General features: G+C 70.8%; 105 protein-coding genes, 9 pseudogenes and 1 riboswitch (2 of these 115 only partly in view). Of the genes and pseudogenes, 55 read left to right on the top strand and 59 right to left on the bottom strand.

Going from position 1 to position 112,013, the window contains the following annotated elements; all coding sequences use genetic code 11:
* Positions 1 to 433: the 3' portion of a hypothetical protein gene (locus tag OHB00_RS32100; RefSeq protein WP_406439885.1), read on the top strand. It extends 218 nt beyond the left edge of the window; only the last 433 of its 651 coding nucleotides appear in the window; its start codon lies beyond the left edge, outside the window; its stop codon occupies positions 431 to 433.
* A 53-nt stretch (positions 434 to 486) separates the two neighbouring features.
* Here OHB00_RS32100 and OHB00_RS32095 read toward each other — a convergent pair whose 3' ends face one another.
* Both OHB00_RS32095 and OHB00_RS32090 read right to left on the bottom strand, forming a co-directional pair.
* Positions 487 to 1,602: an adenylate/guanylate cyclase domain-containing protein gene (locus OHB00_RS32095; RefSeq protein WP_406439883.1), complete on the bottom strand. Its 1,116-nt coding sequence runs from the start codon at positions 1,600 to 1,602 to the stop codon at positions 487 to 489.
* A 214-nt stretch (positions 1,603 to 1,816) separates the two neighbouring features.
* Positions 1,817 to 2,692, bottom strand: a complete 876-nt coding sequence (locus OHB00_RS32090) for a biotin--[acetyl-CoA-carboxylase] ligase (protein WP_406439881.1) — start codon at positions 2,690 to 2,692, stop codon at positions 1,817 to 1,819.
* A gap of 110 nt (positions 2,693 to 2,802) precedes the next feature.
* Between OHB00_RS32090 and OHB00_RS32085 the strand changes: the two genes are divergently transcribed.
* The 4 genes from OHB00_RS32085 to OHB00_RS32070 all read left to right on the top strand — a co-directional run bounded on the left by OHB00_RS32085 (position 2,803) and on the right by OHB00_RS32070 (position 5,533).
* Positions 2,803 to 4,398 (top strand): acyl-CoA carboxylase subunit beta, encoded by a 1,596-nt coding sequence (locus OHB00_RS32085; protein WP_406439879.1) that lies wholly within the window; start codon positions 2,803 to 2,805, stop codon positions 4,396 to 4,398.
* Between the two features lie 9 nt (positions 4,399 to 4,407).
* Positions 4,408 to 4,617: an acyl-CoA carboxylase epsilon subunit gene (locus OHB00_RS32080; protein ID WP_406439877.1), complete on the top strand. Its 210-nt coding sequence runs from the start codon at positions 4,408 to 4,410 to the stop codon at positions 4,615 to 4,617.
* 137 nt (positions 4,618 to 4,754) lie between these two features.
* The gene (mmpB, locus tag OHB00_RS32075) at positions 4,755 to 4,883 is read left to right on the top strand and encodes a morphogenic membrane protein MmpB (RefSeq protein WP_362595034.1); all 129 of its coding nucleotides are present in this window, start codon (positions 4,755 to 4,757) and stop codon (positions 4,881 to 4,883) included.
* Between the two features lie 47 nt (positions 4,884 to 4,930).
* Positions 4,931 to 5,533 (top strand): Maf family protein, encoded by a 603-nt coding sequence (locus OHB00_RS32070; RefSeq protein ID WP_406439875.1) that lies wholly within the window; start codon positions 4,931 to 4,933, stop codon positions 5,531 to 5,533.
* Here the strand turns inward: OHB00_RS32070 and OHB00_RS32065 are convergent.
* Positions 5,505 to 6,050 (bottom strand): hypothetical protein, encoded by a 546-nt coding sequence (locus OHB00_RS32065; protein ID WP_406439873.1) that lies wholly within the window; start codon positions 6,048 to 6,050, stop codon positions 5,505 to 5,507. The two genes, OHB00_RS32070 and OHB00_RS32065, sit on opposite strands and share 29 nt — an antisense overlap.
* A 375-nt stretch (positions 6,051 to 6,425) precedes the next feature.
* Between OHB00_RS32065 and OHB00_RS32060 the strand changes: the two genes are divergently transcribed.
* The gene (locus tag OHB00_RS32060; protein WP_406439871.1) at positions 6,426 to 8,198 is read left to right on the top strand and encodes an acetyl/propionyl/methylcrotonyl-CoA carboxylase subunit alpha; all 1,773 of its coding nucleotides are present in this window, start codon (positions 6,426 to 6,428) and stop codon (positions 8,196 to 8,198) included.
* Positions 8,199 to 8,272: 74 nt separating this feature from the next.
* Positions 8,273 to 8,869 (top strand): annotated as a pseudogene (locus OHB00_RS32055) (TetR/AcrR family transcriptional regulator).
* Between the two features lie 97 nt (positions 8,870 to 8,966).
* On the opposite strand, the gene OHB00_RS32050 reads toward OHB00_RS32055, so the two are convergent.
* Entirely contained in the window at positions 8,967 to 9,935 is a 969-nt protein-coding gene (locus OHB00_RS32050) for a DeoR/GlpR family DNA-binding transcription regulator (protein ID WP_406439869.1), read from the bottom strand.
* Between the two features lie 166 nt (positions 9,936 to 10,101).
* Positions 10,102 to 11,550, bottom strand: a complete 1,449-nt coding sequence (locus OHB00_RS32045) for an NAD(P)H-quinone dehydrogenase (RefSeq protein ID WP_406439867.1) — start codon at positions 11,548 to 11,550, stop codon at positions 10,102 to 10,104.
* Positions 11,551 to 11,646: 96 nt separating this feature from the next.
* Between OHB00_RS32045 and OHB00_RS32040 the strand changes: the two genes are divergently transcribed.
* From OHB00_RS32040 to OHB00_RS32015, 6 genes are all read left to right on the top strand, one after another.
* Entirely contained in the window at positions 11,647 to 12,087 is a 441-nt protein-coding gene (locus OHB00_RS32040; protein WP_406439865.1) for a gamma-glutamylcyclotransferase, read from the top strand.
* A 49-nt stretch (positions 12,088 to 12,136) separates the two neighbouring features.
* Positions 12,137 to 12,415, top strand: coding sequence for a hypothetical protein (locus OHB00_RS32035; protein ID WP_406439863.1), 279 nt, complete (start codon positions 12,137 to 12,139; stop codon positions 12,413 to 12,415).
* 148 nt (positions 12,416 to 12,563) lie between these two features.
* A complete protein-coding gene (locus OHB00_RS32030) occupies positions 12,564 to 13,388 on the top strand; it encodes a purine-nucleoside phosphorylase (RefSeq protein WP_406439862.1) in 825 nt (274 codons plus the stop codon).
* A 318-nt stretch (positions 13,389 to 13,706) separates the two neighbouring features.
* Positions 13,707 to 15,338 (top strand): phospho-sugar mutase, encoded by a 1,632-nt coding sequence (locus tag OHB00_RS32025; RefSeq protein WP_406439860.1) that lies wholly within the window; start codon positions 13,707 to 13,709, stop codon positions 15,336 to 15,338.
* Between the two features lie 142 nt (positions 15,339 to 15,480).
* Complete coding sequence (locus tag OHB00_RS32020) at positions 15,481 to 16,668, top strand: hypothetical protein (RefSeq protein ID WP_406439859.1); 1,188 nt, start codon at positions 15,481 to 15,483, stop codon at positions 16,666 to 16,668.
* Between the two features lie 236 nt (positions 16,669 to 16,904).
* The gene (locus tag OHB00_RS32015; RefSeq protein WP_406439857.1) at positions 16,905 to 17,669 is read left to right on the top strand and encodes an SDR family NAD(P)-dependent oxidoreductase; all 765 of its coding nucleotides are present in this window, start codon (positions 16,905 to 16,907) and stop codon (positions 17,667 to 17,669) included.
* A 20-nt stretch (positions 17,670 to 17,689) separates the two neighbouring features.
* On the opposite strand, the gene OHB00_RS32010 is transcribed toward OHB00_RS32015, so the two are convergent.
* From OHB00_RS32010 to OHB00_RS31995, 4 genes and pseudogenes are all read right to left on the bottom strand, one after another.
* On the bottom strand, positions 17,690 to 18,313 hold the full coding sequence (locus tag OHB00_RS32010) for a TetR/AcrR family transcriptional regulator (RefSeq protein ID WP_406439855.1): 624 nt from the start codon (positions 18,311 to 18,313) through the stop codon (positions 17,690 to 17,692).
* A gap of 45 nt (positions 18,314 to 18,358) precedes the next feature.
* The gene (locus tag OHB00_RS32005) at positions 18,359 to 18,538 is read right to left on the bottom strand and encodes an AzlD domain-containing protein (RefSeq protein ID WP_406439854.1); all 180 of its coding nucleotides are present in this window, start codon (positions 18,536 to 18,538) and stop codon (positions 18,359 to 18,361) included.
* A 103-nt stretch (positions 18,539 to 18,641) separates the two neighbouring features.
* Positions 18,642 to 18,755: pseudogene (locus OHB00_RS32000) on the bottom strand (hypothetical protein); the annotation flags it as partial.
* A gap of 242 nt (positions 18,756 to 18,997) precedes the next feature.
* Entirely contained in the window at positions 18,998 to 19,678 is a 681-nt protein-coding gene (locus OHB00_RS31995; protein ID WP_406439852.1) for a PH domain-containing protein, read from the bottom strand.
* 217 nt (positions 19,679 to 19,895) lie between these two features.
* Here OHB00_RS31995 and deoC point away from each other — a divergent pair, with 217 nt between their 5' ends.
* From deoC to OHB00_RS31980, 3 genes are read left to right on the top strand one after another with little or no spacing between them, the layout of a single operon-like run.
* Complete coding sequence (gene deoC, locus OHB00_RS31990) at positions 19,896 to 20,849, top strand: deoxyribose-phosphate aldolase (RefSeq protein ID WP_406446082.1); 954 nt, start codon at positions 19,896 to 19,898, stop codon at positions 20,847 to 20,849.
* 6 nt (positions 20,850 to 20,855) lie between these two features.
* Positions 20,856 to 22,307 carry an aldehyde dehydrogenase family protein gene (locus tag OHB00_RS31985; RefSeq protein WP_406439850.1) on the top strand — a complete coding sequence of 484 codons (1,452 nt, stop codon included), beginning with the start codon at positions 20,856 to 20,858 and terminating at the stop codon, positions 22,305 to 22,307.
* 2 nt (positions 22,308 to 22,309) lie between these two features.
* Positions 22,310 to 23,203 carry an aldehyde dehydrogenase family protein gene (locus tag OHB00_RS31980; RefSeq protein ID WP_406439848.1) on the top strand — a complete coding sequence of 298 codons (894 nt, stop codon included), beginning with the start codon at positions 22,310 to 22,312 and terminating at the stop codon, positions 23,201 to 23,203.
* Between the two features lie 99 nt (positions 23,204 to 23,302).
* Here OHB00_RS31980 and OHB00_RS31975 read toward each other — a convergent pair whose 3' ends face one another.
* Positions 23,303 to 23,698: a hypothetical protein gene (locus tag OHB00_RS31975; protein WP_406439847.1), complete on the bottom strand. Its 396-nt coding sequence runs from the start codon at positions 23,696 to 23,698 to the stop codon at positions 23,303 to 23,305.
* Between the two features lie 127 nt (positions 23,699 to 23,825).
* On the opposite strand from OHB00_RS31975, the gene OHB00_RS31970 reads away from it, so the two are divergent.
* Positions 23,826 to 24,467 carry a uridine kinase gene (locus OHB00_RS31970; protein WP_406439845.1) on the top strand — a complete coding sequence of 214 codons (642 nt, stop codon included), beginning with the start codon at positions 23,826 to 23,828 and terminating at the stop codon, positions 24,465 to 24,467.
* Positions 24,468 to 24,694: 227 nt separating this feature from the next.
* Here the strand turns inward: OHB00_RS31970 and OHB00_RS31965 are convergent, their stop codons facing one another.
* On the bottom strand, positions 24,695 to 25,456 hold the full coding sequence (locus OHB00_RS31965; protein ID WP_406439844.1) for a SigE family RNA polymerase sigma factor: 762 nt from the start codon (positions 25,454 to 25,456) through the stop codon (positions 24,695 to 24,697).
* Positions 25,457 to 25,710: 254 nt separating this feature from the next.
* Between OHB00_RS31965 and afsQ1 the strand changes: the two genes are divergently transcribed.
* From afsQ1 to OHB00_RS31940, 5 genes are all read left to right on the top strand, one after another.
* Entirely contained in the window at positions 25,711 to 26,388 is a 678-nt protein-coding gene (gene afsQ1 / locus OHB00_RS31960; RefSeq protein ID WP_177232965.1) for a two-component system response regulator AfsQ1, read from the top strand.
* Entirely contained in the window at positions 26,385 to 27,950 is a 1,566-nt protein-coding gene (locus tag OHB00_RS31955) for an ATP-binding protein (RefSeq protein ID WP_406439842.1), read from the top strand. The genes afsQ1 and OHB00_RS31955 overlap by 4 nt, the downstream gene beginning before the upstream one ends.
* Positions 27,950 to 28,552 carry a hypothetical protein gene (locus OHB00_RS31950; protein ID WP_406439840.1) on the top strand — a complete coding sequence of 201 codons (603 nt, stop codon included), beginning with the start codon at positions 27,950 to 27,952 and terminating at the stop codon, positions 28,550 to 28,552. The genes OHB00_RS31955 and OHB00_RS31950 overlap by 1 nt, the downstream gene beginning before the upstream one ends.
* Positions 28,553 to 28,730: 178 nt before the next feature.
* On the top strand, positions 28,731 to 29,282 hold the full coding sequence (locus OHB00_RS31945; RefSeq protein ID WP_406439839.1) for a VanZ family protein: 552 nt from the start codon (positions 28,731 to 28,733) through the stop codon (positions 29,280 to 29,282).
* A gap of 95 nt (positions 29,283 to 29,377) precedes the next feature.
* Positions 29,378 to 29,578 carry a PspC domain-containing protein gene (locus tag OHB00_RS31940; RefSeq protein ID WP_093499458.1) on the top strand — a complete coding sequence of 67 codons (201 nt, stop codon included), beginning with the start codon at positions 29,378 to 29,380 and terminating at the stop codon, positions 29,576 to 29,578.
* Positions 29,579 to 29,660: 82 nt separating this feature from the next.
* Here the strand turns inward: OHB00_RS31940 and OHB00_RS31935 are convergent, their stop codons facing one another.
* Positions 29,661 to 30,014 carry an ATP-binding protein gene (locus OHB00_RS31935; RefSeq protein ID WP_406439837.1) on the bottom strand — a complete coding sequence of 118 codons (354 nt, stop codon included), beginning with the start codon at positions 30,012 to 30,014 and terminating at the stop codon, positions 29,661 to 29,663.
* A 152-nt stretch (positions 30,015 to 30,166) separates the two neighbouring features.
* Positions 30,167 to 31,324 carry an adenosine deaminase gene (locus OHB00_RS31930; protein ID WP_406439835.1) on the bottom strand — a complete coding sequence of 386 codons (1,158 nt, stop codon included), beginning with the start codon at positions 31,322 to 31,324 and terminating at the stop codon, positions 30,167 to 30,169.
* 123 nt (positions 31,325 to 31,447) lie between these two features.
* Here OHB00_RS31930 and OHB00_RS31925 point away from each other — a divergent pair, with 123 nt between their 5' ends.
* Entirely contained in the window at positions 31,448 to 32,209 is a 762-nt protein-coding gene (locus OHB00_RS31925; RefSeq protein ID WP_406439833.1) for an alpha/beta hydrolase, read from the top strand.
* Between the two features lie 111 nt (positions 32,210 to 32,320).
* Here the strand turns inward: OHB00_RS31925 and OHB00_RS31920 are convergent, their stop codons facing one another.
* Complete coding sequence (locus OHB00_RS31920) at positions 32,321 to 33,274, bottom strand: LysR family transcriptional regulator (RefSeq protein ID WP_406439831.1); 954 nt, start codon at positions 33,272 to 33,274, stop codon at positions 32,321 to 32,323.
* A 63-nt stretch (positions 33,275 to 33,337) separates the two neighbouring features.
* Between OHB00_RS31920 and OHB00_RS31915 the strand changes: the two genes are divergently transcribed.
* Positions 33,338 to 34,606 (top strand): MFS transporter, encoded by a 1,269-nt coding sequence (locus tag OHB00_RS31915; RefSeq protein WP_406439829.1) that lies wholly within the window; start codon positions 33,338 to 33,340, stop codon positions 34,604 to 34,606.
* Between the two features lie 204 nt (positions 34,607 to 34,810).
* Entirely contained in the window at positions 34,811 to 35,824 is a 1,014-nt protein-coding gene (locus tag OHB00_RS31910; RefSeq protein WP_406439827.1) for a sigma-70 family RNA polymerase sigma factor, read from the top strand.
* Here the strand turns inward: OHB00_RS31910 and OHB00_RS31905 are convergent.
* On the bottom strand, positions 35,708 to 36,094 hold the full coding sequence (locus OHB00_RS31905) for an STAS domain-containing protein (protein ID WP_406439825.1): 387 nt from the start codon (positions 36,092 to 36,094) through the stop codon (positions 35,708 to 35,710). The two genes, OHB00_RS31910 and OHB00_RS31905, sit on opposite strands and share 117 nt — an antisense overlap.
* Positions 36,095 to 36,255: 161 nt before the next feature.
* On the opposite strand from OHB00_RS31905, the pseudogene OHB00_RS31900 reads away from it, so the two are divergent.
* Positions 36,256 to 36,771 (top strand): annotated as a pseudogene (locus OHB00_RS31900) (AEC family transporter); the annotation flags it as partial.
* 47 nt (positions 36,772 to 36,818) lie between these two features.
* Here OHB00_RS31900 and OHB00_RS31895 read toward each other — a convergent pair.
* The 9 genes and pseudogenes from OHB00_RS31895 to OHB00_RS31855 all read right to left on the bottom strand — a co-directional run.
* Positions 36,819 to 36,920, bottom strand: a pseudogene (locus OHB00_RS31895) (hypothetical protein); the annotation flags it as partial.
* A 783-nt stretch (positions 36,921 to 37,703) separates the two neighbouring features.
* Positions 37,704 to 38,981: a thymidine phosphorylase gene (locus OHB00_RS31890; RefSeq protein WP_406446080.1), complete on the bottom strand. Its 1,278-nt coding sequence runs from the start codon at positions 38,979 to 38,981 to the stop codon at positions 37,704 to 37,706.
* 80 nt (positions 38,982 to 39,061) lie between these two features.
* Positions 39,062 to 39,466, bottom strand: a complete 405-nt coding sequence (locus OHB00_RS31885) for a cytidine deaminase (RefSeq protein WP_406439823.1) — start codon at positions 39,464 to 39,466, stop codon at positions 39,062 to 39,064.
* Complete coding sequence (locus OHB00_RS31880; RefSeq protein WP_406439821.1) at positions 39,463 to 40,725, bottom strand: ABC transporter permease; 1,263 nt, start codon at positions 40,723 to 40,725, stop codon at positions 39,463 to 39,465. The genes OHB00_RS31885 and OHB00_RS31880 overlap by 4 nt, the downstream gene beginning before the upstream one ends.
* Positions 40,725 to 41,846: an ABC transporter permease gene (locus tag OHB00_RS31875; RefSeq protein ID WP_406439819.1), complete on the bottom strand. Its 1,122-nt coding sequence runs from the start codon at positions 41,844 to 41,846 to the stop codon at positions 40,725 to 40,727. The genes OHB00_RS31880 and OHB00_RS31875 overlap by 1 nt, the downstream gene beginning before the upstream one ends.
* A complete protein-coding gene (locus tag OHB00_RS31870) occupies positions 41,843 to 43,555 on the bottom strand; it encodes an ABC transporter ATP-binding protein (RefSeq protein ID WP_406446079.1) in 1,713 nt (570 codons plus the stop codon). The genes OHB00_RS31875 and OHB00_RS31870 overlap by 4 nt, the downstream gene beginning before the upstream one ends.
* A 443-nt stretch (positions 43,556 to 43,998) precedes the next feature.
* Positions 43,999 to 45,045, bottom strand: a complete 1,047-nt coding sequence (locus OHB00_RS31865; protein ID WP_406439817.1) for a BMP family protein — start codon at positions 45,043 to 45,045, stop codon at positions 43,999 to 44,001.
* A 193-nt stretch (positions 45,046 to 45,238) separates the two neighbouring features.
* Positions 45,239 to 46,270: a BMP family protein gene (locus tag OHB00_RS31860; RefSeq protein WP_406439815.1), complete on the bottom strand. Its 1,032-nt coding sequence runs from the start codon at positions 46,268 to 46,270 to the stop codon at positions 45,239 to 45,241.
* Between the two features lie 326 nt (positions 46,271 to 46,596).
* Positions 46,597 to 47,814, bottom strand: coding sequence for a M20 family metallopeptidase (locus OHB00_RS31855; protein ID WP_406439813.1), 1,218 nt, complete (start codon positions 47,812 to 47,814; stop codon positions 46,597 to 46,599).
* Positions 47,815 to 48,074: 260 nt separating this feature from the next.
* Between OHB00_RS31855 and OHB00_RS31850 the strand changes: the two genes are divergently transcribed.
* Positions 48,075 to 48,731, top strand: a complete 657-nt coding sequence (locus OHB00_RS31850; RefSeq protein WP_406439811.1) for a class I SAM-dependent DNA methyltransferase — start codon at positions 48,075 to 48,077, stop codon at positions 48,729 to 48,731.
* A 22-nt stretch (positions 48,732 to 48,753) separates the two neighbouring features.
* Here the strand turns inward: OHB00_RS31850 and OHB00_RS31845 are convergent, their stop codons facing one another.
* The 3 genes and pseudogenes from OHB00_RS31845 to OHB00_RS31835 form a co-directional block, all read right to left on the bottom strand.
* Entirely contained in the window at positions 48,754 to 49,842 is a 1,089-nt protein-coding gene (locus tag OHB00_RS31845; RefSeq protein ID WP_406439809.1) for a glutamate--cysteine ligase, read from the bottom strand.
* A 302-nt stretch (positions 49,843 to 50,144) separates the two neighbouring features.
* Positions 50,145 to 50,634: pseudogene (locus tag OHB00_RS31840) on the bottom strand (hypothetical protein).
* Positions 50,634 to 51,041, bottom strand: coding sequence for an ATP-binding protein (locus tag OHB00_RS31835; protein WP_406439808.1), 408 nt, complete (start codon positions 51,039 to 51,041; stop codon positions 50,634 to 50,636). The pseudogene OHB00_RS31840 and the gene OHB00_RS31835 overlap by 1 nt, the downstream one beginning before the upstream one ends.
* A 193-nt stretch (positions 51,042 to 51,234) precedes the next feature.
* Between OHB00_RS31835 and OHB00_RS31830 the strand changes: the two genes are divergently transcribed.
* The 3 genes from OHB00_RS31830 to OHB00_RS31820 all read left to right on the top strand — a co-directional run bounded on the left by OHB00_RS31830 (position 51,235) and on the right by OHB00_RS31820 (position 52,757).
* Positions 51,235 to 52,077 (top strand): helix-turn-helix domain-containing protein, encoded by an 843-nt coding sequence (locus OHB00_RS31830; protein WP_406446077.1) that lies wholly within the window; start codon positions 51,235 to 51,237, stop codon positions 52,075 to 52,077.
* Positions 52,077 to 52,274 carry a DUF397 domain-containing protein gene (locus OHB00_RS31825; protein ID WP_406439806.1) on the top strand — a complete coding sequence of 66 codons (198 nt, stop codon included), beginning with the start codon at positions 52,077 to 52,079 and terminating at the stop codon, positions 52,272 to 52,274. The genes OHB00_RS31830 and OHB00_RS31825 overlap by 1 nt, the downstream gene beginning before the upstream one ends.
* Before the next feature lie 105 nt (positions 52,275 to 52,379).
* Entirely contained in the window at positions 52,380 to 52,757 is a 378-nt protein-coding gene (locus tag OHB00_RS31820) for a hypothetical protein (protein WP_406439804.1), read from the top strand.
* A 26-nt stretch (positions 52,758 to 52,783) separates the two neighbouring features.
* On the opposite strand, the gene OHB00_RS31815 is transcribed toward OHB00_RS31820, so the two are convergent.
* Entirely contained in the window at positions 52,784 to 53,272 is a 489-nt protein-coding gene (locus OHB00_RS31815) for a MarR family winged helix-turn-helix transcriptional regulator (protein ID WP_406439802.1), read from the bottom strand.
* A gap of 88 nt (positions 53,273 to 53,360) precedes the next feature.
* Here OHB00_RS31815 and OHB00_RS31810 point away from each other — a divergent pair, with 88 nt between their 5' ends.
* Positions 53,361 to 53,948 carry an NADPH-dependent FMN reductase gene (locus tag OHB00_RS31810; protein WP_406439801.1) on the top strand — a complete coding sequence of 196 codons (588 nt, stop codon included), beginning with the start codon at positions 53,361 to 53,363 and terminating at the stop codon, positions 53,946 to 53,948.
* 56 nt (positions 53,949 to 54,004) lie between these two features.
* On the opposite strand, the gene OHB00_RS31805 is transcribed toward OHB00_RS31810, so the two are convergent.
* Genes OHB00_RS31805 through OHB00_RS31790 form a run of 4 tightly spaced genes read right to left on the bottom strand, consistent with a single transcriptional unit; the run spans position 54,005 to position 58,784 of the window.
* Positions 54,005 to 55,165: a hypothetical protein gene (locus tag OHB00_RS31805; RefSeq protein ID WP_406439800.1), complete on the bottom strand. Its 1,161-nt coding sequence runs from the start codon at positions 55,163 to 55,165 to the stop codon at positions 54,005 to 54,007.
* Positions 55,166 to 55,200: 35 nt separating this feature from the next.
* The gene (locus OHB00_RS31800) at positions 55,201 to 56,136 is read right to left on the bottom strand and encodes an N-acetylneuraminate synthase family protein (protein WP_406439798.1); all 936 of its coding nucleotides are present in this window, start codon (positions 56,134 to 56,136) and stop codon (positions 55,201 to 55,203) included.
* A gap of 15 nt (positions 56,137 to 56,151) precedes the next feature.
* The gene (locus OHB00_RS31795) at positions 56,152 to 57,414 is read right to left on the bottom strand and encodes a cytidylyltransferase domain-containing protein (RefSeq protein WP_406439796.1); all 1,263 of its coding nucleotides are present in this window, start codon (positions 57,412 to 57,414) and stop codon (positions 56,152 to 56,154) included.
* A 47-nt stretch (positions 57,415 to 57,461) separates the two neighbouring features.
* On the bottom strand, positions 57,462 to 58,784 hold the full coding sequence (locus OHB00_RS31790; protein ID WP_406439794.1) for a DUF6716 putative glycosyltransferase: 1,323 nt from the start codon (positions 58,782 to 58,784) through the stop codon (positions 57,462 to 57,464).
* Between the two features lie 198 nt (positions 58,785 to 58,982).
* Between OHB00_RS31790 and OHB00_RS31785 the strand changes: the two genes are divergently transcribed.
* Together OHB00_RS31785 and OHB00_RS31780 are read left to right on the top strand one after the other, a co-directional pair.
* On the top strand, positions 58,983 to 59,960 hold the full coding sequence (locus OHB00_RS31785; protein WP_406446075.1) for a glycosyltransferase family 2 protein: 978 nt from the start codon (positions 58,983 to 58,985) through the stop codon (positions 59,958 to 59,960).
* Positions 59,957 to 61,291: a polysialyltransferase family glycosyltransferase gene (locus OHB00_RS31780; protein ID WP_406439792.1), complete on the top strand. Its 1,335-nt coding sequence runs from the start codon at positions 59,957 to 59,959 to the stop codon at positions 61,289 to 61,291. Before OHB00_RS31785 ends, OHB00_RS31780 begins: the two co-directional genes overlap by 4 nt.
* A gap of 151 nt (positions 61,292 to 61,442) precedes the next feature.
* Here the strand turns inward: OHB00_RS31780 and OHB00_RS31775 are convergent, their stop codons facing one another.
* Together OHB00_RS31775 and OHB00_RS31770 are read right to left on the bottom strand one after the other, a co-directional pair.
* Positions 61,443 to 63,761, bottom strand: a complete 2,319-nt coding sequence (locus tag OHB00_RS31775) for a glycosyltransferase (protein WP_406439790.1) — start codon at positions 63,759 to 63,761, stop codon at positions 61,443 to 61,445.
* Complete coding sequence (locus OHB00_RS31770) at positions 63,758 to 65,218, bottom strand: glycosyltransferase family 29 protein (RefSeq protein ID WP_406439788.1); 1,461 nt, start codon at positions 65,216 to 65,218, stop codon at positions 63,758 to 63,760. Before OHB00_RS31770 ends, OHB00_RS31775 begins: the two co-directional genes overlap by 4 nt.
* A 262-nt stretch (positions 65,219 to 65,480) precedes the next feature.
* Between OHB00_RS31770 and OHB00_RS31765 the strand changes: the two genes are divergently transcribed.
* Together OHB00_RS31765 and OHB00_RS31760 are read left to right on the top strand one after the other, a co-directional pair.
* Complete coding sequence (locus tag OHB00_RS31765) at positions 65,481 to 66,593, top strand: acyltransferase family protein (RefSeq protein ID WP_406439786.1); 1,113 nt, start codon at positions 65,481 to 65,483, stop codon at positions 66,591 to 66,593.
* A 171-nt stretch (positions 66,594 to 66,764) separates the two neighbouring features.
* A complete protein-coding gene (locus OHB00_RS31760) occupies positions 66,765 to 67,673 on the top strand; it encodes a class I SAM-dependent methyltransferase (protein ID WP_406439784.1) in 909 nt (302 codons plus the stop codon).
* A gap of 114 nt (positions 67,674 to 67,787) precedes the next feature.
* Here the strand turns inward: OHB00_RS31760 and OHB00_RS31755 are convergent.
* Positions 67,788 to 68,153 (bottom strand): annotated as a pseudogene (locus OHB00_RS31755) (TetR/AcrR family transcriptional regulator C-terminal domain-containing protein); the annotation flags it as partial.
* A 36-nt stretch (positions 68,154 to 68,189) separates the two neighbouring features.
* Between OHB00_RS31755 and OHB00_RS31750 the strand changes: the two are divergent.
* Positions 68,190 to 68,636: a hypothetical protein gene (locus OHB00_RS31750; protein ID WP_406439782.1), complete on the top strand. Its 447-nt coding sequence runs from the start codon at positions 68,190 to 68,192 to the stop codon at positions 68,634 to 68,636.
* Here the strand turns inward: OHB00_RS31750 and leuE are convergent.
* Positions 68,611 to 69,267, bottom strand: coding sequence for a leucine efflux protein LeuE (gene leuE, locus OHB00_RS31745; RefSeq protein WP_406439781.1), 657 nt, complete (start codon positions 69,265 to 69,267; stop codon positions 68,611 to 68,613). The two genes, OHB00_RS31750 and leuE, sit on opposite strands and share 26 nt — an antisense overlap.
* Positions 69,268 to 69,315: 48 nt before the next feature.
* Positions 69,316 to 70,896, bottom strand: a complete 1,581-nt coding sequence (locus OHB00_RS31740) for a methylmalonyl-CoA mutase (RefSeq protein WP_406439780.1) — start codon at positions 70,894 to 70,896, stop codon at positions 69,316 to 69,318.
* 121 nt (positions 70,897 to 71,017) lie between these two features.
* On the opposite strand from OHB00_RS31740, the gene OHB00_RS31735 reads away from it, so the two are divergent.
* The gene (locus OHB00_RS31735; protein ID WP_406439778.1) at positions 71,018 to 71,845 is read left to right on the top strand and encodes a L,D-transpeptidase family protein; all 828 of its coding nucleotides are present in this window, start codon (positions 71,018 to 71,020) and stop codon (positions 71,843 to 71,845) included.
* Between the two features lie 214 nt (positions 71,846 to 72,059).
* Here OHB00_RS31735 and OHB00_RS31730 read toward each other — a convergent pair whose 3' ends face one another.
* From OHB00_RS31730 to OHB00_RS31720, 3 genes are all read right to left on the bottom strand, one after another.
* Complete coding sequence (locus tag OHB00_RS31730) at positions 72,060 to 73,121, bottom strand: hypothetical protein (protein ID WP_406439776.1); 1,062 nt, start codon at positions 73,119 to 73,121, stop codon at positions 72,060 to 72,062.
* On the bottom strand, positions 73,121 to 73,783 hold the full coding sequence (locus OHB00_RS31725; protein WP_406439774.1) for an RNA polymerase sigma factor: 663 nt from the start codon (positions 73,781 to 73,783) through the stop codon (positions 73,121 to 73,123). Before OHB00_RS31725 ends, OHB00_RS31730 begins: the two co-directional genes overlap by 1 nt.
* A 1,399-nt stretch (positions 73,784 to 75,182) precedes the next feature.
* Complete coding sequence (locus OHB00_RS31720; protein WP_406439772.1) at positions 75,183 to 76,688, bottom strand: ATP-binding protein; 1,506 nt, start codon at positions 76,686 to 76,688, stop codon at positions 75,183 to 75,185.
* 692 nt (positions 76,689 to 77,380) lie between these two features.
* Between OHB00_RS31720 and OHB00_RS31715 the strand changes: the two are divergent.
* Positions 77,381 to 77,614, top strand: a pseudogene (locus tag OHB00_RS31715) (N-acetylmuramoyl-L-alanine amidase); the annotation flags it as partial.
* A 7-nt stretch (positions 77,615 to 77,621) separates the two neighbouring features.
* On the opposite strand, the gene OHB00_RS31710 reads toward OHB00_RS31715, so the two are convergent.
* From OHB00_RS31710 to OHB00_RS31695, 4 genes are all read right to left on the bottom strand, one after another.
* On the bottom strand, positions 77,622 to 79,094 hold the full coding sequence (locus OHB00_RS31710; RefSeq protein WP_406439770.1) for an MFS transporter: 1,473 nt from the start codon (positions 79,092 to 79,094) through the stop codon (positions 77,622 to 77,624).
* Between the two features lie 73 nt (positions 79,095 to 79,167).
* Positions 79,168 to 79,566 carry a hypothetical protein gene (locus OHB00_RS31705; RefSeq protein WP_406446073.1) on the bottom strand — a complete coding sequence of 133 codons (399 nt, stop codon included), beginning with the start codon at positions 79,564 to 79,566 and terminating at the stop codon, positions 79,168 to 79,170.
* Positions 79,567 to 79,706: 140 nt separating this feature from the next.
* A complete protein-coding gene (locus tag OHB00_RS31700; protein ID WP_406439769.1) occupies positions 79,707 to 80,264 on the bottom strand; it encodes a hypothetical protein in 558 nt (185 codons plus the stop codon).
* A 430-nt stretch (positions 80,265 to 80,694) separates the two neighbouring features.
* Positions 80,695 to 82,362 (bottom strand): beta-N-acetylhexosaminidase, encoded by a 1,668-nt coding sequence (locus OHB00_RS31695; RefSeq protein WP_406439767.1) that lies wholly within the window; start codon positions 82,360 to 82,362, stop codon positions 80,695 to 80,697.
* A gap of 155 nt (positions 82,363 to 82,517) precedes the next feature.
* Between OHB00_RS31695 and OHB00_RS31690 the strand changes: the two genes are divergently transcribed.
* The 5 genes from OHB00_RS31690 (at position 82,518) to OHB00_RS31670 (ending at position 86,680) form a co-directional block, all read left to right on the top strand.
* Entirely contained in the window at positions 82,518 to 83,099 is a 582-nt protein-coding gene (locus OHB00_RS31690; RefSeq protein ID WP_406439765.1) for a 2-oxo-4-hydroxy-4-carboxy-5-ureidoimidazoline decarboxylase, read from the top strand.
* Positions 83,100 to 83,258: 159 nt separating this feature from the next.
* Positions 83,259 to 83,639 carry a succinate dehydrogenase, cytochrome b556 subunit gene (gene sdhC / locus OHB00_RS31685; RefSeq protein WP_043406142.1) on the top strand — a complete coding sequence of 127 codons (381 nt, stop codon included), beginning with the start codon at positions 83,259 to 83,261 and terminating at the stop codon, positions 83,637 to 83,639.
* Positions 83,640 to 83,644: 5 nt separating this feature from the next.
* Complete coding sequence (locus OHB00_RS31680; protein WP_384561478.1) at positions 83,645 to 84,127, top strand: succinate dehydrogenase hydrophobic membrane anchor subunit; 483 nt, start codon at positions 83,645 to 83,647, stop codon at positions 84,125 to 84,127.
* Positions 84,128 to 84,146: 19 nt separating this feature from the next.
* Positions 84,147 to 85,901 carry a succinate dehydrogenase flavoprotein subunit gene (gene sdhA, locus OHB00_RS31675; protein ID WP_406439762.1) on the top strand — a complete coding sequence of 585 codons (1,755 nt, stop codon included), beginning with the start codon at positions 84,147 to 84,149 and terminating at the stop codon, positions 85,899 to 85,901.
* Positions 85,901 to 86,680, top strand: a complete 780-nt coding sequence (locus tag OHB00_RS31670) for a succinate dehydrogenase iron-sulfur subunit (protein ID WP_406439760.1) — start codon at positions 85,901 to 85,903, stop codon at positions 86,678 to 86,680. The genes sdhA and OHB00_RS31670 overlap by 1 nt, the downstream gene beginning before the upstream one ends.
* 85 nt (positions 86,681 to 86,765) lie before the next feature.
* Here OHB00_RS31670 and OHB00_RS31665 read toward each other — a convergent pair whose 3' ends face one another.
* Positions 86,766 to 87,206 carry a hypothetical protein gene (locus OHB00_RS31665; RefSeq protein WP_406439759.1) on the bottom strand — a complete coding sequence of 147 codons (441 nt, stop codon included), beginning with the start codon at positions 87,204 to 87,206 and terminating at the stop codon, positions 86,766 to 86,768.
* 131 nt (positions 87,207 to 87,337) lie between these two features.
* Here OHB00_RS31665 and OHB00_RS31660 point away from each other — a divergent pair, with 131 nt between their 5' ends.
* The 4 genes from OHB00_RS31660 (at position 87,338) to OHB00_RS31645 (ending at position 89,497) form a co-directional block, all read left to right on the top strand.
* Positions 87,338 to 87,748 (top strand): VOC family protein, encoded by a 411-nt coding sequence (locus tag OHB00_RS31660; protein WP_406439757.1) that lies wholly within the window; start codon positions 87,338 to 87,340, stop codon positions 87,746 to 87,748.
* A 94-nt stretch (positions 87,749 to 87,842) separates the two neighbouring features.
* Positions 87,843 to 88,250 carry a hypothetical protein gene (locus OHB00_RS31655; RefSeq protein ID WP_406439755.1) on the top strand — a complete coding sequence of 136 codons (408 nt, stop codon included), beginning with the start codon at positions 87,843 to 87,845 and terminating at the stop codon, positions 88,248 to 88,250.
* A gap of 5 nt (positions 88,251 to 88,255) precedes the next feature.
* Positions 88,256 to 88,741: a thiol-disulfide oxidoreductase DCC family protein gene (locus tag OHB00_RS31650; RefSeq protein WP_406439753.1), complete on the top strand. Its 486-nt coding sequence runs from the start codon at positions 88,256 to 88,258 to the stop codon at positions 88,739 to 88,741.
* A 9-nt stretch (positions 88,742 to 88,750) separates the two neighbouring features.
* Entirely contained in the window at positions 88,751 to 89,497 is a 747-nt protein-coding gene (locus OHB00_RS31645; protein WP_406439751.1) for a TetR family transcriptional regulator, read from the top strand.
* Here the strand turns inward: OHB00_RS31645 and OHB00_RS31640 are convergent.
* Complete coding sequence (locus OHB00_RS31640; RefSeq protein ID WP_406446071.1) at positions 89,490 to 91,901, bottom strand: MMPL family transporter; 2,412 nt, start codon at positions 91,899 to 91,901, stop codon at positions 89,490 to 89,492. The two genes, OHB00_RS31645 and OHB00_RS31640, sit on opposite strands and share 8 nt — an antisense overlap.
* 175 nt (positions 91,902 to 92,076) lie before the next feature.
* Between OHB00_RS31640 and OHB00_RS31635 the strand changes: the two genes are divergently transcribed.
* Both OHB00_RS31635 and OHB00_RS31630 read left to right on the top strand, forming a co-directional pair.
* Positions 92,077 to 92,766 carry a response regulator transcription factor gene (locus tag OHB00_RS31635; protein ID WP_406439749.1) on the top strand — a complete coding sequence of 230 codons (690 nt, stop codon included), beginning with the start codon at positions 92,077 to 92,079 and terminating at the stop codon, positions 92,764 to 92,766.
* On the top strand, positions 92,763 to 94,196 hold the full coding sequence (locus tag OHB00_RS31630) for a sensor histidine kinase (RefSeq protein WP_406439747.1): 1,434 nt from the start codon (positions 92,763 to 92,765) through the stop codon (positions 94,194 to 94,196). Before OHB00_RS31635 ends, OHB00_RS31630 begins: the two co-directional genes overlap by 4 nt.
* Positions 94,197 to 94,303: 107 nt before the next feature.
* Here OHB00_RS31630 and OHB00_RS31625 read toward each other — a convergent pair whose 3' ends face one another.
* The 4 genes and pseudogenes from OHB00_RS31625 to OHB00_RS31610 form a co-directional block, all read right to left on the bottom strand.
* Positions 94,304 to 94,705 (bottom strand): ATP-binding protein, encoded by a 402-nt coding sequence (locus OHB00_RS31625; RefSeq protein WP_406439745.1) that lies wholly within the window; start codon positions 94,703 to 94,705, stop codon positions 94,304 to 94,306.
* Positions 94,706 to 94,734: 29 nt separating this feature from the next.
* The gene (locus tag OHB00_RS31620; protein ID WP_406439743.1) at positions 94,735 to 96,288 is read right to left on the bottom strand and encodes an ABC transporter substrate-binding protein; all 1,554 of its coding nucleotides are present in this window, start codon (positions 96,286 to 96,288) and stop codon (positions 94,735 to 94,737) included.
* A 222-nt stretch (positions 96,289 to 96,510) separates the two neighbouring features.
* Positions 96,511 to 96,652, bottom strand: a pseudogene (locus tag OHB00_RS31615) (metallophosphoesterase); the annotation flags it as partial.
* A gap of 136 nt (positions 96,653 to 96,788) precedes the next feature.
* Positions 96,789 to 97,028 (bottom strand): SCO4848 family membrane protein, encoded by a 240-nt coding sequence (locus OHB00_RS31610; RefSeq protein WP_406439741.1) that lies wholly within the window; start codon positions 97,026 to 97,028, stop codon positions 96,789 to 96,791.
* 148 nt (positions 97,029 to 97,176) lie between these two features.
* On the opposite strand from OHB00_RS31610, the gene OHB00_RS31605 reads away from it, so the two are divergent.
* The gene (locus tag OHB00_RS31605; RefSeq protein WP_406439740.1) at positions 97,177 to 98,439 is read left to right on the top strand and encodes a D-alanyl-D-alanine carboxypeptidase family protein; all 1,263 of its coding nucleotides are present in this window, start codon (positions 97,177 to 97,179) and stop codon (positions 98,437 to 98,439) included.
* Here OHB00_RS31605 and OHB00_RS31600 read toward each other — a convergent pair.
* The 4 genes from OHB00_RS31600 to OHB00_RS31585 are packed head-to-tail and all read right to left on the bottom strand — an operon-like array spanning position 98,387 to position 101,214.
* Positions 98,387 to 99,292 (bottom strand): YihY/virulence factor BrkB family protein, encoded by a 906-nt coding sequence (locus OHB00_RS31600; protein WP_406439738.1) that lies wholly within the window; start codon positions 99,290 to 99,292, stop codon positions 98,387 to 98,389. The genes OHB00_RS31605 and OHB00_RS31600 overlap by 53 nt on opposite strands.
* Positions 99,280 to 99,705 (bottom strand): GtrA family protein, encoded by a 426-nt coding sequence (locus OHB00_RS31595; RefSeq protein ID WP_406439736.1) that lies wholly within the window; start codon positions 99,703 to 99,705, stop codon positions 99,280 to 99,282. Before OHB00_RS31595 ends, OHB00_RS31600 begins: the two co-directional genes overlap by 13 nt.
* Positions 99,702 to 100,721 (bottom strand): decaprenyl-phosphate phosphoribosyltransferase, encoded by a 1,020-nt coding sequence (locus tag OHB00_RS31590; protein ID WP_406439735.1) that lies wholly within the window; start codon positions 100,719 to 100,721, stop codon positions 99,702 to 99,704. Before OHB00_RS31590 ends, OHB00_RS31595 begins: the two co-directional genes overlap by 4 nt.
* On the bottom strand, positions 100,714 to 101,214 hold the full coding sequence (locus tag OHB00_RS31585; RefSeq protein WP_189265782.1) for a phosphatase PAP2 family protein: 501 nt from the start codon (positions 101,212 to 101,214) through the stop codon (positions 100,714 to 100,716). The genes OHB00_RS31590 and OHB00_RS31585 overlap by 8 nt, the downstream gene beginning before the upstream one ends.
* Positions 101,215 to 101,364: 150 nt before the next feature.
* On the opposite strand from OHB00_RS31585, the gene OHB00_RS31580 reads away from it, so the two are divergent.
* Entirely contained in the window at positions 101,365 to 102,756 is a 1,392-nt protein-coding gene (locus OHB00_RS31580) for an FAD-binding protein (RefSeq protein WP_406439732.1), read from the top strand.
* A 23-nt stretch (positions 102,757 to 102,779) separates the two neighbouring features.
* A complete protein-coding gene (locus tag OHB00_RS31575) occupies positions 102,780 to 103,535 on the top strand; it encodes a decaprenylphospho-beta-D-erythro-pentofuranosid-2-ulose 2-reductase (protein ID WP_406439730.1) in 756 nt (251 codons plus the stop codon).
* Positions 103,536 to 103,617: 82 nt separating this feature from the next.
* Here OHB00_RS31575 and OHB00_RS31570 read toward each other — a convergent pair whose 3' ends face one another.
* The 3 genes from OHB00_RS31570 to OHB00_RS31560 all read right to left on the bottom strand — a co-directional run bounded on the left by OHB00_RS31570 (position 103,618) and on the right by OHB00_RS31560 (position 106,963).
* On the bottom strand, positions 103,618 to 104,196 hold the full coding sequence (locus OHB00_RS31570; protein WP_406439728.1) for a 2'-5' RNA ligase family protein: 579 nt from the start codon (positions 104,194 to 104,196) through the stop codon (positions 103,618 to 103,620).
* Between the two features lie 130 nt (positions 104,197 to 104,326).
* Complete coding sequence (trpS, locus tag OHB00_RS31565; protein WP_406439726.1) at positions 104,327 to 105,340, bottom strand: tryptophan--tRNA ligase; 1,014 nt, start codon at positions 105,338 to 105,340, stop codon at positions 104,327 to 104,329.
* A gap of 168 nt (positions 105,341 to 105,508) precedes the next feature.
* On the bottom strand, positions 105,509 to 106,963 hold the full coding sequence (locus OHB00_RS31560) for a glycine hydroxymethyltransferase (RefSeq protein WP_406439724.1): 1,455 nt from the start codon (positions 106,961 to 106,963) through the stop codon (positions 105,509 to 105,511).
* Positions 106,964 to 106,995: 32 nt separating this feature from the next.
* Positions 106,996 to 107,086: riboswitch (ZMP/ZTP riboswitch) on the bottom strand.
* A gap of 104 nt (positions 107,087 to 107,190) precedes the next feature.
* Here OHB00_RS31560 and rocD point away from each other — a divergent pair.
* Entirely contained in the window at positions 107,191 to 108,396 is a 1,206-nt protein-coding gene (rocD, locus tag OHB00_RS31555) for an ornithine--oxo-acid transaminase (protein ID WP_406439722.1), read from the top strand.
* Between the two features lie 93 nt (positions 108,397 to 108,489).
* Here the strand turns inward: rocD and OHB00_RS31550 are convergent, their stop codons facing one another.
* Together OHB00_RS31550 and OHB00_RS31545 are read right to left on the bottom strand one after the other, a co-directional pair.
* Positions 108,490 to 109,680 (bottom strand): glutathionylspermidine synthase family protein, encoded by a 1,191-nt coding sequence (locus OHB00_RS31550; protein WP_406439720.1) that lies wholly within the window; start codon positions 109,678 to 109,680, stop codon positions 108,490 to 108,492.
* A gap of 7 nt (positions 109,681 to 109,687) precedes the next feature.
* The gene (locus tag OHB00_RS31545) at positions 109,688 to 110,032 is read right to left on the bottom strand and encodes a hypothetical protein (RefSeq protein WP_406439719.1); all 345 of its coding nucleotides are present in this window, start codon (positions 110,030 to 110,032) and stop codon (positions 109,688 to 109,690) included.
* A gap of 292 nt (positions 110,033 to 110,324) precedes the next feature.
* Between OHB00_RS31545 and OHB00_RS31540 the strand changes: the two are divergent.
* Together OHB00_RS31540 and OHB00_RS31535 are read left to right on the top strand one after the other, a co-directional pair.
* A pseudogene (locus OHB00_RS31540) lies at positions 110,325 to 111,263 on the top strand (hydrolase); the annotation flags it as partial.
* 142 nt (positions 111,264 to 111,405) lie between these two features.
* On the top strand, positions 111,406 to 112,013 hold the 5' portion of the coding sequence (locus tag OHB00_RS31535; RefSeq protein WP_406446069.1) for a DMT family transporter. It continues 220 nt past the right edge of the window; the window shows 608 of its 828 coding nt (coding positions 1-608); it begins with the start codon at positions 111,406 to 111,408; its stop codon lies off the right edge, out of view.

The raw sequence follows: 112,013 nt of genomic DNA, 5'->3' as shown, positions 1-112,013 counted from the left end.
GGTGAGCGTCGATCCGGGCGCCGGCGGACCCGGCGCAGCCGAGGCCGAACCACGGCTGGATCCCGGCACCGGCACGGACCGGTCGACTCCCGCCGCCGCCACGGTCGCGGCCACCGTCATCCCCCCGGTGAGCCCCTCGCCGGCCCCGGTGACGGGCGGGGTGAGCACGACCCCGACGACGGCCTCCACCGTCGTACCCCGGCCGGCCACGGCTTCGGGCCCGGCCACCGCACGAGCCACCCCGGACACGACCACCATCCCCGAGTCCCCCGACACACCGCCCACCTCGGCCACCCCACGGCCGACCTCGCCACCACCCCGGACCACACCCGCGCCCGACCCCACACCACAGCCCTCCACCACCGGCCGCCCCGGCCTCTGCCTCCCGATCGTCGGCCTGTGCGTCGACACGCTCGGGACACCCGGGGGCTGAGCCGGATCCGCAGGGACGAGAGGACATGGACGCGTACCGGGAAAGGCACGGACCTACGAGGACGAAACCGACCCGTCCCGGCGGGTGAGCAGCCAGGGCTCGACCACGCCCAGGCCACGCACCGGGCGCTGCCACATCGGCTGAAGCGCGAAGCGGTACGTCGGGGGCTCCTCGCCCTCCTTCTCGGCGGTCGCCGCCTCCTCCGCGGCGGCCGCCTCCGAGGCCGGTGCCTCGCCCACCCGGATCAGCTCCTCCGCGAACGCGCTGTCGACGAGCACGGCGTCGCGCGGGGCTATCGAGGTGAGGCGGGAGGCGAGGTTCACGGTCGTACCGAAGACATCGCCCATTCGGGTGGTGACGGTGCCGAAGGCCATGCCGACGCGCAGCTCCGGCATCGTCTCGTCGTTGGCCATGGTCTCGACCAGGCGCAGCGCGATGTCGGCGGCGATACCGGCGTCGTCGGCGGCGTACAGGACCTCGTCGCCGAGGGTCTTGATGAGCCGGCCGCCACGGGCCGCCACCAGGTCGGCGGCGGTGGTCTCGAAGGCCTCGACCAGCTCGCCGAGTTCCTCCTCCTCCATGCGCCGGGTCAGCCGGGTGAACCCCACGAGGTCCGCGAAGCCGACGGCGAGGCGGCGGTCGACCATCTCCTCGTCGTCGGTGGCCTGCACGACCCGGCCGGCCGAGGCGGCGAGCTGGCGGCGCCAGACGTAGACGAGGAACTCCTCCAGCTCGGGCAGGAGCAGTTCGACGATCGGATACGTGACCTCGGTGCGCGTCATGCCCGGCTCGGGCGGCTCGGTCAGGCCCTCCAGGAAGGAATCCATCTGCCACTCCGCCAGACGGGCGGTGGTCTGCCCCGTCGACCGCGCCACCTGCACGGCCATGGCCTCGCTGAGCAGCCCCGCCTCGACGAGGCCGGCGAGCCGGCGCAGAGCCAGCACGTCGGCCTCGGTCAGCGCCTTCGCCTGTCCGATGTCGGCGAAGCCCATGGCACGCCAGAACCGCGACGCCAGCTCCATGGAGACGCCGGCGCTGCGGGCCGCCTGGAACGGGGTGTAGCGGCGCTCGGCCCCGAGGATCAGGCCTTCCAGACGCAGCGCGAGGGGGTCCTCGCCGGAGTCGGCGGCGTCCGCGCCCGCGCCGGAGCCCGTGTCGTCGACGGTCACGCCTGCTGCCCTTCCGATCTACCGCGGTCGCATACCGACCGGCCTCAACTCTACGGCAGCTGTGCGGTAGCTCACTTCGTGAGGTAAGCCGACATCGGGGGGTGAGGGGTCGAGTTCCGGGCGCGGGTGGGTGGGTTGCTCGCGCAGTTCCCCGCGCCCCTGACGGGGCGCTACAGCCGGCGCTCCTCCCCGGCCGCGGGCAGTCGTGCCACCCTCACGCCGGGCGCAGATGCACGATGTCCCCCGCCCCCACCGGCTCCTGTACCCCCTCCTTCGTGGCGATCACCAGCCTCCCGTCACCGTCGACCGCCACCGCCTCGCCGACCAGCGACCGGTCCCCGGGCAGCTCCGCCCGCACCGACCGCCCCAGCGTCGCGCACCCCGCCGCGTACGCCTCCTGGAGCCCGCTCGCGGCCGGATCGCCGCCCGCCGCACGCCAGCGCCCGTACCAGTCCTCCAGGGACCGCAGAACCGCCCTCAGCAGCGTCTCCCGGTCCGTGCTGACCGCCCCGGCCAGCGCCAGCGACCCGGCCTGCGGCACCGGCAGCTCCGCCGCGCGGAGGGTGACGTTGATGCCGACGCCGACCACCACCCCGTCCTCGCCGGCCCGCTCCGCGAGAATGCCGCCGGCCTTGCGCTCCTCCTCACCGACAGTGACGAGGAGGTCGTTCGGCCACTTGAGCGCGGTGTCGACGCCCGCCGCCCGGGCCAGCCCCGTCGCCACCGCCACCCCCGTCAGCAGCGGCAGCCAGCCCCAGCGGGCCACCGGCACCTCGGCCGGCTTCAGCAGCACCGAGAAGAACAGCCCCGAGCGCGCCGGCGCCGTCCACTGCCGGTCCAGCCGGCCCCGGCCCGCCGTCTGCTCCTCGGCGACCAGCACCGCACCCTCGTCGGCATCCCCCGCGACGGCCCGCGCCGCGAGGTCGGAATTGGTGGAGCCGGTGCGGTCCACGACCTCGATGTCGGCGTACAGGCCCCCATGGCCGCCGTCCCGTACCAGGGCCCTGCGCAGCCCCGCCCCGTTCAGCGGTGGACGGTCCAGGTCGGACCAACGATTGTTGTTCGCATCTGCTGCGTCTCGCGGCGTCATGCAAGCCACCCTAGGTGTGTCGTACGCCGCACTGCCGTTTGGTAGGCGCCCCACTACGCTACGGATGAGTAACCGTCCCCCCTTTTGAGCAGGCAGGGAGCCGCATCCCGATGTCCGAGCCGGAAGAGATCGACATTCACACGACCGCGGGGAAGCTCGCGGATCTCCAGCGCCGTGTCCACGAAGCGACACACGCCGGTTCGGAGCGCGCCGTCGAAAAGCAGCACGCCAAGGGCAAGCTGACGGCCCGTGAGCGGATCGAGCTGCTCCTCGACGAAGGCTCCTTCATCGAGCTGGACGAGTTCGCCCGGCACCGGTCCACCAACTTCGGCCTGGAGAAGAACCGCCCCTACGGGGACGGCGTCGTCACGGGGTACGGAACCGTCGACGGCCGGCCCGTCGCCGTCTTCTCACAGGACTTCACCGTCTTCGGCGGCGCCCTCGGCGAGGTCTACGGCCAGAAGATCGTGAAGGTCATGGACTTCGCCCTGAAGACCGGCTGCCCGGTCATCGGCATCAACGACTCCGGCGGGGCCAGGATCCAGGAGGGCGTCGCCTCCCTCGGCGCGTACGGCGAGATCTTCCGCCGCAACACGCACGCGAGCGGCGTCATCCCGCAGATCTCGCTCGTCGTCGGTCCCTGCGCCGGCGGCGCCGTGTACTCCCCGGCCATCACCGACTTCACGGTCATGGTCGACCAGACGTCCCACATGTTCATCACCGGTCCGGACGTCATCAAGACGGTCACCGGCGAGGACGTCGGCTTCGAGGAGCTGGGCGGCGCCCGGACCCACAACTCCGTCTCCGGCGTGGCCCACCACATGGCCGGCGACGAGAAGGACGCCATCGAGTACGTCAAGCAGCTGCTGTCGTACCTGCCGTCCAACAACCTCTCCGAGCCGCCGGTCTTCGCCGAGGAGGCCGACCTCACGGTCACCGACGAGGACCGCGAGCTGGACACCCTGGTCCCGGACAGCGCGAACCAGCCGTACGACATCCACACGGTGATCGAACACGTCCTCGACGACGGGGAGTTCTTCGAGACCCAGGCCCTGTTCGCGCCGAACATCGTCACCGGCTTCGGCCGCGTGGAGGGCCAGCCGGTCGGCATCGTCGCCAACCAGCCCATGCAGTTCGCCGGCTGCCTGGACATCAAGGCGAGCGAGAAGGCCTCCCGCTTCGTGCGCACCTGCGACGCCTTCAACGTCCCGGTCATCACCTTCGTCGACGTCCCCGGCTTCCTGCCCGGCGTCGGCCAGGAGCACGACGGCATCATCCGCCGCGGTGCCAAGCTGATCTACGCCTACGCCGAGGCCACCGTCCCGCTCATCACCGTCATCACCCGCAAGGCCTTCGGCGGTGCCTACGACGTCATGGGCTCCAAGCACCTGGGCGCCGACCTCAACCTCGCCTGGCCCACGGCCCAGATCGCCGTCATGGGCGCCCAGGGCGCCGTCAACATCCTGCACCGCCGCACCATCGCCGAGGCGGAGGCGAACGGGGAGGACCTGGAGGCGGTGCGCGCCCGCCTGATCCAGGAGTACGAGGACACCCTCCTCAACCCCTACACGGCGGCCGAACGCGGCTACATCGACGCCGTCATCATGCCGTCGGACACCCGCCGCCACGTCGTACGGGGCCTGCGTCAGCTCCGTACCAAGCGCGAGACCCTGCCCCCGAAGAAGCACGGCAACATCCCCCTGTAAGGAGCCGCTGTGACGATCAAGGTCATACGGGGCAACCCGACCCCGGAGGAGCTGGCCGCCGCCCTGGCGGTGGTAAGGGCCCGCGCGGCCGCCCTGGCAGCCGCCCCGCCCGGCCCCGCGACACCGGGAAGCGCCTGGTCCGACCCGAGCCGCATCGCCCAACGCCGCATCCCGGCACCGAGCCCGACCGCGTGGAGCCGCACCTACTGGCCGAGCTGAGTCCACCCACCTTCTTGGGGCGCGGGGCCGCATCCATATGCGGCTCCGCCGCATGGGCGCACGTAAGTGGAACCCCGGCACCCAATCTGAGTACCCCTACTCAGGCGCCGCCCCCGGCCAAGCCCCACGCTGGTGACATGCTGTGGTCGGACCCCGAAGACGAGCCGCCGAAGGACCTGCAGGACATGCAGAACACCCTCCGGCGGCTCGGCGTCTTCCTGGCCCTGGTCATGATCGTGCTGATGATCGTGCTCGGCGTGAGGTGACGCCCTCCCGTCGGCCGCCCTGTCGGCCCCGCCGATAGTCTGCCCCCATGCGCAGACTCGTCCTCGCCTCCCAGTCCCCCGCCCGGCTGAACCTCCTGCGCCAGGCGGGTCTCGCTCCCGAGGTGATCGTCAGCGGCGTCGACGAGGACGCCGTCACCGCCCCCACCCCGGCCGACCTGGCCCTCGCCCTCGCGGAGGCGAAGGCGTCCGTCGTGGCCGCCCGCCCCGACGTCCAGGGCGCCATCGTCATCGGCTGTGACTCCGTGCTGGACCTCGACGGCCAGGCCCTCGGCAAGCCGGCGGACGCCGAGGAGGCCACCGCCCGCTGGAAGTCGATGCGCGGCCGGGCCGGCACCCTGCAGACCGGGCACTGCGTGTGGGACACGGCGAGCAAGCGCTGGGTGTCGGCGACCGCGTCCACGGTCGTCCGGTTCGGCGAGCCCACCGACCAGGAGATCGCCGCGTACGTCGCCTCGGGCGAACCCCTCTACGTCGCGGGAGCCTTCACCCTGGACGGCCGCAGCGGGCCGTTCATCGAGGGCATCGACGGCGACCACGGCAACGTGATCGGCATCAGCCTGCCCCTGGTCCGCCGGCTGCTGGCGGAGCTCGGCGTCGGCATCACGGAGTTGTGGGCGCCGGCGGAGTGAGCGGTCCCGCGGGCGGCGCGTCGTTCTTCGCCTGCTCCGGTTCCGGCCCCGGCTCCGGGGCGCTCGCGGGACCGGAACCGCCCTCGTCCCCGCCGTCGGCCTCCGCCCCGGCACCACCGGCCCCCTCCACCCGGTCGTACGTCATCAGCAGCAGTACGACGAGCGCGAGGACGACCACCATGAACAGGAACGCCGCCCACCCGATCAGTCCCCACGCCACGGCGCCCAGAAGGGCGTGGACGACCGCGACGCTGATCAGCAGTACGCGGCCGAGGCCGGCGGGCGGCCGGTTGCGTACGGCGACCAGCAGGGCCACCAGGCCGCACAGCGCGAAGTAGAGACCGAAGACCACCGCGCCGGCCTTCGCGGACATCGACATCCGGTCCGGGTCGAGACCGGCCAGGGACATGTCCTGACGGTCGACGACCACTCCCATGAACCAGTTGAGCGCGGCGATGCCGAATGCCTCGGCGAAGAGTACGACCGCCACGATCCACGCCACCGGTCTGCGCACCACCGGTCCCCACCCACTTTCGATCACGGCCCGGACCGAGCCGGTGTTACTTGAAGTCCGTTCAAGACATCGCGAACGCTACTAACGGGTAAACCCGGGGACAAGGGTCCGGTCGCCGGCAAAGAATCGTTGGGCCATTCGTAGGGACTCAACAAAGAAACGGAGTGGGGCGCGGCACGCTCTCACAGAGACCTTGACCACATGGCGGGGCTAGGGTTTCCCGAAGGAGTCCTGCGTACCGAGGTGCGACAAGGGATTTCCCGGGTCGGGTGAGCCTCGCATCACGCTCCGTGTGGGCAAGGTCACCATTGGGGACGGGTCGAAGTGCCGTGTCGGCAGTCCCTAAACTCGGCTTGTTTCAAGGAGGGAGCCTCAATCGTGCGCAAGGTGCTCATCGCCAACCGTGGCGAAATCGCTGTCCGCGTGGCCCGGGCCTGCCGGGACGCCGGGATCGCGAGCGTGGCCGTCTACGCGGACCCGGACCGGGACGCTCTGCATGTCCGCGCCGCGGATGAGGCGTTCGCCCTGGGCGGTGACACCCCGGCCACCAGCTACCTGGACATCGCGAAGGTCCTGAACGCGGCGCGCGAAGCCGGTGCGGACGCCGTCCACCCGGGCTACGGCTTCCTCTCCGAGAACGCGGAGTTCGCGCAGGCGGTCCTGGATGCCGGCCTGACCTGGATCGGCCCCCCGCCGCAGGCCATCCGCGACCTGGGCGACAAGGTGGCGGCCCGGCACATCGCCCAGCGCGCCGGCGCCCCCCTGGTGGCCGGCACCCCGGACCCGGTCTCGGGCGCCGACGAGGTGGTGGCCTTCGCCGAGGAGCACGGCCTGCCGATCGCCATCAAGGCGGCCTTCGGCGGCGGCGGGCGCGGCCTGAAGGTCGCCCGCACCCTCGAAGAGGTCCCCGAGCTGTACGACTCCGCCGTCCGTGAGGCGGTGGCCGCCTTCGGCCGCGGCGAGTGCTTCGTGGAGCGCTACCTGGACCGTCCGCGGCACGTGGAGACCCAGTGCCTGGCCGACACCCACGGCAACGTGGTGGTCGTCTCCACCCGTGACTGCTCGCTCCAGCGCCGCCACCAGAAGCTCGTCGAGGAGGCCCCCGCGCCGTTCCTCTCCGACGCCCAGGTCGCCCAGCTGTACCGCGCCTCCAAGGCGATCCTCAAGGAGGCCGGCTACGTCGGCGCGGGGACCTGCGAGTTCCTGGTCGGCCAGGACGGCACGATCTCCTTCCTTGAGGTCAACACCCGCCTCCAGGTCGAGCACCCGGTGACCGAGGAGGTCGCCGGCATCGACCTGGTCCGCGAGATGTTCCGGATCGCCGACGGCGAGGCGCTCGGCTACGACGACCCCGAGCTGCGCGGCCATTCCTTCGAGTTCCGCATCAACGGCGAGGACCCGGGCCGCAACTTCCTGCCCGCCCCCGGCACGGTCACCCGTTTCGACGCGCCCTCCGGCCCCGGTGTCCGCCTGGACGCGGGCGTCGAGGCCGGCAGCGTCATCGGCCCCGCCTGGGACTCCCTGCTCGCCAAGCTGATCGTCACCGGCCGCACCCGCGCGGAGGCCCTGCAGCGGGCCGCCCGCGCCCTGGACGAGTTCCAGGTCGAGGGCATGGCCACGGCCATCCCCTTCCACCGCGTCGTCGTCCGTGACCCGGCCTTCGCCCCCGAGCTGACCGGCTCGGAGGACCCCTTCACGGTCCACACCCGCTGGATCGAGACCGAGTTCGTCAACGAGATCAAGCCCTTCGCCGCCCCCGCGGATGCCGAGGCCGACGAGGACACCGGCCGCGAGACCGTCGTCGTCGAGGTCGGCGGCAAGCGCCTGGAGGTCTCGCTGCCCGCCTCCCTGGGCATGACCCTGGCCCGCACCGGCCTCGCCGCAGGAGCCAAGCCGAAGCGCCGCGCCGCCAAGAAGTCCGGCCCGGTCGCCTCCGGTGACACCCTCGCCTCGCCCATGCAGGGCACGATCGTCAAGGTCGCGGTCGAGGAGGGCCAGGAGGTCAAGGAGGGTGACCTGATCGTCGTACTCGAAGCGATGAAGATGGAGCAGCCCCTCAACGCCCACAAGACCGGCACCATCAAGGGCCTCGCCGCCGAGGTCGGCGCGTCCCTCACGTCCGGTGCCGTGATCTGCGAGATCAAGGACTGACCCCACCCCGCACCGCACCGCCCGGCGAACGTCACCCGACGGCTCGCCGGGCGCCCGACTTTCCGGAACGGCCCATGCGCGCCGACGCCCGCCGCAACCACGAGCGGCTGCTCGCCTAGGCCCGCACCGTCTTCGCCGTGCACGGCACGGACGCCTCACTGGAGGACGTGGCCCGCCGGGCGGGCGTGGGCATCGGCACCCTCTACCGCCACTTCCCCGACCGGCACGCCCTGATGAGCGCGGTCTTCGAGGACGCGGTGAACGAACTCCTGGCCGGTGCCCGCGAGTTGCAGACCGCCCCCGACCCGTGCCAGGCCCTGCTGACCTGGCTCCACGAGGTGGTCACCCACGCGGCGACGTACCGGGGCCTGTCGAGGGCCCTGATGCCGGCCTCACCGGCATCCGCCCTCTCCCGCTGCGGCACCCCGACGCGGGAGGCGGGCAGCGCCCTCCTGACACGCGCTCAGGACGCGGGCGCGGTCAGAGCGGACGTACGCATCGGCGACCTCCTCCAACTCACCCACGCCATCGCCCTGGCAGCGGAGGAGTCACCGGGAGACCCGGAGTCGGCGGACAGACTGCTGACCCCGACGTTGATGGGACTCAAGCCCCAGCACCCCTGTAAGGGGCGCGAGGCTTTGTTCATATGCGGCTCCGCCGCGTGGGCGTGACCAGCCACGACGGCGCTGCACCCGCGCAACACCCCAACCCGCTACGGAGGCCAGGCACCCGCCCATCCCCATGCGCCACTACGGCGCCTGGGCACGCTCACCGCCGCCGCATATCGGCGACCCGCCCCCGCTCAGCCCCCGTCGGCGGCTCTCCCTGGAGCATCGACGCCGACCGCAAGCCCGAAGCCCCCGGCCCCTGACTCCGCCGCGGCCCCGGCAGGGCGACGTCCCGACGCTGTTGATGCTGCTGCCGCGCCGGGACCTGATCACCCCCCGGGTTTCCCGACGCCCCGGCCACGGCGATCTGCACCCCCTGATCGGCAAGGGCCTGCAGCTCGGTGACCGCACGGTCGTCGTGGCCCGGCGGCTCGTCCGTGACCAGCCGGGTGATGAGGTCGGTCGGCACGGTCTGGAACATGGTGTCCGTGCCGAGCTTGGTGTGGTCGGCGAGGATCACGACCTCCGCGGCGGCCTGCACCAGCGCCCGGTCGACGGAGGCCGACAGCATGTTGGACGTGGACAGCCCCCGCTCGGCCGTCAGGCCGCTCCCGGACAGGAAGGCCTTGGACACGCGCAGCCCCTGGAGGGACTGCTCCGCACCGGAGCCGACGAGCGCGTAGTTGGAGCCCCGCAGGGTACCGCCGGTCATCACCACCTCGACCCGGTTGGCATGGGCCAACGCCTGTGCCACCAGCAGTGAGTTGGTGACGACGGTCAGGCCGGGCACTCTCGCCAGCCGGCGCGCGAGCTCCTGCGTGGTGGTACCCGCCCCGACGACGATGGCCTCGCCTTCTTCGACGAGACCCGCGGCGAGATCGGCGATGGCCGTCTTCTCGGCGGTCGCGAGATGAGATTTCTGCGGAAAGCCGGACTCCCGCGTGAACCCGCCCGGCAGTACCGCACCGCCATGCCGGCGGTCGAGGAGTCCTTCTGCCTCCAGTGCGCGCACGTCCCGCCGTACGGTCACTTCTGAGGTCTGGACGACGCGGGCGAGCTCACGGAGCGACACGGCCCCGTTCGCTCGCACCATTTCGAGGATCAATTGGCGACGTTCTGCAGCGAACACGAAACTGACAGTAACCCCAACGACCGTCTGCTTTCAGCAGTTTGCGCCGAATAGCAGAAGTTGTTCGCACAGCAGGGTCAGGAGTGGTATAGGGCCTACCCCGCCCGACTATGCCGCACGCATGACCGACAACTCCCCGTGACCAGCGGGGAGTCGGTTCCGGCCGTCAGAGTTCGCTGCCGGTCTTCCGGGTGTGCAGCTGCCGCGCCACCTCCGCGATCGACCCCGAAAGGGAGGGATACACGGTGAACGCGTTCGCGATCTGTTCGACCGTCAGATTGTTGTCGACGGCGATCGAGATCGGATGGATCAGCTCCGAGGCCCGCGGTGAGACCACCACACCGCCCACCACGATCCCCGTCCCCGGCCGGCAGAACATCTTCACGAAGCCGTCCCGGATGCCCTGCATCTTCGCGCGCGGGTTGCGCAGCAGCGGCAGCTTCACCACCCGGGCGTCGATCTTCCCGGCATCCACGTCCGCCTGCGTGTACCCCACCGTCGCGATCTCCGGATCGGTGAAGACGTTCGACGACACGGTCTTCAGGTTCAGCGGAGCCACCGCGTCGCCCAGGAAGTGGTACATCGCGATCCGCCCCTGCATGGCGGCCACCGACGCCAGCGCGAACACACCCGTCACGTCACCGGCGGCGTACACCCCCGGAGCCGTCGTCCGCGACACCTTGTCGGTCCAGATGTGCCCGGAGTCGCGCAGCTTCACGCCGGCCTCCTCCAGCCCCAGACCGGCACTGTTCGGAATCGCACCGACGGCCATCAGGCAGTGCGAACCGCTGATGACACGCCCGTCGGCGAGCGTCACCTCCACCCGGTCCCCCACCCGCTTGGCCGCGGCCGCCCGCGACCGGGCCATGACGTTCATGCCACGGCGCCGGAAGACGTCCTCCAGCACGGCGGCCGCGTCCGGGTCCTCGCCCGGCAGCACGCGGTCCCTGGACGAGACCAGCGTGACCCTCGACCCCAGCGCCTGGTAGGCACCCGCGAACTCGGCGCCGGTCACACCCGACCCGACCACGATGAGTTCATCGGGCAGCTCGGTGAGGTCGTAGACCTGGGTCCAGTTCAGGATGCGCTCGCCGTCCGGCTGCGCATCGGGCACCTCACGAGGATGACCGCCGGTCGCGATCAGCACCGCGTCCGCGACGAGCGTCTCCTCACTCCCGTCCGCCGCCGTGACGACGACCTTCCGCGACCCGTCCAGAGCCTGCATGCCCTCCAGCCGCCCGCGCCCCCGCATGACCCGCGCACCCGCGCGCGTCACCGAGGCCGTGATGTCGTGCGACTGGGCGAGCGCCAGCCGCTTCACACGCCGGTTGACCTTGCCCAGATCGACCCCCACCACCCGGGCGGCCTGCTCCAGGGGCGGGGTGTCGTCGGCGACGATGATCCCCAGCTCCTCGTACGACGAGTCGAAGGTCGTCATGACCTCGGCCGTAGCGATAAGAGTCTTCGACGGCACGCAGTCGGTCAGTACCGACGCTCCGCCCAGACCGTCGCAGTCGACGACGGTCACCTCCGCGCCGAGCTGCGCGCCCACCAGCGCCGCTTCATAGCCGCCGGGTCCGCCACCGATGATCACGATCCGAGTCACGTACTCCATTGTCCCGCACGCCTCAAGGTGCCACTGCCCGGGGCCGCCACCCGGCGCCGCCTGGGACAGGAGTGGCACACGGGACGGCTGCCGTACCCTCTCTCCATGTCGTCGCTCTACGCCGCCTACGCCGGCAATCTCGACGCACGGCTGATGTCCCGCCGCGCCCCGCACTCCCCCCTGCGCGCCACCGGCTGGCTGAACGGATGGCGGCTGACGTTCGGCGGCGAGCAGATGGGCTGGGAGGGCGCCCTTGCGACGATCGTCGAGGACCCCCTGTCCCAGGTCTTCGTCGGTCTCTACGACATCGCCCCGATGGACGAGGAGGCCATGGACCGCTGGGAGGGTGTCGGCATGGGCATCTACCGCCGCGCCCGGGTCCGCGTGCACACCCTGGAGGGCGAGGAGTCCGCCTGGCTCTACGTCCTCGACGGCTACGAGGGCGGCCTGCCCTCGGCGCGCTACCTGGGCGAGATCGCCGACGCGGCGGAATCCGCAGGCGCCCCACACGATTACGTGATGGAACTGCGCAAGCGGCCCTGCTGAGACCCCGCGTCCCTACACTTGGGGGACCGACGCACCAACGGGAGAGCGGATGTCCCCCACCACGTACGACGTCTACTACACCGTGCAGGCCGCAGCCGCCCGCGACCGGCTGGAGGACCGTCAGCGCATCGCGTTCGACAAGGGCATCGCCCTCCTCGCCCGCGACCCGTTCCTCTCCGTGTCCCGCCCCATAAGCTCCACGGGGGACGACCGCACCATCCGTCTCACCCAGAACGTCCTCGTGGAGTACACGGTGAGCCGCGGCCGCCTGCTGATCTTCATCGTCGAGGTCTTCAACGACAAGGACGTCCTCGTCATGGACGAGTGACCGCACCCCGGAATCGTCACAGACCCCGCACAGCCCGCGCAAAAGTTGCCTGCGTCACACCGCTCATCGGAAACGACAAGACAACGATCGCAATCCCATGAGCTCCGTCATCTACGCGCGTAGGCCCAGACCGGCTACTCTCATCCGCGTGAACGCATCTCTTCTTCCGGACGACATCCAGGGCGACCCCCACGCCGCCGCCGACGCGGCCGCCGCTCGCCTGCGCGAACTCACGGGCGCCGACACCCACGACGTCGCCCTCGTGATGGGCTCCGGCTGGGCGCCGGCCGTCGACGCCCTGGGCGCTCCCGACGCCGAGTTCCAGGTCACCGAGGTGCCCGGCTTCCCGCCGCCGGCCGTGGAAGGGCACGGCGGCAAGATCCGCTCGTACGCCTTCGGTGACAAGCGCGCGCTGGTCTTCCTGGGCCGCACGCACTACTACGAGGGCCGAGGCGTCGCCGCCGTCGCCCACGGCGTGCGCACCGCCGTGGCGGCCGGCTGCAAGACGATCATCCTCACCAATGGCTGCGGCGGCCTGCGCGAGGGCATGCGTCCCGGTCAGCCGGTCCTCATCAGCGACCACATCAACCTGACGGCGACCTCCCCGATCATCGGCGCGAACTTCGTCGACCTCACCGACCTCTACTCCCCCCGCCTGCGCGCCCTGTGCAAGGAGGTCGACCCCAGCCTCGAAGAGGGCGTCTACGCGCAGTTCCCCGGCCCGCACTACGAGACCCCGGCCGAGATCCGCATGGCCCGCGTGATCGGCGCGGACCTGGTGGGCATGTCGACGGTCCTCGAAGCGATCGCTGCGCGCGAGGCGGGCGCCGAGGTCCTGGGCATCTCCCTGGTGACGAACCTCGCCGCGGGCATGACCGGCGAGCCGCTGAACCACGAGGAGGTCCTCCAGGCGGGCCGTGACTCCGCCGCGCGGATGGGCGAGCTGCTGGCGCAGGTACTGGGCAGGCTCTGAAGACGCCGTCCGGGTCGCCACATACGGTCCGGCGGAGCCCGCGGGTCCGTCGTGGCGAGCCGGGCAGTTCCCCGCGCCGAAAAGCGGACCGAGGGGGCTCTGAAGCCGCCCACGGCGGGAAGGGGACGGGGCGGGGAGTCTCCGCCCGCGGCGGCCGGCGTCGGTCGCCCTGGGCGGTATGAGAGACGGCCCCGCCGGTCCAAGGACGGAGACTCCCCCGCCCCGGCCCCGGCCCACCCCCACCCGTAGGCGCTACGCGCACCCCCACCGAAGCCGCGGATGCGCCGCAGGCACACCACGAGAGGTTGGACGACGACCGTGCACGACGATCTCATCGCCCGGGCCCGAGCCTGGCAGACCGAGGACCCCGACCCGGAGACCCGCGACGAGCTGGCCAAGCTGATCGACGCCGGTGACACCGAGGAACTCGAAGCCCGCTTCAGCGGCACCCTCCAGTTCGGCACCGCGGGTCTGCGCGGCGAGCTCGGTGCCGGCCCCATGCGCATGAACCGCTCCGTCGTCATCCGCGCCGCCGCCGGCCTCGCCGCGTACCTGAAGAGCCACGGCCACGGCGCCGGCACCGTCGTCATCGGCTACGACGCCCGCCACAAGTCCGCCGACTTCGCCCACGACACCGCTGCCGTCATGACCGGCGCCGGCCTGCACGCCGTCGTACTCCCCCGCCCCCTCCCCACCCCCGTCCTGGCGTTCGCCATACGGCACCTGGGCGCGGTCGCCGGCGTGGAGGTCACCGCCAGCCACAACCCGCCCCGCGACAACGGCTACAAGGTGTACCTCGGCGACGGCTCCCAGATCGTCCCGCCCGCCGACGCGGAGATCGCCGCCGAGATCCACGCCATCACGACGCTCCACGACGTCCCCCGCCCCGACACCGGCTGGGAGACCCTCGACGACACGGTCGTGGAGGCCTACCTGGCCCGTACGGACGCCGTCCTGTCCCCCACCTCCCCCCGCACCGCCCGCACGGTCTACACGGCCATGCACGGCGTCGGCAAGGACACCCTCCTCGCCGCCTTCGCCCGGGCCGGCTTCCCCACCCCCGCCCTCGTCACCGAGCAGGCCGAGCCGGACCCCGACTTCCCGACCGTCGCCTTCCCCAACCCGGAAGAGCCAGGCGCGATGGACCTCGCCTTCGCGAAGGCCCGCGAGACCGACCCCGACCTGATCATCGCCAACGACCCCGACGCCGACCGCTGCGCCGCGGCCGTCAAGGACAACGGCGCATGGCGCATGCTCCGCGGCGACGAGGTCGGCTCCCTCCTCGCCGCCCACCTGGTCCGCCGCGGCGCCACCGGCGTCTTCGCCGAGTCGATCGTCTCCTCCTCCCTCCTCGGCCGCATCGCCGAGAAGGCGAACCTGCCCTACGAGGAGACCCTCACCGGCTTCAAGTGGATCGCCCGCGTGGACGGCCTGCGCTACGGCTACGAGGAGGCCCTCGGCTACTGCGTCGACCCCGACGGCGTCCGTGACAAGGACGGCATCACCGCGGCCCTCCTCATCACCGAGTTGGCCTCGGTCCTCAAGGAGGAGGGCCGCACCCTCCCCGACCTTCTCGACGACCTCGCCGTGGAGCACGGCCTGCACGCCACCGAACAGCTCTCGGTCCGCGTCCAGGATCTCTCCGTCATCGCACAGGCCATGCGGAAGCTCCGCGAGCACCCCCCGACCGAACTCGCGGGCCTCCCCGTCACCAAGGCCGAGGACCTCACCCGGGGCACGGACACCCTGCCCCCCACCGACGGCCTCCGCTACACCCTCACCGGCGCCCGCGTCATCGTCCGCCCCAGCGGCACCGAGCCCAAGCTGAAGTGCTACCTGGAGGTGGTGGTCCCGGTGTCCGACCGCACCGCCCTCCCCACGGCCCGCGCCAGGGCCGCACAGACCCTGGCCGCGATCAAGCACGACCTCTCCGCGGCGGCCGGCATCTGACGCGCGTAGGGGTGCCTCTCCGCCAGGGGCACCCCTACGGGTGATTTCGCGACGGCGACCGACCCACCCACCGCACCCCGCCCCGGCTCCCGGGGAACGGTGATCCGGTACCGCCCGCCGCAGCCGTCGTACTGGAGCCGCCGTGTCCTCGACCGCCCCCGACACCGTCCCCAGCGGGCACATCCCGGGCACCCGACGACCCCACCTCCCCACGGCGGCCGCCGGCCCCGGGCACGCCCTGCGCCGGGCGGCCCCCGCACTCGCCGCGTATCTCGCGGTTCGGCTCACCGGCCTGGTGTTCCTCGCCGTGTGGGCGCACCGACGCCACCACGGGGTGTGGCCGATGCTGGCGACGCAGTGGGACTCCCGCTGGTACCTCGGCATCGCGGACCACGGCTACGCACACGCCCTGGGCACCGCGTACGACCACAACAACCTGGCGTTCTTCCCGCTCTACCCGCTCCTGGTGAAAGCCGTCGCGGTGCTGACCCCGGGCACCCGGGCCAGCACCGGCCTGGCCCTCGCGTGGCTCGCCTCGCTCTTCGCGGCCTGGGGCGTGTTCGCGGTGGGCGACCGCCTGGCAGGTCGCCGGACCGGCGTCCTGCTCACCGTGCTGTGGGCGGCGTACCCGGTGGGCCTGGTCCAGTGGATGGGCTACACGGAGTCCCTGTTCACGGCGTTCGCCGCGTGGACGCTGTACGCGGTCCTGACCGAGCGCTGGCTGTACGCGGCGGCCGGCTCCGTCCTGGCCGGGCTCACCCGGCCGACCGGCATCGCGCTGGCCGCCGCCGTGACGGTCACCGCGCTGCTCTCCCTCCGCACCCGTTTCTCGGCCCGTGCCCTGACGGCGGCGCTGCTGGCCCCGCTCGGCTGGTGCGCGTACGTCGGCTGGGTCGGCCTCAGACTGGGCCGCTGGGACGGCTACTTCGCCGTACAGCGGATGTGGCACAACGAACTGGACGGCGGCGCGGAGACCCTGCGCTGGCTGCGGCACCTGTTCGGGCAGGTCTCGCGGCCCGAGCTGTTCCTGGTCGTGGTGAGCCTGACCATGCTGGTCTCCGTCGTCCTGTTCGGACTCGCGGTGGCGGACCGGCAGCCGGTGCCGCTGCTGGTGTTCAGCGCGGTCCTGCTGCTGATCGTGATGGCCAGCGGCGGCGTCTACTTCCCGCGCGCCCGCTTCCTCCTGCCCGGCTTCCCCCTGCTGCTGCCACTGGCCGGCCATCTCGCCCGCGCCTCGGCCCGCCTGCGGGTACTGGCCCTGACGGCGGCCGTCGCGGGGTCGGCGTACTGCGGCGCGTACATGCTGCTGGTGTGGCCGAGCGCGCCCTGAGGGACTCGGTCCCGCACCAGGCAAGCAAGCCACGGACCAACGCTGACAGCCGGGCGGACGGCAAGGCGTGGCCCCCGGCCCGACCACGGCGGGGAATCGGCCGTCGGGGCAACCCGAGCCCCCGAGCCCGGACACGTCCGGCCCGGCAGGACCGGCAGTTCTGGACTTGCTGGTCCATTTTTGTGAGCGCACAGTGGGCCGCACCTGATGGGGACCTAGTGGACAGAGGGTTGATCATGAGCATGCGACTGGCAGGAAAGACCGCGCTGGTGACCGGGGCGACCAGCAACATCGGGCGGGCGATCGCGGAGGCGTTCGCTGCCGAGGGGGCGCATGTCGTCGTCTCGGGGCGGAGCGCCGGGCGCGGGGCGGAGGTGGTCGAGGGGATCCGGGCTCAGGGCGGCCAGGCCGACTTCGTGCGGGCCGACCTGGACGGCAGTGCCGCCGCCTCCCGGGCGCTGGCCGAGGAGGCGACACGAGTGCTGGGCGGCCGTATCGACGTACTCGTCAACAACGCGGGAATCTACCCGGCCGACAGCACCGCCGGCACCGACGAGAAGACCTTCGACGAGGTGTACGCGGTCAACGTCAAGGCGCCGTTCTTCCTGACGGGGGCCGTCGCGCCCGCCATGGCCGCGGCCGGCGGCGGCGCGATCATCAACCTGAGTTCATGGGTCGCCCGCCTGGGTATTTCCGTCGCCGCGCTGTACAGCTCCACGAAGGGTGCCATGGAGACCCTGACGCGCGCCTGGTCTGCGGAGTTCGGACCCCGGGGGGTGCGGGTGAACGCGATCTCCCCGGGTGCGGTGCTTCCGTCGGACGCCGAGGTGGCCGACATCGGTGGAACCATGATGAAGGGGACGCCGGCGGGCGGGATGGGCACGCCGGACGCGATCGCGAACGCGGCGGTGTACCTGGCCGCCGACGAGTCGTCGTTCGTGCACGGGATCGTGCTGGACGTGGACGGCGGCCGTACCGGCGTCGCGGTCGTCGCGGCCTGACGAGCCCTACGGCCCGGCGGTCAGCGCGGCGCGCCGGCCCCGGCCGGCGTCAGGTCGCGCCGCAGGTCCGCGATTCCCTGGTCGAGGGCGGCGCGCAGATGGGCGGACGAGCCCGTCGACAGCAGGATGGAGACGCCGCCCTGGATCGCCGCCAGCAGGGCGGCGGCCCGCGCGTCGACATCGAACTCGGCGGACGGGCTCCCGGCCGCCCGCAGCGCCCGGATGCCGGCGGCCAGACTCTCCTGCCAGCGACCCATCAGTTCGGCCACGATCGCTCGCGCACCCGGGGTCGAACGCCCGACCTGGAGGAACAGCGACCCGAGCGGACAGGTGTCCCCCAGGATCTCGTAGCGGGCCACCACCACGTCCCGCCACCGCTCCCAGTTCTCCCAGGAGTCCAGGCACCCCAGATACGGCTGCTGGTCCACCAGCACCTGCTCCGCCTCGAACCGCGCGACAGCCAGCAGCAACTCGTCCTTCCCGTCCGGGAAGTAGTGGAACACCTGGCTCTTGCTGACACCGGCCCGCGCCATGACGTCGTCGAGGGTCACCGTGCCGACGCCCTGCTCCCGCAGCACCTCGGCGGCCCCCTCGACGATCCGGCGCCTGGTGGCCTTCCCCTTGGCCGTCAGCTCCTTGCGCATTGCCCGACCTCCGCACAGTGGACCGTACAGTCCACTGTACGGAGCTCAGCCGGCGAACAGCGTGCTGGCCAGCGCCACGCTGACGACGGTGCCGCCGACGATGCTCAGCAGGGCGTTGCGGCGCCACAGGTGCAGTGCGACGGTGACCGCGAGCGCGGCCAGGGGCGCGACCGCGCGGGACTGGGTCAGCGGCAGGTCGCGCAGGCAGTAGACGAACAGGATCACCACCTGCCCGGGCAGGACCAGCCGTGCGGCCAGGGCGCTGAGCAGGGCGAGGAGCGGGGTGGCGGCGCAGGCATGGCGCCGGGGTGAGGCCGACCCGCTTGGCCGGCTCGACGTTGGTCAGACGGCCGTCCTGGCGCAGGTGAAACAAAATGTCCGATCGATGGCGTCCAGCGGCAAACTCACCGGCCTCCCCGGCATCCTGCGCGTCGAGTCCCACCTCACCATGAAGAAGATCAAGACCGAGGACTGAACAGCACCACCCCCGAAGGCCCGTCGACCTCACAACACGCGGCACCACCAACCCCCCAGGGCCACGGCGCCCCCAGGACACGCCCCCCACACAGGGCCACGGTGACCTCACAACACGCGGCACCACCAACCCCCAGGGGCGCGGGGAACTGCGCGAACGCCCCCGCCGGGCCGCACCCGGCCGACAACCCGCACCCCCTACGGCGGCCCCTAACCCACCGCCAACAGAATCGCCAGCAACACCGCCCCCGCCACCGCCGGCGCAGCCACCTCGTACGCCCACCGCACGGTGATCTCACCCTGCGCCGACTCCGCCGGCCCCCTGCTCTCCAGCATGTCCCGCAGGTCGTCCATGACCTTGTCGGTCTCCGCACGGGCGGCCCCGGCCGCGTGGTCGGACTCCCCCAGCCCCCCGGAGCTCCCGAACCCGCCGAACCCGCCGAGCCCATACCCGGCGGCACCCGCCCCCGGCCCGGTCCGCCCGCGCCGCGCGTCCGACTCCGTCTTCGCCTGCCGGCGCGCCGCCTTCTTACGGCTCCGCAGGGACACGGGGATCGCCCACAGCTGGTACTTCGCACCGGACTTGACGATCACCTCGTTCGAGTAACCGGAGCGCAGCGCCGCGATCTCCCCCCACGGCAGCGTGATCACCCGGAACGGGTTCCGTACGCGCAGCCGGTCCTCGCCCGCGAACACCGCGGGGCGCAGGGTGAAGGCGGCGACCAGCGGCACGATGAGGATGAGCGCGGCGAGGGCCAGCCAGGGGGTACGGCCGTTCCCCCGGATCAGCGCGTCGATGCCGAGCCAGCCGACGATGACGAGAAGCAGTACGCCGCCGATCAGCGCCTGGGGCGAGCGGTAGATGCGGTCCTTGACGAGGGGCGTGGTCATGCGCCGATTCTGCCTCAGCCGTGCGCCCGATCGCCGTCGGGGCGGCATCGCCGTACGCGGGTGCGCGCGGTCTGCGGCTGGTCGCGCCCACACGGCGGCAGCCGCATGTCGACACCGCCCCGCGCCCCTTTGGGTGGGACAGCTCCCCCGACGCAAGAAGAACCGTTCCCTCGGGGTGTACAGCCGCTACGCGCGTAGATATGCTCGGCTGGTGACCATGCCCACCACCGCACCCCACGCACTTGCTGACGTCACCGCGTCCGACAGCACGCTGCGCCGCTTCCTCCACGGGCTGCCCGGCGTCGACGCGGTCGGCCTGGAGGCGCGTGCCGCCTCCCTCGGCACCCGTTCCATCAAGACCACCGCGAAGGCGTACGCCATCGACCTCGCCATCTCGATGGTCGACCTGACGACGCTGGAAGGCGCGGACACCCCGGGCAAGGTCCGGGCGCTCGGCGCCAAGGCGGTCCATCCGGATCCGACGGACCGGACGACCCCCGCCACGGCCGCCGTCTGCGTCTACCCCGACATGGTGGCCGCCGCCAAGGAGGCCGTCGCCGGCTCGTCCGTCAAGGTCGCCTCGGTCGCCACCGCCTTCCCGGCCGGCCGCGCCGCGCTCGACGTCAAGCTCGCCGACGTACGCGACGCCGTGAGCGCCGGCGCCGACGAGATCGACATGGTCATCGACCGCGGCGCCTTCCTCGCGGGGAACTACCTGAAGGTGTACGACGAGATCACCGCCGTACGCGAAGCCTGCGGAACCTCGGCCCGGCTCAAGGTCATCTTCGAGACCGGCGAGCTGTCGACGTACGACAACATCCGCCGGGCGTCCTGGCTGGGCATGCTCGCGGGCGCCGACTTCATCAAGACGTCGACCGGCAAGGTCGCCGTCAACGCCACCCCGGCGAACACCCTCCTCATGCTGGAGGCCGTGCGCGACTTCCGTGCGCAGACCGGTGTCCAGGTCGGGGTCAAGCCCGCCGGCGGGATCCGGACCAGCAAGGACGCGATCAAGTTCCTCGTCCTCGTCAACGAGACCGTGGGAGAGGACTGGCTGGACAACCACTGGTTCCGCTTCGGCGCCTCCTCGCTCCTGAACGACCTGCTGATGCAGCGTCAGAAGCTGGCCACCGGCCGCTACTCCGGCCCCGACTACGTGACGGTGGACTGATCGATCATGACTTTTGAGTACGCACCGGCGCCCGAGTCCCGCTCCGTCGTCGACATCGCCCCCTCCTACGGCCTCTTCATCGACGGCGAGTTCACGGACGCGGCGGACGGCAAGGTCTTCAAGACGGTCAGCCCGTCGACCGAGGAGGTCCTCTCCGAGGTCGCCCGCGCCGGCACCGAGGACGTCGACCGGGCCGTGTGGGCCGCCCGGAAGGCCTTCGAGAAGTGGTCCGCGCTGCCGGGCTCCGAGCGCGCCAAGTACCTGTTCCGCATCGCCCGGATCATCCAGGAGCGCAGCCGTGAGCTGGCCGTCCTGGAGACGCTGGACAACGGAAAGCCGATCAAGGAGACCCGCGACGCCGACCTGCCCCTGGTCGCCGCGCACTTCTTCTACTACGCGGGCTGGGCCGACAAGCTCGACCACGCCGGGTACGGCACGGACCCGCGCCCCCTCGGCGTCGCCGGCCAGGTCATCCCGTGGAACTTCCCGCTGCTGATGCTGGCCTGGAAGATCGCCCCGGCGCTCGCCACCGGCAACACGGTGGTCCTGAAGCCCGCCGAGACGACCCCGCTGTCCGCCCTCTTCTTCGCGGACATCTGCCGCCAGGCGGGCCTGCCCAAGGGCGTCGTCAACATCCTCCCCGGCTACGGCGACGCGGGCGCCGCGCTCGTCGCCCACCCCGACGTGAACAAGGTCGCCTTCACCGGCTCCACCGCCGTCGGCAAGGAGATCGCGCGCACGGTCGCGGGCACCCGCAAGAAGCTCACCCTCGAACTGGGCGGCAAGGGCGCCAACATCGTCTTCGACGACGCTCCCATCGACCAGGCCGTCGAAGGCATCGTCACCGGGATCTTCTTCAACCAGGGCCAGGTCTGCTGCGCGGGCTCCCGCCTCCTCGTCCAGGAGTCGATCCACGACGAGCTGCTCGACTCCCTCAAGCGCCGCCTGTCCACCCTCCGCCTCGGCGACCCGCTGGACAAGAACACGGACATCGGTGCGATCAACTCCGCGGAGCAGCTGGCCCGCATCACCACCCTCGCCGACCAGGGCGAGGCGGAGGGCGCCGAGCGCTGGTCCCCGGCCTGCGAACTCCCGTCCGCCGGCTACTGGTTCGCCCCGACGCTCTTCACGAACGTCACGCAGGCGCACACCATCGCCCGGGACGAGATCTTCGGCCCCGTCCTGTCGGTCCTGACCTTCCGCACCCCCGAGGAGGCGGTCGCCAAGGCCAACAACACCCAGTACGGCCTCTCGGCGGGCATCTGGACCGAGAAGGGCTCCAGGATCCTGGCCGTCGCGAACAAGCTGCGCGCCGGCGTCGTCTGGTCCAACACGTTCAACAAGTTCGACCCGACCTCGCCGTTCGGCGGGTACAAGGAGTCGGGCTTCGGCCGCGAGGGCGGCCGCCACGGCCTGGAGGCATACCTCGCCCCGTCGAGCCCGGAGGGCTTGCGATGAAAATGAATGCAGTTGACCGCCTGTCCGTCTTCAAGACCTACAAGCTGTACGTCGGCGGGAAGTTCCCGCGTTCCGAGAGCGGCCGGGTGTACGAGGTGACCGACGCAAAGGGCAAGTGGCTGGCGAACGCGCCGCAGTCGAGCCGCAAGGACGCCAGGGACGCGGTGGTCGCCGCGCGCAAGGCGTTCGGCGGCTGGGCCGGGGCCACCGCCTACAACCGGGGCCAGGTCCTCTACCGCGTCGCGGAGATGCTGGAGGGCCGCCGGGACCAGTTCGTGCGCGAGGTCGCCGACGCGGAGGGCCTGGGCAAGTCCAAGGCGGCATCGGTCGTGGACGCGACGATCGACCGCTGGGTCTGGTACGCGGGCTGGACCGACAAGATCGCCCAGGTGGTCGGCGGCGGCAACCCGGTCGCGGGCCCGTTCTTCAACCTGTCCTCCCCCGAACCGACGGGAGTCGTGGCCGTCCTGGCCCCGCAGGAGTCGTCGTTCCTGGGCCTGGTGTCGGTCGTCGCCCCGGTGATCGCCACCGGCAACACGGCCGTCGTGGTGGCCAGTGAGAAGGCCCCGCTCCCGGCCCTCGCCCTCGCCGAGGTGCTCGCCACCTCCGACGTGCCGGGCGGAGTCGTCAACGTCCTCTCCGGCCGTACGGCGGAGATCGCGGCGCCCCTCGCCGCCCACCAGGACGTCAACGCGATCGACCTCGCGGGCGCGGACGAGGTGCTGGCGAAGGAGCTGGAGATCGCGGCGGCCGACAACCTCAAGCGCGTCCTGCGTCCACAGCCTGTGGACGACTGGACGGCGACGCCGGGCATCGACCGCATGACGGCGTTCCTGGAGACGAAGACGGTCTGGCACCCGACGGGGTCGCTGGGGGCGTCGGGGTCTTCCTACTGAGGTTCACCCAAGTGGCAAGGGGCGCGGGGCCGTATCGACATGCGGCCCCGCCGCGCGGGCGCGACCAGCCGCACCGGACCCGCAGTTCCCCACCGCTCCTCAGCCCTTCAGGATCTGCCCCACCACCGGAATCGCCCCGACCGACGGCGCCTGCGCCACCGGTCCCGTCAGCATCTTGGACGTCAGCGGCTTGAAGTCGGCCAGCTGCGTCCCGACGCCGTTGTCCAGCGGGTCGACGCCCGTGCCCGCGAGCGGGTTGGGCTTCAGGCCCGCCACCGGGCCGGTGACGTACGGCAGTACGCCGCCCAGTGCCCGCACGCCCCCCTGCGGGTCGATGTGGCCGAGTGAGGTGGGGCGGGTCCGCACCACGTCCACCGCGGGCCGGGTGTCCGCGGCGGCCGTCGCGGCGCCCGCGCCGAGCGCCACACCTGCCGTGGCGAGGGCGGCCAGGGCACGCCGGGCGGTCGGGGTCGGGGAGGACGCGTGTCGGGACATCGCTGGTGCCACCTTCTGCTGCTCAGGGTGATCGGGTCGGCACACAGGGTAGTTGAGGTGTGACTCACGCTCCAAAGCCGACCCGCGGGGTCGGCAGGAGGCTCCCCATACGTCAAACTGGTGTTCCGTGAGCATTCATCCTCCGTCCCCCGCCCGCGTCGTGCTGCTGTGCGGCCCCTCGGGCTCGGGCAAGTCACTGGTCGCCGCCCGTTCCGGGCTCCCCGTCCTGCGCCTCGACGACTTCTACAAGGAGTGCGACGACCCGACTCTGCCGTTGGTGGCGGGGAGTTCGGACATCGACTGGGACCATCCGGAGTCCTGGGACGCGGAGGTCGCGGTCGAGGCGATCGGCCGGCTGTGCGCCACCGGGTCGGCGCCCGTTCCGGTGTATGACATAGCGCTGAGCGCCCGCACCGGCGCCGAGACGCTCGACATCGGCCGCACCCCGCTCTTCATCGCCGAGGGCATCTTCGCCGCCGAGATCGTGGAGCGCTGCCGTGAACTGGGGCTCCTGGCCGACGCCCTGTGTCTCAGCCGGGGCCCGGTGAAGACGTTCCGGCGCCGGTTCCTGCGCGATCTCAAGGAGGGCCGCAAGTCGGTGCCGTTCCTGCTGCGGCGCGGCTGGCGGCTGATGCGGGCGGAGCGCACCATCGTGGCCCGCCAGGTGTCACTGGGCGCCCACCCGTGCGACCGGGACGAGGCGCTGGGCCGGATGGCGGCGGCCGCGGTGGGCCGGCAGACCCGCGACCGGACACAGGCACCTGCGTAAAGCAGAGAAAAGCGGGACTGGATGGACCCCCCGGCCCTCCAGTCCCGCTCCCCCGTCGCTCCGCCGAACACCCCCGTGTCCCCCGTGGCGGAGCTCCCCCGTGCTTTCCCCCCGGGTCCCCCCGGACCCGTTCTCCCCCGTGCTCCCGTGGGTCCCCCCGGACCCTCCCCCAGGCCCCCGGTACCCCCGGTTCTCCCCCGTCAGGATCCCCCCGGATCCCCTTACCTTCAGGCGACGAGCTCCCCGAAGGCGTTCTCCTCGTCACGGCCGAAGCTGAGGACCTCGTCCTCGCGCAGCCGGCGGAGCGACCGCCAGATGCTGGACTTCACCGTGCCGACACTGATGTCGAGGATCTCCGCGATCTCCGGGTCCGTGCGGCCCTCGTAGTAGCGCAGGACCAGCATGGTGCGCTGGAGTTCGGGGAGCCGGGACAGCGCCTGCCACAGGACGGCGCGCAGCTCGGTGCCGCTCATCGCGTCCGTGTCGCCGGGCGTCTCCGGCAGTTCCTCGGTCGGGTACTCGTTGAGCTTGCGGCGCCGCCAGGCGCTGATGTGCAGGTTGGTCATGGTGCGTCGGAGGTAGCCGCCGACCGCCGCCTTGTCGCTGATCCGGTCCCACGCCCGGTACGTCGAGAACAGGGCGCTCTGCAGCAGGTCCTCGGCCTCGTAGCGGTCACCGGTCAGGTGGTAGGCGGTCGCGTACAGGGAGGCGCGGCGCTCCTGGACGTAGGCGGTGAACTCCGCCTCGGTCAGCGAGCGGCGCTCCCCCGAGTCCTCCCTGTAGGCGGATCCCCCGACCGTGCCCATAGCGGCTGCCGCCGTGGGCTCCCCCGTGAGACCGTCAACCACCGTCATGTAGGCGGTGTGCTGACGCCCGGTGCCGCGAGCGCACCCCCGCCCGCTCACGGCACCGGACTTCTCGGAACCCCGGTTCACGTCGTGCAGACGCGTGATCACTGCGCTGGTGCTGTGGCTGATCAGCGTGTTCATCTCGCGCCCCCCGTCGTGGACTTCCGGTAGTTCGGCCTGCTCGGGCCGCTCGCCGCGTTCCGCCGGCCTGCCCGTGCCGAAAAGACTGCCGGGCCACCTTCACGGCCGTATCCGCCGACTGTCACAGACCTGTCACAGGGGTCCGGCACAGAGCGTCCACAGACCATGCACAGGCGGTGGCGCTACAGAGGTTTACGGGGTGCTGCGCGCCGCACAGGTCGTACGACAGGGCCCGCATGGGCCAGAATGAGCCCGTGCCTTCCCTGTTGCTGATCGAGGACGACGACGCCATCCGTACGGCCCTGGAGCTCTCTCTGACGCGCCAGGGGCACCGGGTGGCCACCGCTGCGACCGGTGAGGACGGTCTGAAGCTGTTGCGCGAGCAGCGGCCCGATCTGATCGTCCTCGATGTGATGCTGCCCGGCATCGACGGGTTCGAGGTGTGCCGGCGCATCCGGCGCACGGACCAGTTGCCGATCATTCTGCTGACCGCGCGCAGCGACGACATCGACGTGGTGGTCGGGCTGGAGTCCGGGGCCGACGACTACGTCGTCAAGCCGGTCCAGGGGCGGGTGCTCGACGCCCGGATCCGGGCCGTGCTGCGGCGCGGGGAGCGGGAGTCCACCGACTCGGCGACCTTCGGCAACGTCGTCATCGACCGAAGTGCGATGACCGTGACGAAGAACGGCGAGGACCTCCAGCTCACCCCGACCGAGCTGCGGCTGCTCCTGGAGCTGAGCCGGCGGCCGGGGCAGGCGCTGTCCCGGCAGCAACTGCTGCGGCTGGTCTGGGAGCACGACTACCTCGGTGACTCCCGGCTCGTCGACGCCTGTGTGCAGCGGCTGCGCGCCAAGGTGGAGGACGTGCCCTCGTCCCCGACCCTGATCCGTACCGTGCGTGGTGTCGGCTACCGCCTGGACGCCCCTCAGTGACCGACCGGCAAGAGGGTTTCCGCGGCTGGGCCGCGGGTCGCAAGGGAGCCGTCTCCCGGCTTCGCTTCACCAGTCTGCGGCTGCGGCTCGTCGTCGTCTTCGGGCTCGTCGCGCTGACCGCCGCCGTGTCCGCGTCCGGCATCGCGTACTGGCTCAACCGCGAGGCCGTCCTCACCCGTACCCAGGACGCGGTGCTGCGCGACTTCCAGCAGGAGATGCAGAACCGGGCCGGCGCGCTGCCGGTGCATCCGACGCAGGACGAACTGCAGCGCACCGCCGGGCAGATGGCCAACAGCAGCCAGCGGTTCAGCGTGCTGCTGGTCGGCGAGGACACCGGCGGCAAGACGGTGTACGGCAGTTCGGACGGGCTCAGCGCGTTCGCGCTGGACGACGTGCCGACGTCGCTGCGGAAGGCCGTCGACAAGCAGCAGAAGGTGACCGGCTCCAACAAGTCGGCGTACCACCTGTACTGGCAGCGGGTCGTCGACCACGGCACGCCGTATCTGGTCGCCGGGACGCGGCTGATCGGCGGCGGCCCGACCGGCTACATGATGAAGTCGCTGGGGCCGGAGGCCAAGGACCTCAACTCGCTGGCGTGGTCGCTGGGGATCGCCACGGGGCTCGCTCTCATCGGTTCGGCGCTGCTGGCGCAGGCCGCCGCCACGACCGTGCTGAAGCCGGTGCACCGGCTGGGGGTCGCCGCGCGGCGGCTCGGCGAGGGCAAGCTGGACACCCGGCTGCGGGTCTCGGGGACGGACGAACTCGCCGATCTTTCCCGGACGTTCAACGACGCGGCCGAGGCGCTGGAGAAGCGGGTCGACGACATGGCCGCGCGGGACGACGCGTCGCGGCGGTTCGTCGCGGACATGAGCCATGAGCTGCGCACCCCGCTCACCGCGATCACCGCCGTGACGGAGATCCTGGAGGAGGAGCTGGAGGCGGAGTCGGGGTCGGTGGACCCGATGATCGAGCCGGCCGTCCGGCTGGTCGTCAGCGAGACGCGCCGCCTCAACGACCTCGTCGAGAACCTGATGGAGGTCACCCGCTTCGACGCCGGCACGGCCCGGCTCGTCCTCGACGACGTCGACATCGCCGACCAGATCACCGCCTGCATCGACGCCCGTGCCTGGCTGGACGCGGTGGACCTGGACGCCGAGCGCGGCATCCACGCCCGCCTCGATCCGCGCCGCCTCGACGTCATCCTCGCCAACCTGATCGGCAACGCCCTCAAGCACGGTGGTTCGCCGGTGCGGGTGTCGGTGCGGATAGACGGGGAGGTTCTGGTCATCGCCGTACGGGACCATGGTCCGGGCATCCCGGAGGATGTCCTCCCGCACGTCTTCGACCGGTTCTACAAGGCCAGCGCGTCCCGGCCGCGCTCCGAGGGCAGCGGCCTGGGCCTGTCCATCGCTACGGAGAACGCCCGTATCCACGGTGGCTCGATCACCGCCGCGAACTCCCCCGAGGGCGGCGCGGTGTTCACTCTCCGGCTGCCCCGGGACGCCTCCCTGCTGGCGGAGGAGAGCAAGGAAGCCGGGGAAGCCGGGGAGAAGGGCGCCTGATGCACGTACGAAGACTTCTGGCCGTCGGCGGGCTGGCGCTCGCGGTCTCCGGGTGCGGGATCCGGGCCACCGAGGTGCCGACCGACTTCGGCGGGGCACCCTCGCGGGTGCCGTGCTCGATGACCCAGCCGGATCTGTCGCCGCAGGACGCGCGCGGGGTGCCGGTGCAGGTGTTCCTGCTGTGCGGTTCGTCGCTGGTGACCGTCGACCGGGAGGTGCGCGTCCCCGACGGTTCGGCGGACGCCAAACGGCGCGTGATCGTCGCCCAGGGGCTGCTCGACCAGCTCGCCGAGACGCCGTCGGCCGCCGAGAAGGAGGCCGGTTACGCGACGTACGTGCGGGGCGGGATGAGCGTCTGGGGACCACGGGCCGGGGATCCCGACGACACGCTGCGGCTGAGCACGTCGCCGCCGCAGCTGACGTCGTACGCGCTCGCGCAGATCGTGTGCACGCTGTCCGACTCGGCGGCCGCGGAGGGGGACGGGTCGGTGATCCTGGGCGGGCCGGGGACGGAGGCGTTGCGGCGGTACGAGTGCACGGACTCCGTGCGGAACTCTCCGAGTGGCAGCCGGCCCCCGTCCACCGAGGTGGCTTCCGGGTGAGGGAGGTCTGGGCGCCACCGGTGGTGCCACCCGACGCTCTGGGGCGGGTGCGGGCCGTGGGGGGTGGTCGTTCGCGCAGTTCCCCGCGCCCCTGACGGGGCGCTCCACGTACCGTGTGTTCAAGGCCTCACCCCACACATCCGGAACCGATCGTGTGCGCGGGCGCGTCTTGGGGGGCGTGCAGCGTCAAGGCTCCATCGGCGGCAGCGCCGCGATCCGCGTCCGTGTGGCAGGGGGTGTCCTCCTTGCCACACACCTCGCGTTCGTCGCCTGGCTGATGCTGCGGCCGCTGGACGTGCCGTGGGTGATGCCCGCCAACCTGCACCCCTTCGCCGGTATCCGCGCCGATCTGGCGCTGGGCTGGCGGGAGGCGGCCCACCGGATCGGCGAGGGACTGGCGCTGCTCGCCCCGCTCGGTGTGCTGCTGCCGATGACGCACGGGAAACTCCGGGTCTCCCCGCTCGCCTCCCTGATCAGTTCGGCCACCGCGGGTGCCCTGATCTCGTTGGGCATAGCCCTGCTGCAGACCGGGGTGCCGGGCCGGGTGGTGGATGTCGACTCGATACTCCTCAACACGGCCGGCGTCGTCATCGCGCATCTGGCGGTGGTGCCGGCGGGCCGCTCCCGGCTCCGTCGGCGCGGTGAGCGGCAGCGGCCGGCCGCCCTTCCCCAGGAGGAGGCGGCTCAGGGTCGTACCCCGACGATTCCCAGGGTCGGGATCGCACCGTAGAGCGACGCTTCGCCCCGGTTCGTCTTCGTACTGTGGACATCGGATGAGGGGCCGCAGGGGCCGCCTCGGAACAGACGCTCACGAAGGAGCCGCAGATGTCCAGCCTCGCCCGCCCCACCCATGGCCGCATGATCGGCGGAGTGTGCGCCGCGCTGGCCCGGCGCTTCGGCACCTCCGCGACCACGATGCGGGTGATCTTCCTGCTGTCCTGCCTGCTGCCGGGCCCTCAGTTCCTGCTCTACATCGCGCTGTGGATCCTCCTCCCCTCGGAGGAGAAAGCCTCCGCCGCCTGGTGATCAGGCGGGACGGCAACGCCGGTGGGGCGCCCCGGAGGTTTCCGGGGCGCCCCACCGGCGTTGCCGATCGGCCGGGGAGAGGTCAGCCGAGCGGAATCCCGTTGACCGGCAGGCCGTGCGTGGGCAGGCCCTGGACGGGCAGTCCGCCGAGGAGGCCGGCGACGGGCTTGGTCGGGCCGCCGGCGAGCACCTGCTTGACGGCCGGCTGGACGGCGGTCAGTCCGGCACCGAGGGCGCTCTGCCCCTGCGCCACGGCCTGACCGGCACCCGGCAGCGCCTTGGAGACGTTCTCGGCCGGCAGCGTCTTGGTGACGGTGTCCAGGGCCTGCGAGGCGTCCGGGACGGCCGGGGCCGCGTTGGCCGCGCCCGCGCCGACGGCGGCGAAGGCGGCACCGAGGGCGGCGACACCGAGGGTCTTGGCAGCAGACTGCTTCATCGTAAATGCGTCCTTGGAATGCGGTGACAGGGATCGGTAACACGCTGAGCGGTCCGACGACCGTAAACATGCCGGACCACCCCTCGCAAACACCGAAATGCGGACGGAGGGTGGGAGCCCGTCCGCATTCCGCTCCCCGCCGGGACGCCCGATCAGTCCTCCGCGTCGACAGAACCGCTGGTGGAGGCGGTCTGCCGGAACAGCCATTCGGATTTCAGTTCCGCGTAGCCGGGCTTCACGACGTCATTGATCATCGCGAGTCGTTCATCGAAAGGAATGAACGCTGATTTCATCGCATTGACGGAGAACCACTGCAGGTCGTCGAGCGTGTAACCGAACGCCTCGACGAGATGCTCGAATTCCCGGCTCATGCTGGTCCCGGACATCAGCCGGTTGTCGGTGTTCACGGTGGCCCGGAAGTGCAGCCGGCGCAGCAGCCCGATCGGGTGCCCGGCGTAGGAGTCGGCGGCCCCGGTCTGGAGGTTGGAGCTGGGGCACAGCTCCAGCGGGATCCGCTTGTCGCGGACGTACGACGCGAGCCGGCCGAGCTTGACCGTGCCGTCCTCGTGGACCTGGATGTCGTCGATGATCCGCACCCCGTGCCCGAGCCGGTCGGCACCGCACCACTGCAACGCCTGCCAGATGGACGGCAGGCCGAAGGCCTCGCCGGCGTGGATGGTGAAGTGGTTGTTCTCGCGCTTGAGGTACTCGAAGGCGTCGAGATGCCGGGTGGGCGGGTAGCCGGCCTCGGCGCCGGCGATGTCGAAGCCGACGACACCCAGGTCCCGGTAGCGGTTGGCGAGCTCGGCGATCTCCAGGGAGCGGGCCGCGTGCCGCATGGCGGTGAGCAGGGCGCCGACCCGGATCCGGCGGCCGTTCTCCCGGGCGAGCGCCTCGCCCTGCCGGAAGCCCTCGTTGACGGCCTCGACGACCTCTTCGAGGGTCAGCCCCCGCTCCAGGTGCTGCTCGGGGGCGTACCGCACCTCGGCGTAGACGACGCCGTCCTCGGCGAGGTCCTCGGCGCACTCACGGGCCACCCGGACGAGGGCGTCCCGGGTCTGCATGACACCGACGGTGTGCGAGAACGTCTCCAGGTAACGCTCCAGCGAACCGGAGTCGGCGGCCTCACGGAACCAGATGCCGAGCTTGTCCGGGTCGGTCTCGGGGAGGCCGGAGTACCCGGTCTCCCGGGCGAGGTCTGCGACGGTGCCCGGACGCAGGCCGCCGTCGAGGTGGTCGTGCAGCAGAACCTTCGGCGCCCGGCGGATCTGGTCAGGCGTCGGGGTGTTCGCGGTGCTCTGGCTCGTCATTTCCGCACTGTAACTCCTACGCGCGTAGATCACTCGGTACTCGGAGATTCCCGTTTCCGTCGATACGCAATGGTGACCGCACGGACGGGTCGCGTACACCGCGTCTTCTGACACTGTTCTGTCATGGCACAGCAAGCGACGCCGGTCCGAACGGCGAGCCTGAGCAGGGCAGTCGGCCAGGAGCCGGCGACGGTGAGCGGGGCGGTCCTGCTCCTCCCCGGCGGGGAGGAGGTGTCCGCGCGCAAACCGTCCCTCGTATGGGCGACGGCCCTCGTGCGCGCGCTCGGCCGCCGGCTCGCCCGGGACGGCCGGGACGAGGGGCTGGCCGCACACGTCGTCCACTACCGCTATCGCGGCTGGAACGGCAGCGAGGCGCATCTCGCGGGGGACGCGACCTGGGCGGCGGACGAGGTGGTACGACGGTACGGCGATGTGCCGGTGTGCCTGCTCGGCGTGGGGATGGGCGGCCGGGCCGCGCTGCACGCGGGCGGCCACGAGGCCGTCAACTCCGTTGTCTCCATCGCCCCTTGGCTGCCCGAGGTGGATGTGGCGGCGCCTGAGGAACCGGTTCGGCAGCTGGTGGGGCGGCGAGTGCTGTTCGTGCACGGCACGAACGACGAACGGACCGATCCTGAGCTGTCGTTCCGGCTGGCGGCGCGGGCGAAGAAGGCGAACCGGGAGGTGTGCCGGTTCGAGGTGCACTCGGACGGGCACGGGCTGCATCAGCACCGGGACGAAGTCCTCGCGCTCGCTTCGGACTTCGTGATGGGGGCGCTGTACGGGCGGGCGGTGTCGCGGCCGGTTGAGGACGCGCTTGCCGCGCCGCCGCCGATCGGGTTGCGGATGCCGTTGGCTGCGGGGTTCGGCAAGTCGTTGAGACGGTAGAGGGCGGGGGTTCGGTTGTGTTCGGGCTGCCGGGCCGCTGTGGTTGACCGCGCCCACGCGGCGGTAGCCGCATGTCGACTACAGCCCCGCGCTCCTGCGGGGCGCTGTTCCTCAGGTCGGGAGCAGGTTGCCCCTTCTTGACAGGAGGAACTTCTTGAAAGCGGCCACTGGCGGGGTGTCCGGGTGGCCGTCCAGCCATGCCACGCCGATCTCTCTGGCCGCTCTCGGGGCCGTGACCGTCAGTTCGGCGACTCCCGGGCGGGGGAACACGGGTGGGGGCAGCAGCGCCACTCCCAGCCCGGCCGCCACCAGTCCCCTCAGCGTCTCCGCCTCCTCGCCCTCGAAGGCGACGCGCGGCCGGAAGCCGGCTTCCTTGCACAGGTCGTCGGTGATGCGGCGCAGGCCGTAACCCGGCTCCAGGGTCACGAACGTCTCGTCGGCGGCCTCCGCCAGCCGGATGCGCCTGCGGCCGGCCAGCGGGTGGTCCGCGGGCACCACCAGGCGCAGCTTCTGCTCGTCGAGGCGGCGGGCGGCCAGGTCCGGGGCGTCCGGTACCGGGGAGGTCAGGCAGAGGTCCAGCTCGCCCGCGCGCAGCTTCTCGATCATCGCCTCGCCGTAGTTCTGGACGAGGCTGAAGCGGATGCGGGGGTGGTCGATCCGGAACGCCTGGAGAAGGCCGGGGACGGTCTCCGCGCCCATGGTGTGCAGGAAGCCGAAGGCGACCTTGCCCGTCGTGGGGTCTGCGTCGGCGCGGACCTCGTCGGCGGCCCGCCGGATCTCGGCCAGGGCGCGCTCGACCGAGGTGAGGAAGGCACGGCCGACGGGGGTGAGGGAGACGGTCCGGCCGTGCCGGGTGAAGAGGTCGACGCCGAGGTCCTGTTCCAGGCGGGCCATCGCGCGGGAGAGGGTGGACTGGGGGACGTCGAGCTCCTGGGCGGCCCTGGTCACATGCTCCGTGCGGGCCACGCCGGCGAAGTACGCGAGGCGGGGCGCCAGCAACATCGTCATGTCTGCTGTGTCACTGTACGGTGACAGGCGCCCCGCTGACCTCTGCTGATGCTCCATGGGAACGATTATGACGATTCCGTGCATTGGACGGATGAAGCGGGGGGTCCGTACGTTCGAGGCATGTCTCCCGCCAGTACCGGGGCGTCCACCCTCGTGGGCGCCGTCACGTCCGTCCCCGCCGCCGACTCCCGCCTGACCCCGGGCGGTCCCGGCTACCGCCGGATGAGCTTCGCGCTCTTCCTCGCCGGTGTCGCGACCTTCGCCCTCCTCTACTCCACGCAGGCCCTGCTCCCGCTGATCTCGGACGGCTACGGCGTGTCCGCGAGCGACGCGAGCTGGACGGTGGCGGCGGCGACCGGCGGCCTGGCGCTGTTCGTCATCCCGATGAGCGCCCTCTCCGAGCGCTTCGGGCGTCGTACGGTCATGACGGCCTCGCTGGCGGTCGCGGTGGCCGTCGGGCTGCTGGTCCCCTTCGCGCCCTCCCTGGGCGCGCTGATCGTGCTGCGTGGCGTCCAGGGCGCGGCGCTGGCCGGCGTGCCCGCGTCGGCGCAGGCCTATCTGGCGGAGGAGGTCCGCCCGAAGGCGCTGGTCACGGCCATCGGCCTGTTCGTCGCGGGGAACAGCGTCGGCGGGATGAGCGGCCGGGTCATCACCGGCTGGGTCGCGCAGGAGTGGGGCTGGCGGGTGGCCGTGGGCACGATCGGCGTGATCGCGGTCGGCTGCGCCGTCGCCTTCCGGCTGCTCCTGCCCGCGCCGCGGCACTTCAAGGCGGGCTCACTTCACCCGCGCCGGCTGCTCGGCACGGTCCGCGACCACCTGGCCGACCCGCTGCTGCGCCGCCTGTACGCGATCGGCGCGCTCTTCATGACCGTCTTCGGCGGCGTCTACACGGTGATCGGCTACCGCCTGACCCAGGAGCCCTTCTCGCTCCCCCAGGGCATCATCGGCTCGATCTTCCTGGTGTACCTGGTCGGTACGGTGTCGGCGTCGACGGCGGGCCGTCTGGTCGGCCGCCTGGGCCGCCGCGGAGCCCTGTACCTGGCCGGCGGCACCACGGCCACCGGCCTCCTCCTCTCCCTGGCCGACTCGCTCCCCCTGGTCCTGCTGGGCCTGGTCCTGATCACCGCGGGCTTCTTCGCGGGCCACGCGGTGGCCTCCTCGGCGGTCAGCAAGACGGCGACCCACGGCAGGGCCCAGGCCTCGGCCCTCTACCAGTCCGCGTACTACATCGGCTCCAGCGCGGGCAGCACGGTCGGCGCCCTGGCCTTCCACGCCGAGGGCTGGTCGGGCACGGTGGCCGTGGGCCTCCTGGCCATCCTGGGCGTCGTGACGATCACGGCCCTGGGCTCGGTGGCAGCCCGCCGCCAGATCCTGGCCAACGCCCACTGAATGCCTCCAGGGGCGCGGGGAACTGCGCGACCAGCCCCCACGGCGCCGCACCCGCCACCATGGGCCCGCACCCCACCCCCTTGGGCAGCCCCCCCCACCTGCACGTTCCCGAACAACGGGCGCCATTGTCAGCCCCCTGCGCTAGCTTTCAAGTGCTGGAGCGCGAAGGCGCGTGAAAAGGCCACGTGGGGTGGGTGGACGGCAATGAGCAACAGCACGGCGACGGCGGACCTCGACGTCGCACTGGAGAAGCACCGGACCGAGCTGACCGGGTACTGCTACCGCATGCTCGGTTCGTCCTTCGAGGCCGAGGACGCCGTGCAGGACACCCTGGTGCGGGCCTGGCGGAGCTACGACAAGTTCGAGGGCCGCTCCAGCCTGCGGTCGTGGCTGTACCGGATCGCGACCAACGTCTGCCTGGACATGCTGAACGCGGGCAACAAGCGGGCCCGTCCGATGGACCTCAGCGAGTCGACGCCGCTCGCCCAGGCAGCGTTGTCCCCCCGACCCGACAACACCTGGCTGGAGCCGGTGCCGGACGCCCGCGTGCTGCCGACCGTGGGCGACCCGGCGGAGGCGGCCGTGGCCAGGGAATCCGTCCGGCTCGCCTTCATGGCCGCGCTCCAGCAGTTGCCGCCCAGGCAACGGGCGGTGCTGATCCTGCGCGAGGTACTGGCCTGGAAGGCAAGCGAGGTGGCCGAGCTGCTCGGCACCTCGGTCGCCTCGGTGAACAGCGCCCTGCAGCGGGCCCGGGCCACGCTGGCCGAGCAGCAGCAGTCGGGCGCGGCCGCCGAGGTCTCCGACCCGCTGGACGAGGAGCAGCGGAAGCTCCTTGAGCGCTATGTCGCGGCCTTCGAGGGTTACGACATGACGGCGCTGACGGCACTCCTCCACGAGGACGCCATCATGACGATGCCGCCGTTCGACCTGTGGCTCACCGGTCACGACGACATCACCGGTTTCATGACCACCCTCGGTTCGGCCTGCGAGGGGTCCCGGCTGTTCCCGGTCCGGGTCAACGGCCTGCCCGGGTTCGCCCAGTACAAGCCCGACCCGGACACCGGCGGCTGGACCCCGTGGTCGATCCAGGTCCTGGAGATCTCAGACGGACGGCTGACCGGGTTCCACTTCTTCCTCGACACCAAGCGCTGGTTCCCGCTCTTCGACCTCCCCCTCCATCTGGATGCGGAGTCCGACGAACCGGAGCAGGGAGCGTAGGACGGGGTCGGGGTCCCGCAGCCGTATCAGGCCACCGGCCCGGCGGGCGGTCAGCTCCAGCCGGGCCAGCAGGTCGACGGCCGCGAGGCCCGGCGGTCCCAGGCCGCCGACGTCGCAGACGACGATCCGGGTCCCGCTGCGCCGCAGCAGCGCCCGCACGTCGTCGCAGAGCCCCGGCACCTCGTCCCTGGCGACGGGGCCGGCCAGCACGAGCACGGCGGGGGTCACGGCATCCACGAGCGGTAGACCGGCGACGGCCTGACAACTCATCGGCGGGTGCGGTGCGCCCTCGCGCGGCCACGCAGATCACAGGGATCGCAAGGATCACAAGGTTGACCTGCACCTGACCCGCACCAGAGGGTCAGGTGTATGCCCCACAGATCAGCGCCCACGCGGATACCCGACGGCCCAGCGCCCGCCATGGGGGTTCCGTGCAAGGGGTGCTGAGCGGCTTCGCGGTGATCGCGATCGTGATCGCCGTCGGTTACGTCCTCGGCCGCGGCGGCCACCTCGGGGCGAACGGCCGCGACGTCCTCACGAAGCTCGCCTTCCACGTCGCCTCCCCCGCGCTCCTGTTCACCACCCTCGCGAAGGCCGACCTGGCGGTGATCTTCTCCAGCCGCCTCCTGGTGACGGCCCTGTCCACGGCAGCGGCGGCGGGCGCGTTCGTGGCGGTAGGTGTCGTACGGGGCTGGGGTGTGGGCCGTACGACGATCGGCGCGCTGTGCTCCAGCTACGTCAACTCCGGCAACCTCGGCATCCCGATCGCGGTGTACGTACTGGGCGACGCGTCGCTGGTGGCGCCGGTGCTGCTGTTCCAGGTGGTGCTCCTCACCCCGGTCGCCCTGACGGTCCTCGACCTGTCGGGCGCGGGCGAGAAGGGCCCCTGGTGGCGCCGCCTGCTGACCCCGCTCCGCAACCCGATAGCCGTCGGCTCCCTCACCGGCAAGTTCCGGACCTTCTTCAGGTCCCCTTCCTGCGTGGCTGTGAAGATGCGCTGCCTCAGTCGCCGTACCGACGCCTCAGCCTTGGCCCAGTCGATGCTGTGCCAGGTCTGGGCGTAGTCCTCCGGTCCGTTCGCCGTCGTGGGAGGCATCGCCGCCGTAGCGGTCACTGCCACACCTGCCTTCGGCATCCAACTTGCCCTTCGGTTCGGGGTTCTTCGCAGTTCTTCTTCACGGGCCTACCTGATCCGCGTGGGCTCCCTTTCGGGTCGGGGCATCGCCTCGTATCCGACGAGTTATGGGACGCGGCTGAGGTTTCCGCGTCCTTTCCTCTGGGCTTTCGCCCTGTCGGCATTCGCTTCTCGGATCATCCTGTCCCGCTGGAGGCTTGGTCCTTCGTTACCTCCGGCTTACCGGGATCACTCCCGGACTCCAACGGGGTTTCCACGTTCCGCTCCCACAAGATGCGGCCGGGGTGGGCTCCCTCTTAATCCCGGGCCCGACGGTGTCCTCCCCCTTCGGCGCCAATCCTCCGGGGTCGTCGTGCGCTCTTCCACGCCAGGGCCTGTCTGCCGCCGACAGCTCACCATCGACGCGGCACAGGAGTTACGAGATTTCGTCAAGGGTTCATTCGCATTAGCCCGTCCGGTCTTCCCCTCGCCTGTTGCGGCCCGATGGCCCTGCCGTCCTTGGGCTTGCGCTTCCGGCTTCACACCCCGCCGTTACCAGCGACGCATGCGGAAGTGGGGACGGACCTTGGACACTGGTCCGGGATGACCCTCATGACCTTCTTTCCTCCTGCGGGTCATCCACTTGGGTGGAGCGACTTCGTGTCGCACTGGCGATCTCCTATCGGTGCGTCACCGATCCCAGCATGCCGAACGGGACCGATGCAGGTCCACCGATCCCGTTCACCCGAAAGAAGAAACACCTGGTCAGGCGATACGTTCCAGCACCACCGGCGACGCCGTGAACTCCGTGCCCGCTGCCGCGATGTCGTACGCCCCCTCCACCGCCTGGAGCGCGTACTCGAAGCGTTCCGGGGTGTCCGTGTGGAGGGTGAGGAGGGGCTGGCCCGCGGTGACGGTGTCGCCGGGCTTGGCGTGGAGTTCGACGCCGGCTCCCGCCTGCACCGGGTCCTCCTTGCGGGCGCGGCCCGCGCCGAGGCGCCAGGCGGCGACGCCGATGCCGTAGGCGTCGAGGCGGGTCAGGACGCCGGACGACGGGGCCGTGATCACGTGCTGCTCGCGCGCCACCGGCAGCTTCGCGTCCGGGTCGCCGCCCTGGGCCGCGATCATCCGGCGCCAGACGTCCATCGCCGAGCCGTCGGCCAGCGCCTTCGCCGGGTCGGCGTCGCGGACGCCCGCCGCTTCCAGCATCTCCCGGGCCAGCGCGAGGGTCAGCTCCACCACGTCGGCGGGGCCGCCGCCCGCGAGGACCTCCACCGACTCGCGGACCTCCAGGGCGTTGCCCGCCGTCAGGCCGAGCGGGGTGGACATGTCCGTGAGCAGCGCGACCGTCCTCACGCCGTGGTCGGTGCCGAGGCCCACCATGGTCGAGGCGAGCTCGCGGGCGTCCTCGATGGTCTTCATGAAGGCGCCCGTGCCCACCTTCACGTCCAGGACCAGGGAGCCGGTGCCCTCGGCGATCTTCTTGGACATGATGGAGGAGGCGATCAGCGGGATCGCCTCGACCGTGCCGGTGACGTCGCGGAGCGCGTAGAGCTTCTTGTCGGCGGGGGCCAGGCCGTCGCCCGCCGCGCAGATCACCGCGCCGGTGGTGTCGAGCACGTTCAGCATCTCCTCGTTGGAGAGCAGGGCGCGCCAGCCGGGGATCGACTCCAGCTTGTCCAGGGTGCCGCCGGTGTGGCCGAGGCCCCGGCCGGAGAGCTGCGGGACGGCCGCGCCGCAGGCGGCCACCAGGGGCGCCAGCGGGAGGGTGATCTTGTCGCCGACGCCGCCCGTGGAGTGCTTGTCGGCCGTCGGGCGGGACAGCGAGGAGAAGTCCATGCGCTCGCCGGACGCGATCATCGCGGCGGTCCAGCGGGCGATCTCCCGGCGGTTCATGCCGTTCAGCAGGATGGCCATCGCGAGCGACGACATCTGCTCGTCGGCGACCTCGCCGCGGGTGTACGCGTCGATGACCCAGTCGATCTGCTCGTCGCTGAGTTCACCGCGGTCCCGCTTGGTGCGGATGACGGAGATGGCGTCCATGGTGGCCATGGCGTTCCCTTCGAAGAGGTGCGAAGCGCACGGCCCCTCCGGGCGACGGGCGGGGAGGGGCCGTACGGGAGTTACTTGGTGAGATGGGCCGGGCCGAAGGCCTGGGGCAGCATCTCGGAGAGGGGCAGGACGCCCTCCGGGGTGTCCAGGAGGAGGTCCGGGCCGCCGAACTCGTAGAGCAGCTGGCGGCAGCGGCCGCACGGGACGAGGAGGCCGCCCGTGCCGTCCACGCAGGTGAAGTGCGTGAGGCGGCCGCCGCCCGTGCGCTGCAGCTCGGAGACCAGTCCGCACTCGGCGCACAGACCGAGGCCGTACGACGCGTTCTCCACGTTGCAGCCGGAGACCGTACGGCCGTCGTCCACCAGGGCGGCGACCCCGACCGGGTAGCCGGAGTACGGGGCGTAGGCGTGGGACATGGCCTCCCGCGCCTCGGCCCGCAGGCTCTCCCAGTCGAAGCCGGCGGCCGCGCCGGTCACTTGCCCTGCCCCTTCCGGTACGGCAGGCCGTCCGCCTTCGGCATCCGCAGGGACTGCGCGGACAGCGAGAGCACCAGCAGGGTGACGATGTACGGGGTCGCGGTCACGAGCTGACGCGGGACGTCGTTGGTGGAGGCGTACCAGATGAACATCAGGACCGAGATGACGATCGTGATGGCGGCGGGCACGTACTTCCTGCGCCAGGCCAGGTAGGCCGCGCCGAACACCAGCAGGATCGCGATCAGCAGGATCAGCGCGTGGACGTTCACCGTGCCGCCGCGCAGGTTGAGGCTGTCGGTGTAGCCGAACAGGCCCGCGCCGAGGGCGAGGCCGCCCGGCATCCAGTTGCCGAAGATCATCGCGGCGAGACCGATGTAACCGCGGCCGGCGGTCTGGCCGTCCAGGTAGACGTTGGAGGCGACGATCGAGAGGAACGCGCCGCCGAGGCCGGCGAAGCCACCGCTGATGACCACCGCGATGTACTTGTACTTGTAGACATTGACGCCGAGGGACTCGGCCGCCACCGGGTTCTCGCCGCAGGAGCGCAGGCGCAGGCCGAAGGCGGTGCGCCACAGCACCCACCACGTGATCGGTACGAGGGCCACCGCGACCACCGTCAGCGGGGACAGGTCGGTCAGCAGACCGCCGACCAGGCCGGCGATGTCCGAGATCAGGAACCAGTGCTTCTCGTTGAGCGTGTTCAGCCAGTCCGACAGGCCGGGGACGCTGAAGGTGCCGAGCGAGTCGATCGGCGGGGACTGCTTGGAGGAGCCGCCCTCGGCGTTCTCGAAGGTGAACTTGGAGAGGTAGCGGGTGGCGCCCAGGGCGAGGATGTTCAGGGCGACACCGGAGACGATGTGGTTGACGTTGAAGGTGACGGTGGCGACGGCGTGCAGCAGGGCGCCGAGCGCACCGCCGAGGATGCCGAAGACCACACCGACCCAGGGGCCCCACTGGTAGCCGGCCCAGGCGCCGAACCAGGTGCCCAGGATCATCATGCCTTCGAGGCCGATGTTGACGACGCCCGCGCGCTCGGCCCACAGACCGCCGAGACCGGCGAGGCCGATCGGGACGGCGAGGCGCAGCGCGGTGGACATCTGGCCGGTCGAGGTGATGCCCTCGGCGCCGGTGATGATGCGCACGGCCGAGGTCAGGACCAGTACGCCGGCGATGACCAGCAGGAGTACCGGGAGCGACATTCGGCGGCCGCCCTTGCCGGGCTGGGTCGCCTGCGGCTTGGCGATGGTCGCGGTGGACATCAGGCCGCCACCTCCTTCTTGGTGTTCTGGGCGGCGGCCGCGGCGAGCTCCGCGCCGACCTGGCGCTGCTGGCGGCGCAGACCCCACTGCCGTACGGCTTCGTAGGAGATGACGACGGAGAAGACGATCAGGCCCTGCATGATCGTGGCGATCTCCTTCTCGTACGCCACCGGGGTCGCGTAGTCGAGGGCGGGCGAGGCCTTGTCGAGGAAGGCCCACAGCAGGGCGGCGAAGGCGATGCCGCCGGGGTTGTTGCGGCCGAGCAGGGCGATGCCGATGGCGGTGAAGCCGAGGCCGGCCGGGAAGTCGAGGCTGTAGGTGTGGGAGTCGCCGAGCAGCAGCGGGAGGCCCGCGAGGCCGGAGACGGCGCCGGAGATCAGCATGGAGATCAGGACCATGCGCTTGGCGTCGACGCCGGAGGCGGCCGCGGCGGACTCGGAGGCGCCGGTGGCGCGCAGGTCGAAGCCGAAGCGGGTGCGGTTGAGGACGATCCAGTAGCCGATGCCGAGGGCGATGGCGACGAACACCATGCCGTAGATCTCGCCGACGTCGGAGCCCAGGTTGATGCCGGGGAACCAGCCGGACTTCTTCATCACGCCGGTCGTCATGTTGTTGCCGACCTGGACGCCCCACACGTTGGAGAGGGTGACGTAGCCGATGACGCTGGTGGCGATGGCGTTCAGCATGATCGTGGCGACGACCTCGCTGACCCCTCGGGTGACCTTGAGGACGCCCGCGATACCGGCCCAGAAGGCGCCGGTGAGCATGGCGACCAGGAGCAGCATCGGGATCTGCAGGAAGGCGGGCAGGCCGACGTTGGCGCCGACCACGGCCGTCATCACGGCGGCGAGGCGGTACTGGCCGTCGACGCCGATGTTGAACAGGTTCATGCGGAAGCCGAGGGCGACCGCGATGGCCGCGATGTAGTACATCGCCGCCTGGTTGATGATCAGGACCTGGATGTCCGAGTACGGCAGCTGCTGGAGCATCAGCACGTACGGCTCGAACGGGTTGCGGTTCGAGGCGAGCAGCACGATCGAGGTCAGGGCGATCGCCAGGACGAGCGCGATGGCCGGGCCGGCCAGCGCGAGGAGCACGCGCTCCTTGTCGAACTTCTTCATCGGGCCTCGTCCTCCGGACCGGCGGCGCCTTCGTTTCCTTCTGGGGCGGTGTCTAGGTGTTCCAGGTGGCCGGACGCGGCACCCGTCATGGCGGAGCCCAGCTCCTCCGGGGTGATGGTGGCCGGGTCGGCGTCCGCGACCAGCTTTCCGTCGAAGATCACCCGCAGGGTGTCCGACAGGCCGATCAGCTCGTCCAGGTCGGCGGAGATCAGCAGCACGGCCAGGCCCTCGCGGCGGGCCTCCCGGATGCGGTCCCAGATCTGCGCCTGGGCGCCGACGTCCACACCGCGGGTGGGGTGGGCGGCGATCAGGAACTTCGGGTTGTGGCTCATCTCGCGGCCGACGATCAGCTTCTGCTGGTTGCCGCCGGACAGGGAGGCGGCGGTGACGTCGATGCCGGGGGTGCGGACGTCGAACTCCTCGACGATCCGGCGGGTGTCGGCCTGGGCGCCCTTGATGTCCAGCCAGAAGCCCTTCGCGTTGGGCTTCTCGGTGACGTGGCCGAGGATGCGGTTCTCCCAGAGCGGGGACTCCAGGAGCAGGCCCTGGCGGTGGCGGTCCTCGGGGATGTAGCCGACGCCGGACTCGCGCCGCCTGCGGGTCTGCCAGCCGGTGATGTCCTCGCCGAGGAACTCGATCGCGCCGGAGTCGGCGTGCCGGGTGCCGATGAGCGCGTCGATCAGCTCGGTCTGGCCGTTGCCCTCGACGCCGGCGATGCCCATGACCTCACCGGCGTGGATGGTGAAGGAGACGTCGTCGAGGACGCGCTTGGCGGCGCCGGGGGTGGTGGCCTCGTCGAGGACGTCGCCGCGCGCGGTGGCGCCGGACGAGCCCGCGGTCGCGGTCTCGGGCTGCGCGCCGAGCTCGCCGAGGGAGACGCCGCTGGCGTACACGGTGAGGTTCTTCACCGTGACGACGGCCTGGTCGGTGACGGTGGACTCGGCGGTCTCCGGGGTGGGCAGCTCGCTGCCGACCATCAGCTCGGCGAGCTGGCGGGGGGTGGTCTCCGAGGGGATCGCCGTGCCCACCGTCGTACCGCGGCGGATGACGGTGATGTCGTCGGCGACGGACAGCACCTCGCCGAGCTTGTGGGAGATGAAGATGACCGAGAGGCCCTCGGACTTCAGCTCGCGCAGGTTGTCGAAGAGTGCGTCGACCTCCTGTGGGACGAGGACGGCGGTCGGCTCGTCGAGGATCAGGGTCTTGGCGCCGCGGAAGAGGACCTTGAGGATCTCCACGCGCTGCCGGTCGGCGACGCCGAGGTCCTCGACCAGGAGGTCCGGGCGGATGCCGAGTCCGTACCGGTCGGAGATCTCCTTGATCTTCTTCCGGGCGTTGCCGCCGATGCCGTACAGCTTCTCGCTGCCGAGCACGACGTTCTCCAGCACCGTCAGGTTGTCGGCGAGCATGAAGTGCTGGTGGACCATGCCGATGCCGCGCGCGATGGCGTCGGCCGGGGACGAGAAGGAGACCTGCTCGCCGTCGATCGCGATGGTGCCCTCGTCCGGCTTCTGCATGCCGTAGAGGATCTTCATCAGGGTCGACTTGCCGGCCCCGTTCTCGCCGACCAGGGCATGCACGGTGCCCTTGCGGACGGACAGGTGGATGTCGTGGTTGGCTACGACACCCGGGAATCGCTTGGTGATCCCCGCCAGCTCGACCGCGGCTGTCGTCTCTGCGGTGAGCGGAGGGCTGCTGGACGCGTCGATGGCGCACTCTCCTCGGGATAGGGGCCGCTCTACGCGCGTAGCGCCCCTGCTTTAAATAGTGCCCGGACCTGACCGAGCTTTTTCGACTCTCGATCCGTTCCGAGCATTCTGCCGCGCGAACGAGGGGTGCCCCCGCCGCTGATCCCGGGATCTCTCAAGGATCTCCCGAACCCGCGCACCCGGGTCACCGACCGCTCTCCCCGACCCGCACCCGAGACTCCTGACCGAACTCTCGGATCCACGCCCGGGATCCCGCCCGGATCCCCCGCACTCGGGCCCGGAACCCCCGATCGGCCCCCGGACCCGCGCCCGGGATCCCCGGAGTCCCGGATCTACGGCAGAGGCACGGGAAGAACATCCTTCCCGCACCCCGTTCCGCGGCCGTAACGCTGCCATTACAGCGTTCTTTTGACCATGCCTACGACAAGGTCATGACTCCTGAGTCAGGAGGTCTTGACCGTGATCGAGCCGTCCTTGATGCCGGCCTCGGCCTTCTTGATCGCGGCCTGCATGTCGGCGTTGTTCTTGAAGGCCGGGTTGGAGTCGGCGAGGCTCACACCGCCCGTGGTCAGGCTGGCACGGATCTCACCGGTCTCCGGCTTGCCGTCGTGGACGGACTTGGCCAGGTTGTACACCGCACCGGCGACGTCCTTCATCGCCGAGGTGAGGATGTAGCTCTTGTACTTGGCCAGCGCGTCCTGCTTGTACTGGTCGGAGTCGACACCGATCGCCCACACCTTGTGCTCGGCGGCGGACTGGATGACGCCCTGACCGGACAGACCGGCGGCGGCGTAGACGACGTCGGCACCGGCCTCGATCTGGCCGTCGGCGGCGGTCTGACCCTTGTCCGGGCTGGAGAAGCCACCCTCGGCGGCGGTCTGGGTCAGGTACTGCGACTTGACCTTGACGCCCTTCTTGGTGTCCGCGACGCCCTGCTCGAAACCGGCCTCGAACTTGTGGATCAGCGGCACGTCCACACCGCCGATGAAGCCCACGGTGTTGGTCTTGGTGGCCTTGGCGGCGGCGACACCGGCGAGGTAGGACGCCTGCTCCTCGTGGAAGACGAGGTCGGCGACGTTGTCGGCCTTGATGGTGTTGTCGTCGATGATGCCGAAGGTGGTCTTCGGGAACTTCGCCGCGACCTCCTTGACGGCCGGAGCGTAGGAGTAGCCGACCCCGATGACCGGGTTGTAGCCGGCCTTGGCCAGGGTCTCCAGGCGCTGCGCCTTGTCCGCGTCCGACTCGCCGTCCTGCGGCTCGACGGCGGTGGACTTGTAGCCGTACTGCTGGTCGGCCTTGTCCAGGCCGGCGGTCGCGGCGTCGTTGAAGGACTGGTCGCCCTTGCCGCCGACGTCGTAGGCGAGAGCCAGACCGAGGTCCTTGCCCTTGCTTGCGGAGGACGAGGTCGAGGAGCTGCCACAGGCGGAAACGGTGACAGCAAGGGCTGCGGTTGCAACGCCCGCAACGGCGATTCGGGACACCCGGCGCATGGAACGAGACTCCTTCGTGCAAGCGCCCAAACCAGGCGCTGGTTCCGCGGCAGCGTAACGCGCGTAGACCAGACGGAAAACCCCCAATGTCCGGTCCGTTATCTAGCTGTGGCCACAGTCACGGCCAAGGTTACGGACAGCACTGCGCCCCTTGCAGGAGGCAAGGGGCGTGGTGCTGCGACGATGCCCGGGACTACTTCGTGTTGACGGTGACCTTGCCGTCGATGATGTCCTGCTTGGCCTTGTCGACGGCGGCGACGACCTTGGTGAGGGCCTTGTACTTCGGGTTGGAGTCCGCGAAGCCGACGCCGCCGGACTTCAGGGTGCCCTCGACGGTGCCGCTCTCCGGCTTGCCCTCGTAGACGGACTTCACCAGGTCGTAGACGGCGCCGCCGACGTTCTTCAGCGCCGAGCCGAGGATGTAGTCCTTGTACTTGGCGAGCGCGGACTGCTCGTACTGGTCGGAGTCGACGCCGATCGCCCACACCTTGGCGGTGGCGGCGGCCTCGATCACGCCCTGGCCGGAGAGGCCGGCCGCGTGGTAGATGACGTCGGCACCGGCGTCGATCTGGCCCTGGGCCGCGGTCTTGCCCTTGTCCGGGCTGGAGAAGCCGCCCTCGGCCGCGGTCTGGGTCAGGTACTGCGACTCGATCTTGATCTTCGGGTTGACGGACTTGGCGCCCTGGTCGAACCCGGCCTCGAAGGTGTGGATCAGCGGGATGTCCACGCCGCCGATGAACCCGATGTGGTCCTTCTTGGTCGCGGAGGCCGCCGCGACACCGGCCAGGTACGAGGACTGCTCGGCGGCGAACACCATGTCGACGACGTTCTTCGCCTGGATCGTCGAGTCGTCGATCATGCCGAAGGTGATGTTCGGGTACTTGGCGGCGACCTCCTTGACGGCGGGCGCGTAGGAGTAGCCGACCCCGATGATCGGGTTGTAGCCGGACTTGGCGAGCGTGTCGAGGCGCTGCACCTTGTCGGCGTCGGACTCGCCGTCCTGCGGCTCGATGTCCCGGCCGCCGATGCCGAACTGCTTCTCGGCCTTCTGGAAGCCGGCGTAGGCGGCGTCGTTGAAGGACTGGTCGCCCTTGCCGCCGATGTCGTAGGCGAGGCCTATGCCCTTGCCGTTGTACTTGCCGGACGAGTTGGTGCTGGTCGCACCACTGTCCTGGCTGGACTTGCCGCACCCGGCGGCCGCGAGGGCGATGACGGCAACGGTCACCGCAGCTTGGGAGAACCGAGTCCTCCGACCCGAGATAGTACGCACAGCAAGCACCCCTTCGTCCCCACGGCACCGTCACCGGCCCGCTTCCCCAACCGTCCACCGACGGTGGCGATTTCGGCGCACAGTAACGCGCGTAGAAGGGGAGGGGAACGGGGTTTCTCCGTGCCGTTATCGAACCGTGCCGACTCCGGGTTACAAGCGGGGGCGGCCGGTTACGGCGGGGTGACACAAGGGGGCGAAGAGGTACCGACCGGACACCTCTTCGCCCCCTGCGGGAAGCTGACCGTTTCTCCCGCCGTCTGATACGACTGCCGTCGATACGACTACATGGTCGCGTCGATCAGGGCGGCGGCCGTGAACAGCTCCACCCCGACGGTGATGGCCCGCTCGTCGGCGTCGAAGTCACCCTGGTGCAGGTCACGCACGGTCCGCTCGCCCGGCGTGCGCACCCCGAGCCGCGCCAGCGCGCCCGGCACGTGCTCCAGGTACCAGGAGAAGTCCTCGCCGCCGAGGCTCTGGTCGGTGGTCTCGATGGATTCGGTGCCGCGCCGGGCGGTCATCGCGTCCCGGAGCAGCTCGGTGATCACCGGGTCGTTGACGACCGGCGGCACCCCGCGCACGTAGTTGATCTCGGACTTGGCCCGGTGCATGGTGGCGACCTCGTCGATCGCCGCGTGCACCACGTCCGGGGCCTGCCGCCAGGCCTCCAGGTCCAGGCAGCGCACGGTCCCGGACAGCTCGGCGTGCTGGGGGATCACGTTGGGCGCGTGCCCGCACTCGATCCGGCCCCAGGTCACGGCGAGCCCGCTGCGGCTGTCCACCCGCCGCCCGATGAGCGCCGGCACGTCGACGGCGACCCGGGCGGCGGCGGTGACCAGGTCGGTCGTCAGGTGCGGCCGCGCGGTGTGCCCGCCGGGGCCGTCCAGGGCGACCTCGATCCGGTCGCAGGCGCTGGTGATGGCACCGGTCCTGAGCCCGACCCGCCCCACGTCCAGCCGGGGGTCGCAGTGCACGGCGATGATCCGCCCCACCCCGTCGAGCACCCCGGCCTCGATGGCGTCGGCGGCACCGCCGGGCAGCACCTCCTCGGCGGGCTGGAAGAGCAGCCGCACGGGCCGCGGCAGCTGCCCCCGCTCGTGCAGCTCGGCGAGAACCAGCCCGGCGCCCAGCACCACGGTCGTATGCACGTCATGCCCACAGGCGTGCGCCCGGTCCGGCACGGTGGACCGGTACGCGCACTCGGCCTTCATGTCCGGGATGGGCAGGGCGTCGATGTCGGCGCGCAGGGCCAGCACCGGAAGCCCGTCCCCGACCGGCCCGATGTCACAGATGAGGCCGGTCCCCGTCGGGAGGACACGCGGCCGCAGTCCGGCCTTCTCCAGCCGTTCCTTGATGGCGGCCGTGGTGCGGAACTCCTGGTTGCCCAGTTCGGGGTGCATGTGCAGGTCGCGGCGGAAGGCGACGAGTTCGGCGTGCAGGTCCTCGCTGAGCACGCCGGGGAGCACATCCCCGGGAAGGTCGGCCTCGGTCTCTTGGGACATCAATTGGTTCACCCTCTGAAGGGTAGGACGCCCGAAGGGTCAACTGACCCGAGATCAACAAAAGTTCAGCCCGTTAGGGGAAGAAAATCTGACCGCGGACGCATGACCTCGGACGTGGCTGGGTAACACATATGTTTCCTCTTCCACGGATACCACGCCTGGCGACGATCACGCCCGTCCTGTCCATCCACCGAAACGGGACCGAGCCGCAACCGCGACTTCGCCACGCGGGCCACGCCCGGCCGGTAGCGTGCGCGACCGTGACGGACCCGGAGACCACCGACTTCATACAGACCACCCGTACGTCCTACGACACGATCGCCAAGGACTACTCCGCCGCCTACCCCGGCCTCCCCGAACGGCCGGTGGACATGTCCATGATTGCCGCGTTCGCCGCGCTGGTGAAGGCGAACGGCACCGCCCCCGTCGCCGACCTGGGCAGCGGCCCCGGCGACATCACGGCCCACCTGAACGGCCTGGGTGTCCAGACCTTCGGCATCGACCTCTCGCCCGCCATGGTCACCCTGGCCCGCGAGGCCCACCCCGCCGTCCGCTTCCACCGGGGCTCCATGACCTCCCTGGACCTGCCGGACGAGACCCTCGGCGGCATCCTCGCCCTCTACTCGATCATCCACATCCCCGACGACCACCTCCCGGCGACCTTCGCCGGCTTCCACCGCGTCCTGGTCCCCGGCGGTCACGTCCTGCTGGCCTTCCAGAAGGGCGAGTCACCCGGTCTCCACCTCACCGAACGCTTCGGCCACGAGATCGACCTGCGCTACTACTGGCGTCCCGCGTACGCGGTGGGCGACATGCTCGCCAAGGCGGGCCTGGAGGTGGCGGCGACCCTGATCCGGGAGCCGGTGGAGTCGGAGAAGTGGCCCCGGGCGTTCGTCCTGGCCCGCAAGCCGGGCTGAGCCAGGGGTGGGAAGCGGGGCGTCACTCCTGGGTGCGGCGCACGCACTCCGTGACGACGTCCCGCAGGCTGCCGGTGTCCGCCAGCAGCTCCCGCTGCTCGTCCGCGCCGTTGCCGCGCCTCAGCAACCGCTCGACGGCCTCTTCCACGGCCGCCAGGTCACCGCTGCCGACGAGCGCGTCCCGGGTGTGCGCGAGCAGTGAGTCCAGTACGGCGGGTGCCGCCCGGGGCCGCAGAGTGCCGGGATCGAGCAGTTCCCCGCCGAGCCCGGACCTCGCGGCCCGCCAGGCGGCCAGCCGGTGCAGCGCCACCCCGTGATCGACGGGTTCCCGCCCGGCCCGCCACTCCCGCGCCGCCGTCTCCACCAGCGCGCGGGCGAGGGTGGCCACGAGGACGGCGGTCTCCGCGCGCAGACAGACGTCCGCGACCCGGATCTCCACGGTCGGGTAGCGCCGGGCCAGCCGGGCGTCGAAGTACGCCATGCCCTCGTCGAGGATGACGCCGGTGGCCACCATGTCCGCCACCAGCCGGTGGTAACGCCCGGGGGAGCCGAACAGCTCGGTCGGACCGGCGGAGGGCCAGCGCGTCCACACCCGGCTGCGGTAACTGGCATAGCCGGTGTCGTTGCCCTGCCAGAAGGGCGAGTTGGCGCTGATCGCCGTGAGCACCGGCAGCCAGGGCCGGACCCGGTCCAGCACGCCGACCCCCTCGTCCTCGGACTCCACGGCAACATGCACATGGCACCCGCACACCAGCTGCTCCCGGGTGGCGATGCCGTAGTGCTCGGCCATCCACTGGTAGCGCCGGTTCACACTGATGGAAGGGCTGACGGGCAGCGGCGAAGAGGCCAGCGCGACCACGGCGGACCCGAGCTCCCCGGCGAGCCGGGCGGCCTCCTTGCGGCACCGGACGATCTCCTCCCCCAGCTCCGCCATGTCCGACTGCGGATGGGTGGCGAACTCCAGCATCTGCCCGTAGAGCTCCTTCTCGAACACGTCCTGCCCGGGATCGACCAGCGAGGCCCGGGCCAGCACGGCCGCGGCCGACGCCTGGGGCTCACCCGTCCCCGGGTCGACGAGCAGGAGCTCTTCCTCCACTCCGACGGTACGCACCTGAGGCCGCCCTCCATCCACACCGCGCCCAGCACACAACAGGCTGTCATCCCCCGACTTCCCAGACCGGGCCACGGAACACCTGCCGCCGTACCCACCCCGCCCCGCCGCCCACGACCCTCCGATCGGAGGATCCACGCCACCCAACCCACGCCCTCTGCCCCCGACGGCACACATCCACCATTCGCCACCCGCCACGCACGGCAAGGGTGACCCGACGGGTCATCGCCGAAGGCGACGCGCAGCGCCCTTGATGCCGCTCGCGGAGGCACCACACGGCAAAGAAGCGGGCGGCCCTGACGTCACTCCTCGACGAACAGTTCAGCCGCGTCCGTGACGTGCACCGCCAGCCGGGCCCAGCCTTCGAGCTGGTCCAGATCCGTGCAGGCATGCACCCGCTCACGGACCACATCACTTACCGGGATGCCACGCCATTCCAGGACCCGCAGAACCATCTCAGCGCACTGCTGAACACGCCCCTCCTCACGCCCCTCCTCACGCACCTGCTCCGCCAGCGGGTGCCGCCAGAAGTACTGCATTGCCGTCATCAGGTCCCTCCACCTCCCCTTGCGATTCCACGACCAGGAGATACGTACCCTTGTCCGTCTCCGCCCGCAACAACGTGTCCACCCGACGTTCGACCGGTTCGATCTCCGTCAGATCCACGTTCATCGCCGCGAACTCCCGCGTCTCCGGGAACGGCACCCCCAGAACCCGCTGCAACGCATGCGTCAGCAACCCCGGATCCTTCTGGAAGATCCGGTGCAACGCCTCATGCGACGACCCCACCATCACGCCACCCCCAACTCACACCACACGAACTTGCCCCGCTCCCCGAACCGGGACGACGGCTGCCAGCCCCAGCAGTCCGCACACGCCACCACCAGCCCCAGCCCCCGCCCCGCCTCATCGAGCTCTGTCACCACCCCCAACGACCCCGGTGGGTCCGGAGGCACGGGATCCGCGTCCCACGCCCCGATCCACACGACCCCCTCCCGGAAGCGCCGCACCCTCAGCGCGGCCGGCCCCTTCGTGTGCCGCACGGCATTGGAGACCAGCTCGGCGGCAAGCAGCTCCGCGGTGTCGGCGAGGCCGATCAGGCCGTGCATGGTCAGGATCAGGCGCAGGGTGCGGCGGCAGATGGTGACCGCTCTCGGGTCGTTGGGGATGGAGAGCGTGTAGTCCCAGATTTCGGGCATGCGTCATCAACTCCGGTCAGGTGAAAGGGATTTCACGCACGGTGGCATCGCCGCACGGCAGCGGTGCGGTGCACTTCCTCAGCGTGAGCAGCACATCACCGAAAGTAGGGGGCAATATTTCGATCCCGCAAGCCGGTCACGTAATCTGGCCCCGAAAGAGTCGCGCTGGAAAGCGTGTTGGGAGGCCCAGTCGGTGGCAAAGAGGATCGAGCCAACGGCACGCCAGCTGCGCTTGGCGGTCGAACTGCGCAGGTTGCGAGACGCGGCCGGACTCACCTCACGGGAGGCCGCCGTACTGCTCGGAGTCAACGCGCCGCAGATCAGCCAGATCGAGTCCGGCCTGGCCGGGGTGAGCGAGAAGCGGCTGCGAATGCTCGCCGCCAATTACTCATGCACGGACGCCGAGTTGATCGAGGCCCTGGCGGCAATGACCAAGGACCGCACACGGGGCTGGTGGGAGGAGTACCGGGAGGTGCTGCCGGCGCCCTTCCTCAACCTCGCCGAACTGGAACACCACGCCACGTTCCTCAGGGAGGCGCAGTTTCTCTACATCCCCGGCCTGCTCCAGACAGAGGACTACGCCCGCGCCGTCTACGCCTACCGCGCCCCGGAACTACCGCAGGCAGAGCTGGAGTTGCGGGTGCAGCACCGGCTGCGACGCAAGGCGGTGCTGCACCGCACGCCGTTCGACGCCATCATCCACGAGGCGGCACTGCGCATCATGGTCGGCGACCGCGCAGCCTCACGGGCCCAACTGAACGAGGTGCTGGAGGCCTCCGAGGCGGACAACGTCACGGTGCGGGTCATCCCCTTCGCCGAGGAAGGGTTCGCAGGCGCCGCAAGCGCGATGCTGTACGCGGGCGGCGCCGTATCCGGGCTGGACACCGTTGTACGAGACGGCCCCAACGGCGCCGCATACATCGACTCCGCCAATCAACTCGCCACTCTTCGAACACTCCTCCGTAAACTGGAAGCCGCGTCGCTCAACCCCGACAAGTCACGAGACTTGATCAACCGTGTGGCGAAGGATCTCTGATGCCCGTCCCCGACCGTTGGCACAAGTCGTCCTACTCAAGCTTCGGCGACGGCGACTCCTGCGTGGAGATAGCGGACTCCCCCACCCGCATATCCATCCGCGACTCCAAGGACCCCACCGCCGGCGCCCTCGCCTTCCCGCCCGCCGCCTTCACCCGGTTCCTCGACGCCCTCAAGGGCAACGCACCGCTCGCCTGACCCGGCCCCTCGGCATGCCGTCAATCCCTTTGCGTGGGCCAGCAGGTCGCCTCTAGCGTGCAAGCGCGCGGGAACCGTGCGCCACACGGATGAGGAGCAGTCGCCATGGGAACCATGGTCTCGGTGAGGGGCTGGCTGGAGTGTGACGACGAGCAGCTGGCCCAGATCAAGGAGATCGTGGAAGCGGACGATCCGGAGCTCACCTACAGCGGGGGCTGGGCCTTCCCCGCCCGGCAGTACAACAACGTCAGGTGGGCCTTCTACGGGGGCGACATCCGCGCGCTGTCCCTCGGCTGGTTCGAGGAGAGGCTGCGCCAGATCGCCCGGATCCCGGCCACCTACCAGGACGACGAGTACGACGAGAGGCCCCGGGGGCTGTTTCTGGTCGGCCATGAAGCCGACGGCATGACCGAGTGGCGGGTTCACCACGGCGGCCTGGTGATCGGCCTCCCGGCAGGGGACTACGGCTACCTCGACGCCTAGCCAGATCACGAGGTCGCAGTGGAGCGCTAGGAGGCACCGCCCTCAGCGGGCGCGTCGCCGCGTGGCTCGAAACGGTCGAGCATCTGGTCGCTCCAGGTGCGGATGACCGCCGCCTGCTCGGGAGTGAGCGAGTCGAGGAAGTGGCGGCGGATGTTGCCGGCGTGCACGAGGACGGCGCTCCGGGCGGCGCGCCGCCCCTCGGCGGTCAGCCCGATCCCCGCGCGGCGGCCGTCGGCCCCGTACTGGGTGCGCTTGACGAAGCCACGGTTCTCCATGCGTGTCAGCTGATGCGAGACGCGGCTCTTGTCCCAGTCGAGCGACTCGGAGAGCTCGCCGACGCGCAGCTCGCGGCCGGCGGCCTGCCACAGCGTCACCAGCACGCTGAACTCGGCCTTGGAGATACCGCAGTCACGCTGCAGACCACGCTCCAGCTCCCTGGTGAGCAGGCGCTGCGCACGCATCCAGGTGTCCCAGAACTCCCACTCCTCGGGTTCCAGCGCTTGAGTCTCCGCCATGCCGCAAAGGATACCGGGACCAGCGGAGTTGTCACTTCAACTCGCCGCGACCTAGAGTTGACGTGACAACTCCACCGGAAGGGGAACCATGGCACTCCGCATCGGCATCGTTCTCGGCAGCACGCGCCCCGGACGCCGGGGCGAACAGATCGCCTCCTGGGTACTCGAAGCGGCGCGCGCCCATGGCGGCGCCGACTACGAGCTGATCGATCTCGCCCACCACCGTCTCGGCAACCTCGACGAGGGCGGCAACCCGAACCTCCAGCAGTACCAGCACCCGCACACCCACGAGTGGTCCGCGTTGATCGACGGCTTCGACGGCTTCGTGTTCCTGGTCCCGGAGTACAACCACTCCTTCCCCGGCGCTCTCAAGAACGCTCTCGACTACGTGTACCGGGAGTGGAACGACAAGGCCGCAGGGATCGTCAGCTACGGCGGCCACGCCGCGGGGGTCCGGGCGGCGGAGGCGCTCCGGCTCGTCCTCGCCGAACTCCAGGTGGCCACGGTCCGCACACAGCCCGCCGTACCGCTGATCCCCACGTTCGCCAGCGGCGCCTTCGTCCCCCAGGAGGGTCTCGACACCGCCGTCCGCGGCATGCTCGACCAGGTCACCGCCTGGTCCGAAGCGCTGCGCGGCGTGCGCGAGGCCAAGGCACGGACAGCCGCGGCGGCCTGAGGCGGCCGCGGGCCTGCGCCGTCTGGAGCAGGGGCACGCCCGCGGCAAGGCCGTGATCAGGGTGGCGTGAGCAGGGGCTGGGCCGGGCTCGTCACCGCCGCCAGTCGGTGGACGTCCTTCGCCGTCCCGGTGACCCCGGAGAGGAAGCCCTGGGCGCGGGGGGACGCGTTCGCCGTCAGCCAGGCCGGGTCGATGTCGCAGACGGCCACCCGGACGCCGGTGCCGACCAGCGCCAGGGGGAGGGTGTGCACGACCGTGGAGGGGAAGCTGAGGATCGTACGGCCGATGGGGCCGCGGCGGGCGATCAGTTCCAGGGGGAGGTCCGGGCGCACTATCTCCAGGCCCGTCTCGGCCGCCAGGCGGTGGAGTTTCTCGGTGCTCTCGCGGCGGTGCGCGAAGTAGCGGGTCGCGCCGTGGGCCTTGGCAAGGGTCTGGACGGCCTCCAGGTAGCGGTCGCCGTCGACCACGCCGGTCTCCACCAGGGACGTGCCGACCATGTCCGCGCCCTTGGTGATGCGCGGCGGGCCGAAGCGGGCCCGGGTCCAGCCGAAGTCGTTCGCGGTGACCGTGACACCCCTCGGCGTCTCGGTCACGGGCATGGACGAGAAGACCTCGACGCGGCGGCGGTCGCTGGGGGTCAGCCGGCGGCGGGCGGAAGAGGAGACCGGGGCGAAGAGCAGGTCCCGGGCGCCGGGCCTGCCGCCCTTGCGATGCCAGCGGACCAGTCGCTCGCCGCGCGCCAGCTGCGCCACGAACTCCATCGTGGCCGTGCCGTCGTCGACCACGACCAGGTCGCAGGCGCGGGTGATGGTCAGGAGGAGCTGTACGTAGCGGGAGAACGGGTCACCCATCACGATGCGGTCGGCCCGGCGGAGGGGACCCGCCAGGCCGCCGATCGTCTGGAAGGGCGCGGTGGTGCCGCCCCGCGCCTCCTCCCAGCGGACCCGGTAGCCCTCGTCGCGGGCCAGGTCCGCCATGCGGCGCAGCTGGCCCCGGGTCATCGGGTCCGTCGGGGACAGGACGACGATCGTGAGTTCCGCACCGGGTGCAGATATGCCGGATGCCGAGCGCCGTACCTGGCTGGGCACGGCCGGCACCGGGTCCGCCGCCCCGCGCAGGGCGTGGACATGCGCCCACTCCAGCACGTTCAGCAACTGCACCGGACTCTCGACGAACGCGAGTGTGTGGGGGCCGGTGTTCCCGGCGCGGGGGCTCATCGACGTACGACCGTCCCGTCGTCTTAACAAACTGATCAGACCTGGACCGGCTCGCCGGCGGCCGCGGCGATCTCCGCCTCGGCGACGACACCGCTGACGCGGCGCAGCTTCTTCATCGGGCCGAGCTCGGAGTCGTAGACCTTCTTGACGCCGTCACCGAGGGACTCGGAGATGATGCGGATGTCGCGGACCAGGCGGGTCAGGCCCTGCGGCTCCACGGAGGCGGCCTGGTCGGAGCCCCACATGGCGCGGTCGAGGGTGATGTGGCGCTCGACGAAGGTGGCGCCGAGCGCGACCGCGGCGAGGGTGGTCTGCAGGCCCGTCTCGTGGCCGGAGTAGCCGATCGGCACGTTCGGGTACTCCTTCTCCAGCGTGTTGATCACGCGGAGGTTCAGCTCCTCGGCCTTGGCCGGGTAGGTCGAGGTGGCGTGGCACATGAGGATGTTCTCGCTGCCCAGGACCTCGACCGCGTGGCGGATCTGCTTCGGGGTCGACATGCCCGTGGAGAGGATGACCGAACGGCCGGTGGTGCGCAGCGCCTTCAGGAGCTCGTCGTCCGTGAGGGAGGCGGAGGCGACCTTGTGGGCGGGGACGTCGAACTTCTCCAGGAAGGCGACGGCCTCGGTGTCCCACGGGGAGGCGAACCAGTCGATGCCCCTGGTCCTGCAGTACTCGTCGATCTGGCGGTACTCGTCCTCACCGAACTCCACGCGGTGGCGGTAGTCGATGTAGGTCATGCGGCCCCAGGGGGTGTCGCGCTCGATGTCCCACTGGTCGCGCGGGGTGCAGATCTCCGGGGTGCGCTTCTGGAACTTGACGGCGTCACAGCCGGCCTCGGCGGCGACGTCGATCAGCTTGAAGGCGTTCTCCAGCTCACCGTTGTGGTTGATGCCGATCTCGCCGCAGATGTAGACGGGCTTGCCGGGGCCGACCTCACGGGAACCGAACTGGCGCAGACGGGAGTTGCTCATGACTGTGGGGTGTCCTTACTTCGGGAGGGAATCGAGAGAGGGGCCGAGGATCCAGCTGGCGATCTCTCGGATCGCGCCGTCGCCACCGGGGAGGGTGGTGACCGCGCGTGCGGCGCCGCGTACGACGTCGTGGGCGCTCGCGACCGCCACGGGCCAGCCGGCTACGGCGAAGCACGGGAGGTCATTGACGTCGTTGCCGACGTAGAGCACGCGCTCGGGAGCGATGCCCTGCTCCTCGCACCACTGCTTGAGTGCTAGGTCCTTTCGGTCGATGCCGTGCAGGACCGGGATCCGGAGTTTCCGGGCCCGGGCGGCGACGACCGGGTTCTGCTCCGTGGAGAGGATCAGCATCTTGAGCCCGCTCCTGCGCAGGGCGGCGATGCCGAGTCCGTCGCCGCGGTGCACGGAGACGAACTCCTTTCCATCGGCGTCGATCAGCACCCGGTCGTCGGTCTGGGTGCCGTCGAAGTCCAGTACCACCGCGTCGACGTCGTCGGCGGTCGGGAGCGCGCCGGGCCGGTCCGCGTCGAAGAGCGGGGCCAGGGCGCGGGCGCGCGCGAGGTCGTGCGGGTCGTCGATCTCCAGCACGCGCGCGGGGTCGGTGCGCACCAGCTCCGTGTGGCCGAAGAAGCGGTGCTGGTGCTCGCGGAAGCCGTCCGCGCGCATCGCGTAGGCGGCGCCGGTCTCCAGGAAGTCCTGCGGGCGGTCCTGGCGGCGGGGGCGGAACGACTTGTCGTGGTTGACGCCGAAGCCGCCGCTGACCGCGGCCTCGTCGGCGCCCCCGTCAGCCGGTACCGGCACCGGGGCGTGCACCTCGTCGCGCCAGACGAAGCCGTGGAAGGGGGCCACGGTCAGGGCCGTGTCGGCGCCGTTGTCGACGACCGCGCCGGCCACTCCGTCGAGGTCCTCGCGGACGATGAACGGGCTGGTGCACTGCACGAGCAGCACCACGTCGACGGAGGCGCCGTGCAGCGCCTCGTGGGCGTCCATGGCGTGCAGGACGGCGGCCTCGGAGGTGGCGGTGTCACCGGCGATGGCGGCGGGGCGCAGCACGACCTCGGCGCCGGCCGAGCGGGCGGCCGCGGCGATCGCCTGGTCGTCGGTGGAGACGACCACGTCGGTCACCAGGCGGGAGGCGACGCACTCGCGGACCGCGCGGGCGACCAGCGGGACGCCGCCCACCGGGGCGAGGTTCTTCGCGGGCACGCCCTTGGAGCCGCCCCGGGCGGGGATCACGGCGAGGACGCGGGGCACTACGGCCGCTTCGGGGTTGGGCATCGGCTCTGTTCCTTCGGCAACTGACGCTTGACGCGGGATCCGGTCGCTCACAGCTCTCCCATTCGTCGGATCACGGGGGCCACCCGCTGGACGCCGTGGCGGTAGGCGCCGCGTGCGGCCCGGCGCACGATCTGGCGGACGGGGCCCGGGGCCTTGTCGGCGGCGGGCGCGCCCGGGAGCGGGACGCCGTCGAGGCCGAGGTGGTGGCGGGCCAGGATGCCGGGCAGGTAACCGGACGCGGTCTCGGGTGTGTAGTACGGGTTCAGGGGCGGCAGCCCGCCGGGCCGTGCGAGCAGCTTCGCGATGCGTTCGCGGGCCGCGTCGAAGGCGGTGGCGTAGCTGCCGTCGGCGGCGACGCCCTGCCGTGAGACCCACTCGGCGTCGGGCACCGGGCGGTGTCCGGCGTCGAGCTGGTCCCAGGAGGCGAGGCAGCCGGAGCCGACGAAGTGGTGGTTGCCGAGCGCCTCGCGGATGCCGAGGTCGGTGAGGACCACGGTCGGGATCCGGCGGTGCAGGGACTCCAGGGCGGCCGTCGAGCTCATCGTGACCAGGAGGTCGGTGCGGTCGAGCACCTCGCCCATGTGGCCGTAGACCAGCCGGAAGTTGGCGGGCACGTCCTTGCCCTGGACCAGCTTCTGGTAAGGCAGTTCCTCGATGTGGGTGGTGTGCTCGCCGGGCTTGGAACGGAGCTTGAGCAGCACCTCCCGCTCGGGGTGCCTGCGGGCGTGCTGGATCAGCCGGTTGAGCAGGTAGGTACGGTCCTTGCGGCTGTCGGGGACCGAGGGCTGGGCGGCGAACACCACCGTGTACGGGTCGTGTTCACCTTCGTAGGGCGCCCCGCCGAGGAACGGCAGCGCGACCTCGGTCACCGACGAGGAGTCGGCGCCGACCCCGTCGTACACCGCCCGGAAACGGTCGGCGTCCTGGCGGGAGTTGGCGAGGACCAGGTCCGCGCCGTGCCGCAGCAGCAGACCGTCGGCGAGCTTCTCGTAGACGACGCCGACATAGCCGGTGACGACGACGGGCCGCTTCTCCCGGCCGGCCCAGGTGCTGCGCAGCCCGTGCAGCATGGCCTGCGTCCCGCCGCCGACGAGGGAGAGCACGAGGATGTCGTACGACTGCTGTTCCATCTCTCTGAGGAACTCGACGGCCGTCACTTCGCGGAGCGAGTCCGCGTGGACGCCGACTTCCTGGAGCTGGCGGGCGGTGGGGGTGGCACGGCCCCGCAGAAGGTAACCGTCGAGCCGGATGTCCGTATTATCAGCTTCATTGGGGATCAGGCGCTTCGCGGTGAGCGCCCCCCACTTCCACCGAGTGTCGGAATCCGCCAGGACGGCCACCCGCAGGGACTTCGTTGCACTTGCTGGCACACCGAAGACGCTAGGAAGCCATTCCGAGAATCTCCCGAACCCGAATCCAACAAAAGGTTAACAACACATCGCCGAATGGCGAATCAGCCCAGGATTGCCCGTCAAAAAGCCCTGGTTCACAGCTTCGCCACGCGTCGTTCACCTCGAATCAAGGCGGCAGTCAAGACGGAGGACGGGCGCCCGCCTAACGTCCTCCACGTGGTCAAGCTCTCCGTCATCGTGCCGTTCTACAACGTGCAGCAATACGCGCCCGACACCCTGAGGAGCCTGCGCGCGAACGCGCGTGAGGACTTCGAATTCATTCTCGTCGACGACTGCTCGACCGACGGGACACCAGAGATTCTCGCGCGAGCAGAGCGCGAGCTGCCAGGCGCGGTCCATGTCAGACACGAGCAGAACGGGGGGCTGGCCACCGCGCGCAACACCGGCATCGACAGAGCGCGCGGCGCATACGTCACCTTCCTGGACGGCGACGACTGGCTGGCACCGGGCTACTACCCGCAGCTGGTGGACGCGATCGAGTCGCTGGGCTGCGACTTCGTCCGCACCGACCATGTCCAGTGCACCGCGCGCGCCCGGGTCGTGCACCGGGTGCCGGTCGGCCGCCGCGACGTCGTGATGAACCCGCGGGACGCCATCCTGCCCGCCGACCGGTCCACCTCCGTCGACTACGCCTACGCCTGGGCGGGCGTCTACCACCGCCGGCTGGTGGACAAGGGGCTCGTGCATTTCACGGACGGGCTGCGCACGGCCGAGGACCGGCCGTGGATCTGGAAACTGCACCGGGAGGCCGGGTCCTTCGCGGCGGTGAACCTGCTCGGCGTCTTCTACCGGCGTGGCGTAGCCTCTTCACTCACACAGATCGGCGACGTCCGTCAGCTCGATTTCATTCGCGCGTTCGACCAGGTGATCGAGGAAACGGCACAGGACGCCGACGCGAAGGAACTCCTGCCGAAGGCCGTCCGCACGTATTGCGCCATCATTTCCCATCACCTGGGATCCATCGAAAGGTTCGAGCCCGCGGTGGCGAAGAAGCTGAAATCCATGAGTGCCGCGGCCCTGCGGCGCATGCCGCAGGACGTGCTGGACGAGGCCCTGGACTCCATGGACGTCCAGCGCGCCACCAAGCTGCGCCGGCTGCGCCGCCGTCCCGCCCCCGCGGGAGCCGCCGCGTGACCACCCAGATCTTCCAGGCGTCCACCCTCTACGGCACGGCCACCCTCGCCGCCGCCCTGGACTCCGGCGCCTTCCGCCCGGCCGACCGGCGCATCCTGCTGGTCTGCAACAACGCGGCGACCCCCGAGACCACCCCGGGCCTGGACGAGGCACCCGGCTTCGAGCGGCTGCGCGACCGCTTCGACGACGTGATCTCGTACAACGAGACGATCTTCCCGTTCCACCCGGGCGGCTGGGCGCCGCGCCTGGAGGACTTCCCGCTGTGGGAACGCTTCCTGCGCCACGAGTGGCAACTGGGCGACGACGACATCGAGTTCGCCGTCGAGTCGATCCAGGTCAACCCTTCGCTCAGCCTCACCCAGATCTTCACCGGCGCCCCGGTCACGGTCTACGCCGACGGCCTGATGAGCTACGGCCCGACCCGCAACAAGATCGACCCGCTGGTCGGCACCCGCGTCGACCGGGTCCTCCACCTCGATCTGGTGCCGGGCCTCAAGCCGATGCTGCTCACCGAGTTCGGCGTCCCCGGCGAGGTCGTGCCGACCGCGGCCTTCACCAAGGTGCTGGCCGAACTCGCCCCCAGCGGCGACGAGTTGCCGCCGATCGAGGAACCGGCCCTGCTGCTCGGCCAGTACCTCTCCGCGCTCGGCATCCTCTCCCCCGAGCAGGAGGAGCACCTGCACGTGCGGATGCTGAAGGGCGCCGTCGAACTCGGCCACACCACGGTCGTGTTCAAGCCGCACCCTTCCGCCCCCGCCCGGTTCGCCCGGACCCTGGAGCAGGAGGCCGAGAAGCTCAAGGTCGACCTCACGGTCCTGGACACCACGGTCCTCGCCGAGGTGCTCTACCAGCGGATGCGTCCCGCCCTGGTCGTCGGCTGCTTCTCCACCGCGCTGCTCACCGCGTCCGCGCTGTACGGCCTGCCGACCGCCCGCATCGGCACCGACACCCTCCTGGACAAGCTCACCCCGTACGAGAACAGCAACCGCGTCCCGGTCACCGTCGTCGACGCACTGCTGCCCGCCCTGTCCGACCGCAAGGCGGTCGAGGCACAGCGCCCGCGCATGAGCGTCGAGGCGCTCGGCGAGCTGATCCGCGCGGTGGGCTTCGCCATGCAGCCGAAGACCTACCCGCAGCTGCGTGCGGAGACCGAGCGTTACCTGACGAAGCATCTGAACGACACGACCATCCGTTACTTCAAGCGCAAGCGCCTGACCTCGCTCGGGCTGCCCGGCGGGGTGCCGGCACAGCTGGCGTTCCTGCCGCGCAACGCGACCGTGCGCCGGATGGCCCGCAAGGCGCGCAACCTGCGGCGGGTTGTGCGGAAGTAACCTCCGCCGAGCGCTTCGCCGGGAGCGCCGTGTCATGTCGTCTGTCTGCGGCGCCGTCGTGGCTGGTCGCGCAGTTCCCCGCGCCCCCAGGCGGCGGCTGCGCCGCCGATCCAGGGGCGGGTCCCGATCACGGGGACCCGCCCCTTCGGCATCACCGGCCCAGGATCTTCTTGATCGTGGCGCGGTTCTCCTCGGTGACCTTCCACAGCTGTTCCTGCCGGTCGTGCACGTCGGCGACGGTGCGGCTGTGGTTGTCGAGGATGCCGATCGCGCGCTCGGTGAGGATCTCGCCGAGGTTCTTCTCGTGCACCGAGACGCCCCACTCGGGCCGCTCGATGTCGTTGAGGAAGTACGCCATCTTGGGGTGCGAGATCAGCGAGACGATGGGCGTCCCGACGCCGAACGGGATCATGCCGGCGTGCCCGCGCATACCGATGACCAGGCGGGTCTTGGCGTACGTCTCACGGATCTCGTCGTTGGAGAAGTCGTACATCGGGATGACCGGCAGCGAGATGCCGTGCTCGCGGCGCAGGTCGAAGGCGATCTTCTCGTCGTCCAGGGAGTGGGCGACGCACCTGACCTCGGTGTGCTCGCCGATCTTGCGGACGGCCTTGGCCATCTCGGCGAGGAAGTGCCCGTAGTCGTGGCCGAAGCGCAGCCCCGCGCGGTCGTAGGCCGCGTTGAGCATGACCGTGTCCTCGCGGTACGCCGGGTCGGTCCAGCCGGCCACCAGCTGGCGCATGACCGTGGTGGGGCAGGGCTGGAAGACGACCTTGTCCTGGAGCTCCGGCGGGAGCATGCCGCGGACCTTGGCGATGGAGCCGTGGTTGCGCAGACCGAAGAAGGACGACTTCTCCACCAGCAGCCGCAGGCTCTCGTTGAACCGCTGGGCCCGGTAGGACTGGCCGTCGAAGGCGTTGAAGCCGACCGCGTAGATCATGATCGGGACGTCGATGGCGCGCAGGTGCTCGTCCGGGACGTTCCACTGCCAGGCGCTGTTGCCGTTGGGCATGGTGTCCGGGATGAACAGGCCGCCGCCGCCGATGACCAGGCCCCGGCGGGCGTTGACACGCTCCAGGGCGGCCTTGTCGAAGTAGCGGTGGGCGTGCACGGAGTGCCAGCGCCGGGAGGTGGTGTCCGGGCCGAAGCCGAGCCGGACGGTCTCCGGGAGCAGCTTGTCGCCCGCGTTGCCCTGCCGGTCCATGTAGAAGGCGACGTGCGCCAGCTGGTCCTCGGCGCTGCCCTGCTCCTGGGAGGGGACGGCGGCCGCGCGCTGGGCCCACAGGCGGCTGGAGCGGTGCGTGGGGTCGACGGTGAGGCCGGCGGTGGCGTACCTGAGGGCCTCGGTGTTGTCGCCGTGCACCCAGGCCATCTGGGCGAGCCGCGCGAAGGCGGTGGCGGCCCGGTTGGGGGCGGCGGAGGCGAGCAGCAGCTGCGTCCTGGCCTCGTCGTAGCGGGAGACGCTCATCAGGGCGTGGCCCAGCACCTCGTGCGGCCAGGCCTCGTCCAGCGGGATATGGACGCTGCTCATGACGTCGACGGCGTCCTGGTAGTCGCCGGCCGCGATGTGCGCGGCGGCCACCTTGCGGGCGATCTCGACGTCACCGGTGCGCTTGACGTGCGGGGTGCCGAAGTGGACGACCAGGTCGTGGTGGAGGCCGCCGGAGGAGGCGAAGTAGGCCGCGTGGAACTCGGCGTCGGTCATCTCGAACTCGCGCCAGCGGTCCTCGGCCTGCGCGTAACCGGACTCGCCGCCCTGCCAGGGCTTGTGGCGCCCGGTGAAGTGCAGGATCTTCGTGTCATCGGGGACCGGGAGGTCGCCGGAGAGCCGCCGCTTGACGAAGTTGTACTTGGCGTCGAGGCGGACGAAGTCGCCGTCCAGGACGGCGTTCAGGATGCCCTGGTCGTGCTTGTCCAGCTCGTAGTCGCCGCTGCGGCCGGTCTTGTCGATCCTCGCGCAGAACTCGTCGGACAGGTACTCCTTCTGGATCACCAGAAGACCGGAGTTCAGCTTGTGCTGGCCGTAGAAGAACTGCGGGACGGCCGCGAGCCCCTCGCGCAGCTCCAGGAGCTCGCCGAGACCACCGAGGACGACCATGTCGGTGTCCAGGGTGATGATCGTGTCGTAGTCGCGCAGCCGGAAGATGTCGAGGATGAAGTACGCCTTGCGGACCAGGTAGTTGTCCTGGTCGCCCTTGACGTACGAGTCGTAGTGCGTGTCGTTGACCCGCTGGAGCACGATGCGCGGGTGCAGGGCGCGGATCTTGGCGATGGACGCCGGGCGCAGGTCGTCGTAGAGCACGACGAAGTCCTCGCAGACGCCCGGGTTGGTCAGGGCGAGGCTGCGCAGCAGGACCAGGAAGCCGGGCAGGTAGTTCTCGTCCACGTAGGACGCGAACGCGATCCGGCGCTTCTTGGTGAGAGCGCTGGCGTCGGTGTTCGGTATCGCCGAGGTGAAGGTGGTCGTCATCGCAGGGAGATCCTCATGTCGGTCACGCTCTGGGCCCGCTGCATGACCCAATCCTTCTCGCTGGTGTATTCGTGCACGGAGGTGATGGCCAGCTTCATGGCCTCCTGCACGCGGTAGGCGCCGCTCTCGTAGAAGTCGAAGCCGATCAGGTCCAGGGTCGGGCTGACGTCCAGGAAGTCCAGCAGCCACAGCATGTTGAACCCGGAGGTGGGGATGCCCGACCAGGTGTCGGTGCTGATCTGCCCGATGTTCCGCATCGGCCAGCGCAGCGACTCGTCGCCGAGGTACTTCTGGGCGCCGGGCACCAGCTTGTTGCGCAGCGAGTGCTTCCAGTCGCCCGAGACGCCGCCGAAGATCAGCCGGGTGGTCACCGGCTTCTCCCAGTTGAAGGCGTGCTTGTGGATGCTGACGTGGATGTCGGTGCGCTCGCCGGTGTGCTTCGGGTCGATCTTGTACGAGTTGAAGCGCACGACCAGGTCGTAGTCGTCGATCTGCTTGCCGATGCCACTGGCGCCCACCCGGCCCGAGTTGGCGATCAGGCAGACGGACTTGCCGGCGATCTGGTTGCGGAACTCGCCGAGGCTGATCCACTGCACGCCGTCGACGGTCGGGTTGGCGACCGGGCCGCGCATCCGGACCCGGCGCTGCTCGGCGTAGAGCGCGACGGCCTCGGCGAGACCGGCGTCGTTGCCCTCGGCCAGACGCAGGTCCAGGTACTGGCTGAGCAGCTCCTGCCGGTCGTTGACCGGTGCCTCGTCCTCGGCGAGGGCGAGCAGCGCGCCGACCAGGCGGGGCTCGGCGGCCCGCCAGTCGCCGGCGGCCTGCAGGGCGAGGCCCTCGGCCCAGGTGGCGGTGGCGGGCCCGCGGACGTGGTCGGCGGCGGCCGGGACCTGGCGCTTGAGGAGGGCGAGGAGTTCGCCTTCGCGTTCGGCGGCGCGGCGCATGCCGGAGATCCGGTTGGCGACGCCGAAGCCGTCGTCGGTGGTGAGTTCGAGGTAGCGCTCGTAGGCCTCGACGGCCTCGCGCTCCTCGCCGAGGCCCTCCAGGATGCGGGCGCGCAGCCGCCAGCCGGCGCGGGAGTTCTTGCGCTGGGCGAGGACGGTGTCGCTGATCACCAGGGCGAGGTTCAGCTCGTCGTTGTAACCGCACTCCAGGGCCTTGTTGGCGACCGCGAGCAGAGCGTCCAGCAGGTCGTTGTTGATCCCGCCCGAGGGGCTCGCCGCGCCCTTGACGGCGCGCTTGAGGAGCGCCGTCGCACCGCCGGCCGAGGCGGGGGCGGGTGCGGTGGTGCCTTCCATGGCGACCACCACCAGCAACTTGCGCAGCTGTTCCGCCAGTTCCGCGCGCCGGCGGTCGAGGCTGCCGACCACTTTGCCGCTGTGCACGGCGCAGGCGTGCAGGCAGTCGTCCAGCTCCCCTCCGCGCGCAGGTGCCCGCCTGTTCTGGACCCTCGTCATAGCTCTCCTGATTTTGCCAAGCAAAGCTTGTGTAACGGCTGTGTGTGGTGGGATGACCCGCACCGGGGGGATGGATGGAGAAACTAGGAAGCCAAAACGACTGTATGGTTAACGAACCCCAAAGGGTAAGAGAATGGTTAGCAGGTTCACCGCACACTTTCTATGATTCCCCCAGGTGACGGTATGGGACTTCCCACGTCCCGGGGACTTCGCGAACAGATCGGATGATTAGCGGTCCGGCCTCGGGTAGGCGTCTCGGACCATGTCACTCGCGACCCCCACCCTGGCGCCCTCGCCTGCGAAGATCCCGGTCGTCCCGGCCCCACCCGGGCACTCCCGCACCCGACTTCTCGCCCTCGACGGACTGCGGCTCGCCGCCGCCCTGATGGTCTGCCTCTACCACTACGCCGGACGCGGCGGAGTCGTCTCCGCGTCCTGGCACCAGAACCCCGAGCACGTCTTCCCGACCCTGTCCCGGGGGGCCGTCTACGGCTGTCTCGGCGTCGAGTTCTTCTTCGTCATCAGCGGTTTCGTGATCTGCATGAGCAGTTGGGGCCGCACCCTCGGCGACTTCTTCCGCTCCCGCGTCGCCCGCCTCTACCCCGCCTACTGGGTCGCCCTGGTGCTGGTCACCGGGGCGTCCCTGGTGCTGCCTGCGGTCGTGCACGCGGTGCGGCCCGACGAGTTCCTGGTCAACCTGACGATGCTGCAACAGCCCATGGGCGTACCGCGCGTGCTCGGCGTCTGCTGGACGCTCTGGGTCGAGGTCCGCTTCTACGCCCTGTTCGCACTGGCCGTCGTCCTGCCGGGGGTCACCTACCGCAGGGTGGTGCTGTTCTGCTCGGTGTGGACCCTGGCCGCCGTGCTGTCCACCGCGGCCGGCGACGGATCCTGGGCCGAGCTGGTCGTCATGGACCAGTACGCCCCGTACTTCATCGGCGGCCTGGCCCTCTACCTCGTCCACCGCTTCGGCAACCAGCTGCTGCCCTGGGGCATCGTGGCGCTGTCCTGGATCCTCGGGCTGCGCACGGCCACCGAGGGGCTGTGGCACCCGGGCGCGCCCCGCGACCCCTACGTCGTGATGGTCGTCGTCACCCTGGCGTTCGCCGCGGTCGCGGCGGTGGCGGCGGGCTGGACGCGCTGGGCGGCCTGGCCCTGGCTGACCACGGCCGGGGCGCTGACCTACCCCTTCTACCTGGTCCACGAACACATCGGATGGTTCGTGATCCGGGTGCTGCACCGGGCGTGGGGAATCCCGCCATGGCCGACCCTGCTGATCACCCTGTCCGGGATGCTCGGACTGGCCTGGCTGATCCACCGTTTCGTGGAGACGCCGTTCGGGCCGCGACTGAAAAGGGCCCTTAAGGCGTCCTGATTCGTTTGTGATTCACCTCCCGTTCACTTGGCGAAATTGGCCCGTCGTTCACCTCTCGGTCGCTTTCGGAGGTGTACGGCGGGCAGGCACCGTAGAGCCCTGCCGGGCACAGGTTTCCCGCAGGGTATCCACAGGCTTCCGTACCGCGTATCGAGGGAGTGCCTCTTCCCTATGGCCACCATCCAGGAAACGACCCGACCGCCCCGCCGCCTCGACGACGTCCCCGGCTGGTTCCCCGTGCTCGACCAGGTGCTCTTCGACTGGCTCCTGAGCCGCCAGGAGGCCTCCGGGACGCGGGGCGACCTGCTCGAAGTCGGGGTCTACATGGGAAAGAGCGCGATCTTCACCGGCCGGCACCTGCGGCCCGGCGAGTCGTTCACGGTCTGCGACCTCTTCGAGGGCGACGCACCCGACGACGCGAACCGTGCCGAGTCGACGAAGTCGTACGGCAGGCTGACCCGGCGGCTCTTCGAGGAGAACTACCTCGCCTTCCACGACGGGCTGCCCCGCGTGCTGCAGGGGCCGAGTTCGGTGGTACCGGCCGAAGTGGCGTCGCACTCCTGCCGGTTCGTGCACGTCGACGCGTCGCACCTGTACGAGCACGTGCACGGCGACATAGCGGCGGCACGCGAGCTGCTCCTTCCCGACGGGATCGTGGTCCTCGACGACTTCCGCTCCGAGCACACGCCGGGCGTCTCCATCGCCACGTGGGAGGCGGTCCTCAACGGGGGCCTGCGCCCGATATGCATCAGCACCCAGAAGCTGTACGGCACATGGGGCGATCCCGGGCCGGTGCAGGAGGAGCTGATCGGGATGGTCCGGGGGCGGACCGACTGCCACCTGAGCATGCAGGAGGCGGCGGGGCACCGGATCATCCGGCTGAAGTCGAAGGGGATGCCGGGACCGGAGTTCCCACCGTCGCGCTACGCGGTCGCACCGCAGGCGCCGGAGCCGACGCCCGCGCCTGCGGCGCCCCTGCAGCCACCGCCGGCGCCTCGGCGGCGGAGCCGGGCGCGGAGGGTGGCGGTGGATCTGCTGCCGCCTGTGCTTACCCGGGCGCTGCGGAGGGCCATGCGGTAGCAAGGGGGCGGCGGGGGTTGTCGGGCGAGCGCGGGTGCGCCGTGGTTGCTCGCGCAGTTCCCCGCGCCCCTCTGGGGCGCGCGGATGCGGTGCGCCGGTCGTGGCCGACACGCGGCGCCTGTTGTCGGTGAAGAGTTCTCGGCCCGCCGCTGCCGACAAGGGGAAGCCGGACAGGAGGCGGGCTCGTTCGTTCACGTCGTAGCCCTCTCGGCGTTGGCCCGGGAGGGGTTCGACGCCCTGTTCCTCGGTCACGAAGCCGATGGTGTAGGCGTTCGTGGCCATGCCCGCCTGGGCCGCCTGGGCGAGGGTGAAGCCGGCCTCCGTCATGAGGCGCAGGTACGCCTCCTGTTCGGGGGCGTGGTCGATGCCCGTGAAGCGTGAGCCGCTGTAGACCTTGGCGCCGTCACGGTAGCCGAGCAGGGCCGTACGCAGCCCCCGGCTCGTCGGAGCGCCGCCCGAACGCGGCCGCCATGCTGGGGCTCTCGACGAGCGTCCACCACGGCGAGGTACGGCGGGGTGCGGCCACGGTCCAACTGGGCATCGGCTACCGGGAGTCCTCACTGGCCGAGGAGAGGGACCGGCGCACGCCACCGCCGTGACTACGGCATCACCGACGCCGGGCGCGCGGAACTGCGCCGCTGGCTCACCGAGCCCGGCCTCGATCTCGCCTTCCGCAGCGCGGCCCTGCTCCGCGTCTTCTTCCTGTGGACCCTCACCCGCGAGGAAGGCGTCGACTACCTGGAGAAGTTCGCGCAGACCAACCGCGAGCGGCTCGCCGCGCTGGAGTCCATCCGCGACAACGCCGAATGGGTCGGCGACCCGGTCCAGGTCTGCGGCTGGCTCATCCTCGAATACGGCCTGCGTCGGCTCCAGGACCTCGGAGGAATGGGCGGGTTGGGCCGCCGAGCAGCTCACCGAACGTCTGTGAGCACCGCGCTCAGGCGCTGGCCAGCGTCAGCTTGACCGCGAAGCCCAGGAACAGCATCCCCGCCGCCGAGGTGACCGTCGCGGACGTCCGCTTGCGGCGGCGGAACGCGTCGGCCAGCCTCGTCCCGCTGAATATCAGCGCGCTCAGGTACAGGAAGCTGGCCAGCTGCGCGAACGCGCCGAGCACCACGAAGGACAGGGCCGGGTAGGCGTACCCCGGATCCACGAACTGCACGAAGAAGGCGACGAAGAACAGGATCGCCTTGGGGTTGAAGAGGCTGATCACCAGGGCGCGGCGGTACGGGCGCTCCTGTGCGGAGGCGGCGGCGGGCGCCGCCTCCTGCGGCGCCGCCTTCCCCTGGTGCGACCGCCACATCCCCCAGGCCGCCCGCAGCATGCCCGCCGCCAGCCAGGTGAGGTAGCCGGCGCCCGCGTACTTCACGATCCCGAACAGCACGGCGTCGGTCCTGAGCAGCGAGGCCACCCCGGCCGCCGACAGCGTCATCAGCACGGCGTCCCCGCACCACACCCCGGCCGCGGCCGTGTACCCCGCCCGGATCCCCTGCCGGGCGGCGACGGAGAGCACGTACAGGGAGTTGGGGCCCGGCAGCAGGACGATCAGGACGAGCCCTGCCAGATACGTGGGGAGATCGATGACGCCGAACATGTGAAGAAGTCTCGCACGGGGGTCCGACAACGCCTTCGCCGCCGCAGGTCAGAAGGCGTCCGTCGGGACGTAGACCCCCCACACCGCCCGCAGCGCGTCGCACACCTCCCCCACCGTGGCCCGCGCGCGCAGCGCCTCCTTCATCGGGGGCAGGACGTTGTCGTCGCCCTCGGCGGCCTTCCGCAGGGCGGTGAGGGCCGCGGCGACGGCCGTCCGGTCGCGGTCGGCGCGCAGCAGGGCGAGGCGTTCCCGCTGCCGGGCCTCGATGGCCGGGTCGACGCGCGGCGGCTCGTACGGCTCCTCCTCGTCCAGCCGGAAGCGGTTGACGCCGACCACCACCCGCTCCCCCGCGTCGGTCTCCTGCGCGATGCGGTAGGCGTTGCGTTCGATCTCCCCCTTCTGGAAGCCGTGCTCGATCGCCGCCACCGCGCCGCCGAAATCCTCGACCCGCCGCATCAGGTCGAGGGCCGCCGCCTCCACGTCGTCCGTCATCCGCTCCACGGCGTACGAACCGGCGAACGGGTCCACCGTCGCCGTCACGTCGGTCTCGTACGCCAGCACCTGCTGGGTGCGCAGGGCCAGCCGCGCGCTCCTGTCCGTCGGCAGCGCGATCGCCTCGTCGAAGGCGTTGGTGTGCAGCGACTGGGTGCCGCCGAGGACCGCGCCCAGGGCCTGGACCGCCACCCGGACCAGGTTCACCTCGGGCTGCTGTGCCGTCAGCTGGACGCCGGCCGTCTGGGTGTGGAAACGGAGCATCAGCGATCTGGGGTTCCGCGCGCCGAACTCCTCGCGCATCACCCGTGCCCAGATCCGGCGCGCCGCACGGAACTTGGCGACCTCCTCCAGGAGCGTCGTACGGGCCACGAAGAAGAAGGAGAGGCGGGGTGCGAAGTCGTCGACGTCCATGCCGGCCGCGACCGCCGTGCGCACGTACTCGATGCCGTCGGCGAGGGTGAAGGCGATCTCCTGCGCGGGCGAGGCACCGGCCTCGGCCATGTGGTAGCCGGAGATGGAGATCGTGTTCCAGCGCGGGAGCCCGGCCCGGCAGTACTGGAAGATGTCGGCGGTCAGCCGCAGGGACGGCTTGGGCGGGAAGATGTACGTGCCCCGCGCGATGTACTCCTTCAGGACGTCGTTCTGGATCGTGCCGGTCAGGGCGGCCGCCGGTACGCCCTGTTCCTCCGCCACCAGTTGGTACAGCAGCAACAGCACGGCCGCCGGAGCGTTGATCGTCATCGACGTCGAGACCTGGTCCAGCGGGATCCCGCCGAACAGCACCCGCATGTCGTCGATCGAGTCGATCGCCACCCCCACCTTGCCGACCTCGCCGTGCGCGAGCGGCGCGTCGGAGTCGTGGCCCATCTGGGTGGGCAGGTCGAAGGCGACGGAGAGGCCGGTGGTGCCGTGTGCGATGAGTTGCCGGTAGCGGGCGTTGGACTCCGCCGCGGTACCGAAGCCGGCGTACTGGCGCATGGTCCAGGGACGGCCGGTGTACATCGTCGGGTAGACGCCCCGGGTGTAGGGGTACGACCCGGGGTCGCCGAGTTTCGCGGCGGGATCCCAGCCCGCCAGGTCCGCCGGGCCGTAGACCGGCTCGACGGGCAGTCCGGACTCCGACTCACGGGCCATGGCGGGTGACCTCCGCAGTACGTCAGTACGCCGGTACGGTGATACGGCTATCCCGGTACGTCTGTCAGTTCCCACCATGCCCCCTTGTTCGGCGGCGGTCACGCGGGGAAGCATCCTCGGCATGAAGGTCTCGGGGTACTCAGGGATCCTGGCCGCCGTACTGGCCGTGCTGTGCGGGTGCACCGTGCAGCCGCCGGACGGCGGGGACGCCAAGGGGCACTCGCCCGTCCACATCGACCTCCCGCACAGCTCCACCGCCGCCTCCACGCGCGCCCCCACTCCGACGCCGGCTCCGTCCGCCGTCGAGACCGATCCGCCGCACATCGTCTTCACCCGGGGCGACACCGGCACCGGCGTCCGCGAGCTCCAGGCCAGGCTGCGCCAGGTCGCCTGGCTCTTCGACGGGCCGACGGGGACCTACGACGACCTGACCGCCCAGGCCGTCAAGGGCTTCCAGGGCAGGCGCGGGCTGCCGCGGACGGGTGAGACCGACGCCGTGACCTGGCGGCGGCTGGTGCGGATGACGCACACGCCGGGGAAGTGGGAGCTGTACCTGATGGGTGGTCAGCCGGCCGCCGCGCCCGATCCGCGGTGCCTGACCGGGCGGGTGCTGTGCATCAGCAAGACCAGCCGGACGCTGCGCTGGATGATCGACGGTCGCACGGTGTCGACGATGTCGGTGCGGTTCGGGGCGCAGTACACCCCGACCCGTGAGGGTGTGTTCCGCGTCTACTGGAAGTCCCGCCACCACGTGTCGACGCTCTACCACTCCCCCATGCCGTACGCGATGTTCTTCAGCGGCGGCCAGGCGGTGCACTACTCCTACGACTTCGCCGCCCGCGGCTACGCGGGCGGCTCGCACGGGTGCGTCAACGTGCGGGACGAGGCGGCGATCGCTGATCTGTTCGCGCAGGTGAGGAACGGCGACAAGGTCGTCGTCTCCTGGTGAGCCGGGGACGTGCGGGGCGCGGGCGGGACCGGGGGAACGTGTCCCGCCCGCGCCGATGCACGAGCCACGGGTACGGGGGGAACCCCGGCTCTGTGCGACGGCCGATGACCAGTCGGCTCACTCAGTACTGCGCCGCCGCGGCCGAAAACGTCACACCCTGCGGGAAAAAAGTTCGGCGAGTTTCAAAACCGCAGGTCACAGCGGTGCGTAAAGGTCACAGTGCGCTGTATGTGGGGCTGGGCGAGGTGGCGGGCCGGTTCGGCAGCAGGGGCGCGAAGCCGGTCGGGGCGGGGGTGGCCATGCCGTCCTGGTGGTGGTCGTTGCCCTTGCCGCCGCCGGTGCTGCCCGTGCCGTCGACGCCTCTGCCGGGCCGGCCGTCGCCGTCACCGCCCGGGCCTGTGTTGTCACCCTGGCCGTCGTTCTGGCCGCCCTGGCCGATGTCGCCGCCCTTGTCGTCCCCGGAGACACCGTCCTCGCCGTTCAGCCCGGTGCCGAGGACGGCCTTGCAGAACTTGCTCACCCGGCCGGCGCCGCCCGCCAGGCCCTCCAGGGCGCGCCGGCTCCCGGCGCCCAGCGACTTGCCGTCCTGGATCGCGCGGCAGGAGGTCAGCGCACCGCTCCACCCGCCGGCCGGGGTGCCGGGCGAGCCGGTGTCCCGGGTCTTCGACCTGCCCGACGGGGCGGGCGAGCTCTGCCCGGAGCCGCCCGACGCGGCACCGGTGGCGGGCGTGCCGGTCTCGCCGCCGAGCAGGGACTCGGGTGACTGCGAGCTCTGCGGACGTGCGGGGGTACCGGCGGCCGAGACGGAGGCGGCCGGTCCAGGACGGTTGTCGTCGAACGGCGTCGGCAGCACCCCGGTGCCGGCGGCCACCGCGACCCCGCCGAGCATGCCGGCGGTCAGCGCGGCGGCGAGGCCGAGCCGTGCGGGGCGGGCCCAGCCCGGGCCCCGGCTCGGCCGGGCACCGGTGGCGATACGGAAGAGACCCGCGTCGGCGTCCCGGCCGCCCTTGCCCGGCCGCGCGGCCGCACCGGTCCGCGCGGCCACGGCGGTCCGTGCGTCCTCGGCGGATTCGCGCGCTTTGCGGAAGGCAGCCAGCGCGGCTTCCTCGCCGGGGAGTTCGGCGGTGGCCGGCGTGGCCCGCGGGGAGAGCTCGCCGAGCGTTCTGGCGAGGCGTTCTGCCTGGTCACGGGCGGAGGGGTCGACAGCTTCGAGCGACTCACCGCGCAGCAGACGGTCCGCCGTCACCCGGTTCAGCCACTTGTACTCGTCGGCCATCACATGTCCTTCTGCGTCCGCGAACGCGTATGCGTCACACTGGCGGACGTCACCGCACGATTATTCGGTTCTCGCTGGGGTGGCAGCGCGTCGAGGACGCCCGTCGCCTCGGCGTCGGCGCCCAGCAGCTCCGCGAGTTTCTTGAGCCCCCGGTGGGCTGCCGTCCGCACCGCCCCGGCGCGTTTGCCGAGGGTCTCGGCGGCGGTCTTGGCGTCGAGCCCCATGACGACCCTGAGGACGACGGCCTCGGCCTGGTCCTGCGGCAGCCGGGCGATGAGGGAGAGGGTGGAGTCGGTGGTCAGCGCCTCGATGGCCTCGCCGGCGGTGTCCGAGTCGGCGGCCCGGCCGGTCAGCTCCGTCTCGTCGCCGCCGATCGCGGGGCGGCGGCCGCGCATCCGTATGTGATCGAGGGCACGGTTGCGGGCGATCCGGGCGGCCCAGCCGCGGAACCGGTCCGCGTCGCCGTTGAACCGGTCGAGGTCGCGCGCTATCTGCAGCCAGGCCTCGGAGGCGACGTCCTCGGCGTCCGGGTCACCGACCAGCGTTCGGACGTATCCGAGCAGGCGTGGGTGGACCGCGCGATAGACGATGCGGAACCCGTTCTCGTCCCCGTCCTGTGCCGCACGCACCGCGGCGGTCAGCTCCGCGTCGTCCCCCAGCACCCGTGTGTTCCCTACTTTGCGCCTAAACCGGCGCCGCTCTCGCGGTCGTGGTTCTCGCCGTCGTGGTTCCTCGATCGATGGTTGCGGTGTTCGGGACCGCAGATCGTTGCGGTGGTCATGCGTCCTCCGCGGCCCGGCGCGAACTGCACGTTACGACCTGAAACCGCTCGCCGTCCACGTTCGTACAAAGTGCAACTGACTCGTGACGCCCTCGGGTGTGACAGAAAACGCAGTCATGGCGCTGAACAGAGTACGGGCCGCCGCGCGGTCCGTACCGCGCGACGGCCGGGGCCTCTCCTGTGGGGGGTGGCGGCCCCGGCCGTTGCTTCGGTTTAGGGCTCTGACCTGCGGCGATGGGCGAGATCGGTGGCCAACGTGGCCAACGCGTGACCAACGGACGGACGCCTCGTGTGATCCGGTCCGGTACGAGGCACTGAAACGCCTCAAATGTCTCTCTTGCTCTTCGACTCGGCGCTCGCCGCGCTGGACCACGGTCTCTGCGAGTGCAGTGCCCGTCGGGCATGTGTGAGGTGGTTTGCTGGTAACTCAACCCCGCCGCAATCCTGCACGCCACGACCATGCGGTGAACTGGTCCCGGTGGAGGCGTCGCCTCCAGGCAGGTACCCGACGATTACATGCGGCGCGGGCGCCCGCTGGTGGGACACGGCAGCTGTAAGTCTTGATCGTTGGACGTGTCTGTGCAGGGGTGCAGACACGGGAACGGCCACCGCGATCATGGTCGTTTGTGAGGACAACGCAAGATGTGGTAGCCGCAGAGGCCACGATAGCCCAGCAGGAGTGGACGGCCGCGTTCGGGGACGTGATGGCGCAGGTCGCGGACTGCTTTCCGCAGCGGCACGTCGTCGAGTGCCCAGACGGCTGTCGTCGGCGGGCTGGTCTGTCCAGCCCTGTGCTGTCGGCGGCGGGCGGAGCGGGCGCTCGGTCGGTCGACTGACGGCCCTGACGGGTTGCCAAATAGCCTCTGACTCGCGGGCTTTAGCAGCTCAGGCACCCTGCCTGAAAGGAGCCGACAGAAGTAGATTGTCACTTTCCATGCCATCTCCCAGCCGAATGTGCTGGTCGGAGAAGAACGCGGCGTACGGAAGGCACCAGGGGCGTGATCCACGCCGCTTGGGAGGACACCGCCGCCCGGGCGTAGAGGGCACCCAACCCGGCCTCATCTTGAGCGTGGAACCTGGAACATCGAGGGAGGTCCTGTTGACGGCGGTGAGCCGACAGGGGAGAAAGCTGGTGTCTCGGGCGGGACAGGACCGCTCAAGAAGCAAGGGCCGATGGGCCGAAAGGCCAGGGGCGCTCCCGCATCCGTTGTACGCAGGCCAGCATCACGCTGTTCCACCCGTGGCTCGGCAAGCTGCGACGCGAGCGCTGCCCGCCGGTGTCAGCTGCCGTAAAGGGTGGGCAGATCGACCAGAAGGAGGTCGTCACGCCGATTGGCCAGGTCGACCAGGTCGGGATAGAAGCCGTGCAGGGAGTACAAGGCCAGGGTGGCGGTGTCGGTGCCGTACCCCTGATCAGCAAGCAGATCACGGATACGCTCCAGGCGCTCCAGGTCACCGGTCCCACGACGCGCGGCAGTCGCCTTGGCCTCGCCCAGCAACGCGATCCTTGCACGCGGAGTCTGCGGGCGCTCGCCGGCGGCCAGGGCGATGACGTCGACCTCGTGCTTGGTCCGGGCGCCCTGGTCGGCGACCTCGGTTGTGCCGACCGGCCCGGGCAGTCCGCCGGAGAGCAGGGTGTGGGCGTAGCGGCGGGTGAAGTCTCGGGCCAGGTCCTCGAAGTGCGGTCCGAGGATCTTGGAGTTGAAGGTCGGGGCTGCCTGCTGCCAGACCTGCTCCGCGAAGCCCTGCTCCACGGCGGCGGCCTGCGGGAGGGTGATGAGTTGGTTGAAGCGGATGACGGGGTCGGCGAGAGTGATGACAGGGTGCTTGGAACGAAGGATGTCCTGCTCCCGGCGGATGTAGCCGGTGGATTCCAGCACGCCCAGGGGGTGGGCGACGGCATTGCGCGGCCGTTCCAGGGCGGCGCCGATCCTGCTGGGCGTGGTGGCGCCGTTCGCGATCGCGGTGAGGATGTCGTAGTACAGGGTGTGCTGGGTGATCCTGGGATCCTCGCGCAGCAGGTACTCGGTTTCGGTCCGCGAGTACACCGCCCGGCCCGGATCGAGCAGTGTGCGGGTGAGCCACGTGTCGAAGCCGTCGTCCGGATGCGGACGGCCGGCCACCGGTCGGTAGCCGGGCGCCCCGCCGAGGACCGCGTGCACCTTCAGCGCGGTCAGCGGGTCGGTGATCTGCCAGAAGTCCCGGCTGTCCCGGTAGTCGAAGGCGCCCAGCCGTAGATCGACCACGGCCCGGCCCCGCAGCGGCTTGGTTCCCGAGAGCAGTTCGTGCATGACGCTCAGCGCGGAGCCGCAGAGGATCAACCGCGGCCCCGGTCCGGCACCGTTCCGGGCGCCGCGCTGGCGTTCGTCGTAAAGCTGCTGAAGCAGTCCCGGGATCTCGGGCGAGTGCTGGAGCAGGTAGGGCAACTCGTCGATCACCAAGAGCGGATGCGCCGAGCGGGCCGTCACATCAAGGGCGTTGGACAACACGTCACGCCAGTCGGTCAGGCGCAGACTGCCCGGTCTCAGACCGGCATGCGTGGCGACCGCGTCACTGAACCGTTGGATCGCGGGCAGTCGCCCCTCTTCCCGGACCGCTGTGACGTACAGACCGCCGACCTGCTCGGACAGGGCCTGCAGAAGGTACGACTTCCCGTGCCGCCGCCGCCCCGACACGATGCCGAGCCGCATCGCCGGGTCCGGATCGGTGAGGAACTCCGCGAGCAGGCCCCATTCCCGGTCCCGGTCGACCACATCGTCCGGCTTGGCCGGCAGGCCCTTCTTCACTCACCCTCCCGCACATCAACAACGACGGAATACGTCTAAGTATACTTCGACGTAAATCGTCGTATTGGATTTACCCCTGAGCTTCGACACCCAACGGTTTGCTGCATGACCAACGCGTGACCAACAGCAGTCAGGAACAGTCAGAAAACACCCAGATGAGGGCTGATCCAGGCGCGGCGGGGCCAGGGGTGGCGGCCCCGGCCGTTGCTTCGGTTCCACGGCTCGGGCGAGCACGGCCGGCCATCGGAGTGCGCGGCCCCCGACACCCCCTTTCTCGCGGGCCGTCGACGACGTCGACGGGTGGCGAGTGACGTTTGGTCAGGACCGGACGCTGCCTCTGAGCGTTGCCTGTGTGACAGGTGTGTCAGACGTGACAGTGATGGTTCTTTTCCAGGGGTGGGGACGAGTGGGTCCACGCGGGAAGCGTGCGTACAGACCGTCGGGCATGAGGCGACGGGCGTGGCTGACGCTCGGCGCGGTGGTCCTGGGCGGCGGGGGTGTGGTGACGTACGCGGTTGCCGCCCCGTCCTCCGGCCACGGGACCGGCGGGCAGGCCAGGCGGCCGGTGAAGGTCCACGACCTGGCGCTGAAGGCCGCCACGAACGGCACGCGGGAACTGCCGCGCACGGGCACCCGGCAGTCCTCGCTGCTCGGCGTCTCCTGGACGGGGGCGGCGAAGCGGCTGCACGGCACGGCGCCGGTCCGCCTCCTGGGTGGCCGGCCGCGCGGCCACCTCGGGTCAGGCGTACGTGTACGTCGACGGCACCAAGGTCGCGACAGTCGACCTGAAGTCCACGACGACCTCGTACCGCCAGGCGATCTGGACCAGGACCTGGTCCGCCGGCGCCAAGCACACCGTGAAGATCGTGGTGGTCGGTACCAGCGGCCGCCCGACGGTCACGACGGACGGCCTCGTCTGCCTCAAGCAGTCCTTCAGGTGGCCGAGTCCACCGGTTCGGGCGCCCGCTCCTGCGCTGCCTGCGGGGTGGGCGCCCGGTCCGCGTTCACGACCACTCCGGCGATCAGGGCGCCCAGCAGCAGTGCGGCCATCGCCCACCAGGTGGCCACGTTGAAACCGTGCACCGCGGCCTTCGCCTCCAGCAGCGCCCGGTTCGGGATGCCCGCGGCATGGGCGGTGGCGTACCGGGTGGTGACACTGGCGGCGATGGTGTTGAGCAGCGCCGTACCGATGGAACCGCCCACCTGCTGGGCGGTGTTGAAGGTGGCGGAGGCCGCGCCCGAGTCGCGCGGGGCGACGTTGCCGGTGGCCAGGGAGACGGAGGTCATCATCGCGGTGCCCATGCCGAGGCCGAGCATCAGCATGCCGGGCAGGATGTGCGAGGCGTACGCCGGTTCGACGCCGACCTGGGCTATCAGCGCCAGCGCCCCGGCCGCCAGCAGCAGCCCGGGCACCATCAGCATGCGGGGCGGGACCCGGTGCAGCAGCCGGGCGGCGACCTGGGTGGAGCCGGTGACCATGCCGACGGTGATGGGGAGATAGGCGACGCCGGTCTTCACGGGCGAGTAGCCGAGGACGCGTTGCATGTAGTACGTCAGGAAGAGGAAGACGCCGAACATGCCGACGGTCACCAGCAGCACGGTGAGGAAGGCGCCGACGCGCTGCCGGTCCCGTACGACGGTCGTCGGGAGCAGCGGGACCGGGGCGCGGGTCTGCCAGTACCCGAAGAGGCCGAGCAGCACGACCCCGCCGAGGAGCAGCGCCAGGACCAGGCCGTCACCCCAGCTCCGGGACTCCGCCTCGGAGAAGCCGTAGACCAGGGAGAGCATGCCGGCCGAGCCGAGCAGGGCGCCGGGGACGTCGAGGCGGGCGTCGGGATGGCGGCCGCCGCCGGACAGCAGGACCCAGGCGCCGGCGAAGGCGACCAGCGCGATCGGCACGTTGACGTACAGGCACCAGCGCCAGTCCAGGTACTGGGTGAGGAAGCCGCCCGCGAGCAGCCCGACCGCGGCACCCGCGCCGATGATGGCGCCGAAGATGCCGAACGCCTTCCCGCGGTCCTTCGGGTCGGTGAACGTCGTCGCGAGCAGCGACAGCGCGGCCGGGGCGAGCAGCGCGGCGAACACGCCCTGCAGGGCCCGCGCCCCGAACAGCATCCCCTGGTCGGCCGCGGCCCCGCCGAGTGCGGAGGCGGCCGCGAAGCCGACCAGGCCGGTCATGAACGCGATCTTGCGTCCGGCGAGGTCGGCGACCCGGCCTCCGAGCAGCAGCAGTCCGCCGAAGGCGAGGGTGTAGGCGGTGATCACCCATTGCCGGTTGCCGTCGGACATGTGCAGCGCGACCTGGGCGGAGGGAAGCGCGATGTTGACGATGGTCATGTCGAGCACGACCATCAGCTGGGCCAGTGCGATGACGACCAGGGCCCACCAGCGTCGGTTGTCGGCCATGGGCCAATCGTGCTCCCCCACCGGCCACTTGGGAACGCCCGCGTCTCCTATTACGGTGTTTTTGCCGAGCCGCTCACTGCCCCAGGGCGTCCAGGCACAGCAGTCGCAGCGAGCCGTGGCCGCCGTAGCACCGGCGGGCCTCGTCGATCGGGTCCCACAGCCGGCCGTCGGGGGTGCGGATCCAGTGGTCACCGCCGGACGCCCACCACTCGGCGCCGGCGTGCCGGACGAGGACCTCGCCGGCGTAGGCCCCGAGACCGCGCAGCGTCTCCCGCACGGCGTCGTACGGCGCGTCCTCGCGGCGTATCTCCTCCACCATGCGGTCGACCCGCCACAGGCTCTGCGCCGAGTAGTCGAGCCGGACCCGCGCCCCCTCGCGCATCATGGCGACCGCGTCCGCCGCCCACCGGGCCGGTCTCGCGGCGGCGTGCGGCCTGGTCCGCTGCGGTGCTGACGGGGGGTCGGCGGCCAGGTGGCCGAAGGTCAGGTGGCCGGCTGTCGCATCGTGGGCTGTCACATAGGGAAGAGCGAGGTCGAGGGCGGTTTCGTCACCCGGAAAACGGGGTGTTCCCGCAACCGGCGCAGGACCCGCGCACCGCCCTCACGAAGGGTTCACCCGAGCCCACGGGCCCGGCGGGAGACCACCGCGCGCAGCACTCGGCGGCCCTCGGTGGAGACGTCCAGCGCGCGCCGCAGCCCGGCCGCGCCATGCCCGGCGAGCAGTTCGAGCACCGTGACCTGGCGGCGCAGTTCGGCGGCGACCAGCGGGGACATGCCCTCGGTGTCGCCCTCCCGGCGGGTGTCGACCGAGGGCGCGGCGTCAGCGGCGGGGTCGAGGAGCCGGTGGATCCGCAGCGAGGCGACGGAGCAGGCGTCGGCCCACAGGCGGATGCCCGCGGCCTCCTGCGAGGGGGGTGCGGCGTCGAGCATCCGCCGGGCGAGCGCCTCGGCCTCCCCGGCCCGGTCACGGTTCTCCTCGCCTGCGCCGAGCGAGCCGCGCGCCTTCTCCAGTCCCGCGCTCCAGTCGGCGCCGTCGGCGAGGCTCGCCCACAGCGGCCGCAGCACCAGGTCGTCCCCGCCCAGCAGCGGCACGCACCGATCCAAACAGGCCAACCCGCTGGCGGCCAGTCCGCGTTCATCGGCCTGAGCGATCAGCTCCACCAGGCTCATCCCACGCCTCCCAGAAACGGTACCTACCAGGGCGCCCACTTGCACGGAGCCCGCACTCTCCCTGACTGCGTGCGACGGTACGGCAGTGTCACACGGGCTGGACACCCAGGATCCGAAGGAGTCCGAAGAAAGAGTTTTCGGCCAACCGCCGTCACGGCCGGTGCCGGCGGCGTCCCGGGTGTCAGAGGGCGGCCAGGGCGGCACCCGCCATCACCGGCCCGGCGTGCCGCCGGACGGCGGAAGGGGCTCGGACGGGTCGCCGAGGCAGCGGTGGCACGGGGCGGTGCCGGGCGCGGCGGCGAAGTGGTGGCAGCGGGCGCAGATCAAGACGGTTCCCCGGGACGCGGCAGGGCACGGAACCCTCCCCGGCCCGCGCGCGAAATGCGGAACGTACGGCCCGTCACCGCCGCACCTCCACCGTGATCCGGTATCAGCCCAGTCTGTTCGCGAGGGCCTTGAACTCCGTCCAGGACATCGCCGGGGTGGTGTCCGGGTCCCAGAGTTTCTGGATGGTGGCCCGCAGCGGCATCCTGATGCCGGCCGCCACCTGGTCCTGGGTCTGGGAGCCCGCGAGGTCGCACCAGACGGCGAAGGAGCCGCCGAGGACCTGGGGTTCGTACCGCGCGGCCACGGCGGTGGTACCGCGCAGCATGCGCGGGATCCAGTGCTCGTAGATCCGCTGTCCGGTCGGATAGACGAAGGTGTTGGGCTCGCCGAGGACGTAGTACAGGTACTCGTCGTTGTAGTTGAGGACTTTGCGGCCCGCCCTCAGGTACTCCACGGGCTGCCGGGCGCCGTCCTCCTTGCCGGTCCAGTAGGCGACCTGGAGGTCCTCGGCCGGCTGTACGGAGGTGGCGCGGAGGAAGCCGTCGTTCCAGGCCCGCATGGTCCGCTCGTGGGCGCGGACGGTGTCGGCGCGGGCGTTCAGCCAGCCGGTGGTGAGGTCGGTGACGGTGGCGCCGGAGCCGTACTCCCGCCGGGCGGCGGCCGCGAGCTGCGGGTAGGAGGCCTGGGGGTCGGGGACGGTCAGGGCCTGGTACTCGTCGCCGCCGAGGTTCCAGTAGGAGCCGGGGAACAGGTCGGCGTACTCGGTGAGCAGGTCGTCGACGAGCTTCGCCGAGGCGTCCTTGGAGATGTCGATGGCGCCCCTGGTGGCCACGCCCCGCGCGTTGCGCAGTTGCAGCTCCGGGTGAGCGGCGAGGACGGCACCGAGGTGGCCCGGCGAGTCGATCTCCGGCACGACCTGGATGTGCCGGGCGGCGGCGAGCGCGACGATCTCCTTCACCTGGGCCTTGGTCAGGTGGTCCCGGGAGACGATCTCGGGGTGGGTGTCGGACTCGATCCGGAAGCCCTGGTCGTCGGAGAAGTGCAGCCCGAGCTGGTTGAACTTCAGGTCGCCGAGTTCTCGTATCCGGGACTCCATCCAGCCCGCGGTGAACGGCTTGCGCGCGATGTCCAGCATGAACCCGCGCTGCGGCTTGGCCGGCTGGTCCCGCACGATCCCCTCCGGGGCCGTACCGCCGCCGTGCACCTCCTGCTTCAGCGTCCGGGTGCCGTAGAAGACGCCCGCGTCACCGGGCCCGCTGATCCGGACCGCCCCGCCGCGCACGGTCATGGTGTACGACTCCGGGTCGCCCGTGCCGCCGAGGTCGAGCCGCAGGTCGCCCGGCCGGACATCCTCGTCCGCCCCCTTCTGCCCGGCGTACGTCAGCCCCAGCTCGCCCGCTGTCAGCCGCCCCTCGTCGACCAGCGCCGCGTTGCTCACCACGACCCGTTCGCCCTGGTGCGGGCGCCAGCCGGGACCGCGGGCGGCGGTGTGGGAGCGGACGGCGGGGATGGTGCGGGGGGCCTGGGAGAGGGGATAGCTGCGGGTCGGGGTGGGGGTCGCCGCCCCGGAGCGCCCCGCGGACGAGGCCGCCGGTGCGCTGCCGGAGGGCTGCCGGGCCGCGCCGGCGCCGCTCCCGCCGTCACCGCCCGAGGAGACCCATACGCCGATGCCCGTGCCGAGCGCGACGGTCCCCGCGAAGGCCGCGGCGATCACCACCGCCCGCCTCCGCGCGCCCTGCCGTGCCGACGGCCCGCGCCTGTGCTGGCTCACAGCTACAACTTACGACGCGGCAACCCCACAGCCGTCACCGACCCAATCCGAAACTCTCCCGTTCGGGTGAAATTCAGGCAACCATCGGACACACCGTGAACGTCCTCGATAACGTCGACGACACATCTCTCACAGCATCCCCTGCCACACCGCCCGTGACGCGAGGACCCACGCTGCCCGCCCACCGCCTGCCCCATCTCCCCGCCCCGCTGGACGCCTTCAACGCCGCCCCCGACGACGAGGCCGGCGCATTCCTCCTGCACTGCCTGCACAGCCTGCGCTGGGCCCGCCGCGTCAGCGACCACCGCCCGTACCCCGACGTGGAATCCCTCCTGGCCGCAGCCGACGAGGCGGCGTACGACCTGTCACCGGACGATCTGTCGGAGGCCCTGGCGGGCGAATGCCTGCCGGAACTGCCCGAGGACACGTACACGGCGGCCACCACGGCCCTGACCGCGGCCCACGCGGCCTACGAGGCCAAGTTCGGACACGTGTTCGTGATCTACCTGGGCGACGCATCGCCCGCCGAGTGCCTGGACCACGTACTGGCAGGCATCCGATCACGTTTGACAAACGATCCGGAGGAGGAACGGGTCGTGGCGGCCGAGGAACTCCGGCGCCTGGCCGGCGGACGGTTGGCCGAGAAACTGAGGGGCACGGGGAACTGCGCGACCAGCCCAAACACACCCGCACCCGGCAAATGTCCGCACCCGGCACCCCGGATGCCGCACGGCTAACCCATCCGCGTGCCACTTTGATCACACCGGTAGGCCCGGCGTAAGCCCAGCGCCGGCGCATCGCTACGATGCTGGGGGCCGGTGGACCGTACCCGGCCGGGCCCGACCGACACCCACAAGCCGGCGCGGCCCCGATACCCCGCTCCCGGAGGGACTTCCGTGCCGGCTGGAACGCTGTACCGCGGCCGGGAAGGAATGTGGTCCTGGGTGGCTCACCGAGTCACCGGCGTCCTCATTTTCTTCTTCCTGTTCGTTCACGTGCTGGACACCGCTCTCGTCCGCGTCTCCCCCGAGGACTACGACAAGGTCGTAGCCACGTACAAGACGCCGATCGTCGCACTGCTGGAGTACGGCCTCGTCGCCGCCATCCTCTTCCACGCCCTCAACGGCCTGCGCGTCATCGCCGTCGACTTCTGGTCGAAGGGCCCGCGCTACCAGAAGCAGATGCTCTGGACGGTCGTCGGTGTCTGGGTCGTCCTGATGGCCGGGGCCATTTACCCCGTTCTCGGCCACGCCGCTCGTGTCCTGTTCGGGAGCTGACGCAGATGTCGACCACTGAAACCCCCGCAGCCGGCGTCGGCCCCGTCGAGGGCGCCCCCCTCTTCAACGTCGACAACCCGGCCCCCCTCATCGAGGCCCCGCGCAAGCGCACCAAGAAGACGCCGCGCTCCACCCGCGGCAACTTCGAGATGGCCGCCTGGCTGTTCATGCGCCTGTCCGGTGTCGTGCTGGTCGTCCTGGTCCTCGGCCACCTGCTGATCCAGCTGGTGCTCGACGGCGGCGTGTCGAAGATCGGCTTCGCGTTCGTGGCCGGCCGCTGGGCGAGCCCCTTCTGGCAGGTCTGGGACCTCCTCATGCTGTGGCTCGCGATGCTGCACGGAGCCAACGGTCTGCGCACGATCATCAACGACTACGCGGAGCGCGCGAACACCCGGCTGTGGCTGAAGGGCCTGCTCTACACGGCCACGGTGTTCACCATCCTGCTGGGCTCGCTGGTGATCTTCACTTTCGACCCGAACATCCGCTAGGCACGGGGCTGCGAGAATCATGAAGATCCACAAGTACGACACCGTCATCGTCGGCGCCGGCGGCGCGGGCATGCGCGCGGCCATCGAGTCCACGAAGCGCAGCCGCACCGCGGTCCTGACCAAGCTCTACCCCACCCGCTCCCACACGGGCGCCGCGCAGGGCGGCATGGCCGCCGCGCTCGCCAACGTGGAGGAGGACAACTGGGAGTGGCACACCTTCGACACGGTCAAGGGCGGTGACTACCTGGTCGACCAGGACGCCGCCGAGATCCTCGCGAAGGAGGCCATCGACGCCGTCCTCGACCTGGAGAAGATGGGCCTGCCGTTCAACCGGACGCCGAACGGCACCATCGACCAGCGCCGCTTCGGCGGTCACAGCCGCAACCACGGCGAGGCACCGGTCCGCCGGTCCTGCTACGCGGCCGACCGCACCGGCCACATGATCCTCCAGACGCTGTACCAGAACTGCGTGAAGGAGGGCGTGGAGTTCTTCAACGAGTTCTACGTCCTGGACCAGCTGATCACCGAGGTCGACGGCGTCAAGAAGTCCTCCGGCGTGGTGGCGTACGAGCTCGCGACCGGCGAGATCCACGTCTTCCAGGCGAAGGCCGTCATCTACGCCTCCGGCGGCACCGGCAAGTTCTTCAAGGTGACGTCGAACGCGCACACGCTGACCGGTGACGGCCAGGCGGCGGTCTACCGCCGTGGGCTGCCGCTGGAGGACATGGAGTTCTTCCAGTTCCACCCGACCGGCATCTGGCGCATGGGCATCCTGCTGACGGAGGGCGCCCGCGGTGAGGGCGGCATCCTCCGCAACAAGGACGGCGAGCGCTTCATGGAGAAGTACGCGCCGGTCATGAAGGACCTCGCGTCCCGTGACGTCGTGTCCCGCTCCATCTACACGGAGATCCGGGAGGGCCGCGGCTGCGGTCCCGAGGGCGACCACGTCTACCTCGACCTCACCCACCTCCCGCCGGAGCAGCTGGACGCGAAGCTCCCGGACATCACCGAGTTCGCGCGCACCTACCTCGGTATCGAGCCGTACACGGACCCGATCCCGATCCAGCCCACCGCGCACTACGCGATGGGCGGCATCCCGACCAACGTCGAGGGTGAGGTCCTGTCGGACAACACCACCGTCGTCCCGGGCCTGTACGCGGCCGGCGAGGTCGCCTGTGTCTCCGTGCACGGCGCCAACCGCCTCGGCACCAACTCGCTCCTGGACATCAACGTGTTCGGCCGCCGGGCGGGCATCGCGGCCGCCGAGTACGCGCACACCGTGGACTACGTCGAACTCCCTGAGAACCCGGCCGAGTTCGTGGTCTCCCAGATCGAGCAGCTGCGCTCCTCGACGGGCAGCGAGCGGGTCGCCACACTCCGCAGGGAGCTGCAGGAGACCATGGACGCCAACGTCATGGTGTTCCGCACCGAGCAGACGATCAAGACGGCGGTCGAGAAGATCGCCGAGCTGCGCGAGCGCTACAAGAACGTCTCGATCCAGGACAAGGGCAAGCGGTTCAACACGGACCTGCTGGAAGCGATCGAGCTCGGCAACCTGCTGGACCTCGCCGAGGTCATGGCGGTCTCCGCCCTGGCCCGCAAGGAGTCCCGCGGCGGTCACTACCGCGAGGACTACCCCAACCGCGACGACGTCAACTTCATGCGCCACACCATGGCGTACCGCGAGGTGGGCGACGACGGCGCCGAGTCCATCCGTCTCGATTACAAGCCGGTCGTCCAGACCCGCTACCAGCCGATGGAGCGTAAGTACTGATGGCAACCCCGACCCTGGACAAGGCGGACGCGGCCGGCCGGCCCGAGCCCGGCTTCGCCGACTCCCCGTACATCACCGTCACCTTCCGCGTCCGCCGGTTCAACCCGGAGGTCTCGGCCGAGGCGGTCTGGGAAGACTTCCAGCTGGAGATCGACCCGAAGGAGCGCGTCCTCGACGGCCTCCACAAGATCAAGTGGGACGTCGACGGCACGCTGACCTTCCGCCGTTCCTGCGCGCACGGCATCTGCGGCTCGGACGCGATGCGGATCAACGGCAGGAACCGTCTCGCCTGCAAGACCCTGATCAAGGACATCAACCCCGAGAAGCCGATCACGGTCGAGCCCATCAAGGGCCTGACGGTCCTGAAGGACCTCGTGGTCGACATGGAGCCGTTCTTCCAGGCGTACCGGGACGTCATGCCCTTCCTCATCACGAAGGACACGAACGAGCCCACCCGGGAGCGTCTGCAGACGGCCGAGGACCGCGAGCGCTTCGACGACACCACGAAGTGCATCCTGTGCGCCGCGTGCACGTCGTCCTGCCCGGTCTTCTGGAACGACGGCCAGTACTTCGGCCCGGCGGCCATCGTCAACGCGCACCGCTTCATCTTCGACTCGCGTGACGAGGCCGGCGAGCAGCGTCTGGAGATCCTGAACGACCGCGACGGCGTCTGGCGCTGCCGCACGACCTTCAACTGCACGGACGCCTGCCCGCGCGGCATCGAGGTCACCAAGGCGATCCAGGAGGTGAAGCGAGCGCTGATCACGCGCCGCTTCTGAGCTCCGTACCGCTACGACGGCGAAGGCCCCGCTCCCGTGCAGGAGCGGGGCCTTCGCCGCACCCGGCAAGGGGAGCGGCGGTCCCTCAGCTCGCGGACGGTCTGTGCCACTCCCGGGCGCCGGCCGCGCGCATCAGCGACAGTGCCGTGGCCGGGTCGCCGGAGACCAGGGGATGGACGAGCTCGACGTAACGGACCTGGCCGGCCAGGGACCTGCGGAGCTGGCGGAGGCTGCGGGCGCCGAAGGAGACCCCGCCGCGGCGGTCCACGACGCCTGCCGTGACGGCCAGCCCCTCGATGCCGACCTTGCACTCGGTCAGCGCGGTCCGGCGGCAGACATGGATCTCGACGTCACCCTGCCACAGGCCGAGAACCACCTTGTAGGCCACGCCCGAGCCGGCGAACGTCGCGACGGCGAGATGCCGGTCCTCTTCCCCGCCGACCGGCCCGTCCAGACCCAGCCGCTGGGCGACCGCGGCGAAGGCCGCCCGCACCTCGCCCTGGAAGGCCTCTGCTCCCGGAGCCATCCCCGCCCCCTCGCTCGCACGGCACCGACGACGGCTCAGCGTACCGACGTGGCGGGCGCCTTCTCGGCCCATTGAGTGACCCGACGGTCAGCCCGCCCGGCAACCGTCATCTCCACTCCTAATCTGATCGCATGTCAGATGACGAGTCGTACGAACTGCTCGGGTTCGACAACGTGGTGATGCCCGTCGGGAGGCTCGCGGACGCTGTCGCCTTCTACGAGCGGGCCGGGTTCACGGTCGGGTTCCGGTTCGAAGAGGGCGGGATCGCCCTGTTGAAGGTCGGGGGCGAGACGCCCGGGATTCTGCTGCGGGCCGAGGAGGGGCTGGGGCACCGGCCGGCGGTGTGGGCGTCACCGCGCGTGTGGCTGGAGGTGCCGGACGCGCGCGGCGCGGCCAAGCGGCTCAGGGAGGCCGGGATCGCGGTGCTCGACGAGCCGTTCTCGGTGGCCACCGGCTGGACCGTCGAGGTCGCCGACCCGTGGGGGAACATCATCGGCTTCACCGACTACAGCAAGCGGCCGGAGCTGGCGCGGCGAGCGTGAACGGGGTCACCCCGCAACAGAGTTGAACGTGTTCAAAAGCAGGTCTACAGTCATCCCTGTCAGCGTTTTGAACGCGTTCAAGAAGGGGTGGGGCATGGACCGCACGGTCATCGCCTACGTCATCTACCTGCTCGTCAGCATCGGTCTGACCATCTGGGTGGCCCGCACGCTCAGCCGCAACGGACGGATCTTCCTCTCCGACGTCCTGCACGGCAACGACCAGCTCGCCGACGCCGTCAACCACCTTCTGGTCGTCGGCTTCTACCTGGTCAATCTGGGCTTCGTCGCGCTCTACCTGCACACCAGCGACACGATCGACGACACCCGGGGCATCTTCGAGGCGCTGTCCGCCAAGCTCGGGGTCGTGCTGCTGGTGCTCGGTGTGATGCACCTGGGCAACGTCTACGTGCTCAACCGGATACGGCGCCGCGGGATCATGGAGAAGGAACAGCTCCCGCCGGTCCCGCCGCAGGGCTGGACCGCACCGGCGGCCGGGGCGTGAGCGCCGTGACCGCTACCGCCGACCGGGGCGCCGTGCGCGCCCCGGTCCACGGGCTCACCGTCCTCTACGACGCCGAGTGCACCCTCTGCGCCTTCCTGCGCGACTGGCTCGTACGCCAGCCGCAGCTGGTGCCGCTGGAGCTGGTCCCGGCAGGTTCGGCCGAGGCCCGCAGGCGCTTCCCGGACCTGGACCACTCGGCCACCCTCGACGAGGTCACCGTGGTCGGTGACGCGGGGCAGGTCTACCGGGACACCGCCGCGTGGATCGTCGTGCTGTGGGCGCTGCGGGAGCAGCGGCCGCTGGCCCACCGGCTCAGTTCGCCGGCCGGGGCCCGGCTGGCCCGCGGCGCGGTGCTCGCCGCCGCCTGGTGGCGGGGCGGCCAGGGGAACGGGAAGGCCTTCCGCCGCGAGGACGGGTGGGAGTACGAGCCGGGCATCGGGTGGATCTACGACCCCCCGGGCTGTGCCGGCGGCGCCTGCACCACTCGTTAGGCTCTGTCCGTGTCCGCGAAGAACGACGGTCCCGTCGAGGCCGCTGCCCAGAGCAAGTCCGAGCAGACCCGCGCGCTGATCCTGGAGACGGCGATGCGCCTGTTCCGGGAGCGCGGCTACGAGAAGACCACGATGCGGGCCATCGCCACGGAGGCCGGGGTCTCCGTCGGCAACGCGTACTACTACTTCGCCGGCAAGGAACACCTGATCCAGGGCTTCTACGACCAGCTCGCCGCCGAGCACCGGGTGGCGGTCCGCGAGGTCCTGGACAAGGAGACCGACCTGGAGAGGCGGCTCGCGGGCGTGCTCAAGGTGTGGCTGGACATCGCCCGGCCGTACCACGAGTTCGCGGTCCACTTCTTCAAGAACGCCGCCGACCCCGACAGCCCGCTCAGCCCCTTCTCCCCGGAGAGCGAGCACGCGCGCGAGGAGGCGATCCGCGTGCACCGCGAGGTGCTGGCGGGCGCGAAGACGAAAGTCGCCCCCGAACTACGGGACGTGCTTCCCGAGTTGATGTGGCTCTCGCAGATGGGCCTGGTCCTGTACTGGATCTTCGACCGGACCGAGGGCCGCGAGCGCAGCTACCGGCTCGCCGAGCGCGGCGCCCGGCTGACCGCGCGAGGCGTCTCCCTCGCGCGGTTCCGGGTGCTGCGGCCCCTGGTCCTGGAGGTCCACGAGCTGTTCACGGACTTCCTGCCGGGGATGACCCGGGTGCTGCCGGATCCGTCGGGCAGGACCAGGGGCTCGGCTAGCTGACCGCGTCCACCTCGTCCCCGGTGAGCTCCACGTCGTACACCAGCGGCTCCTCGGTCACCGTCACATGCCGTGCCTTCGAGCCGTACTCCGCCGAGGTCACCGCCAGCAGGTAGGCGTCCGGCGCCGGGACCGAGACGATGTAGGAGCCGTCCGCCAGAGACGTGACGCGGTCCAGCTGGCGGCCGCTCCTGGACATCAGACTCACCGACGCGTTCTCGACGGGGTCGCCGTCGGCCGTTCGGACGAAGCCGTGGATCGCGGTGGCCGGGCCGGTGGGAGCGGCCTGGCCCGGAGCCGGGACCTCCTCCTTCGGCTCCACCGCGAGGTGCGGGAGCCGCTTGTCGAGCCAGGCCGGCAGCCACCAGTTGGACCTGCCCAGCAGGTGCATCGCCGCCGGGACCAGGGCCGTACGGAGGATGAAGGCGTCCAGGGCGACCGCCGCCGCCAGGCCCACCCCGGCCATCGCCGCGCCCGAGTCGCCGCTGAGGACGAAGGCCAGGAAGACGCAGACCATGATCAGGGCCGCGCTGTTGATGACGCGGCTGGTCTCCGCCAGGCCCACCCGGACCGCACGCGCGTTGTCCTTCGTGTGCACCCACTCCTCGTGCATCCGGCTCACCAGGAACACCTGGTAGTCCATGGAGAGGCCGAAGAGCAGGGAGAGCATGATGACCGGGAGGAACGCGTTGATCGGGCCCTCCTTGCCGAGGCCCAGCAGGTCCAGGCCCCAGCCCCACTGGAAGACCGCCACGAGGACGCCGAAGGAGGCCGCCGCCGCGATCAGGTTCATCAGGGCGGCCGTCAGCGGGACCACCAGGGAGCGGAAGGCGACCAGGAGCAGCAGGAACCCCAGGGTGATGATCGTCGCTATGAAGAGGGGCAGGCGGTCACCGGTGACGGACGCGAAGTCCTTGGACACCGCCGTCACGCCGCCCACGTGGGCCTGTGCGCCGGCCTTCGGGATCACCCGGTCGCGGATCGTGTCGATCAGGTCGTCCGTCGCCTTGGACTGCGGAGAGGTGGCCGGGACCACCTGGATGACCGTGACGCCCTGGGACGGAGGCAGTTCGGCCACCTGGGCGACCCCCTGGGCCGACTGCAGGCCCTGGACCAGCTTCGCCGTGTCGCCGCCGACGCTGACCACCTGGAGGGGGCCGTTGAAGCCGGGACCGAAGCCCTCGGCGAGCAGGTCGTAGGCCTTCCTGGTGGTCGTGGACGCGTCGTCGTTGCCCTGGTCGGTGGCGCCCAGGCGCAGCGAGAGGACCGGGATGGCCAGCACCGCCATGACGACCACGGCGAGCGCGGCGATACGCCTCGGCCGCTTCTCGACGTTCGCCGACCAGCGGGCCGCCAGGCCGCTGGCCCGCTCCGGCTCCGGGCCCTCGGCGGCCAGCCGGCGGCGCTGGCGGCGGCTGAGGACGCGCGGACCGAGGAACCCGAGCAGGGCGGGGAGCAGGGTGGTGGCCGCAAGGACGCTGAGGACGACCGTGAGCGAGGTGCCGATGACCACGCCGTCCAGGAAGCGCAGCCGGGTGACGAGCATGCCGGCCAGCGCGATGCAGACCGTGCCGCCCGCGAACAGCACCGCCCGGCCCGAGGTGTTGAGGGCGGTGACCGCCGACTCCTCGGGGTCCAGGCCGCGCAGGATGCCGCGCCGGTGCCGGGTGACGATGAACAGGGCGTAGTCGATGCCGACGCCCAGGCCGATCAGGGAGGCGAGCAGCGGCGCGATGTCGGGGATGTCGGTGGTGTGGCTGAGCAACTGGGTGGAGAACAGGCCCATGCCGACGCCGAAGACGGCGATCGCGATGGGCAGGGTCATCGCGAAGAAGGAGCCGAAGGCGAGGAACAGCACGACGGCGGCCGCGATGATGCCGACCCCCTCGGACAGGCCCTGCGGCGGCTCCTGGACGCGCTGGATGGCCTGGCCGCCCAACTCGACCTGGAGACCCGGGCGTTTTGCGCCCTGGGCGGTGTCGAGGACCTTCTGCACCTGCTCCTTGGGGATTTCGTTCGCCCGCTTGGTGAAGGTGAGCTGGGCATAGGCGATCGTGCCGTCCTTGCTGATCTGCGCCGCTCCCCGAGGGCCCGCGTAGGGGCTGGTGACCGCGCCCACGCCGGGCAGCTTCGCGATCCTGTCGAGGGCCGCCCCGACCCGGTCCTGCACCGCCTTGTCCTTCACCGAACCGCTGTCGACCTTCCACACCACCGTGTCCGTGTCACCGGAGGTGTTCGGGAAGGCCTTCTCCATCAGGTCGTACGCGGTCTTGGAGTCCGTGTCGGGGAGGGAGAACACGTTCGCGTAGTTCGTGCCCGCCGTCGAGGCCGAGAAGCCCACGCCGACGAGTGCCCCCACCCACAGCAACAGGACCACCAGCCGGTGCCGATAGCACCACCGTGCCAATGCCGTCACGCTCAACAGCTCCTTGTCTTGGATCACTTCGGTCGGTCGGTCCCCCAGGTCCTGGGCAACAGGATCGGCAGCGGGCCCCGCGCCGGGACACGGGGCGCGCATGACTCTCAAGGAACTCCAAAGCTGCGCGCCCCCGGCTGTCGGTGGCGGCGCCGATACTGGGGGCATGACGGCTCCAGGCAGCACCGTGCTGATCGTGGAGGACGAGCCGAGCATCACGGACGTCCTCGCCATCGCCCTGCGCTACCACCGGTTCGAGGTGATGACCGCCGGTACGGTCCGGGACGCCCTCGCGCTGGCCGAGCGCACCCGGCCGGACGCGGCCCTGCTCGACGTGATGCTGCCGGACGGCGACGGCCGCGCCCTCGGCCGTGAGCTGCGCGCCCGCCGGCCGGACCTGGCGCTCGTGTTCCTCACCGCGCGGGACGCCCCGGCGGAGATAGTCGGGGCGCTCGGCTACGGCGACGACTACATCACCAAGCCGTTCAACATCGACGAGGTCGTCGCCCGGATCGGTGCCGTGCTGCGCCGCACCCGTCCGGCGGACGTCATCCAGCAGCATCCGCCGCTGCGCTACGGCGACCTGGAGCTGGACGAGACGACGTACTCGGTGCACCGCGCCGGCCGCACGGTCGAGCTGACCCCGACCGAGTACGCGCTGCTGCGCTTCCTGGTGCGCAACAGCGGCCGGATCGTGCCGAAGGAGCAACTGCTCAGACACGTCTGGCAGTACGAGCACATACCGTCCGAGTCGACCGTGGTGGAGACCTACATCAGCTATCTGCGGCGCAAACTCGACGCCCTGGGAGCCCCGGTGATCACCACCCGGCGGGGCGTCGGATACGGCCTGACATGAGCCTCGGCAAGCGCCGCCACCGGCACGGACTGCACTCGCTGCGCGGCAAGCTCACCCTGGCCAACGTCGGACTGCTGGCCGTCGGCATCGTGGTGGCGACCACCGTGAGCATCATGGGCATGCGGCTGTACCTGCTCGACCAGGTGGACTCCGAGCTCCTCAAGATGCGGACGTCACTGGGGAGTTCGGGACTGACCCTGCGGCAGGTCGACTCGCTGGGCGCGCTCGGCGTGGTCCGCGACCGGATCACCCCCGCCGAGTCCGACCCGGCCCCGGACTCGATCTTCACGGTCATCGACGCCAAGGGCGACGCGATCTCCGTCTTCGGGATGAAGCCGACCCAGGCCCAGCGCTCCCTCGCCGCCGCCGTGTCCGACCCGCACGCCCTCGCCGCCGCGCCCGACCCGCACGACATCGACGTGCACGGCGCGTCCTACCGGGTGACGGCGACCCGGCTCGCCGACGGCCCCTACATCCTGCTGGCCACCTCGACCGAGCTGCTGCACCAGGGCATAGCCCAGGCGCTCCGGCTCGACTTCGCGGTCGGCTCGCTGCTGCTCGCGCTGCTGTGCTGCCTGACCATGTACAGCGTGCGGCAACGGCTGCGGCCGCTGGAGGACATGGTGGAGACGTCGTCGGCGATCGCCGAGGGCGACCTGACCCGGCGGGTGCCCTCCAGCCAGCATCCGACGGAGGAGGTCGAGCAACTGCGGCTGGCCCTCAACGCCATGCTGCACCAGGTGGAGACGGCCTACCGGACCCGCGAGCGGAGCGCGGCCCAGCTGCGCCGGTTCGTCGCCGACGCCTCGCACGAGCTGCGCACACCGCTCGCCGCCATCCGCGGCTATCTCCAGCTGTACGACAAGGGGATGCTGAGCGAGCCCGGGGAGCGGCGGCGGGCCTGGGACCGGATGCACGGCGAAGTGGACCGGATGGGCCGCCTGGTGGACGAGCTGCTGCTGCTCGCCCGGCTCGACCAGCGGCCGGAGATCCGGTTCCGGAACGTCGACGTGAGCCGGCTGGTGCGGGACGCGGCTCAGGACCTGCGGGCGCAGCAGCCGGGGCGGCCGGTGGCCGTGGAGGCCGAGGGGGCGGTGCTGGTGCGGGCCGACGAGTCGGGGCTGCGCCAGGTGCTGGGGAACCTGTTGGCCAACGTCCGTACGCATACGCCGGTGACGGCGGCCGTCCGGTTGGGGGTGGAGCGGGCGGACGGGGTGGTGCGGGTGAGTGTGGCCGACGAGGGGCCGGGGCTCGGGGAGGAGGACGCGGGGCGGATCTTCGACCGGTTCTTCCGGGTGGGGAGTGCGCAGGGGAGCGGGCTGGGGATGGCGATCGTGCAAGGGGTGGTGGAAGCCCATGGCGGGGAGGTGTGTGTGCGGACGGCACCTGGGGAGGGGCTGGCCGTGACGGTTACGTTGCGTTGTGGCTGAGTTACGCGTGCGGGTGCGTCGTGGCTGGTCGCGCCCGCGCGGCGGAGCCGCATATCGGTACAGCCCCGCGCCCCTTTCGGGGCGCTCCACTGCGGGTCGGCCAAGAGCTACGGGTAGGCCGGGACCAGAGCCCAGACGGTCTTGCCGTGGCTCCCTCTGCTCCACACCCCCCACGCCGCCGCGACCGTCTCCACCACATGCGGGCCCCGGCCCGTCTCGTCGTCCTCTCTCACGATGCGTGGCCGGGGTTCCGCGCGACCCTCGTCGGAGACCTCTATCAGGCAGGAGCCGTCGGCCAGGGCCGTCACGGCGACCTCGAACTCGCGCTCCAGCAGAGGGCCGTGGCGGACGACGTCGGTGGCCAGTTCGGAGACGAGGAGCAGCGCGTCGTGGACCGCCGGGGTGTCCGGGCCGTGCCCCCAGGCGGCCAGGTGGTCCCGGACCCGGTGCCGGGCCAGGCCGACGGACGCCGGGTGCCGGGGAAGCCGGAAGGCGTCGCGTCTCAGCACGTCGTGCGGGTGCGCCGGGTGTCCGCCCGTCAGATCCAGTTCAGACTCCACAGGCGGAAGACGCCCGTGCTGTCCGTGAGGTACTGGGCTCCGCCCACGTCCTCGCTGCTGAGGACGTAGTCCGTGCGCTGCCACAGCGGGATCAGGGGCACGTCGTTCGCCACGTCCGTCTGGACGTTGCGGAAGTCCTGCTCGGCCTCACTGCGGTCGGCGTACTGCTGGCTGTTCTGCAGGAGGCGGTCGACGGTGTTGTTGCTGTATCCGGTGCTCATCACGGAGTCGCTGCCGACCAGGGAGGCGCCGAAGGTGTCCGGGTCGGGATAGTCGGCGACCCAGCCGACCGCCCAGGCGTCCATCTTGCCCTCGGCCCACGACTTCTGGAAGTCGGTCCACTCGTATCCCTTGACGTCGACCTTGAACAGGCCGCCCTTCTCCAGCTGCTTCTTCAGCGCGGCGGCCTCCTCGGCACCCGCGCCGTGGCCGATGCCGTAGCCGAAGGTGAACTCGACGGGCGTGCTGACGCCGGCCTGCTCCAGGAGCGCCTTCGCCTTGGCGGCGCTCTGGGTCGGGTAGGTGTCGAAGAAGGACGTGGTGTGGCCGGTGAGGCCGCTCGGGATCAGCGAGTACAGCGGCTGCACGGTGCCGTCGTACACGGAGGAGGCCAGGGCCTCGCGGTCGACCAGCCAGGCGAGGGCCCGGCGGACCAGCACGTCGTGCAGGGGCGAGCTCTTGCGGGTGTTCAGGTACAGGTTGCGGGTCTCGGAGCTGTCCGACTCCAGGACGCGCTGGTCGGGGTCGCTCGGCGACAGCTTCGACACCATGCCGGGCGGCAGCGTCCGGGTCGCCACGTCGACCTGCTTGGCCTTGTACGCACTGGCGAGCTTGGCCGAGTCCGCGTAGTAACGCAGCTCGACAGGGCGGCCGGTGCCGCTCAGCTCGCCCTTGTAGTGACCGCTGGGCGCCAGGGTCGCCTGCTTGTCCTTCGTGTACGACGTCAGGGTGTACGGGCCGGTGCCGTCCACCGAGTCGCCGGTGCGCAGGCCGTTCGCCGGGTACTTGTCCTTGTCGACGATCGCGCCGGCGCCGGTGGCCAGCTTGAACGGGAACGTCGCGTCCGGCGACGACAGGTGGAAGGTGACGGACTTGCCGGAGGTCGTCACCGAGCTGAGCGTCGAGAGCAGGGAGGCCGGGCCGACATCGGAGTTGATCTTCTTGACCCGGTCGAAGGAGTACTTCACGTCCTCGGCGGTCATCGCCCGGCCGCTCGGGAAGGTGATCCCGTCACGCACCACGCAGCGGTACGTCTGCAGCGCCGTGTCCGTGAAGTCACAGCTCTGCGCCGCGTCCGGGACCGGCTTGACGCCGTCGGGCGCGAAGGTGAGCAGTGTCTGGAAGACGTTGTTGAACAACGCCCAGGAACCGGCGTCATAGGCGCCGGCCGGGTCGAGCGAGGTGACGGCGTCGGTCGTACCGACGGTGATCGTCTTGTCTTCGTTCTGCGACGGCAGCAACTGCCAGCCACCGATCCCCACGACCGCCAGCACGACGAGTGTCACGAGAATCCGCATGCGAACAGATCGCATGGTCGGTGCCCTCCCCAGGACCAGCACGGGTCCGCTCCAGGCCCTACCCAGGCCCTCCACAAGTGCCACTCCCCTAAGTGACGCGGCTCACCTAATCACAGGTGTTTCACGTGGGGGAAGAGTGATCCGACTAGATGAGGAAGAACTTACCGAGGGCTTGTTTCCGCCGGATTTCACAGCTCCTCCACAGCAGGCGCGGGGGAGCGCGGGGGGCGGTTTCGGTCAGGCCTGCTTCGACGCGAGTTCGATGACCGTGATGTCCGACGGGGCGCCCACCCGGGCGGCCCCAGGCACCGGCGCCCCGGGAGACGTACAGCCGGGTGTCTCCGTAGCGGTCCAGGCGGGCGACGGTCGGGTCGGCCGCCGCGACCCACCTCTGCGAAGAGGGCCGCGAACATCAGCACCGGGCCGGCGACGAAGAGGGTCGTGCCCACGCGGCGTGCCCGCCCCCGGCCCCGCCTTCGTGTCCCGTACCTGCCGTGCCTCTTTCTGCGCTGTCGCTATGACGTGTGGCGCAGTGCGCGGACGCCGCGCAACCCGATGACCCCGATGACCGTCCCCAATACGAAGGACACGACGGCCAGCGTCAGGTGGATCCAGAAGTACGCCGTGGGATGGCCGTTGTCGAAGGCGAGCCCGCTGCCGTCCTTCACGAGGTTCTTGACGAAAGTGATCCAGATGAACCAGCTCCACACCCCGAACACGAGCAGGAACCAGGAGACCGGACGGCTGAGTTTCACAGAGACAGACCTTTCGTCACCACGACGGGCGCCCGCAGCCGATCGAACCGGCCGCATGGAGCCAGTATCGCCGTCCGCTGTCCGGTTCCGGTTCCGGGGTGGGGTCGGTGACGGGACTTCGGCCTCCTCGGCAGGTACGTTCTCGTCCGTGCCCGCTCCGAAGCCGAAGGCCAGCCGCACTCTGCTGGTCACCTCCGCCGCCCTGCTCTCCCTGCCGCTCACCGCGCCGGCCGCGCTCGCCGCGCCGACCCCGTCCACGACGGCGTCGGCCACTCCCCCGGCGGCCATGTCGACGGTCGGCGGCACCCGGCTGGGGCAGCCCGGTACCCAGGTGAACCCGGCCGCCGGTGTGCCGGTGCTGCCGAAGGACATCACGGGGCGTTCCTGGATCGTCTCGGACGCCGAGTCGGGCGAGGTGCTCGCCGCGCACAACGCGCACTGGCGGCTGCCCCCGGCGAGCACCCTGAAGATGCTGTTCGCGGACACCGTGCTGCCCCGGTTCCCGAAGTCGACCCCGCACAAGGTGGTGTCGGCCGACCTCGCGGGCATCGGCGCCGGTTCCAGCATGGTCGGGATGAAGGAGGGCCAGACCTACACGGTCCGCGACCTCTGGCTCGGGGTGTTCCTGCGCTCCGGCAACGACGCCGTGCACGTGCTGTCCGCGATGAACGGCGGGGTCGAGCAGACCGTCCGGGACATGCAGGACCACGCGGACGAACTGCAGGCGCTGGACACCCATGTGGTCAGTCCGGACGGGTACGACCAGCCGGGGCAGGTGTCGTCGGCGTACGACCTGTCGCTGTTCGCGCGCTCGGGGCTGCAGAAGAAGGACTTCCGGGAGTACTGCTCGACCGTGCGGGCCAGTTTCCCGGGCGACACGACGAAGAACGCGAAGGGCAAGGCGGTCCGTGGGTCCTTCGAGATCCAGAACACCAACCGGCTGCTGAGCGGTGACGTCGACGTCCCGGTGTACCAGGGCATCGCGGGGGTGAAGAACGGCAACACCACCAACGCGGGCGCCACCTTCACCGGGGTCGCCGAGCGGAACGGCCGGGTGCTGCTGGTCACCGTGATGAACCCGGAGAAGAAGGAGCACAACGAGGTCTACAAGGAGACCGCCAAGCTGTTCGACTGGGGCTTCCAGGCGGCCGGCAAGGTGACTCCGGTGGGTGAGCTGGTGCCGCCCAAGGGGGCCGTGGGCTCCAGTGCCACGCCGCGGGCCACCGCCGTCGGCAAGGACGACGGCACGAGCTCGAAGCCGGTGGCCGCGGCCTCCGCCCAGGGCTCCGGCGGGGTCGGGGTCGCGCTGGCGATCGCGGGCGGATCGCTGGTGCTGCTGACGGCCGCGGCGTTCCTGGTCAACCGCCGTTGGCCGCTGCCGGATCTGGTGCGCCGACGGACTCGTCCCTGAACTCGGTGGTGGTCTCCTCCGCCGTCCAGGCGGCGCAGAAGAGGACTATCTTGGCCGTGAAGTTGATCCACAGCAGCAGGGCCACGGGGACGCCGAACGCGCCGTACATGCTCTTCCCGGCGACGCCCTGGATGTAGCCGCTGAGCAGCAGTTTGAGGAGTTCGAAGCCGACCGCGCCGATCAGGGCCGCGATGAGCAGGCGGCGGCGCGGCGGTTCGACGCCGGGCAGCAGGGTGAGGACGTAGAGCAGGAGGAGGAAGTCGGCCGCCACGGCGACGAGGAACGCGGCGGTGCGCAGCAGGAAGCTCCCCCAGCTGTGTTCGGCGATGCCGAGTTGCCGGCCCGTCCAGCCGACCGCTGCCGAGGCGATGGTGGAGACGGCGAGCGTGACGAGCACCGCGCCGCCGAAGCCGATCAGGATCACGCCGTCCTTGGCCTTGGCGACGATCGGGTTCTCGTCCTTGTCGGGCAGTTGCCACACCGCGCGCAGGCACTCCCGCATCTGGCCGACCCAGTTGATTCCGGTGAACAGCAGGACGGCACCGGCGATGAGCCCGACCGTGCCTGCGTTCTGGACCAGGGTGTGGATGTCCAGCTGGTCGGAGATGCCGGGCACCTGGTCGGCGATCCTGTTCTGGAGGTCCTTCTGCTGCGACTCGCTCAGCGTGGCCGCCCCGATCGCGGCGCCCACGGTCAGCAGCGGGAAGAGCGAGACAAAGCTGATGAAGGTCATGGCGGCGGCCAGCCGGGACCACTTCACCCGGTCGAGCCGCTCGTACGACCGCCACACGTGCGTCGTCATGAGCCACCCCACGAGGGGGCCGACGACAGGGAGTTTTCTCAGCCAGTCCATGATCCGACTCTGCCCCCTCCGCGGAACACCAATGTCCGGGTACCCCAGAAGCGCAGAATCGTGGCAAGCGCCATGCCGACGACCGCGCCGGAGACGGTGTCGGCGCGCTGCGAGGTGAGCCCGAGTCCGTAGTGGCTGACGGCGAGGCAGACCAGCTGGACCAGGGCGCCGGCGAGGTTCACGGCGACGAAGACGACGTAGGGGCGCAGTCCGGTGGCGGGCGTGTGGCGGTAGGTGCCGCGGGCGTTGCCGAGGTAGGCGACCGTGCAGCCCGCCACGAAGGACAGGGACTTGGCGGTGAGCGGGTCGAGGGCGGCCGGGCCGCGCAGCCAGCTGAAGAGGCCGAGGTCGGCGGCGTAGGCGAGCAGGCCGGCGGCGGCGAAACCGATCAGCTCGCGCCGGTCCGTGCTCACCAGTGGGCCACCGCGAGGCCGTACATCGCCAGCCAGGCCAGGCCGATCAGGGCGAGCGCGCGGTCGCGCAGGACGACCTCCTCGGGTTCGCCCGCGGTGCCGCGGTCGGCGAAGACCGCGTACCGGAGGATCGCCAGGATGAAGGCGACCATGGACAGCTGGCGCCAGGGCAGCAGGCCGGCGGCGGGACCGTCGTGGCCCTCCAGGGCCCACAGGCAGTAGGCCAGGACGGCGACTCCGGCGGCCAGCTGCCAGACGAAGCGGAGGTAGCCGGTGGTGTACTCGGTGAGCAGCGCGCGGGTGGCACCGGCCTTCCCGGCCATCTGCACGGCCTCGGAGTAGCGCTTGGCCGACACCATGAAGAGCGCGCCGAAGCCGGTGGTGATCAGGAACCAGCGGGACAGCGGGATGCCGAGGGCGACCCCGCCGATCATCGCCCGCATCAGGAAGCCGGTGGTGACGACGACGAGGTCGACGACCAGGACGTGCTTCAGGACGACGCAGTACGCCAGTTGCATGCCCAGGTAGGCGATCAGGAGGGCCGGGACGAGAGGCGGGGTCAGCCGGGCCGCGAGCAGCGGGCCGACGACCGCGAGGACGCCTCCCACGGCGTAGGCGACGGGGACCGGGACCTGCCCGGCGGCGACCGGGCGGCGGCACTTGGCGGGGTGGGCGCGGTCGGCCTCGGCGTCCCGGGCGTCGTTGATCAGGTAGACGGCGGCGGCGCAGGCCGTGAAGAGGGCGAAGATCAGGGCCAGGCGGAGCAGCGCGGGCACCGAGAAGAGCCGGCCGGCGGCGGCCGGTGCGGCGATGACCAGGATGTTCTTGACCCACTGCTTGGGGCGGGTGGTCTTCAGCAGGCCGCGGAGCACGCCGGGGAGGGTGACGGCGGCCCGGGGCGGCGCGGGCGGCCGGGCGGAGCGGGCGCGCTGCCCGTGCAGAGTCGTTTCAGCAGCCCCCTCCGGCCGCCGTGCCTCGGCGGCCCCCTGCGCGGCGGCGTGCGCGGTCTCAGTCACGTCCGCCTCCGCTCATCCAGCGCGCCCCGGCTCGGGCGGTGAGCGCCCCCAGGGCCGCGCCGGCCGCCACGTCCGTCGGGAAGTGCACGCCGACGACCAGCCGGGACAGGCACATGGCGGCCGCGAGAGGGGCGAGGGCGGGCACCCCCAGCGCCCCGAAGGCGACGGCGGCGGCCGTGGCGGAGGTGGCGTGCGAGCTGGGGAAGGAGTGCCGGCCCGCGGTGCGCATCCGGGGCCGGACATGCGCGGGGCGGGCCCGGCGCACGACCCGTTTGACGCCCATACTGCCGAGGTGCGCGCCCGCGACCAGCGCCGTGCCGCGCAGCCAGGCGCCGCGCCGCGCGCCGTCCACGGCGGCCCCGGCGAGGCCCGCCGCGAGCCAGAGCGCGCCGTGCTCACCGGCGAGGGAGAGACCGCGCGCGGCCGACGCGACGCGTGGATCGGCGCCGCAGGCGTGCAGCGCGGAAAGGATCCGGTGGTCCATGTCGTCCATTGGACTCACTGTTCACCTTCACCCCGCCAAAGCTACGACCATATGGAGCGACATTCGGATAATCACCCGTTTCGAGGAGTCGGGTGATCTTCCGTAACCAATCCCCTATGGCTCACATAACACCCATACGGCAGCGATACGGTCGTCCTCATGCCTGGAAAGCCTGAAGGGCCCGCAGGTCCCGCCGCGCCCGAGACCACCGTCCCGGTCACCGGCTGGGGCCGCACCGCCCCCACCGCCGCCCGTCTGATCCGCCCCCGGACCTACCAGGAGGCGGCGGACGCGATCCGGAACTGCGGGGCGCGCGGCGGTATCGCACGGGGTCTCGGACGGGCCTACGGCGACGCGGCGCAGAACGCCGGCGGCGCCGTGCTCGACATGACGGGCCTCGACCGCATCCACGCCATCGACGCCGACGGCGGCACCGTGCTGTGCGACGCCGGGGTCTCGTTGCACCGCCTGATGGAGGTGCTGCTGCCGCTCGGCTGGTTCGTCCCGGTGACCCCGGGGACCCGCCAGGTGACGGTGGGAGGCGCGATCGGCGCCGACATCCACGGCAAGAACCACCATGTCTCGGGATCGTTCTCCCGTCACGTGCTGTCCTTCGAACTCCTCACCGCCGACGGCCAGGTCCGCACGGTGAGCCGCGGCACCCCGCTGTTCGACGCGACGGCCGGCGGCATGGGTCTGACCGGAGTGATCCTCACGGCGACCGTCCGCCTCCTCCCCGTCGAGACGTCGTACATGTGCGTCGACACCGAACGCGCCACCGACCTCGACGACCTGATGGCCCGCCTGACCGCGGCCGACCACCGCTACCGCTACTCGGTCGCCTGGATCGACCTGCTCGCACGCGGGGCGACGACCGGACGCGCGGTGCTCACCCGGGCCGACCACGCGCCCCGGGAGGCGCTCGGCGAGCACACCCGCGCCGCGCGCGCCCCGCTGGCCTTCCACCCCCGCCAGCTCCCGGCCGCCCCCGCCCATGTCCCCGACGGCCTCCTGGGCCGCACCACCGTCGGCCTCTTCAACGAGCTCTGGTACCGCAAGGCTCCCCGCGCGCGAGTCGGGCAACTCCAGCGCATCTCCGCCTTCTTCCACCCTCTGGACGGCGTCCCGCACTGGAACCGCGTCTACGGCCGGGCCGGCTTCGTCCAGTACCAGTTCGTCGTCGGCCACGGCCAGGAGGCCGCCCTGCGCCGGATCGTGGCCCGGATCTCCGAGCGCCGCTGCCCGTCCTTCCTGGCCGTCCTCAAACGCTTCGGCGACGCCGACCCCGGCTGGCTCTCCTTCCCCGTGCCCGGCTGGACCCTCGCCCTGGACATCCCGGCCGCCCTCCCCGGCCTCGGCGCCTTCCTCGACGAACTGGACGAGGAGGTCGCGGGCGCCGGCGGCCGCGTCTACCTCGCCAAGGACGCCCGGCTCCGCCCCGAACTGCTCACGGCGATGTACCCCCGCCTCGACGAGTTCCGCTCCCTGCGGGCCGAGTTGGACCCGCGCGGGGTGTTCGTCTCCGACCTGTCCCGCCGCCTCGGTCTCTAGTCCCCCAGCCCTCAGGAGTTGCAGTGAAGGACGCCTTCGGAATGCCCCAGTCCCTGCTCGTCCTCGGCGGTACGTCGGAGATCGCGCTGGCCACCGCGCGCCGGCTGGTCGCCCGCCGCACCCGCACGGTCTGGCTGGCCGGCCGCCCCTCCCCCGCGCTCGACCAGGCCGCCGAGCAACTGCGCGCCCTCGGTCCCGACGTCCACACCGTCCCCTTCGACGCGCTCGACCCCGAGTCCCACGAGACGGCCCTCGGCAAGGTCTTCGCCAACGGCGACGTCGACCTGGTCCTGCTCGCCTTCGGCATCCTCGGCGACCAGGCCACCGACGAGCGGGAGCCGGTGAACGCCGTGCGCGTCGCCCAGACCAACTACACGGGAGCCGTCTCGGCGGGCCTGGTCAGCGCCCGGGCCCTGCAGACGCAGGGCCACGGCTCCCTGGTGGTCCTCTCCTCGGTCGCCGGCGAACGCGCCCGCCGCTCCAACTTCATCTACGGCTCCAGCAAGGCGGGCCTGGACGCCTTCACGCAGGGACTGGGCGACGCGCTGCACGGCACGGGCGTGCACGTGATGGTCGTACGGCCGGGGTTCGTCCGGACGAAGATGACGCGGGGCCTGGAGGAAGCCCCGCTCGCCACGACTCCGGAGGCGGTGGCGACGGCCATCGAGGTGGGCCTGCGGCGACGGTCGGAGGTGGTGTGGGTGCCGGGGGCCCTGAGGGTGGTGATGTCGGCACTACGGCACGCACCGCGGGGCCTGTTCCGGAGACTACCGATCTGAAGCGCCCCTTCAGGGGCGCGGGGCTGTGTTCGACATGCGGCTGCCGCCGCGTGGGCGCGAGCCACCACACACGACCCGCGGCCTACCGACTGGCGATACTCCCCCGCTCCACATGCCCCACCTGAGGAGGAACGACAGAGCCCCCGAAAGCGTAGTCACGCAGTCTCCGCCACACCCCGTCCGCACCCTGCTCGTACAACGCGAACCCCATACAGGACCACTCGGCCTCGAAGTCCGCCAACTCGGCGAACGCCCGGTCCATGGCGGCCTCGTCGATCCCATGAGCGACGGTCACATGCGGGTGGTACGGGAACTGCAGCTCCCTGGCCAGCGGCCCCGACCCGTCCCGCACCCGTGCCTGAAGCCACGCGCAGTCGTCCGCGCCCTGGACGATCCTGACGTACACCACGGGCGACAACGGCCGGAACGTGCCGGTCCCGCACAGCCGCATCGGGAACGGCCGCCCCACCGCGGCGACCTCGCCGAGGTACGCCTCCACGGCCGCCAACTCCCCGTCGGCGATCTCCGTAGGAGGCAGCAGGGTCACGTGCGTGGGGATGCCGTGGGCCGCGGCGTCGCCGAAGCCCACGCGCCGCTCCTGGAGCAGGCTGCCATGAGGCTCCGGGACCGCGATCGACACGCCGATCGTTACGGTCCCCACGTCGTCTCCCGTCGGTCGTGATGGGCGGAGGCATGTCGGGTTCGTACCCGGCCGTCCGGCTATCGACTGTACGGCCACGGCCGCCACCCGGGCAGCCGTGGCCGAAGTGATGTGCAGCGCTTCGCCTCGCTCAGTGCTTGGCGGGCAGGAAACCGACCCTGTCGTAGGCCTGGGCCAGCGTCTCGGCGGCGACGGCACGCGCCTTCTCCGCGCCCTTGGCCAGGATCGAGTCGAGGGTCTCCGAGTCGTCCAGGTACTGCTGGGTGCGCTCCCGGAACGGGGTGACGAAGTCGACCATGATCTCGGCGAGGTCGGTCTTGAGCGCGCCGTACATCTTGCCCTCGTACTCCTGCTCCAGCTCGGCGATCGACTTGCCGGTGAGGGTGGAGTGGATGGTGAGCAGGTTGGAGACGCCCGGCTTGTTCTCGGTGTCGTAGCGGATCACGGTGTCCGTGTCGGTGACCGCGCTCTTGACCTTCTTCGCGGTCGCCTTCGGGTCGTCGAGGAGGTTGATGAGGCCCTTCGGCGTGGACGCCGACTTGCTCATCTTGATCGCCGGGTCCTGGAGGTCGTAGATCTTCGCCGTCTCCCTGAGGATGTACGGCTTCGGGATGGTGAAGGTCTCGCCGAACCGGCCGTTGAAGCGCTCGGCGAGGTCACGGGTGAGCTCGACGTGCTGGCGCTGGTCCTCGCCGACCGGCACCTCGTGGGCCTGGTAGAGCAGGATGTCGGCGACCTGGAGGATGGGGTACGTGAACAGGCCGACGCTCGCGCGGTCCGTGCCCTGCTTGGCCGCCTTGTCCTTGAACTGGGTCATGCGGCTGGCCTCGCCGAAGCCGGTGAGGCAGTTCATGACCCAGGCGAGCTGGGCGTGCTCGGGCACGTGGCTCTGCACGAAGAGGGTGCAGCGGTCCGGGTCCAGGCCGGCCGCGAGCAGCTGGGCGGTGGCGAGCCGGGTGTTGGCGCGCAGGTCGGCGGGGTCCTGCGGGACCGTGATCGCGTGCAGGTCGACGACCATGTAGAAGGCGTCGTGGGTCTCCTGGAGGGCTACCCACTGGCGGACGGCGCCGAGGTAGTTGCCGAGGTGGAACGAGCCGGCGGTGGGCTGGATGCCGGAGAGCACGCGGGGTCGATCAGAGGCCATGTTCACCATTCTCTCAGAGGGTGAGGGTGGGAATGGCCCGTCGGGTGGGGGTGGTTTCGGGGCGCGGGGGACCGCGGGCCCGGTGGGGGCTTGTCGCGCCCCGCGGCGGAGCCGCACATGAACGCGGCCCCGCCCCCGAAGGGGCGCGCTGCCCCTTACCGGGATCGATCAGCCGAGGTCGATCTCCGGGTAGAGCGGGAAGCCGGCGACCAGGTCGGTCGCGCGCTGGGCGATCTCCGTCGAGACCTTCTCGTCCAGGACGTGGGAGGCCTTGCTCGGCGCGCCGGACTTCGTGGTGCCCGGCTCGGTCGCGGTGAGGACGCGGTCGATCAGGCCGGCGACCTCGTCCATCTCGGCCGTGCCGAGGCCACGGGTGGTGAGCGCCGGGGTGCCGATACGGATGCCGGAGGTGTACCAGGCGCCGTTCGGGTCGGCGGGGATCGCGTTGCGGTTCGTGACGATGCCCGAGTCGAGGAGGGCGGACTCGGCCTGGCGGCCGGTGAGGCCGTAGGACGTCTCGACGTCGATCAGGTTGAGGTGGTTGTCGGTGCCGCCGGTGACCAGGGTGGCGCCCCGGCGCGTCAGGCCCTCGGCCAGCGCGCGGGAGTTGTCGACGATGCGTTGCGCGTAGTCCTGGAACGCGGGCCGGCGGGCCTCGGCGAGGGCGACGGCCTTGGCGGCCATGACGTGCGGGAGCGGACCGCCGAGGACCATCGGGCAGCCGCGGTCGACCTGGTCCTTGAGGGAGTCGTCGCACAGGACCATGCCGCCGCGCGGGCCGCGCAGCGACTTGTGCGTGGTCGTGGTCACGATCTGGGCGTGCGGGACCGGGTCGAAGTCGCCGGTCAGGACCTTGCCGGCGACCAGGCCCGCGAAGTGCGCCATGTCGACCATGAGGGTCGCGCCGACCTCGTCGGCGATCTCGCGCATGATCCGGAAGTTCACCAGCCGGGGGTACGCCGAGTAGCCGGCGACGATGATCAGCGGCTTGAAGTCACGGGCCTGGGCGCGCAGCGCGTCGTAGTCGATCAGGCCGGTGGCGGGGTCGGTGCCGTAGGAGCGCTGGTCGAACATCTTGCCGGAGATGTTGGGCCGGAAGCCGTGGGTGAGGTGGCCGCCCGCGTCCAGGGACATGCCGAGCATCCGCTGGTTGCCGAAGGCCTGGCGCAGCTCGGCCCAGTCGGCCTCGGAGAGGTCGTTGATCTGGCGGGCGCCGGTCTTCTGCAGGAAGGGGACCTCGACGCGGTCGGCGAGGACGGCCCAGAAGGCGACCAGGTTGGCGTCGATGCCGGAGTGCGGCTGGACGTAGGCGTGCCGGGCGCCGAACAGCTCACGGGCGTGCTCGGCGGCGAGCGCCTCGACGGTGTCGACGTTGCGGCAGCCGGCGTAGAAGCGGCGGCCGACGGTGCCCTCGGCGTACTTGTCGCTGAACCAGTTGCCCATCGCGAGCAGGGTCGCCGGGGAGGCGTAGTTCTCGGAGGCGATCAGCTTGAGCATCTCGCGCTGGTCGGCGACCTCCTGGCCGATGGCGTCGGCGACCCGCGGCTCGACGGCACGGATCACGTCGAGGGCGGCACGGTAGGCCTTGGACTCGGTGGACAGGGGCGCGGACGTGTCAGACATTCGGGACCTCCGGACATGGCGTTCGGCATTCACGGTTCGGCCCAGGCGCACGGCACTCGGTCACAACGCGGGCCGCTCCCCGATGGTCGGTCCCATCCCAGCGCGCCAGTCACGGCCCGCAGGTCACATTACCGGCCACGCCGGGCCCGAGGGCCGTGGCGTCCACCAGTCGGGCAGGGTCAGAGGGTAGGAAAGGGGGCAATCCCGCCGCGTTCCCTGGAGCCGCAGTGACCAGTACGGAAGCCCTCATCGCCGCCGCCGACGCGCACAGCGCGCACAACTACCACCCGCTGCCGGTGGTGATCGCGACGGCCGAGGGCGCCTGGATGACGGATGTCGAGGGGCGCCGGTACCTGGACTTCCTGGCCGGCTACTCGGCGCTGAACTTCGGGCACGGCCACCCGCGGCTGGTCGCGGCGGCGAAGGCGCAGCTGGAGCGGGTGACGCTGACGTCCCGGGCGTTCCACCACGACCGGTTCGCCGCGTTTTGCACCCGGCTGGCCGAGCTGTGCGGGATGGAGATGGTGCTGCCGATGAACACGGGGGTGGAGGCCGTGGAGACGGCGGTGAAGACCGCCCGGAAGTGGGGGTACCGGGTCAAGGGCGTCCCGGCGGAGATGGCGAAGGTGGTCGTCGCCGGCGGGAACTTCCACGGGCGTACCACGACCGTGATCAGCTTCTCGACCGATCCGGAGGCCCGCGCGGACTTCGGGCCGTACACGCCCGGCTTCGAGATCGTGCCGTACGGGGACCTGACGGCGATGCGGGCGGCGGTGACCGAGAACACGGTCGCGGTGCTGCTGGAGCCGATCCAGGGCGAGTCGGGGGTCGTGGTGCCGCCGGCGGGCTATCTGGCGGGGGTGCGGGAGCTGACCCGGGAGCGCGGGGTGCTGTTCGTCGCGGACGAGATCCAGTCGGGGCTGGGACGGACCGGGCGGACCTTCGCGTGCGAGCACGAGGGGGTCGTACCGGATATGTACGTCCTCGGGAAGGCACTGGGGGGCGGGGTGCTGCCGGTGTCGGCGGTGGTGGCGAACGCGGAGGTGCTCGGGGTGTTCCGGCCCGGGGAGCACGGGTCCACCTTCGGGGGGAATCCGCTGGCCTGTGCGGTGGCTCTTGAGGTGATCGCCATGCTGCGGACCGGGGAGTTCCAGGAGCGGGCGGCCGAGTTGGGGGAACTGCTGCACCGGCGGCTGGCGGAGATGAAGGGGAGCGGACGGGTGACGGCGGTACGGGGGCGCGGGCTGTGGGCGGGGGTGGACGTGCATCCGCGGGTGGGGTCGGGGCGGGCGGTGGCGGAACGGCTGATGGAGCGGGGGGTGCTGGTGAAGGACGCGCACGGGGTGACGGTGCGGGTGGCCCCGCCGCTGGTGGTGGAGGAGGAGGACCTGGAGTGGGGGGTCGAGCAGTTGTGGGGGGTTTTGAGTGCGTAGAGGGGTGCCGCCTGAGGCCGTCCGCGACTGCGGGTGGTGGGGGGGGTCGCGCCCACGCGGCGGTAGCCGCACATTCATTACAGCCCCACGCCCCTAGGCCGGCAGGATCACGTGCGGCAGGAAGCGGGCGTAGTCGTCCGTCACCAGGCCCTGGGACTCGCGGATGCCCAGGCCCGCCGCCTCCTCGCCCACCACCCATGCGCCCAGCACCACGTGGTTGCCGTCGAAGTCGGGCAGCGGGGCCAACTCCTGGTAGCAACAGGGCTCTTCCCGTACGACGGGCTCGGCGCCCGGTGCGTGCCACCGCACGCCCGCCCCCTCCCTGCCCAGCAGCGGCTTGCTCACGTACCCGTGCGTGGTCGCGAGCTCTCTCGGTCCGTCGAGGTATGCCGGAAGCAGGTTCGGGTGGCCCGGATACAGCTCCCAGAGGACCGCCAGCAGGGCCTTGTTGCTCAGGAGCATCTTCCAGGCGGGCTCGATCCACATGGTTGTGCCGGTGCCGCCGCCGTGGTCCACGGTGTCGAGGACGTGGCCGGCGAAGGGGTCGGTCGTGAGCCACTCCCACGGGTAGAGCTTGAAGCAGGCCCGGATGAAGCGGAGCCGGTTGTCGACGAAGCGGCCGGTGAGGGTGTCCCAGCCGATCTCCTCCATGGAGATCCAGTCGGTGGCGAGACCCGCCTGTTCCGCCGTTTCCTTGAGGTACGCGACCGTCATCAGGTCCTCGCCGAGTTCGTCGGCGCAGGAGTGGGCGAAGTGCAGCGGGGCGCCGGGCGGGAGGAGCCGGCCCTGCTTCCGCCAGGCGGCGACCAGGCGTTCGTGAAGGCTGTTCCACTGGTCGGCGCCCGGGAAGCGGTCCGCCATCCAGAACCACTGCGCCGACGCGGCCTCCACGAGGGAGGTGGGGGTGTCGGCGTTGTACTCCAGGAGCTTCGCCGGGCCCGCGCCGTCGTAGCGGAGGTCGAAGCGGCCGTAGAGGGAGGGGAGTTCGGCTCGGCGGTGCCAGGACTCGGTCACGGCCGCCGCCACCCGCGGGTCGGTGATGCCCAGGTCGGCGAAGCGGTTGTGCGTGACCATGTGGTCCGCCGCCGTCAGGCACATCGCGTGCAGTTCCTCGACGGTCTCCTCCAGCGTCTCCACCTCGTCGAGGGTGAAGGCGTAGTAGGCGCTCTCGTCCCAGTACGGGCGCAGTTCGCCGTCGGGGTGGCGGGTGAGGGGGTAGATCAGCCCCTGGTGTTCGACGGTCCGCTGCCAGTCGGGGCGGGGTTCGGCCGTGCGGCGTTCCACGGCGCGGTCAGCCGCCGGAGCTGCCGTGGCCGCTGCCGAAGCCGCCCCGCTTGACGCTGTGGCCGCCGCCGGACGAGCCGCCCGAACCGCTGCGCGGCTTGGTGAAGGAGCCGTCGCTGACCCAGCCGCTCTTCTTCTTGCCGCCGTAGTAGTAGCCGGCGTCGACGGCGGACTTGGCGGAGGTGCAGTTCTTGTCGGCGACGACCCGGTAGCCCTTGGCGGCGGTGTAGCTGTCGCGGTCGACGCAGCGCTTGTCCGGATCGGCGGAGCAGGCGGTCAGGGCGGCGGCCAGCAGGCCCATGCCGCCGAGGACGACCGTGCCCGAGCGCAGTTGCCGGCGTGCGTCCGCCATGTTGGTGCTCCCCCGTGCGATGCGATGTTCGGCGACAGCTTAGACGAGCGGTTTCGAGCCACCGCAGCAGCCAGACTTGTCATGTCCAGGTAAGAAAACAATGTGAAGCCGCCGGGGATCCTGTCCGCGCCCCGCGCCCCCGGGTACCGTCCAGCCTGCCCACAGGTGAACGATCAACCTCGGATTCTACGCGCGCAGAACCCTCCATGACCAGCGCATCCGGTCATGGACGACCGACGCACCACCCGCACCGCCATCCCTCTCGCACCCCCCACCGATGGAGGAATGACAGATGCCCGGCTTCGCCGCCTCGCGCCGCAAACTCACCACGGCCCTGACCGTCCTCGGCCTGCTCACGGCCGGTGCCGCCGTCCAGGCCACCCACGCCGCCACCCCCGCCCACGCGGCCACCACCTACAACGTCCTCTTCGACGACGGCCACGCCGAGGAGGCCGGCAACGCGGACTGGATCATCTCCACCAGCAAGCCCGACCCGCTCACCCAGGACTCCTCCCCGTCCTCGGACAAGGACTGGACCGGCGCGCTGTCGTCGTGGGGCATCGCCCTGCAGAAGACGGGCGACTACAGCCTGAAGACCGCCACCAGCGCGCTGGCGTACGGCGGCTCGTCCTCGACCGACCTGTCCAAGTTCGACGCCCTCGTCCTGCCCGAGCCCAACACCAGGTTCACCACCGCCGAGAAGACGGCGATCATGAACTTCGTGAAGGCCGGCGGCGGGCTGTTCATGATCTCCGACCACACCGGCGCCGACCGCAACAACGACGGTTACGACGCGGTCGAGATCCTCAACGACCTGATGACGAACAACAGCGTGGACTCGACCGACCCGTTCGGCTTCTCCATCGACTCGCTCGACATCAGCTCCGGCTACCCGAAGGCCATCAGCGACAGCGGCAACGCGGTGCTGCACGGCGGCTTCGGCACGGTCACCAAGAGCCTGATCGCCGACGGGACGACGGCGACCCTCAAGCCCGCCGACAACGCGAACGTCAAGGGCCTGGTGTACCGCAGCGGTTACTCCGGCAACACCGGCGCCTTCTTCGCCACCAGCACCTTCGGCAGCGGCCGGGTCGCCTTCTGGGGCGACAGCTCCCCGATCGACGACGGCACCGGCCAGTCCGGCAACACGCTGTACGACGGCTGGAACGACAGCGGCGCCACCAACGCCGCCCTCGCCCTCAACGCCACCGCCTGGCTGGCCGGCGCCAGCTGACGTCAAGGGAGTCCAAGGCTCCAGGCGCACGGGGGGCGCATGGGGAGGGAGCGGGTCCGGGTCGTGCCGGGCCCGCTTCTTACTTTCCCGCCGATCACCGCACGCTCCCCTCCCCTACAGTCCCTTTGTGCTCTTCGGAATGGTGTGCGCCCTCGCGGCGGCGATCTGCTTCGGTACGGCGACGGTCCTGCAGGCGATGGCCGCGCGGGCGGCCGGTGACGGTGCCGGCGGGGAGGCCGCGCTGCTGCTGCGGGCCGTGCGGCAGTGGCGGTATGTCGTCGGGCTCGGGCTGGACGGACTGGGGTTCGTGTTCCAGATCCTGGCGCTGCGGTCGCTGCCCATCTACGCGGTGAGCGCGGCCCTGGCGTCCTCGCTCGCGGTGACCGCGGTGGTCGCGGCACGGCTGCTGCGGGTGCGGCTGAGCGGGATGGAGTGGGCCGCGGTGGGGGTGGTGTGCGCGGGGCTCGCGATGCTGGGGCTGGCGTCGGGTCCCGAGGGGGACCGGGCCGGGTCGACGACGTTGAAGTGGGTGATGCTGGGGACGGCCGTGGGGGTGCTGCTGCTCGGCCTGGCCGGCGGGCGGCTGACCGGGCGGGGACGGGCCCTGGTGCTCGGTCTGGGGGCGGGATTCGGGTTCGGGGTGGTGGAGGTGTCGGTGCGGCTGATCGACACCCTGCGCCCTGCCGAGCTGCTCACCAACCCCGCGACCTATGCGCTGCTGACCGGTGGCGGCGGCGCCTTCATGCT

It is taken from the genome of Streptomyces sp. NBC_00631, from assembly GCF_045206895.1.
Classification (GTDB): Bacteria; Actinomycetota; Actinomycetes; order Streptomycetales; family Streptomycetaceae; genus Streptomyces.
This window is presented reverse-complemented; position numbering and strand designations above follow the sequence as displayed.

Excerpts from the sequence above, each read along its gene's own strand:
- OHB00_RS32010 (WP_406439855.1), bottom strand. The coding sequence starts at position 18,313 with ATGCGCAAGGAGCTGACGGCCAAGGGGAAGGCCACCAGGCGCCGGATC.
- OHB00_RS31935 (WP_406439837.1), bottom strand. The coding sequence starts at position 30,014 with ATGAAGCAGTCTGCTGCCAAGACCCTCGGTGTCGCCGCCCTCGGTGCC.
- OHB00_RS31995 (WP_406439852.1), bottom strand. The coding sequence starts at position 19,678 with ATGACCACGCCCCTCGTCAAGGACCGCATCTACCGCTCGCCCCAGGCG.
- OHB00_RS31810 (WP_406439801.1), top strand. The coding sequence starts at position 53,361 with ATGGCACTCCGCATCGGCATCGTTCTCGGCAGCACGCGCCCCGGACGC.
- OHB00_RS31975 (WP_406439847.1), bottom strand. The coding sequence starts at position 23,698 with ATGTCCCGACACGCGTCCTCCCCGACCCCGACCGCCCGGCGTGCCCTG.
- OHB00_RS31600 (WP_406439738.1), bottom strand. The coding sequence starts at position 99,292 with ATGGACTGGCTGAGAAAACTCCCTGTCGTCGGCCCCCTCGTGGGGTGG.
- OHB00_RS31915 (WP_406439829.1), top strand. The coding sequence starts at position 33,338 with ATGTCTCCCGCCAGTACCGGGGCGTCCACCCTCGTGGGCGCCGTCACG.
- deoC (WP_406446082.1), top strand. The coding sequence starts at position 19,896 with ATGCCCACCACCGCACCCCACGCACTTGCTGACGTCACCGCGTCCGAC.
- OHB00_RS31660 (WP_406439757.1), top strand. The coding sequence starts at position 87,338 with ATGTCAGATGACGAGTCGTACGAACTGCTCGGGTTCGACAACGTGGTG.
- OHB00_RS31815 (WP_406439802.1), bottom strand. The coding sequence starts at position 53,272 with ATGGCGGAGACTCAAGCGCTGGAACCCGAGGAGTGGGAGTTCTGGGAC.
- OHB00_RS31940 (WP_093499458.1), top strand. The coding sequence starts at position 29,378 with ATGTCCAGCCTCGCCCGCCCCACCCATGGCCGCATGATCGGCGGAGTG.
- OHB00_RS31985 (WP_406439850.1), top strand. The coding sequence starts at position 20,856 with ATGACTTTTGAGTACGCACCGGCGCCCGAGTCCCGCTCCGTCGTCGAC.
- OHB00_RS31910 (WP_406439827.1), top strand. The coding sequence starts at position 34,811 with ATGAGCAACAGCACGGCGACGGCGGACCTCGACGTCGCACTGGAGAAG.
- OHB00_RS32085 (WP_406439879.1), top strand. The coding sequence starts at position 2,803 with ATGTCCGAGCCGGAAGAGATCGACATTCACACGACCGCGGGGAAGCTC.
- OHB00_RS31890 (WP_406446080.1), bottom strand. The coding sequence starts at position 38,981 with ATGGACGCCATCTCCGTCATCCGCACCAAGCGGGACCGCGGTGAACTC.
- OHB00_RS32015 (WP_406439857.1), top strand. The coding sequence starts at position 16,905 with ATGAGCATGCGACTGGCAGGAAAGACCGCGCTGGTGACCGGGGCGACC.
- OHB00_RS31700 (WP_406439769.1), bottom strand. The coding sequence starts at position 80,264 with ATGAGCCTGGTGGAGCTGATCGCTCAGGCCGATGAACGCGGACTGGCC.
- OHB00_RS31820 (WP_406439804.1), top strand. The coding sequence starts at position 52,380 with ATGGGAACCATGGTCTCGGTGAGGGGCTGGCTGGAGTGTGACGACGAG.
- OHB00_RS31925 (WP_406439833.1), top strand. The coding sequence starts at position 31,448 with ATGGCACAGCAAGCGACGCCGGTCCGAACGGCGAGCCTGAGCAGGGCA.
- OHB00_RS31765 (WP_406439786.1), top strand. The coding sequence starts at position 65,481 with ATGTCACTCGCGACCCCCACCCTGGCGCCCTCGCCTGCGAAGATCCCG.
- OHB00_RS31805 (WP_406439800.1), bottom strand. The coding sequence starts at position 55,165 with ATGAGCCCCCGCGCCGGGAACACCGGCCCCCACACACTCGCGTTCGTC.
- OHB00_RS32045 (WP_406439867.1), bottom strand. The coding sequence starts at position 11,550 with ATGGAGTACGTGACTCGGATCGTGATCATCGGTGGCGGACCCGGCGGC.
- OHB00_RS31855 (WP_406439813.1), bottom strand. The coding sequence starts at position 47,814 with ATGTCCCAAGAGACCGAGGCCGACCTTCCCGGGGATGTGCTCCCCGGC.
- OHB00_RS31670 (WP_406439760.1), top strand. The coding sequence starts at position 85,901 with ATGGCAACCCCGACCCTGGACAAGGCGGACGCGGCCGGCCGGCCCGAG.
- mmpB (WP_362595034.1), top strand. The coding sequence starts at position 4,755 with ATGCTGTGGTCGGACCCCGAAGACGAGCCGCCGAAGGACCTGCAGGAC.
- leuE (WP_406439781.1), bottom strand. The coding sequence starts at position 69,267 with ATGTTCGGCGTCATCGATCTCCCCACGTATCTGGCAGGGCTCGTCCTG.
- OHB00_RS31545 (WP_406439719.1), bottom strand. The coding sequence starts at position 110,032 with ATGGCGGACGCACGCCGGCAACTGCGCTCGGGCACGGTCGTCCTCGGC.
- OHB00_RS32090 (WP_406439881.1), bottom strand. The coding sequence starts at position 2,692 with ATGACGCCGCGAGACGCAGCAGATGCGAACAACAATCGTTGGTCCGAC.
- OHB00_RS31795 (WP_406439796.1), bottom strand. The coding sequence starts at position 57,414 with ATGCCCAACCCCGAAGCGGCCGTAGTGCCCCGCGTCCTCGCCGTGATC.
- sdhA (WP_406439762.1), top strand. The coding sequence starts at position 84,147 with ATGAAGATCCACAAGTACGACACCGTCATCGTCGGCGCCGGCGGCGCG.
- OHB00_RS32040 (WP_406439865.1), top strand. The coding sequence starts at position 11,647 with ATGTCGTCGCTCTACGCCGCCTACGCCGGCAATCTCGACGCACGGCTG.
- OHB00_RS31735 (WP_406439778.1), top strand. The coding sequence starts at position 71,018 with ATGAAGGTCTCGGGGTACTCAGGGATCCTGGCCGCCGTACTGGCCGTG.
- trpS (WP_406439726.1), bottom strand. The coding sequence starts at position 105,340 with ATGGCCTCTGATCGACCCCGCGTGCTCTCCGGCATCCAGCCCACCGCC.
- OHB00_RS31635 (WP_406439749.1), top strand. The coding sequence starts at position 92,077 with ATGACGGCTCCAGGCAGCACCGTGCTGATCGTGGAGGACGAGCCGAGC.
- OHB00_RS31920 (WP_406439831.1), bottom strand. The coding sequence starts at position 33,274 with ATGGAGCATCAGCAGAGGTCAGCGGGGCGCCTGTCACCGTACAGTGAC.
- OHB00_RS31880 (WP_406439821.1), bottom strand. The coding sequence starts at position 40,725 with ATGTCCACCGCGACCATCGCCAAGCCGCAGGCGACCCAGCCCGGCAAG.
- OHB00_RS31620 (WP_406439743.1), bottom strand. The coding sequence starts at position 96,288 with ATGCGATCTGTTCGCATGCGGATTCTCGTGACACTCGTCGTGCTGGCG.
- OHB00_RS31760 (WP_406439784.1), top strand. The coding sequence starts at position 66,765 with ATGGCCACCATCCAGGAAACGACCCGACCGCCCCGCCGCCTCGACGAC.
- OHB00_RS31930 (WP_406439835.1), bottom strand. The coding sequence starts at position 31,324 with ATGACGAGCCAGAGCACCGCGAACACCCCGACGCCTGACCAGATCCGC.
- OHB00_RS31770 (WP_406439788.1), bottom strand. The coding sequence starts at position 65,218 with ATGACGAGGGTCCAGAACAGGCGGGCACCTGCGCGCGGAGGGGAGCTG.
- OHB00_RS31965 (WP_406439844.1), bottom strand. The coding sequence starts at position 25,456 with ATGAACACGCTGATCAGCCACAGCACCAGCGCAGTGATCACGCGTCTG.
- OHB00_RS31775 (WP_406439790.1), bottom strand. The coding sequence starts at position 63,761 with ATGACGACCACCTTCACCTCGGCGATACCGAACACCGACGCCAGCGCT.
- OHB00_RS31800 (WP_406439798.1), bottom strand. The coding sequence starts at position 56,136 with ATGAGCAACTCCCGTCTGCGCCAGTTCGGTTCCCGTGAGGTCGGCCCC.
- OHB00_RS31875 (WP_406439819.1), bottom strand. The coding sequence starts at position 41,846 with ATGAAGAAGTTCGACAAGGAGCGCGTGCTCCTCGCGCTGGCCGGCCCG.
- OHB00_RS31560 (WP_406439724.1), bottom strand. The coding sequence starts at position 106,963 with ATGTCTGACACGTCCGCGCCCCTGTCCACCGAGTCCAAGGCCTACCGT.
- OHB00_RS31980 (WP_406439848.1), top strand. The coding sequence starts at position 22,310 with ATGAATGCAGTTGACCGCCTGTCCGTCTTCAAGACCTACAAGCTGTAC.
- OHB00_RS31835 (WP_406439808.1), bottom strand. The coding sequence starts at position 51,041 with ATGCCCGAAATCTGGGACTACACGCTCTCCATCCCCAACGACCCGAGA.
- OHB00_RS31665 (WP_406439759.1), bottom strand. The coding sequence starts at position 87,206 with ATGGCTCCGGGAGCAGAGGCCTTCCAGGGCGAGGTGCGGGCGGCCTTC.
- OHB00_RS31865 (WP_406439817.1), bottom strand. The coding sequence starts at position 45,045 with ATGCGCCGGGTGTCCCGAATCGCCGTTGCGGGCGTTGCAACCGCAGCC.
- OHB00_RS31950 (WP_406439840.1), top strand. The coding sequence starts at position 27,950 with ATGCACGTACGAAGACTTCTGGCCGTCGGCGGGCTGGCGCTCGCGGTC.
- OHB00_RS31630 (WP_406439747.1), top strand. The coding sequence starts at position 92,763 with ATGAGCCTCGGCAAGCGCCGCCACCGGCACGGACTGCACTCGCTGCGC.
- OHB00_RS32035 (WP_406439863.1), top strand. The coding sequence starts at position 12,137 with ATGTCCCCCACCACGTACGACGTCTACTACACCGTGCAGGCCGCAGCC.
- OHB00_RS31710 (WP_406439770.1), bottom strand. The coding sequence starts at position 79,094 with ATGGCCGACAACCGACGCTGGTGGGCCCTGGTCGTCATCGCACTGGCC.
- OHB00_RS32070 (WP_406439875.1), top strand. The coding sequence starts at position 4,931 with ATGCGCAGACTCGTCCTCGCCTCCCAGTCCCCCGCCCGGCTGAACCTC.
- OHB00_RS31825 (WP_406439806.1), top strand. The coding sequence starts at position 52,077 with ATGCCCGTCCCCGACCGTTGGCACAAGTCGTCCTACTCAAGCTTCGGC.
- OHB00_RS31655 (WP_406439755.1), top strand. The coding sequence starts at position 87,843 with ATGGACCGCACGGTCATCGCCTACGTCATCTACCTGCTCGTCAGCATC.
- OHB00_RS31680 (WP_384561478.1), top strand. The coding sequence starts at position 83,645 with ATGTCGACCACTGAAACCCCCGCAGCCGGCGTCGGCCCCGTCGAGGGC.
- OHB00_RS31905 (WP_406439825.1), bottom strand. The coding sequence starts at position 36,094 with ATGAGTTGTCAGGCCGTCGCCGGTCTACCGCTCGTGGATGCCGTGACC.
- OHB00_RS31740 (WP_406439780.1), bottom strand. The coding sequence starts at position 70,896 with ATGGCCCGTGAGTCGGAGTCCGGACTGCCCGTCGAGCCGGTCTACGGC.
- OHB00_RS31730 (WP_406439776.1), bottom strand. The coding sequence starts at position 73,121 with ATGGCCGACGAGTACAAGTGGCTGAACCGGGTGACGGCGGACCGTCTG.
- OHB00_RS31585 (WP_189265782.1), bottom strand. The coding sequence starts at position 101,214 with ATGGACGACATGGACCACCGGATCCTTTCCGCGCTGCACGCCTGCGGC.
- OHB00_RS31580 (WP_406439732.1), top strand. The coding sequence starts at position 101,365 with ATGCCTGGAAAGCCTGAAGGGCCCGCAGGTCCCGCCGCGCCCGAGACC.